Genomic DNA, 115,343 nt, shown 5'->3' with positions numbered 1-115,343 from the left:
GAATCTCTAGCCCAACGCGCACTAGGCTGGAAGCATGTCCTTACTACCCGGGCCGGAATCGCCGTCTGAACGCTACCGCGCCAGTGCCGAGCGGGCCGCAGAAGCCAAAACCTACCTGGGCGGGTTCATCCGGTCACTCGCCTTCGAACTCGACGACTTCCAGCGCGAGGCCTGCCTGTCCCTGCAGGCCGGCCGGGGTGTCCTGGTGGCCGCCCCCACCGGTGCCGGCAAGACGATCGTGGGGGAGTTCGCAATCTATCTCGCACTCCAGCGCGGGCTCAAGGCGTTCTACACCACACCGATCAAGGCCCTGAGCAACCAGAAGTACTCGGAACTGGCAGACAAGTACGGTGCCGACCGGGTGGGGCTCCTGACCGGCGACACGAGCATCAACGGCGACGCCCCGGTGGTGGTAATGACCACCGAAGTGCTCCGCAACATGCTCTACGCCGACTCCAGCACCCTGGCCGACCTCGGCTTCGTGGTGATGGACGAGGTCCACTACCTGGCGGACCGCTTCCGCGGCGCAGTCTGGGAAGAAGTCATCATCCACCTGCCCAGCGAGGTCCAGGTCGCCTCGCTCAGTGCCACAGTCTCCAACGCCGAGGAGTTCGGCGCCTGGCTGGACACGGTGCGCGGCCAGACCGACGTCATCGTTTCCGAGCACCGCCCCGTGCCGCTCTGGCAGCACGTGATGGTGGGCCGGAAAATCGTGGACCTCTTCGCCGGCGACACCACCTTCGATGAGATCGCACCTGCCGTCGGAACGGAAGTGTCCACCGCGTCCACCCGGGCCGCCGCCACGGGCAAGGCGGCCACCGCCGCCGTCGTCACCGAGCGCCCGGGCTTCGAGGTCAACCCCGAACTGCTCTCCATGGCCCGCGCCGAGAGCCAGATGAACTTCCGTGGCAGGTTCGGCCACGGCGGCCGCAACCAGCGGCGCCAGCGAAACCAGCACGGCCAGCGCGACGACGCCCAGCCGGCCGGTGCGCGCAGCCCGGTCCGGAAGGCCAGCCGCCCGCAGGTCATCGCCAGCCTGGACCGGCAGGACCTGCTCCCCGCAATCACCTTCATCTTTTCCCGCGCCGGCTGCGACGCCGCCGTCGCGCAGTGCGTCGCCGCCGGCCTGTGGCTGACCACCGAGCAGGAGCAAGCCGTCATTGCCCGGCGCGTCGATGAGGCAGCGCAGGACATCCCCTCCGACGACCTGGACGTCCTGGGCTTCTGGAGCTGGCGCGACGGCCTGCTCCGCGGGCTGGCCGCCCACCACGCCGGAATGCTGCCCACGTTCAAGGAAGTCGTGGAGAAGCTCTTCGTCGACGGGCTGGTCAAAGCCGTCTTCGCGACCGAAACTTTGGCGCTCGGCGTCAATATGCCGGCACGCTCCGTGGTGCTGGAGAAGCTCGACAAATTCAACGGCGAGGCGCACGTCAACATCACCGCCGGGGAATATACCCAGCTCACCGGCCGCGCCGGCCGGCGGGGGATCGACGTCGAAGGACACGCCGTCGTCCTGTGGCAGCCCGGCACGGATCCGGCGTCGGTGGCCGGCCTCGCCTCGCGGCGCACATACCCGTTGAACTCCAGCTTCCGGCCCACATACAACATGTCCATCAACCTGCTGGCACAGTTCGGCCGGCCCCGGGCGCGGGAGATCCTCGAATCCTCGTTCGCCCAGTTCCAGGCCGACCGGTCCGTCGTCGGGCTGGCGAAGCAGGTGCGCAGCCGCGAGGAGTCCCTGGCGGGATTCAGCAAGGCGATGAAGTGCCACCTCGGCGACTTCACCGACTACTCCCGGATCCGGCGGGCGCTCACCGACGTCGAGAAGAACGCCTCGAAGACCACATCCCGGGCCAGGAAATCCGTGACTGAGGATTCGCTGAGCCGGCTGCTCCCGGGCGATGTGGTGGATGTTCCCACGGGCCGGGCGCCCGGGCTCGCCGTCGTCCTCAGCTCCGACCACCATTCCCGTGAACCGCGGCCTGCCGTGATGACCCTGGACAACCAGCTGCGCCGGATCAGCACCCAGGACGTGGAGGGTCCGCTGTCCCCGATCACCAGGGTCCGGATCCCGAAATCCTTCAACGCCAAGGTCCCCAAGTCGCGGCGGGACCTGGCGTCCTCGGTCCGTAACGCCCTCCGGGAGAACCGGCCCCCGGCGCCGCCGAACCGCAACGACGACTTCGGCCGCGCCGCGGCTCTCCCGGACCAGGAGAAGAAGATCGCGGAGCTGCGCCGGGAGCTCCGCGCCCACCCGTGCCATGGCTGCAGTGAACGCGAAGACCACGCGCGCTGGTCGGAGCGCTACTGGAAGCTCCGGCAGGAGACCGACGGCCTGGTCCGCCAGATCCAGGGCCGCACCAACACCATCGCCAAGACCTTCGACCGGGTGTGCGGCGTCCTGTCCAGCTACGGCTACCTGGAAACTTCCGACGCCGGCGTGCTCACCATCAGTCCCGACGGGCAGCGGCTGCGCCGGATCTACGGCGAAAAGGACCTGCTGATTTCCCAGTCCCTGCGGCTGGGCGCCTTCAACGACCTCGACGCCGCCGAGGTTGCCGCCCTGGCCAGCGTTCTGGTCTACCAGGCCAAGCGTGAGGACCGCGGGCTCCGGCCCAAAATGCCGAGTATCTCCCTGGAGTCCGCCGTCGACATTGTGGTTCATGAGTGGTCCGCCCTGGAGGACACCGAGGAAGCCAACAAGCTTCCCCTGACCGGCGAACCCGAACTGGGACTGGTCTGGCCCATCTTCAAATGGGCCAAGGGCAGGCACCTGCAGGACGTCCTCAGCGGCACGGACCTCGCCGCCGGCGACTTCGTCCGGTGGGTGAAGCAGGTCATCGACCTCCTGGACCAGCTGGCGAAAATCCCGTCGCTCGACCCGCGGGTCGCGCGGCTCTGCGGGGAATCGATCAAGCTCATCAAGCGCGGCGTCGTCGCATATTCCTCCGTGGCCTGACCGCCGCAGCCGGCCACCCGGACACACCGCCCCCAACCGTCGTCGAACACGCCCGGCCCGCGCCGGCCACCAGTGACCAAGGAGTCCCCGACCCATGACCGATTCACCGGCCACCCCCGCACCGCACCAGGTAACGCTGTACCGGAACGGTTCCGTCTACACCGCCGCCGATCCTTTCGCGACGGCGATGCTGGTCGACGGCGACACGGTCGCCTGGGTGGGCTCCGAGCAGGCAGCCACCTCCATTGCCGATTCATCGATGGAGGTCATTGACCTGCGCGGCGCGCTCCTGGCGCCCGGCTTCGTCGATTCCCACATCCATCTCACCGAAACGGGCATCGCCCTGGACTCGCTGCAGCTCAGCGGCGTCCGGTCCGCCCGGGAACTGCTCGACGCCGTCGCCGGCTTCTCCTGCTCCGCTTCCAGCGCGGGCGGAACCGTGCTTGGCCACGGCTGGGACGAGACCCAGTGGGCGGACCACACCCTGCCCTCGCAGGAGGAGCTGGAACGCGCCGCCGGCGGACGGAAGGTCTACCTCTCCCGCGTCGATGTGCACTCGGCGCTCGTCTCCTCTTCGCTGGCGGCGGCCGCCGGGCTCGACGGAACGGAAGGCTCCGGCGCGGGCGGCCAGGTCAAGCTCGCCGCGCACACTGCCGCCAGGCTGGCGGCACGCAGGCTGCCCGCCGCTGCCCTCCGCGGGTACCAGCAGCAGGCCCTCGCAGAGGCGGCAGCCAACGGCTACGTGGCGCTGGCTGAAATGGCGGCGCCGCACATCGGCAGCACCGATGACCTGCAGCTTGCAGCGGGCTGGAACACGGGGCCGGACGCCGTTCCGGAGATCCTGCCCTACTGGGGTGAGCTGGCCACCTCAGCGGACCACGCGCGGTCCATCCTGGACGGGCTGGGCGTCCCCGTGCTGGGGCTGGCGGGGGACCTGAACTTGGACGGCTCGATCGGGTCGCGGACCGCGGCGCTGCGGTCTGACTACACCGACGCGCCGGGGGAGCGGGGCAACCTCTACCTCTCGGTCGCGGAAGCGGCAGCCCACCTCGCGGCGTGCTCGCTGCTCGGGATCCAGGCAGGGTTCCACGTCATCGGGGACGCAGGGCTGGATGCCGCTCTGGACGCACTTGACCTGGCGGCAGCGGAAGTCGGCGAACAGAAGGTCCGCGCCGCGGGCCACCGCCTTGAACACGTCGAGCTCGCCGACGCGGAATCCATCAGCCGGCTGGCCCGATACTCCGTGACGGTCAGCGCGCAGCCCGGCTTCGACGCTGCCTGGGGTGGAGACGCCGGGCTCTACCGGCAGCGCCTGGGAGCCCGCCGGAACGGCATGAACCCCTTTGCTTCGTTCTACGCCGCCGGCGTCCCGATCTGTTTCGGCAGTGACAGCCCGGTGACGCCGTTGCGGCCGTGGGCCAGCGTCCGGGCCTGCCTGCAGCACAACGACCCCGCCCAGCAGATCTCCGCCCGCGCCGCCTTCCTCGGCCACACGAGGGCCGGCTGGCGGGCCGCCCGGTACCGGAACCCCATGGCCGGCCAGCTGGTGCCCGGAGCCCCGGCCAGTTTCGCCGTGTGGGAGGTCGAGGAACTCATGGTCCAGGTGGCCGACGGCCGGGTCCAGTCCTGGAGCACGGATCCCCGCGCACGGACGCCGCTGCTGCCCGCCCTGGACACCGGCTCCGATCCGGTCTGCCTTCAGACCGTCCGGGACGGCCGGGAACTGTTCTCCAGCGGCGCGCTCCGGGGCTGACGGCCACCGCGTAAACTACCGGTCCGGCACCGAAACTTCACCCGCCGCAAGGCGCCCCTGGCCTGCGCCGATGGATGAAACGGCAGGTCACGGACCGGTTGACAGATCATGGCCTGCCCGTAGCATTGAGGGGCAACGGAGGGTTGCGCGCACCGCAACCTCCGGACGTCCCCCGGTCAGTTCCAGGTTGCCGCCAGCGCGGCAGCTTCTCTGGTCGTGGCCATGGGTACTCCCAGGGGGCGGGTCCACTTCGCAGCAGAAAACGGTTCCGGCGTCGTATTTCGCGGCCCGCCGCAACTGGCCCGAGGCGGGTGGACCTGCCCCGGGGGCCAGCTTCGGCCTTCGAGGGTCCGGCGACTCCCTATAATGGAGAGTTGCGCCTGGTGTCCGCTCTCCGCAGACCGCCCGGCGCTTGACCGCTCCCTTCAAGGAAAGGCCCGCTGTGCGTGTCCTCACGATCATCCCGACCTACAACGAGCTGGAATCGTTGCCCAAGACGCTCGGGCGCCTCCGCACTGCCGTGCCCGGCTCCGACGTCCTGGTTGTCGACGACAACAGCCCTGACGGCACCGGGCAGCTGGCGGACCGTATCGCCGCAGAGGACAACCAGGTCCATGTCCTGCACCGTGCCGGCAAGGCCGGACTGGGAGCGGCCTACATCGCGGGTTTCAAGTGGGGCCTGGACGCCGGCTACGACGTCCTCGTGGAGATGGACGCCGACGGCTCGCACCAGCCGGAGCAGCTTCCGCAGCTGCTCGAGGCCGTGGAACAGGGCGCGGACCTCGCCATGGGCTCCCGCTGGGTGCCCGGCGGCAGCGTCGTCAACTGGCCGCTGTACCGGCAGGCGATCTCCCGGGTGGGCAGCACCTACGCGCGGATCATGCTGGGCGTGAAGATCAAGGACGTCACGGGCGGGTTCCGTGCGTTCCGGCGGAGCACTCTGGAGAAGCTGAACCTGGACACCGTTGACTCGGTCGGCTACGGCTTCCAGGTGGACCTGGCCTGGCGCGTGGCCAAGCTTGGACTGACGATCGTCGAACGTCCCATCACCTTTGTCGAGCGTGAGCTGGGCGCCTCAAAGATGAGCGGAAACATTGTGGTCGAAGCCATGATCAATGTCACCAAGTGGGGCCTGACCGCCCGCTGGAACACGCTCAGCGGCAAACTTCCGCGCAAGGCCGCCGGCAAATCCCCCAGCAACAAGGCCTAAGCGCCGTCGGAATACGCACTCTGGGGGCATAAGCAGAGGGCCGGGTCCGCACCGTCAGGAGTGACGGTGCGGACCCGGCCCCTTTTAACGCAACGCGGGGCCACTTCCCGCCCATCCGATCGTTCAGGATGGGCCGGCAGTGACCCCGCGTTGCTTGAAGTGCTGTGGCGCGGTGTGCCTAGGCCGAGCGGCGTTCGCCGCGGCGTTCGCGCAGGATCGTGAGGCGGTCTTCGAGGATCTGCTCGAGTTCAGGCAGCGAGCGGCGCTCCAGGAGCATGTCCCAGTGTGTGCGGACTGCCTTCTCGTTGAGGTTCACAGGGCGTTCGCCATCGACGAGGAGGGCTTCCTTGCCTGTCTTCGATACCCAGACCGGGGGGATTTCCGCTTCGGAGGAGAAAGTCACGAATACCTGCTCGCCGTCCTCGCAACGGTACTCAACCCGCTGGCGCGGAGCCGGTTCGACACCGGATTCGGTCTCCATGCTCTGCGCGCCAAGGCGCATACCCCGCAGGCTGCGATCGCTCATCTTCTCTCCCTCTATTCGGTTCGCAGGGCACTGCCCTGCGCTGGCCGGGGGCCGTGAGGCCGCGCCGGACTGCTGTTTGCCTTGCGCTGATCACCAGCTGAATTGCTGGATCCATACCGGAAAAGTCGTCACAGGATTCAACGCTTAGCGAAGCTAAATTGTTCCGCCGGACTGAACCAGCCGGACAAATATTCAAGTATACGGGCATTGGACACACCGGGTAAAGCCGGCGCGGCGCCGGCGGCACCGCGCAGCAGAACGGGGAGGCACCCGCCGCGCGGATGCCTCCCCGTTCCCTCGTGTGACTAGGCTTCCGGCCGGGCCGGGAAACCGGCAGTACCGCCGGCAGGCCCGGCCACCGGGGCAGCGGCGGGTACAGCCGGGCGGGCCGCGGCGGGTTCCGCTGCGGCGTCGGAATCCGGGCCGAACAGGCTGTCGTTGGGCTGGCCGTCCTTGCTGCCGCCCAGCGCGCTGCCGATGCCCTTCAGGGCTTCGCCCACCTCGCTGGGGATGATCCACAGCTTGTTCGCTGATCCTTCAGCGATCTTCGGCAGGGTCTGCAGGTACTGGTAAGCCAGGAGCTTCTGGTCGGGGTTGCCCTTGTGGATCGCGTCGAACACCTTCTGGATGGCCTGGGCCTCGCCGTCGGCCCGGAGGATAGCCGCCTTCGCGTCACCCTCCGCCTTGAGGATCGAAGACTGGCGCTGGCCCTCCGCAGTGAGGATGGCGGACTGCTTGGTGCCTTCAGCAGTCAGGATGGCGGCGCGGCGGTCACGCTCGGCGCGCATCTGCTTCTCCATGGAGTCCTGGATGGAGTGGGGCGGATCAATTGCCTTGAGTTCCACCCGGGAGACCCGGATGCCCCAGCGGCCGGTCGCTTCGTCCAGCACGCCACGGAGTTGGCCGTTGATCTGGTCACGCGAGGTCAGGGCCTCTTCGAGGTTCAGGCCGCCGACGACGTTGCGGAGCGTCGTCGTCGTGAGCTGTTCGACCGCCTGGATGTAGTTGGCGATCTCGTAGGTGGCCGCGCGGGCATCGGTGACCTGGAAGTAGACCACGGTGTCGATCGAAACAACGAGGTTGTCCTCGGTGATCACCGGCTGCGGCGGAAAGGAGACCACCTGTTCACGCAGGTCAAGCAGCGGCAGCAGCCGGTCCACGAACGGGATCAGGATCGTGAGGCCGGGATTCAGCGTCCGCTGGTACTTGCCCAGCCGTTCGACGACGCCGGCGCGGGCCTGCGGGACAATCCGCACCGACCGGACCAGCACGATAATTACGAACGCAACGAGAACCAGCAGCACGATTGCGACTGCGATATCCATACATCACCTATTCCCCAGATTTGGTCTTGCTATGGTGTGCGGCGGTGTCCCGCCGCGTGCCCGGTGCCGGTACCGGCCGCCGGAATTCTTGCGGATGCTATTGGATCGCAGTTTCCGGCTGCGGGGCGACGACCGCGGTGGCGCCGTCGATCGCGCTGACGATCGCATGCTGGCCCGGTGACAGGACTCCGGTCTCCGAGCGGGCGCTCCAGACGTCTCCGCCGATCTTCACCAGGCCGCCGCTGGCGCTGACGGGCTCCATCACCAGGGCGGATTCGCCGATCAGGCGCTCCACATTGCTGCGGCGGTCGGCCGGGCCTTTATGCAGGTGTTTGAGCGCGACGGGCCGAACGAACCCGATCATCAGGAGCGACACGACGCAGAAGGCCACGATCTGCAGGCCAAGGTCGGCGCCGGCCAGGGAGGCGACCAGCCCGGCCAGGGCTCCGCCTCCGAGCATGATGAAGAACAGGTCCAGGGTGATCATTTCCACCACGGCAAACACGAGGAAGACCGTGAGCCACAGGGCCCACCAGTTTTCGGGTAGCCATTCAAACATCATTTCCCCCTTCGCCCCGGGGGCTGCAGGCGCAGACCCTCAGTAACTGTCCTTCCATCCTAAGCCGAACAGCCAAGGCTGCGGAGGGCCGCGGAAATCACGTGCCGAAAGTGGCCAAGTCGTTACCTTTGGGTAACCCTTGGGCTAGCGGCTCAGCTCGAAAACACTGATCCGGAACCGGGCCGACACGGCGGTCAGCGGCGGAAGCCCGGCCGTGCGGGACGCCAGCTCCCGACGGTCCAGGTGGTGTCCCGCCGGCCCCATGAGGGCCAGCCTGGCGACGTCGTCCGGGGCCAGCGAGAGGGGGATGTCCAGGTGCTCGGCGGAGTGCGCCGCGAACTGTCCCTCGAGCGAAGCCGCGAGCCGTTCGTCCTTCGCCGGGTCGATGCCGAGCAGGCCGGCCAGGCCGGCCACTTCCTCCAGATGGCCGGGCCGGGGGGTCACCACGACGAGCCGGCCTCCGGGGCGGAGCACCCGGGCGAACTCCGCCGCGTTGCGCGGCGCAAACACGACGGTGACGACGTCGACCGCGTCGTCGGCGACCGGCAGCGGCTGCCACACGTCGCTGACGACGTTCATGGCCTCCGGATTCAACCTGGCGGCGCGGCGGAGGGCGAACTTCGAAATGTCCAGGCCGATCGCCTCGACGGGTGTCGCCTCCAGCGCCAGCCGGTCCAGCAGTGCCCGGAGGTAGTGCCCGGTCCCGGTTCCGGCGTCCAGCACCGTCCCCGGCCGTTGCGCGGCAGCGCCGGCGAGTGCCGCAGCTGCCTGGTCCGCCACAGCGTCGGCGAGGGGCCGGTAGTGGCCGGCCGAAAGGAAGTCGAAGCGTGCCGCCACCATGTCGGCCGTGTCCGCTTCGAAAACAGTGCCTTTGCCGACGAGGAAGTTGAAGTATCCCTGTTTCGCCGCATCGAAGCTGTGCCCGGCAGGGCACAGCAGCGACCGGCCGGCGGGGCCACTGAAGCCGAGGCGGTTCCGGCAGACCGGGCACAGCAGGAAAGTGGCAGAGGCGGCGGGCATACCGTCCATCCTAGGGGCGGTGCCGTCCGGGCGGGCCCGACCCTCGGCAACCCGCAAACGCGCCGCCGCGGTTTCCAGACCGCCCGCGTGAGCCATTTCACAGCCGGGGAAACTGGGGCTAGGCTCGCACTCGTGAAATCCGAACATCTGCCGCTGCTGAATTCCGTCTCCGCCCCTGCCGTGCATCCGGACGGCGCACGCGCCGTGGTGTCCGTGCTGCGGCCCGATTTCGACGCCGACGCGTACGTCGGCCAGCTCTGGGCGGTGCCGCTCGGCTCCGGCGAGCCCCCGCGCCGCCTGACCCGCGGGTTCCGTGACACAGCGCCGGACTTTTCGCCAGACGGACGCGTGCTGGCGTTTCTGCGCGCCGCTGCAGGCGGGAAACCCCAGCTCCACATAGTGGAGGCTGCGGGCGGGGAGCCGCAGCCCGTCACCGATGCGCCCCTGGGAGTGTCGGCGTTCGCGTGGTCACCCGATTCCCGGCGCATTGTCTACGGTGCCCGGACCCCGGAGGACGGCCGGTACGGCAGCACGGACGGGGTGTCCGCCGGCGCCGAGGACGCCCGGCTGATCACGGACTACCAGTACCGCATGAACGGCGTCGGCTATACCGCGGACAAGCCGGTGCAGCTCTTCCTCCTGGACGTTCCGGAGCTCGGGGCCGAACCCAAGGTGGCGCCAAGGGGCCGGGCCCTGAAGGCGCGCACTGCGGCTACCGCCGGGGATACCGCCAGCAAGGCCGACGTCACGGCCGGCCTGCTGCCCGCCGCGCAGCAGCTGACCGCGGCGGCCACGGACCACAACGGCGCGGTCTTCAGCACCGACGGGCGCGCCATCTACTTCACCGCCGCCCTGCATGATGGCAGCGACGCCGACCTCGCCAGCGGCATCTACCGCATCGCGCTGGGCGGCGACACCGGGGGAGGGGAACCGGAGCCCGTCGCCCCGGCCAACACCGGCCGGCAGACCGTCCACGCCGTACGCCAGTCGCAGGACGGACAGTGGTTGTTCTTCCTCGCCCAGGATCTTGGCGATTCGGGCCAGGACTTCGTGGCCCGCAACACCGCGCTCTACGCTGTGCCGGCATCCGGCGGCGACGCCACCCAGCTGAGCGACCCGGAGACCATGGATCTCGGCTGCAACGGCAGGATCGAACTCCGCGGGGCCGACTCCGCGTTGCTGCTGAACAACGCCCGCGGAACGGTCGAGCTGCACGAATTCCAGGCCACCGGAACGCACGAGGTTCTGGTCCACGGCGAGCGTGCCGTCTCCGGCGCCGCCGCCGCGGGACCATCGCTTGTGGTCTGTTTCGCCGATGCGGCGACCGCCGGGGACGTGGCGCTGTTCGACGGCGGGCAGTTGCGCGGCCTGACGGATTTCTCCGCACGGCTGCGCTCCGATGCCGGAATCATCGAACCCCTCGAGCTCACGTTCCCTTCCACCGACGGCTACCCCGTCCACGGCTGGCTCGTGAGGCCGGCCGGCCAAGGACCCCACCCGGTCTTGCTGAACATCCACGGCGGCCCCTTTGCCCAGTTCACCGGCGCCCTTTTCGACGAGGCCCAGGTCTACGCTGCGGCAGGATACGCCGTCCTGATGTGCAACCCCCGCGGGTCCGCCGGTTACGGCCAGGCGCATGGGCGGGCCATCAAGGAGAAGATGGGCACCCTGGACATGCAGGACGTCCTGGCCTTCCTCGACGGGGCGCTCAGTAAGTTCGAGGAGCTCGACGGCGGGGCGCTCGGCATCATGGGAGGCTCATACGGCGGCTACCTCACCGCCTGGACCATCAGCCACGACCACCGCTTCAAGGCCGCCATCGTGGAACGTGGCTTCCTGGATCCCGTGAGTTTCACCGGCTCGTCCGACATCGGCTGGTTCTTCGGCGGGGAATACACCGGCCGCTCCGCCGAACAGATGACGGCGCAAAGCCCGATGGCACGGGTGGACCACGTGCGCACACCGTCCCTGGTCATCCACAGCGAGGAGGACCTCCGGTGCCCGGTGGAGCAGGGCCAGCGGTATTTCACCGCGCTCAAGCAGCTGGGCGTGGAGGCAGCGTTCCTGGTCTTCCCGGGGGAGAACCACGAACTCTCGCGCTCCGGGACGCCGCACCACCGCAAGCAGCGCTTTGATGAGATCCTGCAGTGGTGGTCCCGCTTCCTGCCGACGGCGGAAAACCCGGCCCCGGGCGCCCGCCAGTAGGGCCTCAAACATCGCGGGGCAGACAGCCGCCGGGACAGTCCCGGCCCATCGGGCGGATCAATCGCCGGGCAGGAACCCCAGTTCCTTGCGGGCTAGGCTGATGTCCGGTTGCGCCCAGCGTGCGGAATACTCCGCGTTGTTGCTGATGGAGCGCAGCTCGGCACGGTCCAGGTACAGGATGCCGTGCACATGGTCGGTTTCATGCTGGACGATCCGTGCCTGCCAGCCGCTGAACTCCCGTTGCTGCGTGCTCCCGTCCGGGGAGGCGAAGTCGAGGCGCACCGCTTCGGGCCGGGATACCGCTGCCTGCAGTCCGTTCAGGGAGAGGCATCCTTCGTAGAATGCCACCGTGGAGCCGCCCAGCGGCTCGTAGGACGGGTTGAGCATGGCGAAGAAGGGCAGCGGCTCCCGTCCGCGAGTGGCGGCGACCTCGGCGTCGACGACGAACTGGTCCTCGAGTACCGCGACCTGCAGCGGAATGCCAAGCTGGGGTGCCGCCAGGCCGACGCCAGGCGCCTTGTGCATAACGCTGCGCATGAGGTCGATCAGCTGGCCAAGTTCGGCGTCGTTGAGCTGGCCGGTAAAGGGCGCGGCAAGCTGCCGGAGCACGGGATGTCCCGCCTGGACTATGGCGGGGAGCACCCCGGCGGTGAGTACTTGCTGGACGGTTTCTTGGATGCGGGCGGCGCTGAAGTCAGTCGGCTTGGCGTCAGGAGACATGCCAACAGACTACTGGCGTCCGCAAGCCGCTGAAATAAAATCGTAGATGCGCCCGCGCAACACCGCGCCGGCGTCGATCTTCAGGACGCCGTCCCGTCCGCCCGCCGACACCCTGAGCGGCAGCAGTGTGCCCACTTTGTCATCCGCGATGGCGTGCGGATCGCAGCGTGCGGGCCGGATCCCCAGCCGGAAGTGCTGGCTGGCGCCGCCGGCGTTGATCGAGACGGAGCGCGGCCAGGGGGCGCCCTGGTCTTCGTCGAGCAGCGTGGTCCCTTCGATCCAGTTGATTGTCAGGGTTCCCGTTGAACCGGGGTTCACGGCACCCGGGGTGCTCCGCGGCGTGATGGCAAGGCCCAGCGCTGCGCTTTGCCCGTCGGCGGACACCTCGAGTTCCGGTTCCAGCCGGATTACGGCGACTGCAGCGGCCGCCTGGGCGAGGCACATTTCCGCGTTGTTCCGGCTGAGCACCCCATAGGGGTCGGCGGCGGGAACCGTCGCGGCGGGCCCAGTTCCCGTGGCGCGGGCAAGCTGAAGTTTCACCGCCGGCCCCCCGCCTGATCCGGCGGTCTGGATTCCGCACTCGGGAGCGCGCAGTTGTGCCGGCAGGATCTTCGTCTGGCCCGGCGGCAGTTCGATCCCGCCGGGAGTCGCCGGCCACTCGATGGTCCCGGAATAGAGCGGGCTCGTGAGTCCTGCGCCGAGCACGGTCACCGGGCCGGCGGTGGTGTTGGTCAGCTGGATGGCAATGATCTGGCGGCTGTAGTTGTCGCGGAGCTGGTTGATCTCGGCGGCGACCGGGCCGGCCGCGGTGGCTGGCGCCGCCGCTGCCGGCGGTTGGGACGGATCATCGGCAGGGGACGCGCCCGCGCTGCAGGAGACCGTCAGGGCGAGGGCTGCCGCGGCGGCGGCGCCTCTGAACTGCGTGGCGCTTCGGGTTCGACCGGCGGGACGTCGGAGCGTCGTCGGCAACTGGCGCAGCGGGAGGAAGCAGCCCATGGGGCCAGTGTATTCCTGGCGCAGGCCCAGGGTGACGCCACCGGGCGGGCGTTTTCGGTTAGTCTCGTTCGATGACGTCACCGACCCCTTTGGACTGCATCCTTGGCCTGCTCCGCGCCCTGGAATCCGGCGGCGGGGCCGCGGGCATCGCACCGTTCCTGGCCGAGGACTACATTTTGACCGAGGCGCCCCATCTGCTGGCGCCCGCCGGGGCGGTCCGGAACCGCGATGAAGCCCTGGCGGGGGCAGCCGCGGTCCACGACGTCGTCTCCGGGCAGCGTTTCGAGGTACGGCGTACGACGTGTGAGGGCAACCGGGTGGTGGTGGAAGCCGAGTGGACGGCCACCCTGCTGATGGACCTGCCGCACTGGAACGCCGGCGAGGTGATCCGCGCGCGGATTGCGTCCGTCTTCGAGGTCAGGGACGGCCGGGTGGCCAGCCAGGACAGCTACGACTGCTATTTCATGCCCGCCTGAGCCAACCTGCCCGGCGGGCTCACCGCAGGTTGACTCACTGCATCGTGAAACGGCGGGCCACGAATCCGTTGACCGCAGGTACGGCGCCGGCCGCCTCGATGGCGCGGTTCCGCAGTGACCATGGACCTGCCGGCAGGGGCCGCCCCAGGGCCATGTTGATTTCGGACTGGCGGGCCGCCCGGGCGGCGGCAGCCTTGCGGCCTGCCTCGAAGTCCCGGAGTTGCACCCCCACGTGCTTGCCGTGCAGCGACGCGATCACCACCGGGGCCAGGGCGACGGCGTCGAGCCAGCCCAGGTTCATGCCCTGGCCTCCGATGGGGCTGATCTCGTGGGCGGCGTCGCCGATCAGCACGGTGCGGCCGGTCACCATGCGGCGCACCAGGCGTGAGCGCACTCCGAAGCTGCTGAGCATGCTGTTGCTCGCCGGATCGACGTCGATGCCGGTTCGCTGGCGGATGCTGTCCACCAGCCAGCGGGCGTCTCCGCCGTTCCCGGAATCCGCGAGGCGGACCACCCAGCGGCGCAGATTCCCGGGTAGCGGAAAGGATTCCACGATTCCCGCCGATTCCAGGAACAGGGCCGCGTCCGGACCGAATCCGGTGGTGTCGGCGAAGTCGCCCATGAGGTAGCTGTCAGGGTAGTCCTTCGCCCGGACGGGGGTGCCGAGCTGGGAGCGGACGGTTGACCGGACCCCGTCCGCGGCGATGGCGATGGCCGCCGTGTACCGGACCGCCGCGCCGTTCGAGACGGCCTCCGCGGTGACCCGGCCGGCGTCGTCGTTCAGGTGCTTCACCCGGACTCCGCGGTGGAGCGCGGCCGGGTCGAGTTGCCGGATGCATTGTTCCAGGATGGCCGCCGTCCGGGCCTGCGGCAGGGACAGGACAAAGGGATAACTGTCCGATACACCGGCAAAGGACATCTCGGCGAGTGTCCGGCCGCCGCCGACGGCGAGGCCGCGCCGGATCAGGACACCTTCCGCCACGAGGTCCGGTGCCACGCCGATTCCCTCCAGCGCATCCAGCGACGGGGGATGGATGCCAATGGCCCTGGAGTGTGGCTCGGCGCCGGTGCGCTGTTCCAGAACCCGGACGCTCACGCCCGCCTGGAGCAGGAGGGCGGCCATGAACAGTCCCACCGGTCCGCCGCCGATCACCAGGACATCAACCATGGGCGGTCCTGTCGAGGAGCAGCAGGTTCCGGAACGGTGCGCGGCGGCGGACGATCCAGTCCGGGGGAGCGGCGGCCTGGAGTTCGGCGGCGGTGTAGCTGCGGCGGATGGACGTGAGTCCGTCCTGTCGGATGTAGGAGCGGGTGAACGGCAGGGCGCCGGCGAAGAAGAGGGCGTAGGCGGCCGGGCTGCGCCGGAGGTCGTTGTGGATGACCCTGCCGCGGCAGAGCCGCGCCGACTCGGCCAGGAACACCGGCAGTTCGTCCTCGGCCAGGTGGTGCAGCACATGGTTGGACACCACCAGGTCGAAGCTCAACCCCTCAGCGATGAGGTCGGCCGCCGTGGCCTGCCGGAACCTCACGCCCGCGGCCGGGTGACGTTCCGCGGCGAAGCGGCTGGCCCGCGGATCGGGATCGATGGCCGTGATCTCCAGGCGGAGCCCGTCCCGCGCAGCCCAGCGCGAAAGCATTATGGGCACGTCGCCGCCCCCGCAGCCGATATCCAGCAGGGTGGCCGGAGTGCCCGGACGGAGCCGGGGCCTGAGCTGGCTGACGTAGATGCCGCGCCAGCCGGAAACGGCGCGGTTGACCACGGCAAACTGGGCGTACGTGCGGTCCAGCTTGTCCGGGTCGCAGCCGGGCAGGTCCATTTCCTCGACGGCGTCGGCGGCACGTTCCCGCAGCAGGTCCACCGGCTCTCAGGCCAGGGCCGATTCCGGCTGAGTGGACACGGCCGCCGTGTCCCGGGCCGCTCGTGTTGCCTCGTCCCGGCCCCGGCTGGTGAGTTTGGTGAACAGGGCTGTTTCCACGGTCAGTCCGGGCCCGAAGGCCATGGAGCAGATCCGTTCGCCGTCGCCGTCGGCAGCACCGGCCGGCGGCAGGTCGAGGATGTGCCGGAGCACGAACAGCACGGTGGCGCTGCTCATGTTCCCGTAGTTGCGCAGGGTTTCCCGGGCCGGGACCAGTTGCTCGTCGCTCAGGTCAAGCCTGGACTGGACCTTGTCCAGGATGCTGCGGCCGCCGGGGTGGATGGCCCAGTGCCGGATGTCGCGGTAGGGGAGTCCCAGCAGGCTGCTCTCCCGGGAGAGGAGCGGTTCCAGGGCTCCGATGATGTGGTCGTCGATGATGTGGGGGACATAGTTGCCCAGGACCATCTCGAAGCCTTCGTCACCGATGTTCCACGCCATGGATTCCTCACCGACCGGCGTCAGGACCGTCTCGAAGTGGTCCAGCTGAAGCAGCGCCGGTTCGTCGGGGTCCTCACGGGCGGTCACGATGGCCGCTGCCGCGCCGTCGGCAAACAGTGCGGACCCCATGATGGTGTCCGGATCGTTCGAGGTCCGCACGTGCAGCGAGCAAAGCTCCGCGCAGACGACCAGCACGACGGCGTCCGGATCCGCCTCGCAGAACGACTTGGCCGCGCGCAGTGCAGGAAAGGCCGCGTAACAGCCCATAAAACCGAGGTGGTAGCGCTGCACGGCCGGATTCAGGCCCAGTGCGCGGACTATTTTATAGTCCGGTCCTGGGTTGAAAAACCCGGTGCAGGAGACCGTGACGAGGTGAGTTATGTCAAGTAAAGTGATTCCGGGGCAGGCATCCAGGGCCTTTTGGGCCGCCTCAATGAAGAGCTTGGTGGCCTCGGTGGCGAAGATGTCGTTGCGCACCTTAGTGCTGGGGCTGAGCAGCAAACCCGTGCCAGAGTCGAAAAAACGCGGATTCTCTGCCCGGTGGTCCTTTGTCAGTTCCGCAACGGCCGTATAGCGGGTGTCGATGGCCGCAGAGTCAAAGCAGGTGCCGACCAGCCGGGTGCCAAGCCTGGTGAGGCCCGGCTGGGCCGCGAAAACGTCCCGGGCTTCGGTTTGGACCAGAATAGTTGGCGGGACAGCAGTTTCCAGGGACCTCAGGTAGACCGTCATGGTTCATTCTCAGTGAGGCCGGCGCAGATGACAATGGATTCGGTCGCGGAACGGGCGGAATGTCCCGCCGCCGGCATTGCCTGAGCGACGCGGTCCGAAGCCCTTCCGGAGCTCGTTCCAGAACGCCGATAATCAACATTATGTAAAGTAGTTTGATTTTGTCTCTTTCACAGGGAATCCGCTGGGTATCCCCTGCGCGGCTCCCGCCCCTCCCGCCGTCGTATGGCGTGAACGAATCGGCGTTGGAACTGTCGGTGATTTTCCAGTTCATATCAGGCCCCTGACCGGGTCTTCGATATGAACGCTGCCGGCGCCTGGCACCAGCCACCTGATCAATCGAATAATGCCGGCCAACAGCAGAGGCTCATCCGGTTGCAGAATCCGCAGAATGGGACAGGGCGCTATGCGCTCCCCCGGACCGGACCCTGGCCGCAACTGATATAGGCTGGTTTGAGTTTCACCAGTTTCACTGGTTTCACCCAGTTTCACCCAGGAGGCCCCGTACTAAACCCTTTCAAACCGACGGCCGGTGCCACGCCGCCGGACCTGATCGGGCGCGCCGGGCTGTTGGACGAATTCGAGTACGGCCTCCGCCAGGGCTCGGGCGCCCCGGGACTTCTCACCATCATCACCGGAGCCAGAGGCATCGGCAAGACCGTCATGTTGAGCGCCGCGGAAGAAATCGCAGGGAATCATGGCTGGGCAGTAATCTCCCGGACGGCCAACCCCGGGTTCCTCGCCAGGATCGGCGACGACATGCTCCGCCTGCTCGATGAGCTCGGTGACGGCCCGCCCACCCGGAAGATCACCGCCTTCTCCGCCGCGGGGTTCGGGCTGACAACCCAGCTCCCCCGGGAGCGCGTTCCCGACTGGCGTCGGACCGGAGAGGAACTGCTGGGGCTGCTCCAGGCAAAAAATACAGGCCTGGTCATCACCATTGACGAGATCCACGCCGTCGATCGGGCGGAAATCTCCCAGCTGGCCTCGGACGTGCAGCACTTCATCCGTCAAGGGCTGCCCGTCGGCCTGATCTTCGCCGGACTCCCCTCCGCCGTGTCTGATCTGCTCAACGAAGGAGTCGCGACCTTCCTCCGCCGGGCCGACAGGATAAACCTTCACGAGGCGGCCATCACCGAAGTCACTGCGTCATACCGGGAGCTTTTCAGTCGGAGCGGCATCGAAGTCTCCCCCGCCCACATCGCAGAAGCCGCGGAAGCCACGGAAGGTTACCCCTTCCTCATTCAGCTCGTCGGCTACTACCTCTGGATGGAAGCCGACAAGGCGGGTTGGAGCCTAAACGAGGGCAATGTCCAGATGGCCATCACCGCCTCTCAACGACGCAACTCGCTGGTTGTTGTTGAGTCCGCGTTGTCGGACATCTCTGAGAAGGACCGTGCCTTCCTTGACGCCATGGCCGGGCAGGACGGCCCTTCGACCGCCGCCCAGATCGGCCAGGCCATCGGGTCGAAACCCAATGTGGTGTCGAAGTACCGCAACAGGCTCATCGCCGCCGGACTGATCGAATCAGCGGGGTACGGGAAGGTTGACTTCGCCATTCCCGGCCTGCGCCAGCACCTCCGAAGCTGATGGTGCAGGGGCCGCCTCTCCCAGCGCCTATCGGCGACTCCCCCGACAGTCGGACCCAAAAGGGGGCCCGGATGACCCTACGAGGCTGTGGCGCCCTGCTGCCGCCGCGGGGTCGAGGATGTGAGGGCCGCTGGTCTGGCGGGCGCCTGTCCTTGGGGCCACAATGAGTGCACCGGGTCGGGGGGTGATGTGGCGTGACGCTGATGATCATGGTTTCGTGCACTCTCCTGCTGATTATCGGCGCGGGGCTGGTCATTGCCTTTGGAGGCCGCCCTGTGCGAACCCCGGAGGCCCTTGCCCGGCCTGCCTCCGGATCGGAGACCCCGGCTTCCGCGCTCCTTCGCTACCTGTGGGGAGCAAACGTGGCGACCGTCGCCGCTGTCGCGTCCGCGTTCCTCGTTGCCTGGCCCGGCGGAAGGCTCGTGATGCGCCTCCTGGCCCTTACATCACCGGCGTCGGCACAGGGAAGGCTTACCGAGGCTCAAGCAGTCGTTGGAATTCCCTCGTTCGAGGGCACGATGGCTTTGTTGATTTTCGCCGGCCTCCCGGCGGGCTTCGCAGCAGCATTCATCTACATGCTGCTACGCCAGTGGCTCCCTGCCGGCCGGTGGGCGGGCCCGACGTTGGGTGTACTTCTTCTCCTGACCTTCGGAGCTTCCGTGGATCCGTTGCGGCCGGACAATATTGACTTCGACATTGTCGAGCCTGGGTGGCTGGCGGTCGCCCTGTTCGCAGCCCTCGCCGTGTTCCACGGTGCGCTCGTCGCTGCAGTTGCCGGCGCGGTCAGCGACCGTCTTCAGCCCCTGGCCAGAAAAACCTGGAAATCCTATCTGCCATTGGTGGCGGCGGTTCTGTTCCCGCCCGCCGGGCTCGTGCTCGGATTCGGCGCGTTGCTCGTGATGGCCTGGGCGAAGATCATTCAGCCCCGCCTGGAGGGCAGTTCGCGTCAGCCGCGGGCTGTCCTCCAAGCGGGGCGCGGCATTCTTCTCCTGGCGTCGCTGGCCGTGTTGCCGATGTTTGTCGGCGCGGTGACCTCAATCGCGTCACGGTGAGCCGGTCAGGAACCACGCGCGTTTCGAGATCACCCGAAATCCCCGACCCCGGAGGCTGCTTGCCTGCGACGACGGCGGCCGGCCGGGCCCTAAGCCAGTGCTCGGCGGCGCCCATGACCCGGGTAGCCACCGCCCAGTAGGCGATGCCGACCACAAGGGAAGCTGCGACCGCCAGTCCCTTGCTGGCCTGATCGAACAGTGGATACACGAGCCAGTGCGTGACGTAGGCGTAGAGCGAGGCGCTGGACAGGAGTCCCATGATCCCGTCGCTTCTGCCCGGGACGGTTTCATGCGGTTATGAGCCTCCGCCGCAGGAGCGGGCCGCGCTAGCTGCTGTTCACAACCTTCACGCCGGATTCTGGGCGGTCACGCACACCCAGTTTAGTGAGAGCGCGTGGGCCCAGGACGGAACCGCTGGCGATGATACCGGCGAAGATTAGGCATGACAGCTGCCACGATCCACCCTCGTACAGCAGGCCCGCCACCAGCGCACCGGCAGCAGCGCCGAGCATCTCTGAGGTGGTCAGGAAGCTCATTCCGCGGCCCACCCGGTGCCCGTTCACTTCGGCGACGACCGCCCGCTGGATCGGCAGCAGGATCGCCCACGCGGCGCTCGTCAGAACCCAGAGCGCGGCGATCACGAGGGGACTTGGAGTGAACGCGAGTCCGGCCGCAGTCAGGGCCGATGCGACGGACGCGATGACATAGCCAGTCCGCCTGCCGCGGCGTTCGACGAACCGGTGCAGCACGCGCGGCATGGCCGTGAGCACCACGCCGCCGGGCAGGTAGATAAGGGCAATCTGGTAGACCTCGAGCCCCAGCTCCCTTTGCAGGTGGAGCAGCAGTAGCAGCGACACGCCGGCCTCGGCCACGGCGGTCACCAGCGCGACGAACAGCAGCGGGGCGAGGCGCCGTCCATCGCCCCGGATCCCGCCCGGCGGCTGTTCCTGCGGCGGCGGCAGGAACTTTGGCACGCGGACCAGCAGGACCGCCGCGGCGGTACAGGCAACGGCGAGGATCCCGAAGACTCCGCCGAAGCCGACCAGCGGCAGCAGGACCATGGCTGGAATCCAGAAGAACCACGATCCGAGCGCTTCGGATGACAGCAGTCCGGCCAGGGAGCCCGAGTCACGCTCGAGGTCCTCGGCCGCGATCGCCCGGACGGCGATCCAAAAGAACGCCCCGCCCGCGCCGCCCACGACGGCGGCGGCGAAGGCGAGCGGAAGCGATGTCGCGAGGGCGTAACCGAGGCAGCTCACCGCATACAGCAGCGCACCGGCCCCCGCCACCGTCGTTCGCGCCCGCGTGTCGACCAGCCACCCCGAAACCGGACGTACAATCACCGAAATGACGAGCTCGACGGCGACGAGCGCGCCGATCGCGCTGGGCGCAAGGCCGAGCTCGATGCCGCCCCACAACGGGATCAGGAAATCCAGGATTTCGGCCGACCCCCCGATCAGGGTCGCGGCAGTGCCCGCCGCCCGCCGCCGGTTCGGTTGTATGCGCATTCGCCGATCCTAGGGGAAGAATTGCGAATTACCCTCGCGATTCGGTCCGCCGGCCGCGTCCCAACAGCCGCCGGGACAACGGGAGCCGAGCCGCTGACGCAGGTTCGCGGCGGCAGCAATCGCGGCGGTGGAAATGGAACCGCGGGAATCCTTGCTCAGTCTTTCGCGGCCGCACGGGCGGCGGCCGGCGGCACGGGTTCGTGGCGCAAATAGTTCCGGCTGAACCGGCCGCTCCCCGCGGTCAGGGCGCGCAGCTCGATGGCGTAGCGGAGAAGCTCCTGGTCCGGAACTTCGGCGCTGATTTCTGTCAGGTCTCCCCCGGCGGACGTGGTTCCGGTCAGGCGTGCCCGGCGCGACGACAGATCGCTCATCACCGCGCCCACGTGCTCATCCGAAACGCTGATGGTCGCGGCCGAGACGGGTTCCAGCAGCTGGATCCGGCCGGCCGCGGCCGCTTCCCGCAGGGCCAGCGCCCCGGCGGCCTGGAAGGCCGCGTCCGAGGAATCCACGCTGTGCGCCTTGCCGCCGAGCAGGGTCACCCGGATGTCCACCACCGGGAAGCCAGCGGATACCCCCTTCTGCATCTGCGCCCGTACGCCTTTCTCCACCGAGCTGATGAAGGGCCCCGGAATCACGCCGCCCACGGTCTTGTCCACGAATTCGAAGCCGGCCCCACGATCCAGCGGTTCAACCTCGATGTCGCAGACGGCGTATTGCCCGTGGCCTCCGGACTGTTTGACGTGCCGGCCGCGGCCCGTTGCGGGAGCAGAAAACGTTTCGCGCAGCGGGGTGACAACGTCCACGGTCTGCAGGTTGACGCCCTGCTCGCGCAGCCTGCCCAGAACCACGTCCGCGTGCGCCTCGCCCATGCACCAGAGGATCAGCTGGTGCGTCTCGGCGTTCCGTTGCACGCGGAGCGCCGGATCTCCGGCCGCTACCTTGCCCAGGCTCCGGGCCAGGACATCCTCATCACCGTGGGAAGCCGCCTCGATGGCAACCGGCAGCAGCGGCTCCGGCATCTCCCACGGCTGGATCAGCAGCGGAAAATCCTTGGCCGAAACGGTATCCCCGGTCTCGGCCGGCCCGAGTTTCGTCAGGGCGCAGATGTCCCCCGCCACGCTGAACGGCACCGGCCGCAGGCTCGACCCCAGCGGCGAATACAGATGGGAGATGCGCTCATCGCTGTCGTGATCGGCATGGCCCCGGTCCGCCAGGCCGTGCCCGGCCACGTGGACGGCCGTGTCTTCGCGCAGCGTGCCGGAAAAGAGGCGGACCAGGCAGACCCGGCCCAGGAACGGGTCGGTGGTGGTGCGCACCACCTCGCCAAGCAGCGGCCCCGAGGGGTCGCAGTCCGGTGTGGCTGCGGGGCTGCCGTCCAGGAGGGTCACCGCCGGCCGTGCATGTTCGGTGGGCGGGGGAAACGCCCGCGTCACCACCTCCAGCAGTTCAGCCAGGCCGAGGCCGGTCTCGGCGGACGTGGCGACCACCGGATGGAACGACCCGCGCGCGACCGCCGTCTCCAAGTCACTGACCAGGACCTCCTGCGGGATTTCCTCGCCGCCAAGGTACCGGTCCATCAACGACTCATCCTCGCTTTCGGCGATGATCCCTTCGATCAGCGCGCCCCGCGCCGCCTCCGCGGCGACACGTTCGACGTCGTCCGTGTTGCGGTACGCGGGCGGCGCATCGCCGGCCGGCTGTTCCGACACGGTGCCCGAGAGCAGGCCCAACAGTCCGGTGACCTCCGCCCCCTTGGTGACCGGAAGGTAGAGCGGGAGCACCGCATCGCCGAACGCCTTCTGGCACCGCTCCAGGGCGGCATCAAAGTCCGCGCGGGGATGGTCCAGCCGGCTGATCACCACCGCCCGCGGCACTCCGACGCGCTGGCACTCCCCCCACAAGGCCGTCGTGGCAGCGTCAATGGCGTCCACCGCCGAGACAACAAACAACGCCGCGTCCGCCGCGCGCAGCCCGGCCCGCAGTTCGCCAACGAAGTCCGGGTACCCCGGCGTGTCGAGGAGGTTGACCTTGATGCCGCCGGCCATGACGGGCACCACGGAGAGGGCGACCGAGCGTTGCTGGTGGATCGCGGCCGGCTCCGAGTCACCGACGGTGGTGCCTTCTGTAATCGAGCCCTTCCGTGAAATCGCGCCGGTGGCGGCGAGCAGCGCCTCCGCCAGCATCGTCTTTCCGGATCCTGAGCGGCCAACCAGCGCCACGTTCCGGATCTGCTCCGGCTGTTCGGGCGGCAGGGCATCGGAGGAATCGGCCCGCCGGAGCTCGGACGTGCCCCGGGCAGCGGCCTTCGCCGGAACCTTTGCGTCCTTCGCAGGCATGGGACCCTCCTGGTCTGCATCCGTAGGCCGGCCGGGCCGCCGGCATCCGCTCAATGTAGGGCTGTCTATATGGATTGGACACCCTCGGGCGATCTGACGGCAAGATGCAAAGCCGGCCCCCGTAGCAGCGGTGTGAAAATCCGCGTCCGGTCTCCGGCTCAGCTTCCGTCGTAGGCCCTCTGCAGCGCGGCAATGTCGAGCTTCTGCATGCCCAGCATGGCCTGCATGGCGCGCTGGGAACCCTCCGGGTCCGGTCCTCCGATCAGCCCGCCCAGTGCGGACGGGACCACCTGCCACGAGACCCCGTATCTGTCCTTGAGCCACCCGCACTGGCTTTCGGTGCCGCCCGCGCCCAGTGCGGACCAGTAGCGGTCGACTTCCTCCTGGGAAGCGCAGTCGACGACAAAGGAGACCGACTCGTTGAAGGTGAAGGCCGGTCCCCCGTTCAACGCGGTAAACGTCCGCCCGTCAATTTCGAAGCGCACGGTGATCGCCTGGCCTGCCGGGCCCGGGCCGCCCTCGCCGTAGCGGGACACATCAAGCACCTTCCCGCCGTCGAAGACAGAGACGTAGAAGTCGGCAGCTTCCTCCGCCTGGTTGTCGAACCACAGGCAGGTGGTGATCTTTTCGGCCACGGCACTTCCTCTTTCGTTTGGCCCGTGCCGCTACGCGGTGTCTCAGGGGATCCGGCGGCATTGCGGGGTTTGTTGGCCCGAGCCTAGTCCGGCGGTCTATAGGGCACAACGGGTCCGGGCGCCCCGTTCCCGGGCGCGGTTATCATGGCGTATGACCATTGCCGACGCCCTCCTGCAGTTCGCCCTCGTTGCTGCCTTGCTGACTCTGGTCCCGGGTATGGATACCGTGCTGGTGCTGCGCACGGCCATCAGCCGCGGACACGCCCCGGCGTTCGCCACCGCGGCGGGCATCTGCGCAGGAACCGTGGCCTGGGGGCTGGCGGCCGCCATCGGCGCGTCGGCCCTGCTGGCCGCCTCGGCAACGGCGTTTACGGTACTCAAACTCGCCGGCGCCGGCTACATGGCCTGGCTGGGATTTTCCATGCTGGTCAAGAGCCTCCGCACGGGGGCGGCGCCCGCTGCCGTGCAGCCGGGCACGGCTTCGGGCGCTGTCCGGACAGACTGGCTCACCGGCCTGACCACCAGCCTGCTGAACCCCAAGGTCGGTGTCTTCTACATGGCGATGATTCCGCAGTTCATGCCGGCGGACGCCCCTGCCCTGCTCATGGGAACGCTCCTGCCTCTGGTCCACAATGCCGAGGCGATGGTCTGGTTCGCGGTCATCATCCTGGCCACCCACCACGCCCGGCGCTGGCTGCAGTCGCCCACGGCCGGCAAGGTGACGGACCGCATTGCCGGCGTCGTCCTGATCGGCTTCGCCGCGCGGATCGCGACGACGAAAGCCTGACCTGCGGTCTCCGGCCCGGCCCGGCTAGGCTTGGAGCATGCCTTCTTCCACGCCGCCGCTCCCCCGCCCCGCCGCGACCGGATCGGCTCCGGGGCCGGTGTCCAGACGGTCTGCCGTGTGGGCCGCCTGCGCCGACGCCGCCCTGATTCTCGTCTTCGCTGCGATCGGCCGCGACGCCCACCAGCGCGGGGAGGTCATCACCGGCGTGCTTTCCACGGCCTGGCCGTTCCTCACCGGCGCGGCGGTCTCCTGGCTGGCCCTGCGGATCTGGCGTTCACCCCTGGCCGTCTGGCCCTCCGGCGTCGGCGTCTGGCTCGGAACAGTCGCGGTGGGCATGCTGCTGCGTGCCGTCACCGGGCAGACTGTGGTCCTGCCGTTCGTTATCGTGGCCCTGCTCAGCCTGGGGCTCTTCCTGCTGGGATATCGCCTTCTGGCGGCGGTCATCCGGCGGCGCAACACACGCCGCGACGCGGCCTGATGGACTAGGCTTGCAAGGACATGGCCAAGGCCCCCGGGAGTCCCGGCAGGGCGTTTTCACCGGCCGGCAACGGCGCAACAGATCCGGAAAGGTTCACACGTGGTCACCGCTTTCGTCCTGATTAAGACAGACGCTTCCCGCATCCCGGAGACCGCCGAAGAGATCTCCGCCATCCAGGGGATCAGCGAGGTCTACTCCGTCACCGGCGAATGGGATCTTATTGCGATTGCCCGGGTTCAGAAGCATGAGGATCTGGCGGACGCCATCGCAGACAAGCTCTCCAAGGTCCCCGGCGTTGTGCACACCACCACGCAGATCGCGTTCCGGGCCTATTCACAGCACGACCTCGACGCGGCATTCGCCCTCGGCTTCGAACAGTAGGGCGCGGCACCCAACCCGGCACGGTCGCGCCGGCCTGCATGCCGAGCGGCGGAGGGCCAGCGTCAGCTGCGCGAGAGCGCGACCCAGCGGTCCAGAACGGCGGCGGCGGCACCCGATTCGATTGACTCTTCCGCCCGCCGGAACGCGGCGGCCATCCGCTCGCTGAACGGACCGACGGCATCCAAGTCGAACGCCACGAGCCCGGCAGCGGCGTTCAGCAGGGCGGCATCGCGCGCGGAACCGCGGCCCCCGGCGAGAACAGAACGCACGACGGCGGCATTGGCCGCGGCGTCGCCGCCGCGCAGTTCCTCAAGGGTTGCCCGGCGGATGCCCAAATCGGCCGGGTCGAACATCTCTTCATTCACCGCACCGTTCCGGATTTCCCACACCCGGGACGGGCCGGTGGTGGTCAGTTCATCCAGACCGTCATTCCCCCGGAACACCAGCCCGCGGCTCCCGCGCTTGGCCAGCACGCCGGCCACCAGCGGGGCCATCCGCTCATTGGCCACGCCCACCGCCGAGGCCTGGACATGGGCGGGGTTGATCATTGGCCCCAGGAAGTTGAAGGCCGTCGGCACGCCGAGTTCGCGGCGGGCGACGGCGGCATGCCGCATTGAGGGGTGGAACACCTGGGCGAAGCAGAAGGTGATGCCTGCCTCTTCCGCGTTGAGGGCCACCCGCGGAATGGGAAGATCCAGCCGGACACCCAGGGCCTCCAGGACGTCGGCGGAACCGGAGGTGGAGGACGCAGCGCGGTTGCCGTGCTTAACCACCTTGGCGCCGGCCCCGGCCGCGATCAGCGCGGCCATGGTGGAAATGTTGACCGTGTTCTGCTGGTCGCCGCCGGTCCCGACGATGTCCAGCTTCTGCCCTGCTATATCAATAGGGCTGGCATTCGCGATCATCGCCTCGACCAGGCCCACGAGCTCGTCCACAGTCTCGCCCTTGGAACGCAGCGCCACCAGGAAACCGGCAACCTGGGCCGGCGTGGCCTCTCCGGACATGATCGAGTTCATCGCCCACTCGGTGTTGCCGGCGGTGAGATCCCTGCCGTCAATGAGTGCGCCGATGAGCCGCGGCCAGGTGTTGCCTGCCGCCTGTGCAGATGCCTGAGAAGTCACGTTCCGATGCTATCGAGCTACGCACCGCAAAGACCAATGTGAACGGGGCCGGGAACTTTTCCGCGCGAATTCGCGTCTTTGTAGAAAAAGTCCTCCGAAATGGCGGTTTGCGTTGGGCAGGAGGGAGTTTTATAGACATAATGTCTATGTGACATCTGCGACCCATGCCCCCAGTACCCCGGCGCACCCGACGCTGAATCGCCCGAACATGGTTTCTGTTGGAACCGTAGTCTGGCTGTCCAGTGAGTTGATGTTCTTCGCCGGTCTCTTCGCCATGTACTTCACACTCCGTTCGACTTCCGGACTGATGTGGGCCGAGGAGACAGCCAAGCTCAACTTCCCCTTTGCGCTCATCAACACGATCGTCCTCGTGGCAAGTTCCTTTACTTGCCAGATGGGCGTCTTCGCCGCTGAGCGGCTTCAGCCGCGCCGCAGCGGCAGCCGCCTCAGCTTCACCCGCTGGGGAATGAACGAATGGTTCACCCTGACTTTCATCATGGGTGCCTTCTTCGTGGCCGGCCAGGCGACTGAGTACGCCATGCTCGTTTCCGAGCATGTCTCACTCTCCTCCAACGCCTACGGTTCGGCGTTCTACATCACCACCGGCTTCCACGGCCTGCACGTTATCGGCGGCCTGGTTGCCTTCCTCCTCATCATGGGACGGTCCTTCGCAGCCAAGAAGTTCGGCCACTTCGAAGCAACCTCAGCGATTGTCACCTCGTACTACTGGCACTTCGTCGACGTCGTCTGGATCGGCCTCTTCCTGGTCATCTACGTCCTCAAGTAGCAAGACTTGACTCTTTTTCTACAAGAGGCAGAATTTCAAGAAGCGGCTCACGGAGCCCACGCACGATCGAATAAAGGAACCACCACGTGAAGGCACTCTCGCAGAAGCGACGTCACCCACTGGCAGCAATTGCACTGCTGCTGATGGGCCTCCTGGTCACTGGTGGGCTGTACGCCGTTGCCACCACTGTCAACCAGGCCAAAGCCACCACCACCTTCAGCGCCAGTGACGCAGAGGAGGGCGGCAAGCTCTTCGAGGCCAACTGCGCCACCTGCCACGGCATGGGCGCCAGCGGGACCAAAGACGGCCCCTCCCTCGTCGGCGTCGGCGCTGCCGCCGTTGACTTCCAGGTCGGCACCGGCCGCATGCCCATGCAGATGAACGCCCCGCAGGCCCCCAAGAAGCCCGCACAGTTCAACGATGAGCAGACCCACCAGCTCTCCGCCTATGTCGCTTCGCTTGGCCCGGGCCCGTCCATCCCCGAGGCACACGTCCTCGACGGCCAGGGCGACGCCGCCAACGGTGGCGAACTGTTCCGCGTGAACTGCGCCATGTGCCACAACGCCGCCGCTGCCGGCGGTGCGCTGACCCGGGGCAAGTTCGCTCCGGCCTTGGGCGACGTGTCCAGCAAGCACATCTACGAAGCAATGGTCACCGGCCCGCAGAACATGCCGGTCTTCAGCGACGCCAACGTCGGCCCCGAGGGCAAGCGCGACATCATCACGTTCCTGAAGCAGATTGAAGCCAACGGTTCACCCGGCGGCGCGGACCTGGGTTCCCTGGGCCCGGTCTCTGAAGGCCTGTTCGTCTGGATCGCCGGTCTGGGCGTCATCATCGCCTTCACCATCTGGCTGACGTCCCGGACGTCCTAGCCCACTGTTTGCACTGTAAGAATTTTCTGCTGGCTTGTCAGCAGTTTGAATTGAAAGCTAACCCGGCACTTGCCGGGACGAGAGAGGGATGAGGCGAATTATGGGCAACCATAGTGACGGCAGTCCGAACCACTCGGGCACCGTAGCTACGGCTGGTCAGAATGAGGTGGAGAAGTTCCAGGATCCTGGAATTCCCCCGCATCGTTTGCGCCTGGCTGACACGGACCCGAAGGCCGCAAAGCGAGCAGAACGGCAGGTAGCCCTTCTTTTCGGGAGCTCGGTCGTTGGCACCCTGATCTTCCTGGTGGCGTATTTCGCCATCGATCTGGGAGATGACACCGCCATCGCAACCATCCGGCTGCAGAACGCGCTGCTGGGTATCGGCACCGCCTTTGCCATGCTGGGCATCGGCACCGGAATCGTGCACTGGGCCAAGGCCCTCATGCCGGACCATGAAGTCTCGGAAGAGCGTCATGCCATCCGCACCGAGGACGACCGCCAGGCTGCTGTCCGGATTGTCGACGACATCGTCGAGGAAACCGGCATCAAGCGCCGCCCGCTGATCCGCAACACCCTGCTGGGCGCCGTTGCACTGGCTCCCCTGCCGGCCCTCGCGGTGTTCGGTGACCTGGGTCCGCGTCCTGACAACGCACTGGCCCACACCATGTGGGCACCCCAGGACGGCAAGCTCAAGCGGCTCACGCGTGACCCCGACGGCACCCCCATCAAGGCCGCCGACGTGACCATCGGCTCCGCTTTCCACGTCATCCCGGAGGGTCTGAACGAACTCCACGAAGGCAAGCTGAATGAAAAGGCCAAGTCCGTTGTCCTGCTCATGCGCCTGAACCCGGAGGAGCTCCACCCTTCTCCCGGCCGCGCGGACTGGGCCTACAACGGCATTGTTGCCTACTCCAAGATCTGCACCCACGTTGGTTGCCCTGTTGCCCTCTACGAGCAGCAGACCCACCACCTGCTGTGCCCGTGCCACCAGTCGACCTTCGACCTCACGCAGGAATGCAAGGTTATCTTTGGCCCGGCCAGCCGGCCCCTCCCCCAGTTGCCCATCGCAGTTGACTCCGAGGGCTACCTGGTCGCCACCAGCGACTTCCATGAACCCGTTGGACCTAGCTACTGGGAGCGTGAGCAGCATGTCCTCATCCCAAACAAGTAATGCCCCCACCTTCGTCCCCAAGACCACAGGCGGCCGCATCACAAACTTCGTTGACGAGCGCGTCGGCGGATCAGGGATCCTGCGTGAATTTGGCCGCAAGGTCTTCCCGGACCACTGGTCCTTCATGTTCGGCGAAGTTGCCCTGTACTCCTTCGTCATCCTGCTGCTCTCGGGCACCTTCCTGACGTTCTTCTTCGATCCCTCGATGGCGGAGACGCACTACCAGGGTTCCTACACTCCGCTGAAGAACGTCGAAATGTCGGTGGCTTACAGCTCCTCGCTGGACATCTCCTTCGATGTCCGCGGCGGCCTGTTCATGCGCCAGGTCCACCACTGGTCCGCGCTGCTCTTCGTGGCCTCGGTGTCCGTGCACATGCTGCGCGTGTTCTTCACCGGCGCCTTCCGCAAGCCGCGCGAAATGAACTGGGTGGTGGGCGGCGTGCTGCTCATCCTCTCGATGGCTGCCGGCTTCACCGGCTACTCCCTCCCCGATGATTTGCTCTCCGGCAACGGCCTGCGCATCATCGACGGCGTCATCAAGTCCATTCCAGTGGTCGGAACGTACATCTCGTTCTTCCTCTTCGGCGGAGAATTCCCCGGCACCGTCATCATCGGCCGCCTGTACATGCTCCACATCCTGTTGGTTCCGGCACTCATCCTCCTGATGATCGTCCTGCACCTCTTTATGGTGGTCGTGCACAAGCACACCCAGTACCCCGGCCCGGGACGCAACGACGGCAACGTCGTCGGCTACCCCCTGGGCCCGGTTTACGCTGCGAAGGCCGGCGGATTCTTCTTCATCGTGTTCGGTGTCATCGCCATCATGGCGGGCTTCTTCACCATCAACCCGATCTGGAACTACGGCCCGTACGACCCCTCCCCCGTTTCGGCGGGCACCCAGCCTGACTGGTACATCGGTTTCGTGGACGGCGCACTCCGCCTCATGCCCGGCACCATCGGCAACTGGAGCGTCGAACAGGTCTGGTTCGGCCAGGTCTTCACGTTCAACGTCCTGCTCCCGGCCCTGGTGCCGGCGGGCATCATCTTCACCGTGCTGTTCATGTACCCGTGGATCGAACGCTGGATCACCAAGGACAACCGCGAGCACCACGTCCTCGACCGTCCGCGTAACGCTCCCACCCGTACCGCCATCGGCATGGCCGGCTTTGTCTGGTACTGCGTGATGTGGGCTGCGGCAGGTTCGGACCTCATTGCCACGCACTTCCACGTGTCACTGAACGACGTCACCTACTGGCTGCGTGCACTGTTCTTCGTCGGACCGGTCATCGCCTTCATTGTCACGAAGCGCGTTGCCCTGGCCCTCCAGCGCAAGGACCGCGAGATTGCCCTGCACGGCCGCGAAACCGGCCGCATCGTGCGACTTCCGCACGGCGAGTTCATCGAGGTCCACGCACCGCTGGACGAGTACAAGCGGTACAAGCTGGTTGGCTTCGAGTCGCCGTCGCCGCTTCCGGCGGAGCCGAACGCCAACGGCGTCGTGGACAAGAAGGAGAAGCGCCGCGCGCTGCTCTCCAAGTGGTTCTTTGAGGACCGGGTTGCCCCGGCAACGCCCGCGGAGCTCGCGGCGGCCCACGGGCACCACGGCGAACACGAGGCCATCGAGTCTGGCGAATCGCAGAAGACGCTCAGCCACTAACCGGCTGCAGTGAACACCAGAAAGGCCCGGTCCATCAGGACCGGGCCTTTTCTGCATCCCCCGCGTTGTTCTTACGGGCGGTATCCCGAGGCGTAGTTCCGCGTGGGGCGGACGCCGGGCCGCTGCAGGGGCACCCACAGCTTGTACCGGTCAGCCCGGTAGTAGGACACCGAGTAGTCCACCATGGCCCGCGCCACGAAGGCGTGGCGCTGGATCTTCAGGAGCGGCGACCCCACTTCAACGTTGAGCAGGCGGGCCGTCGACGGCGAGGCAGCCGTCGCCTCGATCATGTCCTCGCCCCACTCCATCACAAGCCCGAAGCGTTCGCTCAGGACGTTGTAGAGCGATGTTGGCGGTTCGCCGTCGAGCAGGCCGGGTACACGGTGCGCCGGGATGAAGTTCTCGTCCACGCTCATGGGTTCGTTATCTGCCAGCAGAAGGCGGCGGAACCGCACGAGGGGCGTCCCCTCCTCCAGTTGGAGTTCCCGGGCCAGGAATGCGCTGGCACCGATCTGCTCGAAGCTGAGGACCTTGGCCGCAGGAACCATGCCGCGGCGCTGCATTTCCTCGCTGTAGGAGGTCAGCTTCACTTGCAGGTCCAGTTTGGGTTTGCGCACAAAGGTGCCAAGGCCCACCACCCGCTCGATGACTTCCTCCCCGACGAGGGCATCGATGGCCTGACGCACTGTCATCCGGGCCAGGCCGAACCGTATGGCGAGATCCCGCTCCGAGGGCAGCGCCGATCCCGGCGGGCAGGCGCTCACAATGTGGGCCCTGATGATTTCCCTCAGCTGGATGTAGATGGGCGTACCGTTTTGCCGGTCAATCTCACCGGCCATGCGTGCTGCGTCAGAGGCGGCCACTGTGCCGCCTTCCGGAATGAGTCATACGTCAAGGTTAAGCCACCCGGGGCACAGGTCTAGACCACCCCGTCGTCGCGGTTCGCCCGGGACCACGCCCGCCGCTAGGCTTGAATGCGCCGGTCTCACCCCGGCACAAGAACCCGTTGAGAGACAAGGGAGCCCCGTTGCCAGTTCGGAACGCAATCGTCCAGGCCGCCATCGGACTGCACGCACGGCCTGCGGCGCTGTTCGTCCGGGCTGTGCATGAGACCGGGCTGCCCGTCACCATCAGCAAAGAGGGCAGACCGGGCGTGGATGCCCGCTCCCTGCTGGAAGTCATGACCGAGGACTTCCATTGTGGCTGTGTGGTTGAACTGGCTGTTGCCCCGGACGCCATCCCGGAGCGGTACAGCCCTGACGACGTCGAAAAGGCCCTTGAGGGGCTCAGCAACCTGCTGGAGTCAGCCCGGTCCCGCTGAGCGGCGTACAGGCCCTCCCAGGGCGCACTACGGGCACCGTAACGGCGCCCGCCCTCGCCCATGCCGGCGCGCTCCCGTAAAGGGGCCACTCCCCCACGGACGGCTCCACAACGGTGGACGGCAAGACAACAAACAACAACAACGACGGCGGGCCCCACCAGAAGGTGGGGCCCGCCGTCGTATATGACTTGGTGCGTGTCCTAACGGACGTTAGTGCGCGTGGTCTCCGCGGCTGTACTCGTACACCCAGCCGACCAAGGCGACGAGGGCGAGGCCGGCGGCGATGTAGACAATCCAGAAGCCAATGGCCATGCCCAGGAACCCGGCGGCGCTGGCCAGGCCAAGAACCAGCGGCCACCAGCTCCAGGGGCTGAAGTGGCCCTGCTCGCCGGCGCCCTCGTGGATCTCGGCATCACTGCGGTCCTCGGGACGCATCCCGACGCGCTTGCCGGTGAAGGCGAGGTAGGCGCCGATCATGCCGGCGAGGCCGCCGACCAGCAGCACCCCGAGGATGCCGACCCACTCGGACCAGTGGGTCAGGAAACCGTAGATAAGAGCCACCGGCACGAAGAAGAAGACTCCGAGCCCAAAAATCCTTGATTCGATCTTCACTAGGGGTTGTCCTTCTGGTCGGCGTTACCGAGGGCTTCTGCAACCGGGGCAGGAGAATCAACGGTGTATGTCTGGGAAAGTTCGGGGTGGTGCAGGTCCAGGGCAGGACGCTCCGAACGGATCCGCGGCAGCGAGGTGAAGTTGTGACGCGGCGGCGGGCACGAGGTTGCCCATTCGAGGGAGGCGCCGAAGCCCCACGGGTCATCCACTTCAACCCGCTCGTTGCTGCGCCACGTGATGTAGACGTTCCAGAAGAACGGGATCAGCGAGGCGCCCAGCAGGAACGAGGCGTAGGTGGAGAACTGGTTCATCCAGGTGAAGTTGTCCTGCGGCATGTAGTCCGCGTAGCGGCGGGGCATGCCCTCGACGCCGAGCCAGTGCTGGATGAGGAACGTGCCGTGGAAGCCGAGGAACAGCATCCAGAAGTGGATCTTGCCGAGGCGCTCGTTGAGCATCTTGCCGGTCCACTTCGGCCACCAGAAGTAGAAGCCTGCGAACATCGCGAACACCACGGTGCCGAAGACCACGTAGTGGAAGTGTGCCACCACGAAGTAGGAGTCGGAGACGTGGAAGTCCAGCGGCGGGGAGGCCAGGATGATGCCGGTCAGACCACCGAAGAGGAACGTCGCCAGGAAGCCGATGCTCCACAGCATGGGGGTTTCGAAGGTGATGGAGCCCCGCCACATGGTGCCGATCCAGTTGAAGAACTTCACACCGGTGGGAACCGCGATCAGCATCGTCATGAAGGAGAAGAACGGAAGCAGGACCGAGCCGGTGACGTACATGTGGTGGGCCCACACGGTCACGGACAGGGCGGCGATGGAGATGGTTGCGTAGACCAGGCCCTTGTAGCCGAAGATCGGCTTGCGGCTGAAGACCGGGAAGATCTCCGAGACGATGCCGAAGAACGGCAGGGCGATGATGTAGACCTCGGGGTGGCCGAAGAACCAGAACAGGTGCTGCCAGAGGACGGCGCCGCCGTTCTCCGGGTCGAAGATGTGGGCACCGAAGCGCCGGTCCGCGCCGAGGGCGAAGAGGGCTGCGGCCAGCGGCGGGAACGCCATCAGGACCAGGATTGCCGTCACGAGGATGTTCCAGGTGAAGATCGGCATCCGCCACATGGTCATGCCCGGGGCGCGCATGCAGATGATCGTGGTGATGAAGTTGACCGCACCGAGGATGGTGCCGAAGCCGGAGAGCGCAAGGCCGAAGACCCAGAGGTCACCGCCCACACCGGGGCTGAATGTCGTGTTGGACAGCGGCGCGTAGGCGAACCAGCCGAACGACGCCGCACCCTGCGGGGTGACGAAGCCGGACACGGCGATGGTGGAGCCGAAGAGGAAGAACCAGAACGCCAGTGCGTTCAGTCGCGGGAAGGCGACGTCGGGGGCGCCGATCTGCAGCGGCATGATGACGTTGGCGAAGCCGGCGAACAGCGGCGTCGCGAACATCAGCAGCATCACGGTGCCGTGCATGGTGAAGAGCTGGTTGTACTGCTCTTTGGTCTGCAGGATCTGCATGCCGGGCTCGAACAGCTCGGCGCGGATCAGCAGCGCCATTACGCCGCCGAAGCAGAAGAACACGAAGGACGCGATCAGGTACATGTACCCGATGGTCTTGTGGTCGGTGGAGGTGATCCAGTTGACGACAATGCGCCCCTTGGACTTCGGTACTACGGGAGCCTCAAGGATCCCGGAGGGCTGGGAATAGGTCGTAGCCACGTTCGCGCTCCCCTTACTTGTTCTCGGTCGGGGCCGGGTTGCGGTCATACTCTTCGCCGAGGAGACCGGTGTTGCCGTTCTGGCGGAGCTTTTCCAGGTGCGCCTGGAATTCGGCGTCGGAAACGACCTTTACGCGGAACAGCATTTCGGAGTGGTATTCGCCGCAGAGTTCGGCGCACTTGCCGTCGTAGGTCCCCTCCTTGGTGGGGGTGAACCTGATGTAGTTGGTCTTGCCGGGGATCATGTCGCGCTTCTGCAGGAAGGCGGGGACCCAGAAGGAGTGGATGACGTCGCGGGCGTTCAGCTCTACGTCAACCGACTTGTTGACCGGGAGGTACAGGGTGGGCAGCTTTTCCTTGTCCACTGCCTCGCCGGTGAGATGCGCCTGGACTCCGGCTTCGTGGACATCCTCGCGGATGACGTTGCCCTTTTTGTAGTTGAAGTCCCAGGCCCACTGCTTGCCGCGGACGTCGACGACGACGTCGGCCGGCTCGGCGCGGTTGTCGATCGCGTGCTGGTCGCGGTCGGTGAAGTAGAAGAACACCAGGACCATGAACAGCGGGATCGTCAGGTAGAAGACCTCGAGGGGCAGGTTGAAGCTGTTCTGCCGGGGGAAGCCGACGGTGCCCTTGCGGCGCCGGTAGGCGACCATGCACCAGATCAGCAGGCCCCAGGTAATGACACCGACAACCAGCGCGGCAATCCATGAGTTGACCCAGAGGTCCATGATGCGGTCAGTGTGGTTGGTGGTGCCGCGTTCAGTAGGCAGCCACCCTTTCTGTACCTCTGGTGAACATCCAGTCAAAGCCAACGCGCCGGCGAGTGCCAAGCCAGTGATCGTAGTGATCTGTTTGCGTCGGCTGCCGGTTCGGTTCTGCGAACTCACAGACGGCCCTTCCTACTTGTTGCTGTCGCCCGGGCCGCGATATAGCGGTCTGGGCACACGAAAAGTTTTACTACTCGGTGTAGAGCTTACCGCTCCCCGCGAGTTTTCGCCCACATGTCCGCGCCGTGCGTCGGGACCTTTTTGCCGGGTCCGCTCGTTATGGATCCTGCGGCACTAAGGCCGGGCAGATTGCCCGGCCTTAGTGGAAGGAATCACCGCATGCGCAGGAGCCGCCGGCGTTCGGATTGTCGATCGTGAAGCCCTGCTTGGAGATGGTGTCCTCGAAGTCGATGCTGGCGCCGCTGAGGTACGGGACGCTCATCTTGTCGACAACAACTTCAACACCGTCGTAGTCGCGGACGGCGTCTCCGTCGAGGAGCCTCTCGTCGAAGTAGAGCTGGTAGATCAGGCCGGAGCAACCGCCGGGCTGCACGGCCACGCGGAGGCGCAGATCGGTGCGGCCTTCCTGCTCGAGCAGGCTGCGGACCTTGCCGGCCGCGACGTCGGTCAGGTTGACCTCGTGCGTGGCCAGTTCCTCGCCCGCCGTGGCGGTGGCTTCGGTGCTGTTTTCATTGGTTGTAGTGCTCATGGCCTACCTTCTAACGACGGTGGTGGCGGCGCCGCTGCCGCGGCGCCCGCCCCTACTTGTACGGTACGGGCTATAGCTACATGCTACGTCGCTCAGCCGTGTAGCTCTAACTCCTGACGTAACCGTCCCTGCAGGCTGGGTGTTCCCCGGGAAGGGGGCCCGGACCGGCCGGCCTAACCCAGCCCCTCGTCATTCAGCCGGGCCAGCATCAGGGCCTCGGCGACGATGGCGTTCCGGAAGTCCCCCAGGTGCAGGGATTCGTTGGCGCTGTGCGCCCGGGAATCGGGATCCTCGACGCCGGTGACCAGGATCTGCACGTCGGGGTACAGCTCGGTCAGGTCGGCGATGAACGGAATGGAGCCGCCGATGCCGGTCTCCACGGCGGGCACGCCCCAGGCCTCGCCGAGCGCCCACATCGCGACGCCGGCGGCCTTGGAGGAGGTGTCCGTGAGGTAGGCGTTGCCGCTCTCCCCCGGGGTGAAGACCACGTGGGCGCCGAACGGGGCGTTGGCTTCCACATGCCTGCGGACGGCATCCATCGCTTCGGCCGGGTCCTGGCCGGGAGCGAGCCGCATGCTGAACTTCGCCCGTGCCCGGGGCAGGAGGGTGTTCGACGCGACGTCCACGGCGGGTGCATCGAAGCCGATGATCGACAGGGCCGGTTTGGTCCACATCCGCGAGGCGATCGTGCCGGTGCCGGCGAGCCGGACGCCGTCGAGCACGGATGCGTCGGCGCGGTATTCCTCTTCGGTGAGGTCCACGGTGGCGTCGTCCCGGCTGACCAGACCGGCGATCGCGACGTTGCCCTCGTCGTCGTGGAGGGTGGCGATGAGCCGGGACAGCAGGGTTGGCGCGTCGAGCACGGGGCCGCCGAACATGCCGGAGTGGACGGCGTGGTCCAGGACCTTGACCTCGATGGTGCCGTCGACCAGGCCGCGGAGGCTGGTGGTGAGCGCGGGGATGCCGACCTTCCAGTTGCTGGAGTCGGCCACGACGATCACATCGGCGCGCAGCAGCTCCTTGTGGGTTTCCAGGAAGGTGCGGAACGTCGGGGAGCCGGCTTCCTCCTCGCCTTCGAAGAAGAAGGTCACGCCGAGGCCGAGATCATCGCCCAGCACGCGGGTCACGGCCGCGTAGGCGGCGATGTGGGCCAGGATGCCGGCCTTGTCGTCGGCGGCGCCGCGGCCGTAGAGGCGGCCGTCGCGTTCGACGGCGGTGAACGGTTCGGTCTCCCACAGCGCCAGGTCTCCGGTGGGCTGCACATCGTGGTGCGCGTACAGCAGGATCGTCGGCTTGCCCTCGGCGGCGGGACGGCGTGCGACGACGGCGGGGCCGCCGGGCGTCCCGTCTTCCTTGTCGCAGCGCAGGATCTGGACCTCGTCGAAGCCGCTGGCACGCACCAGCCGGGCGACGGCGTCGGCGCTGGCATTCAGCGGGGCGGGGTCGAAGCTCGGCCAGGCGATGCCCGGGATGGCGACGAGCTCTTTCAACTGGGCGATCGTGGTGTCGAACGATTCGGTGACGGCCTGGCGGAGCGCCTCGGTGTCGACGATTCCGATCTGTCCGGTAACGGTTTGCGGGTTCCCCGCGCGTGATGAAGTCATGGCCAGAACACTACCCGTGTCGCGGATCACCCTAAACCTTGAAGTCTGACACGGCGGGTCATGCGCCGTGTGGGCTGGGTCTCGCGTGCGCCGCCCCGGGGTATTCTGTAGGGGTGTTTGGACGTAAAAAGGAAGCGCCATCGGCGCAGGACATAGTTGACCAGCAGGCGGCCGGGGCAACCCGCGACACTGCCCTCGGCAAGGGCGCGCCCACGCCCAAGCGCAGCGCCCAGGTGGCTGCCCGCAAGCGGCCGCTCGTACCGGAGGACCGCAAGGCCTCCAAGGCAGCAGAGCGCGCAGCGGTCCAGGAGCAGCGGCTGAAGATGCGGCAGGCCATGGACACCGGCGACGAGAAGTTCCTGCCGCTGCGGGACAAAGGACCGCAGAAGCGCTTCGCCCGTGACTATGTGGACGCCCGCTTCAGCCTCGGTGAGTACCTGATGTTCGGTGCCCTCATCTTCGTGGTCGTCTCACTCCTCGTCCCGGCGTCCAGCGAGCAGATGATCTACGTCCTGGGCGGCTTCTGGGTGATGTTCCTGGCCGTCTTCGTCGATGTCTTCATCCTCTCCCGGAAACTCCGGAAGCGCCTGACGGAGAAGTTCGGCGAAGTGGAGCGCGGCACCGTCTGGTACGGCTCCATGCGCTCCCTGCAGTTCCGCCGCCTGCGTCTTCCCAAGCCCCTCGTCAAGCGCGGCGAATACCCCGCCTGATTCCTCCGATCAACAACGAGCCCCCGGCAGCTGGACTGCCGGGGGCTTTGTCGTCCCTGGTGTTCGGGGCACGTCCCGGGACGAGGCCCGTGCGGGGCTGGCGGATTAGCGCCGGGACGGGTGCTTCGCGAGCAGCCGGTTGATGTGGGCAGCCCAGAACGGACCTTCGTAGAGGAACGCGGTGTAGCCCTGCACGAGCGTGGCGCCGGCGTCGAGCCGTTGCTGGACGTCCTGCGCGGTTTCCACGCCGCCCACCGAGACCAGTGCCAGCTTGCCGCCGGTTGCCGCCTTCAGCCGGGCCAGCACCTCCAGCGACCGCTGCTTCAGCGGGGCGCCCGAAAGCCCGCCGGCACCGCAGGCCGCCACCTTGTCCGGGGCGGAGCTGAGGCCGCTGCGGGCGATGGTGGTGTTGGTGGCGATGATTCCGTCCAGTTTCAGGTCCAGCGCGAGGCGCGCGACGTCGTCGATGTCCTCATTACTGAGGTCCGGCGCGATCTTGACCAGCAGCGGGACGTGGCGTCCGGAAGCCGCGTCCGCCGCCTCCCCCACTGCCGTCAGCAGCGGGCGGAGTGTTTCAACATCCTGGAGCAGCCGCAGGCCGGGGGTGTTCGGGGAGCTGACATTGACCACCAGGTAGTCCGCCGCGGGTGCCAGGCTGCGGGCGCTGATGAGGTAGTCGGCCACCGCGTCCTCAAGTTCCACCACCTTGCTCTTGCCGATGTTGACCCCGATCACCGGGCGGACGCCCGGGTGGCGGCGCTGCAGGGCCGCCCGGGCGGACTTCAGCCGGGGCGCCACGGCGGCGGCCCCGTCGTTGTTGAAGCCCATCCGGTTGATCACGGCCCGGTCCTCGACCAAGCGGAAGAGCCTCGGCGCGGGGTTTCCGGGCTGGGCCTGGCCGGTAATGGTCCCGACCTCCACATGGCCGAAGCCAAGTTCGGTCAGGGCCTCGATACCGTGGCCCTCCTTGTCGAAGCCGGCCGCCAGTCCGAACGGTGACGGAAACGTCAGGCCGAACGCCTGGGTCTGCAGGGACGCCGCGGGTGCGGCGAACTTCTGCAGCACCCTCCCGGCGCCGCAGGAGTGGATGAGCCGGATGGCCCTGAAGCCGATCTTATGGGCGCGTTCGGCGTCCATCCATGAGAAGGCCAGCCGGAAGAATGTTGGATATACGCGCATGGCTCTAGTTTTGCGGTTCCGGCGGTCCAGACCAAACCCGCCTCCGCGCCGGGCGCTAGCATGAAGCCATGACCAGCGAATGGGTACCCGATATCCTCGGCCCCGGCTTCGAAGCGTGCACCGTCCCGGCGTCGGGTCCCGACGGCGTTGAGCGGACAGCGACGCTGGTCCGGCACGTTCCCGCCGGAGCGGGTGCGGCCGGCGGAGCCGGTCTTGCCGGGGGCCGGCGGAGCCGGGCCGTCCTGTTCCTGCACGGCTGGAGCGACTACTTCTTCAACGAGGAACTGGCAGAGTTCTGGGCCGGCCAGGGCTTTGCGTTCTTCGCCCTGGACATGCACAACCACGGGCGGAGCCTCCAGGCCGGCGGGCACGGCGGCTATGTTGCCGACCTTGACGATTACGACGCCGAGATCACCGGGGCGATTGGCATCATCGCCTCCCTGCACCCCGGGGCCGAAGACCCTCCGACGGTGGCGCTGATGGGGCACTCCACCGGCGGGCTCATAGCCGCACTGTGGGCCAGCCGGCATACCGGGATGGTCTCGCAGCTGATCCTAGACAGCCCCTGGCTGGAAATGCACGGCAGCCCGGCCGTGCGTCGCGCGGCGCGGACCATGGTGGAGCCGCTTGCGCGGTTCTGGCCCGAGGCCGTCATCCGGCTGCCCGAACGTGGCTTTTACTGGCGCAGCGTCAGCAGCGCCGCGGAGGGCGAATGGACGCTGGATGACAACTACCGCCCGCCGCGGGCGTTCCCCGTCCGGGCCGGCTGGCTCAGCGCGGTCCTCAGCGGGCAGTCGCGGGTGGCGCGGGGACTGAACATCGACGTGCCCATCCTCGTCCTGATTTCCGGGGCCAGCGCCACCGGAATGTTCTGGAAGGAATCCATGCGCCGCACCGACGCGGTCCTGGACGTGAACACCATCGCCCTGCGCGCCCTCAGCCTCGGCCGCACCGTCACGCTGGAACGGATCGACGGCGCCCTGCACGATGTGTTCCTGTCCGCCCCGCGGGTCCGTGCCGACGCCTATGCCCGGCTGGCCCGATGGCTCCGCGCGTATGTCCTGGACGACGGCGGCACCGCCTGAGCGCGGCTCGTTTGGCGGTCCGTTAGACGGCTCCCGGTCAGGCCGGGCCGGCGGGGGCGGCGGGAGCGGCGTCCACCGCACCGCCGTAGCGGCGGTCCCGCTGCGCATAGATCTCGACGGCGTCCCACAGGGTGCGCCGGTCCACGTCGGGCCACAGTGTGTCCAGGAAGACGAACTCGGCGTAGGCCGACTGCCAGAGCATGAAGTTGGACAGCCGCTGCTCGCCGGAGCTGCGCAGGAACAGGTCGACGTCGGGCAGGTCCGGCTCGTCGAGGTATTTCTGGATCGTCTTCTCGGTGATGGCGCCCGGCTTGAGCCGGCCGGCGGCCACCTCTTCCGCGATCGCGGACACCGCGTCGGCGATTTCGGCGCGGCCCCCGTAGTTAACACACATGTTCAGGGTGCAGGTGCTGTTGCCGCGGGTGAAGTCCTCGGCTTCCTCCAGTTCCCGGATCACCGATCCCCACAGCCTCGGCCGCCGGCCGGACCAGCGGATCCGGACACCCCACTCATCGAGCTGGTTGCGCTGCCGACGTAGCACGTCCTTGTTAAATCCCATCAGGAAGCGCACTTCCTCGGGCGAACGGCGCCAGTTCTCCGTGGAGAAGGCGTAGACACTCACGTGCTCGATGCCGAGCTCGATCGCGCCCGCCATCACGTCCAGCAGGGCGGGCTCCCCCGCTTTGTGGCCCTCGATCCGGGGCAGGCCGCGCTGGTTGGCCCAGCGGCCGTTGCCGTCCATCACGATCGCGACGTGCCGCGGTATGAACTCCGCCGGGATGGCCGGCGGCACGGCACCGGAGGGGTGCGGGTAAGGGCCCACCACGGGGGTGCTCCGCTGCCGGACCGGATTCTTCTTTTTACCCAACGCCACATTCTTACCCAACACCACAGTTACGTTCGCTCCACATGTTTGAGGGACTTAAGGACACGTTCCAGATGCCACTGCAGGTAGCTGGCCACCAGGCCGGCTGCCTCGCGTCGGTGCACGGGAACGGAAGCGTCCGCCGTCGTCCAGTCTCCGGTCAGCAGCGCACTGAGCAAAAGGACTGTTTCCGCGGCGGGGGCCGGCGATCCCGGCGGGCGGCAGTCCGCGCACACCATGCCGCCCAGCGGCGCCGAGAACGCGGTGTGCGGCCCGGCTGCCCCGCAGCGGGCGCAGCCGGTGAAGCTCGGTGCCCAGCCGCCGGTGGCGAGGGCGCGCAGCAGGTAGGAATCGAGGATCAGTTCCGGCGTGTGGTCGCCGCGGCTCAGCGAGGCCAGGGCGCCGACGAGGAGGTTGTACTGGGCGGTGCCCGCTTCGCCGTCGACGTCGGTGAGCTTTTCCGCCGTCTCCGTCATGGCGGCAGCGACGGTGTAGCGGCCGTAGTCCGCGGCGATGTTGCCGCCGTAAGCGCCTTTGGCGACGGCCTGCGTGACGATGTCCAACGTGCGGCCGGAAATCAGCTGGAGGTCCGCGACCATAAAGGGCTCGAGGCGGGCGCCGAAACGGCTGGACGTCCGCCGGACTCCCTTGGCCACAGCGCGGACCTGGCCGTGGTGCTTGGTCAGGATCGTGATGATGCGGTCCGCCTCGCCCAGCTTGTGGGTACGCAGCACAACACCGTCGTCACGGTAGGCGCGCGAGGAAAAGGAGGATGGTTGGGCCACGGTTAATCTTCGCACTGCATCAGAAGAAACGTTGCCTTTCAGGAGGAACAGCGCTGCGCCGCCGGATTGTCCGGCGGCGCAGCGGCTGACAGGTTAGGCGCGGGCGTCCCGGATGGCCCGGTTCACGGCAGAGATGACGGCCTTGAGCGAGGACGTGGACGTGTTGGCGTCAATCCCGACGCCCCACAGCACGCGCTCCCCCACGGCGCATTCGACGTAGGCCGCGGCGAGGGCGCTGCCGCCTTCGGACAGGGCATGTTCGCTGTAGTCCAGGACCCGGACGTCGACGCCGTCTTCGCGCAGGATGCTCAGCAGGGCAGCGATCGGACCGTTGCCGGTGCCGGTGCGGTGGACCTGGCTGCCGTCGATCTTGAGCGTGGCGTGCAGTGTCATGGAGCCGTCTTCGTCCGTTTCGGTGCCGAACGGGCCCAGGGCGTAGCGTCCCCACTGCTCGTCGGCCGCACCGGAGGGCAGGTATTCGTCCTGGAAGACCTGCCACAGCTGGGCGCCGCTGACTTCGCCGCCCATGGTGTCGGTCTGCTTCTGGATGACGCCGGAGAACTCGATCTGCGCGCGGCGCGGCAGGTCCAGGTTGTGCTCGTTCTTCAGCAGGTAGGCGACGCCGCCCTTGCCCGACTGGGAGTTGACCCGGATGACGGCCTCGTAGCTGCGGCCCAGGTCCTTCGGGTCGACCGGCAGGTACGGGACCTGCCAGGGGTAGTCGGCCATGTCCTTGCCTGCGGCGGCAGCGTCCTTCTCCAGGGCTTCCAGCCCCTTCTTGATGGCGTCCTGGTGCGAGCCGGAGAACGCGGTGAAGACGAGGTCTCCGCCGTAGGGTGCGCGCTCGGCCACCGGCAGCTGGTTGCAGTACTCCACAGTGCGGCGGACCTCATCGATGTCGGAGAAGTCGATCATCGGGTCGACGCCCTGAACGAACATGTTCAGGCCCAGGGTCACCAGGTCCACGTTGCCGGTCCGCTCGCCGTTGCCGAACAGGCAGCCTTCGATCCGGTCCGCGCCCGCCAGGTAGCCCAGTTCCGCGGCCGCGACGCCGGTGCCGCGGTCATTGTGCGGGTGCAGGGACAGGATGATGCCCTCCCGCGGGTGCAGGTTGCGGCTCATCCACTCGATCGAATCGGCGTAGACGTTGGGGGTGGCCATTTCCACCGTGGCGGGCAGGTTGATGATGACCTGGCTGTCGGCGGAGGCCTCGAACACATCGGCGATGGCGTTGCAGACCCGGACGGCGTACTCCAGCTCGGTCCCGGTGAACGATTCCGGCGAGTACTCGTAGGTGATGTGCGTATCCTGCAGGGTCTCCTCATACTTCTTGCACAGCCGCGCGCCCTGCAGGGCGATGTCCAGGATGCCGTCTTCGTCCTGGTTGAAGACGACCCTGCGCTGCAGGACCGACGTCGAGTTGTACAGGTGCACGATGGCCTGCTTGGCGCCGACGAGGGACTCGTAGGTCCGCTCGATCAGGTGCTCGCGGGCCTGGGTCAGGACCTGGATGGTGACGTCGTCCGGGATGTGGTTTCCCTCGATCAGCTGCCGGACGAAGTCGAAGTCGGTCTGCGAGGCGGAGGGGAAACCGACCTCGATTTCCTTGTAACCCATACGGACCAGCAGCTGGAACATCTTCAGCTTGCGGGCGGGGCTCATCGGGTCGATCAAGGCCTGGTTGCCGTCACGCAGGTCCACGGCGCACCAGCGCGGGGCCTTGGTGATGACCTTGTCCGGCCAGGTGCGGTCCGGCAGTTCAACAGTGATGATGTCCTGGAACGGGACGTAACGGTGGACGGGCATTCCTGAGGGCTTCTGTGCGTTTCGCATTACAATCGGGGCCTTTTCTGTGATTCTTGGTGAAAGGGTGGCCGGGCAACACAAACTCCGCAGCGAGGGTGGGCCTTGCGCTAGATCGCGTCTGAGGCCTCGCCGCGGCAGCTAAGAAGGAGCAGTTCTGCGCGCACCTTTTCACAGTAACACGGGTGCGTAAGATGAAGGAGCCATACCTCCGTAACGTCCACCATGCAGACCGGCAACCCGTAACAAGGCGGCGCCGGGCTGCCTCTCAAAGGAGCATCTGTGCCACTTTCGGGGATCGCCCTGTCCAATATCGACTCCAGCATCCGGCCCCAGGATGACCTGTACCAGCATGTCAACGGCACCTGGCTCAAGAACACCGAGATTCCGGATGACCGGCCCCTGGAGGGGACGTTCACGGCGCTGCGGGACGGCTCGGAACTCGCGGTGAAGGAGATCATCGAGGACGCGGCGGCCCGCGGCGCCGACTCCACCGGGATCGAGCAGAAGGTCGGGGACCTCTACAACAGCTTCCTGGACGAGGCTGCCGTTGAGGCCAAGGGCCTGGACCCGATCAGGCAGCGGCTCGCCGGGGTTTTCGCCACGGAGTCCCCCGCCGAAATCGTGGCACTGTCCGGCCGCCTGTTCCGCGCGGACGTGGGCGGCCTGTTCTACATCTATCCCGCCCCCGACGCCGGAAACCCGGACCGGATCCTGCTCTACACCGGCCAGGGCGGCCTCGGCCTGCCGGATGAGTCGTACTACCGCGAAGAAAAGTTCGCGCCGATGGTCCAGGCCTACAAGGAACACGTGCAGGCGGTCTTCGGCCTCGCCGGTGTCGCCGGCCCGGAGGAAGCGGCGGGGCGGGTGGTGGCGCTGGAGACCGCGCTGGCCGCGCACCACTGGGACAAGGTCACGCTGCGTGACCCGCAGAAGACGTACAACCTGAAGACCGCCGACGATGCGGCGCAGCTCTTCCCGCTGCTCGCCACATGGTTCGACGCCGCCGGCATCGCACCGGAGAAGCGTGCGGACCTTGTTGTAAGCACCCCGGACTTCTTTGCCGGGGCGGCGTCGCTGCTGGACTCCGAGCCGCTGTCCGCCTGGCAGGAATGGCTGGCCCTGCGGGTCATCAGCGCGGCCGCACCGTACCTGTCCGCGGCGTTTGTCGATGCGAACTTCGCCTTCTACGGCACCACGCTCAGCGGCACGCCGCGCAACAAGGACCGGTGGAAGCGCGGGGTCGCCGTCGTCGAGGCTGCGCTCGGCGAGGCGGTCGGCCAGATCTATGTTGCCCGGCACTTCCCGGAAACCCACAAGGCGCGCATGGAGTCGCTGGTCGCAAACCTGATCGAGGCCTACCGCGAATCCATCACGGGCCTGGCCTGGATGGGCGAGGACACCAAGCATGAGGCGCTGAAGAAGCTGGATTCCTTCCGGGCCAAGATCGGCTTCCCGGACAAGTGGATCGACTACTCCGCCGTGGAGATCGATCCGTCGGACCTGCTGGGCAATGTGGAGCGCGCGCACAGCGCCGACGTCGACCGGCACCTTGATGAGGTGGGCAAGCCGGTGGACCGGGAGAAGTGGCTGATGACACCGCAGACGGTGAATGCTTACTACCACCCGCTGCTCAACGAGATCGTGTTCCCGGCCGCCATCCTGCAGCCGCCCTTCTTCACCGCCGACGCCGACGATGCCGTCAACTATGGCGGCATCGGCGCCGTCATCGGCCACGAAATCGGCCACGGCTTCGACGACCAGGGCTCCCAGTACGACGGCAGCGGACTGCTCCGCAACTGGTGGACGGAGGACGACCGCACCGCCTTCGAGGCGCTGACCTCCAAGCTGGTGGCCCAGTTCGATGCGCTCTCCCCCACAGCGGCACCGGGACACAACGTCAACGGCAAACTGACCCTGGGCGAAAACATCGGCGACCTCGGCGGCCTGGCGATCGCGTACAAGGCCTACCTCATCAGCCTCGACGGCCAGGAGCCGCCGGTCCTGGACGGCCTGACCGGGGTGCAGCGCTTCTTTGCGTCCTGGGCTGCCGGCTGGCGGCAGGTCATGCGGAGCGAGGAAGCGATCCGCAGGCTCGCCACCGATCCGCACTCCCCCAACGAGTTCCGCACCAATCAGATCGCCAGGAACCTCGATGCCTTCCACGAGGCCTTCGGTACCGCGGAGGAGGACGGCATGTGGATGCCCGCCGCCGAGCGGGTCAGCATCTGGTAGCAGACCCTCTGGGGTAACAAACAAGGGCCGGCCGCGGGAGCAGTTCCCGCGGCCGGCCCTTCTTTGTTGGGCGGCTCTTCGCTGCCGGGCCTTACGCTGCCAGGTCCATTGTTGACGGGCGCTGTCAGCGGGTGATCAGGTACGGGTTGGCCTGCTGGCAGACGACGTCGCCGGCGGTCTGGTTCACAATGTCTTCGGGCAGTGCCACCGGGGCGTCCCCGCCCGGGTTGCCTCCCACGAGGTCGCTGCCCAGGTAGACCTGGACGCCGGCGACGCCGGCGGCCGGCAACACCTGCGTCGCCGGAATCCCCAGCACCGCGGCAACGTCGGCGGCCACGTCGGCGAAGCCTGTGCCGTAGTACACCGCGGTGGCCGCTACCGGCCTGGCCGCGAGCTGGCCGAGCTGGGTGAAGCCACCGGCGGTGAGGGCCTTAATGATTTCCTGGGTCCGCGCCGGAGTCCCTGATCCGTTCGCCACCGTGACCGGCTGCAGCGTCTTGTCGTAGGCGGCGGCCGTCTCGCTCGGGGCCGGCTCGGCGCTGGCACTCGCATCCGGGGACGCGGACGGGGACGGGCTCGGCGTCGCCTTCGGGTCCGTCAGGTCAATGTCCTTGCGCATCGCGGCGAAGAGCTGCGAAGCAGCAGGCTCGGCCATCTGCAGGCGGTTCGGGTCGCTGGCCGCAGGCACCGTCGGCACCGCCACGAACGCGACCTTGCCGACGTCGATGTCCTTCAGCCGGTTCCCGACGGTCAGCAGGGTCGGAATGGAGGCCATGCCCTCGTCAATGGTCAGGTTCCGTGTCACGACGTCGGCGATTTCCAGCATTTTGCCGGGGTTCGACAGTGTGCCGTCATCCTTCATCTTCCGCGTCAGGGAGGACAGGAAGCCCTGCTGGGCCTTGATCCTGCCGAGGTCGCCGCCGTCGGCGAAGGCGTGCCGGGCGCGCAGGAACGCCAGCGCCTGTTCGCCCTGGACCTTGGACGTTCCCTTGGGGAGCCGCAACTTCGAATCGGGGTCATAGACGGCGTCACTGATGCAGACGTCCACACCGCCCACGGTATTCGAGAGTTCCTTGACCGCGTTAAAGTCGGCCATCATGAAGTGGTCGATTTCCAGGCCCGTGAGCTTGTTGACCGTGTCCACGGCGCAGCCAATGCCCGCCTCGGACATGGCAGCGTTGATCATCACGTTCTTCTGCGCCGGGAATTCCTTCTTGGATTCCTGGTCGGTGCATTTCGGCATGTCCACCAGCAGGTCGCGGGGGAAGCTCACCACGTTGACGCGCTTGTTGTCTGCCGAGATGTCCATGAGCATCATGACGTCGGAATGCCCGTAGCCGGTGGCGTCGTCCGACGTGCCGTACTGCGAGTTCTTCCCGTCGCGGGTGTCGGACCCGAGAATCAGGATCTGCATCCGGTCCCGCGAATTGTCCACCGCGCCTTCAGTCTTGTCGCCGCCGGCGCCCAGAGCGGCCTTGCTGATGTTTCCCTGCAGCCGGACCGCCCAGTAGGCGCCGAAGGCAATGACACCAACCAGAAGGATGGACACCACGGCCGTCCCGATTTTCAGCCAGCCGGGCATGCCGCGGGCCGCACCGAGATGCCGTGCCGGTCCGACAGCGGGATCATCCGTGTGCCGGGCAGCAGAACCTGACCGAACCGGGGATCCGGTTCCGCCTGCGCGGTCTTCACGGGGTCGGGACACAGTTGAGCCTACTTTCACGAACGGGTTCATCCATTTTAGAGTCCGAATCTGGGAATTTCCCCGATGGCGGGCTCCATGGGAGCGGCGCGGGCGCCGCCGGGGTTCTGGGCTGCGCCTAGAACCCGAGCTTTACGAGCTGCTTCGGGTCACGCTGCCAGTCCTTGGCGACCTTCACGTGCAGATCGAGGTAGATGCGGGCGCCGAGCAGCGCCTCGATCCCCTTGCGCGCGGTGGTGCCGACCTCGCGGAGCCGGGCACCGCCCTTGCCGATGATGATGGCCTTCTGGGAAGGGCGCTCCACGTAGAGGTTCACGCGGACGTCGAGGAACGGCCGGTCTTCGGGCCTGCCCTCCCGCGGAACGATCTCATCGACGACGACGGCCAGGGAGTGCGGCAGTTCGTCGCGGACGCCTTCCAGCGCGGCCTCCCGGATGAGTTCGGCGATCATCACGGCCTCCGGTTCATCCGTCAGGTGGCCGTCCGGGTACAACGGCGGCGACGGCGGCATGAGGCCGATCAGCACGTCCGCGACCGTGCCGACCTGGAAGCCGTCGGTGGCGGAGACGGGCACGATGTCCTTCCAGCCGTCCTCGCCCAGGACCTCCCGGCCCAGGGCGGCGACGGCGAGCAGCTGCTCCGTGAGGGCCTGGCGGTCCACGGTGTCCGCCTTCGTCACAATCGCGATCACCGGCTTGTTCCCGATGGCGGCGAGCTGTGCTGCGATGAACTTGTCGCCGGGGCCGATCTTCTCGTTGGCGGGCAGGCAGAAGCCGATGGCGTCGACCTCCGCGAGGGTGTCGGCGACCAGTTCGTTCAGCCGCTTCCCCAGCAGTGTACGCGGGCGGTGCAGGCCCGGCGTGTCCACCAGGATCAGCTGCGCGTCCTCGCGGTGCACGATGCCGCGGATCGTGTGGCGCGTGGTCTGCGGCTTGGCCGACGTAATCGCGACCTTCTGGCCGACCAGGGCGTTGGTGAGGGTGGACTTGCCCGCGTTGGGACGCCCGACCAGCACCGCGAAACCGGCGCGGTAGCCGCCATGGGCCGCTTCGGCGTCGGACTTATTCTGCTTGCTCACGTGAGACTCCCTGTTGGATTGGTGCGGCCTCGTCGAGAAGGTCTTCAAGGTCAGTTTCTTCTTTTAGTACGGCGGCCGCAATGATGTGGCTGACGCGGTTCCGCCGGCCCTCGAGCCGGTCGGCACGGAGGGACAGCCCGTGGACCACGACCGTGCTGCCGACGATCGGGACCCGGCCGAGGGCTTTGGCGAGCAGGCCGCCCACGGTGTCCACTTCGTCGTCGTCGAGCTCCAGGTCGAAGAGCTCGCCGAGGTCATCGATGCTCATCCGCGCGCTGACCCGGTAGCTTCCGTCGCCGAGTTCCACCGCTTCCGCGCTTTCGGTGTCGTACTCGTCGACGATCTCGCCGACGATCTCCTCGATGAGGTCCTCGAGGGTGACCAGTCCGGCGGTGCCGCCGTACTCGTCGATGACGATCGCTACGTGCGTCGATTCCTTTTGCAGCTCGCGCAGCAGCTCGCTCACCGGCTTCGAGTCCGGCACGTAGCGGACCTCGCGGGCCAGTTCGTCAACAACCGGGGGCTCCTCGCCCGGGCCAAGGTTGTGGATGACCGCGGCCACATCCTTGAGGTACACGATGCCAAGGACCTGGTCCGTGTTCTCGCCGATCACCGGGATCCGGGAATAGCCGGACCGCAGGAACAGCGACATGGCCCGGTGCAGGCTGGAACCGGAGTCGATGCTCAGGATGTCGGTGCGTGGCACCATGACCGAGCGGACCAGGGTGTCGCCGAAGTCGAAGACGGACTGGATCAGCTCGGCCTCGTTGTCCTCGATCACGTCGGATTCGGTGGCGCGGTCCACCAGCTCCCGGAATTCCTCTTCGCTGAAGAACGCCTCGTTGTCCGCGGGTGCCCCGGGGGCCACGGCGCTGCCCAGTGCGACCAGCCAACCGGGAATCGGCCCCAGCACCCAGCACAGCCAACGGATCAGGGGCGCGCTGAAGCGGACCAGGCCGGCCGAGTGGACCCGGCCGAGCTGCCGGGGGGACACGCCCACGATCACGAAGCCCAGCAGCGCCATGATTCCGGTGGCGATCAGCCCCGCGAGCCAGATGTTGTCGAGCAGGCTGGTCAGCAACACCGTCACGGCGACGGCGGAAGCCATATCGAACCAGATGCGCCAGAACCGCAGGGCACGCATGTGCGCCACGGGCTGCGCCATGATGCGCTTCAGCGCGGCGCCGCGGCTCTGCAGGATCGCAGCCTCGGCATCGTGCCGGGACAGGTAGTTGAAAGCAGATTCGGCCGCGGTCAGGAATGCGGCAAAGCTCAGGAAAACCAGCGCCATTCCGGCGAGGATCAGTGGCGTCACTGAATCGTCTCTGACGGGGCGTCTTTGCCGGTGAAGGCGGAGAGCAGTTCGCGCTGGAGACCGAACATCTCTTCCTTCTCCTCCGGTTCGGCATGATCGAAGCCGAGCAGGTGCAGGATGCCGTGGGTCGTGAGCAGCAGCATCTCGTCCTGGGTGGTGTGGCCGGCGTTCATCGCCTGGACCTCCGCGACCTGCGGGCAGATGGCGATGTCACCGAGCATGCCCTGGGGCGTGGGCTTGTCCGGCGTACCGGGCGTCAGCTCATCCATCGGCACCGACAGCACATCGGTGGAGCCCGGCTCGTCCATCAGTTCGATGTGCAGCTTTTCCATGGCCGGCTCGTCCACGAGCAGGATGGACAGTTCGGCCTGGGGGTGGATGAAGAGGCGTTCGAAAATGAACCGGGACAGCTGCACCAGCTCGGCCTCGTCGACCGTCACGCCGGATTCGTTGTTGACCTCGATGCTCATGCGTCTTCTCCCCGCTTGTCACGGGCAACGGAATGTTTGACCCGGTTCCTCTGGATCTCGTCCCACACGCTGTAGGCGGTGACGATGTCGCCGACCAGGCGGTGACGGACGACGTCGGAGGCGTCCAGGACAGTGAAGTTGACGTCTTCGATGCCCTGCAGGATTTCCTCGACGATCCGGAGCCCGGACCGGGTGCCGAAGGGCAGGTCCACCTGCGTGACGTCACCGGTGACCACCATCTTGGAGCCGAAGCCCAGGCGGGTCAGGAACATCTTCATCTGCTCCGGAGTGGTGTTCTGTGCCTCGTCCAGGATGATGAAGGCGTCATTGAGCGTGCGTCCGCGCATGTAGGCCAACGGGGCGACCTCAATCGTCCCGGCCGCTATCAGCCGCGGAATGGATTCGGGGTCCATCATTTCGTGCAGGGCGTCGTAGAGCGGCCGCAGGTAGGGGTCGATCTTGTCGCTGAGCGTGCCGGGCAGGAACCCGAGCCGCTCCCCCGCCTCGACGGCCGGACGGGTCAGGATGATCCGCGTGACTTCCTTTTGCTGCAGCGCCTGGACGGCCTTCGCCATCGCCAGGTACGTCTTGCCGGTACCCGCCGGCCCGATGCCGAAGATCACCGTGTTGTCGTCAATCGCGTCAACATAGTTCTTCTGGTTCAGCGTCTTCGGCCGGATGGTTTTGCCGCGGCTCGAAAGGATGTTGTGAGTGAGCACCTCAACCGGGTTCTGCAGGGACTGGGTCCGGAGCATTGACACAAGTTGCTGCAGGACAGCGGGTGTGATGATGGTGCCCCTGGCGACGAGGCCACGGACCTCGTTGAGCAGGCGCATGATCCGCGGCACGTCGGCGGCCGGCCCGCTGATGGCGAGCTCGTTGCCGCGGACATGGAAGTCGACAGCCGGAAACTGGGCCTCAATGAAGCGCAGGGCTTCGTCATGACTGCCAAGGGACTGGACCATCTGATCGGAGCTGTCGAACAGGACTACCTCCGTCCGCAGCCCTGGTAGGGAGTGGGGGAATTCACCTGCGGAGCGCTCTCGAGCGCTGGTCCGGGCCTTGCCGTTCGCTGCTTCAGTCATGGTGTTGGCCCGCGGGCCTCTGGTCCCCTCCAGTTCGGAAATGGTCTGCCCCCTGATCCGGCCCGACGGTGCTTGTCTGTGAAGGCGGTTCGCGCCTTCCGGTTCCGGGTGTCAGCGGGTCCTTTTATCTTACGCCAGTGACTGGCTGCGTATGCCGCCGGCCTGACGGCCTGTCGGGCCGCCAGCTGCCTCTGTGTCTGGCTGTGTTTTCTTGCTGTGTTTCCGGCTGCGTTTCCGGATTTAGGTATCAACTTCGCATCGGCCTCATATCGTTCCCGTTGCAGTTCCGGCCCGCCGGCCGAATCCCCGGTTTCGCGCCGGACCCGTGTGCCATGCTGGAAATCGGCCACCGGCACGGCGCTTGCAGCCGGGCCGCGGGCGCATGGACAGGCACCACAGGCAGACGAACACCGGCACACGAACACCGAGCAGATAAGGGCAGCGGCAATCAGACGACGCGGGATCGGACAGACAATAGCAGCAGGCGCGCGGATACGACCGCGCATGCTGCTGCTGATGCTGCCCGCTGCGCTTGTCCTGTCCGGCTGTGTGGCCACCCCCCAGCCCGGCATCACGAACTCCAACACTCCTTCGCAGGTCATGTCCGCCCAGGCATCGGCGGCGACCACGAGTGCGCCGCTGGAGACCACGCAGGCTTCCAACAAGGCGCCGGTCTACTGGATCGGCCGGAGCAATAACAACACGTTCCTCTACCGGGAGTTCCGTGACGTCCCGGAACAGGACAACCCGGTCACCCGGGCGCTTCGCGTGATGATGTCGCAGAAGCCGCTCGATCCGGACTTCTTCACGCCCTGGCAGAACCCCAAGAAGCTGGCGTCCTCCATTTCGGGCAAGAATGTCATCACCGTCGACATGTCCACGGACGCTTTCAACAGCAATGTGGATCCCGCCATGGCCGAGCGCGCGGTCCAGCAGCTCGTGTACACCGCGACGGCGGCCGCTGCCAGCGCCGGGCTGATCGACTCCGGCCAGCAGATCCAGGTGGTGGTGCTCGTGGACGGCCACACCGATTACGTCGCCTTCAACCACGTCCGCCTCGGCGGCCCGACCTCGCGCAGCACCGGAATGGTCGCCCCGGTATGGATCATTGACCCCCAGGAAGGGACCTCCCTCGAGGACGGCGCGATCAAGGTCTCCGGCCGCAGCACAGCTCCGGGAGGGGAGCTCAGGTGGGAGATCCTGCGCATCGACGGCAGCGTCAAGACCAGCTACCTGAACGGTACGGTCACCGCTTCTGCCGAGGCCGGACAATCGGGTGCCTTCAGCCTCTCGGTAAACCTCGGGCCGGGCAACTACGAGGTCCGGGTGTCCCAGCTTGAGGCCGGCAACCCTGCCGAGGACCTGAACGTCGACACCCGCGGCTTCACGGTCAAGTAGCGACCCCCTGCCTTAACCTGCATCGACTGCTCCGCAACGGCCCTTCTGAAGGCTCAGAACGGCATTTGGGCCCACGCCGGCAGGGTTCCCTGGCCGAGCTTGCGAGGAGAGGGTGCCGGTGGGGAACAGTCGATTGCTTTTTAGGCCGGAACCGGGCTACCAGCGGCCCAGGATGTCGCTGGCGAGGACAGTCGCGGCGGGGCCCGCCGTGGACGACCGCAGCACATGATGTCCCAGCAGGGCCGTCACGGCGCCGGCGTCGCAGAGCCTGGTCACTTCGCGCGGGCTGATGCCGCCCTCGGGACCCACGATCAGCAGCACCTCGCGGCCCCCGCGGGAGCCGTCGCCCGTGGGCAATTCAGCAGCAGGAAATTCACCTGCGGCGGTGGGGCCCTGCCAGTCCTCCAGCACCTGGCGCAGCGGACGCACGGCGTCCTCGTGCAGGATGATCGCGAGGTCCGCGGCGGCCACCGCCGCCTGCAGCCCGGCGCCGTCGACGGCGGAGCGGACCTCCGGGATCCACGCCCGCCTGGCCTGCTTCGCCGCCGCCGTGACCACCGACTGCCACTTGGCGTGGGCCTTCGCCGCACGCTCGGCCTTCCAACGGACGATCGACCGTTCGGCCTGCCAGGGCACAACCGCGTCAATTCCCAGCTCGGTGGCGGTTTCGGCCGCGAGCTCGTCCCGGTCGCCCTTCGCGAGGGCCTGGACCAGGACCAGCCGCACCGCGGGCTGGGGCTCCTCGAAGAGCCCGGAGCAGTGCACCGTCAGCTCGTTCGGGGCGACGGCGGCGACGGCGCCGGTCAGGCGCTTGCCGGCGCCGTCGGCGATGTCCACGGACTCCCCCACAGCAAGACGCTTCACCGTGACGGCATGGCGGGCTTCAGGTCCGTCGAGAACGAAGTCGGAACCGGGAACCAGCCCGTCCAAAGTGCCGGGGGCAGTGAAAAAGACCGGGTTGCTCACCGCTACAGGTTACCGAGCCGGTCCCGAAGCTTCGCGAACACCCCGCCGCTCGCGGCGAGCTTCCCTTCGGTGAACTGCTCACCGCGCAGCTTCGCGAGCTGGCGGAGCAGGTCCTCCTGGGCGGCGTCGAGCTTGGCGGGGGTGTCCACCTGAAGGTGGACCTTGAGGTCGCCGCGGCCGTAGCCGCGCAGGTGGGTGACGCCGAGTCCGCGCAGCGTAATGACCTCACCGGACTGGGTGCCTGCCTTGACGTCGATCTCCTGCTGGCCGTCGAAGGTGTCGAGGGTGAGCTCGGTGCCCAGTGCCGCGGCCGTCATGGGGATGTTGAGGCTGGCGTGAAGGTCGTCGCCGTCGCGCACGTACGTGGCGTCGTTGTTGACCCGGATCTCCACGTAGAGGTCGCCGGCGGGACCGCCGGCAGGGCCGGCCTCGCCCTGGCCGGAGAGCTGGATGCGGGTGCCGGTGGCGACGCCGGCAGGAACCTTGACCGTCAGGGAGCGCCGGCTGCGGATCCGGCCCTGGCCGGCGCATTCGTTGCAGGGGTCCTTGATGACAGTGCCGAAGCCCTCGCAGGAACCGCAGGGGGCGGCGGTCATGACCTGGCCGAGGATGGAACGGACGGCGCGCTGGACCTGGCCGCTGCCGCCGCAGATGTCGCAGCGTTCCGGGTGGCTGCCTTCACGGCAGCACGAGCCCTCACACGTGGGGCACGTGACAGCCGTGTCGACTTCGAGTTTCTTGTTGACGCCGAACACGGCGTCGCGGAGGTCGATCCGGACGCTGATCAGGGCGTCCTGGCCGCGGCGGACCCGTGAGGCCGGTCCGGCCTGGCCGCCGGCGCCGAAGAAGGTCTCGAAAATGTCCTGGAACGCGAAGCCCTGGCCGGAGTAACTGCCGCCGCCGAAACCGTTGTCGGTTCCGTTCTCGTTGCCCGTGGTGTCGTAGATCCTGCGCTTCTGCGGATCGGACAGGACCTCGTAGGCGTGTGTGACCGCCTTGAACCGGTCCGAAGCGTCATCCCCGGGGTTCACGTCCGGGTGGAGGGTCCGCGCCAGTTTGCGGTAGGCCTTCTTGATCTCTTCGCCCGTAGCTTCGCGGGAGACTCCAAGAACGTCGTAGTGGCTGCTCAAAGTTTGTATCTCTTCCTTTTTGTACTGCCGGTGGGGCACTGCCTGTTAGGGGCAAGAAGTCTGGTGTCGGAACGTCGGGACGGGCGTGGTGTGCCGTCCGTCAGGGGCCGAGAATCCTTGAAAGGTAGCGGGCCACCGCGCGGACGGCGGCCATGGTGGTGGGATAGTCCATCCTGGTGGGACCCAGCACGCCGACCTTCGCCGTCGCGTCCGGCCCGTAGCCGGTCGCCACCACGGAGGCCTCGGCGAGCCCCACGTACGGGTTCTCCCGGCCGATGCTGACCGTCACGCCCCGCGGGTCCGCGGCCATGTCGCTCAGCAGGCGGAGCATGACCACCTGTTCCTCGAGGGCTTCCAGCACCGGGCCGATGCTCAGCGGGAAGTCCACGTTGGAGCGGGCGAGGTTGGCCGTTCCGGCCATGACCATGCGCTCCTCGCGGCTGCTCGTGGCCAGCGCCTCAAGGCCGCGGGCCAGCGCCTGGGCTGCGCCACGCCGCGCGGGCGGGCAACTGCCAACCACGGACTGCAGCGACTGCGGCAACAAGTTCAGCGGCGTCCCGGCGAGGCCGCCGAGGAACCGCGTGCGGAGTTCAGCCAGGGCCTCGTCGCCGAAGTCCTGCCCCACGTCGATGACCCGCTGTTCCACCTTGCCGGTGTCCGCGATCAGCACCATCAGCACCTTGCGGGGCGCCAGCAGGACGAATTCGATGTGCCGCACCTTGGCGCGGCTGAGATGCGGATACTGCACGACGGCGACCTGGTTTGTCAGGTGCGCGAGCAGCCGGACGGTCCGGTCCAGGACATCGTCGAGGTCGTCGGAACCCTCCAGCAGGGCCTGGATGGCACGTCGTTCTGCCGGTGAGAGCGGCTTAACCGCCGAAATCTGGTCTACGAAGAGCCGGTAGCCCTTGTCGGTGGGGATGCGACCGGCACTCGTGTGCGGCGCCGTAATGAGGCCCTCATCCTCCAGGGCTGCCATGTCATTGCGGATCGTGGCACTGGATACGCCCAGGTGGTGCCGCTCCACGAGGGCTTTCGAGCCGACGGGTTCCCGTGAATGGACGTAGTCCTCCACGATGGCGCGCAGCACTTCGAGTTTGCGTGGTTCGCTCACGCTCCACCTCCATTCGACTGTCCCGCATCCGGTGCCGCCGTTCGCCGGCCGCACCGCACGCTCTGCTGGCACACGGCATGTTGGTTAGCACTCGACATGCCTAAGTGCTAACCAGTCTAATATGAGTCGCCGCGTTGTTAGCATTGGATTCGCTCCAGGCGTTCTTCCCGGGGCAAGTGTTTTCGGGCACAGCCCGCCATAGCAAACCGATCGCAAAGCAGTGTGGAACCGATGTCGTACCAGAACTGGGGCCCCCAGGACCTGTCCGCCCCCGCCAAGGCCCAGCTTCCGGAGGTGCCGGTGGAGCGCGGCATGGTCCTGGAAGATGTCCAGTCCGGCTGGGTGGGCGCCGTGACCCGGGTGGAGAAGTCCGGCGGGATGCACGTCGTCGCCCTGGAGGACCGCCGCGGCAAGTCCCGGTCCTTCCGGCTCGGCTTCGGATTCCTGCTGGACGGACAGCCGATCCGGCTGATGCCGCCCGCACCCCGGGCCGCTGCGGCCGCCGCCGGCAGCAGAACGGCTTCCGGCTCCGTTCGCGTGGCGGGCCAGCGCGCACAGGTCGCCAAGGCGAGCCGGATCTGGGTGGAAGGCAAGCACGACGCCGAACTCGTCGAGAAGGTCTGGGGTGACGATCTCCGGGTGGAGGGCATCGTCGTCGAACCGCTGCACGGCATCGACGACCTCGCCGGAGCCGTGGCCGCCTTCCGGCCGGGCCCCGGGCGCCGGCTCGGTGTCCTGGTGGACCACCTGGTCCCCGATTCCAAGGAGTCCCGGATCGCCGACGCTGTCATGGCATCGCCCGGAGCGGCCGGCAACGTGCTGATCGTCGGCCACCCCTATGTGGATGTCTGGCAGGCGATCCGTCCGGCCGTGCTGGGGATCGAGAAGTGGCCGGTGATCCCCCGCGGCGTGGACTGGAAGACGGGCATCCTGATGGCTTTCGGCTGGCCGCACAGCACCAAGGAGGACATCGGGCTGGGCTGGCAAAAACTCCTCGGCGCGGTCCGCAGCTACGCCGACCTGGAACCCTCCCTGCTGGGCCGGGTGGAGGAGGTCATCGACTTCCTCACCGTCCCCTGACGAGCCTGTCCGGGTGCCCCCGCCAGCGGGCCGATCCGCGATTCCGCGCCGAAGCAAGTATTCTTGGAACGGCGGCTGCGCTCCCGGCGCAGCCCTGGCACCCCCGCAGGCACCAACGCACCACCGCAATCCGAAGGACGACACCGTGGCAGATGACGCACGCGAACAAAACGGCAACCAGGCCGGCCATGGCCAGCCCCCGTACCATGGCGTTCCAGCAAATGCTCTGCCTCTGACGGCAAGCGAGGACCGTCAGTGGGCCACACTGGCCCACTTCGGCGGCATACTCGGCTGCGTCCCCTCGCTGCTGATCTACCTGATCTTCAAGGACCGCGGTCCGTTCACGGCGCAGGAGTCCAAGGAAGCCCTGAACTTCACGCTGCCGCCCACGATCGCAGCTGTGCTCTGCAACCTGCTGGTCTTCGTACCGGTGGTGGGCAACATCTTCGCCGTCCTCGCCACGGTCATCTGGATTGCCGTCACGTGCTTCTCCGTCGCGGCCGGCATCCACGTCAACCGCGGCCAGCCGCACCGCTACGAGTTCAACCTCCGCTGGATTAAGTAGCCGTCCGGCCGGTCCCGAATACCGCGGACCCGGACACGCAGACCCAAGCCCCGGACCGAAACAGGAAAGCCGGCCGTCGCCCTCAGGGCAGCGGCCGGCTTTTTCGGCTTAATCCTCCGGACTCCTAATCCGGCAGGATCCTCCGGACCACGGCGTCGGCGAGGAGGCGGCCCTTGAGGGTCAGCACAAGGCTGCCGTGGAACGCCGACGCGGGGTCAATCAGGCCGTCGGCGATGAGCCCGGCGACGGCGTGCCGCCCGGTGTCACCCAGTCCGCCGAGGCTGGCGATGTCCAGCCCGGAATTCAGGCGGGCCTCCAGCATGACGCGCTCCACGTTGCGGGTCTGCGAATCAAGGGTCTCCCGCCCGGCGGCCGGCGAGAGCCCCGATCCGAGGCGATTCGCATAGGCGGTGGGGTGCTTGACGTTCCACCAGCGCACGCCGCCCAGGTGGGAGTGCGCGCCCGGCCCGATCCCCCACCAGTCATCGCCGCGCCAGTAGGCAAGATTGTGCCGGCAGGCCTGCTCCGGGGTGCGGGACCAGTTGCTGACCTCGTACCAGGACAGCCCTGCCGCCGAGATGAGTTCGTCGGCGAGTTCGTATTTGTCGGCGTGGTCGTCGTCGTCGATACCGGGGACTTCTCCGCGGCGGATCTGCGCGGCGAGCTTGGTGCCCTCCTCGACGATCAGCGCGTAGGCGCTGATGTGGTCGGGGCCGTAGGACAGCGCCGTCTCCAGCGAGTAGCGCCAGTCCTCCAGCGACTCCCCCGGCGTGCCGTAGATCAGGTCGAGGCTGACCGCGAGGCCCGCATCACGCGCCCACTGCACCACTTCGGGCACGCGACTGGGCGTGTGGGTGCGGTCCAGGACCTTCAGCACGTGCGGGACGGCCGACTGCATCCCGAAGGACACCCTGGTGAAGCCGGCGTCGGCCAGCAGTTGCAGGGATTCGGGGGTCACGGAATCCGGGTTGGCCTCGGTGGTCACCTCGGCGCCTGGCTCCAGGCCCCAGGCGCCGATGGCAGCGGTGAGGATCCGGGCAAGGTCCTCGGCCGGGAGCAACGTGGGCGTGCCGCCGCCGAAGAAAACCGTGCTGAGCGGACGTGCCGGCAGGCCGCTGGCCTTCAGGACTGCTGCCGCGAAGTCGACCTCCGCGACGGCGGTGCCGGCGTAGGCGTCCTGGGACGCCCCGCCGCCGAGTTCCGTGGCCGTGTAGGTGTTGAAGTCGCAGTAGCCGCAGCGCACAGCGCAGAACGGGATATGGACGTACAGCCCGAAGGCCCTGGATGCGGCGCCTTCCAGCGCCTGTCCGGGCAGCAGCCCGTCCGGCGGCGCCGGGTCCCCCAGCGGAAGGGCGCTAGGCACGGTCGGGTCCCGCTTGCTTTAGGACAGTTATCACGGGCACCGCTACTTCTTGGCCTTGTCCTTGGACTCGTCCGTGGTGAGGGCGGCAATAAACGCTTCCTGGGGAACCTCGACGCGGCCCACCATCTTCATGCGCTTCTTGCCTTCCTTCTGCTTTTCCAGCAGCTTTCGCTTGCGGGAAATATCGCCGCCGTAGCACTTCGCCAACACGTCTTTGCGGATGGCCCTGATACTTTCCCGGGCGATGATCCGGGAACCAATGGCAGCCTGGATGGGCACCTCGAACTGCTGGCGCGGAATGAGCTCGCGGAGCTTGGTGGTCATCATCACACCGTAGGCGTAGGCCTTGTCACGGTGCGTGATGGCGGAGAAGGCGTCAACCTGTTCGCCCTGGAGCATGATGTCCACCTTGACGAGGTCGGCCACCTGGTCGCCGTCGGCTTTCCAGTCCAGCGAGCCGTAACCGCGGGTCTTGGACTTGAGGATGTCGAAGAAGTCGAAAACGATTTCGGCCAGCGGCAGCCGGTAGCGGATTTCCACCCGGTCCTCGGACAGGTAGTCCATCCCGCCCATGACTCCGCGCCGGCTCTGGCACAGTTCCATGATGGCGCCGACAAACTCGTTCGGCGCCAGGATGGTCGCGGCCACCATCGGCTCGCGGACCTCCGCGACCTTGCCCGTGGGGTACTCGCTGGGGTTGGTGACGTGGACGAGCTTCTTGTCCTCCAGCGTCACCTCGTATTCCACGTTGGGGGCGGTGGAGATCAGGTCCAGGTTGTATTCGCGTTCGAGCCGCTCACGCGTGATTTCCAGGTGCAGCAGCCCCAGGAAGCCCACGCGGAAGCCGAAGCCCAAGGCGGCCGATGTTTCCGGCTCGTAGACGAGCGCGGCGTCGTTGAGCATCAGCTTCTCCAACGCATCGCGCAGCACCGGATAGTCCGTGCCGTCCAAGGGATACAGGCCGGAGAAGACCATCGGCTTGGCGTCCGCATACCCGGGAAGGGAAGCGGTCGCCGGCTTGGCCAGGTTGGTGACGGTGTCGCCCACCTTGGACAGCCGGACGTCCTTCACACCGGTGATGAGGTAGCCCACTTCGCCGACGCCGAGGCCCTTGGAGGGGGTGGGTTCCGGGGAGCTGACGCCGATTTCGAGAAGTTCGTGCGTGGCGCGGGTGGACATCATCTGGATGCGTTCGCGCGGGTGCAGCATGCCGTCCACCACGCGGACGTACGTGACCACGCCGCGGTACGTGTCATAGACGGAGTCGAAGATCATGGCGCGCGCGGGGGCGTTCGGGTCACCCTCGGGGGCCGGCAGGTCGCGGACGATCTTGTCCAGGAGGGCCTCGACGCCCATGCCGGTTTTGCCGGAGACGCGGAGCACGTCGTCGGGGTCGCCGCCGATCAGGTTGGCGAGTTCCGCCGCGTACTTCTCGGGCTGGGCTGCCGGAAGGTCGATCTTGTTCAGGACCGGGATGATCGTGAGGTTGTTTTCCATCGCCAGGTAGAGGTTGGCGAGGGTCTGGGCCTCGATGCCCTGGGCCGCATCCACCAGCAGCACGGCGCCTTCGCAGGCCGCAAGCGAGCGGGAGACCTCATAGGTGAAGTCGACGTGCCCGGGAGTGTCGATCATGTTCAGCGCGTAGCTGGTGCCGTCGAGCTCCCAGGGCATACGGACGGCCTGGGACTTAATGGTGATGCCGCGTTCGCGCTCAATGTCCATGCGGTCCAGGTACTGGGCCTTCATGTCACGGGACTGGACAACGCCGGTGTACTGGAGCATCCGGTCGGCCAGTGTGGATTTGCCGTGGTCAATGTGCGCAATGATGCAGAAGTTCCGGATGATGGCCGGATCTGTTGCGGCGGGCACCGGGGCGGTGCGGGCCATGGGAGACACGCAGGGTCCTTACTGTTGGCTTTTCCACGGACCGGCGCCGGACTGGTTTCCCATCCTGCGCCGTGCCGCCTTTCTCTCCCTATAGTCTCCCACGTCCGGACCTTTGGGTTCGCATCCCCGATTTCCGTTGCGGACCGCAATTCTTCCGGTCTATTCTGCGTGTCGCCTCCCGGGCTGCACCCAGGCCCCACCGGCGCGACTGTCCCGCGGCCCGCCATCCCTGCCGCCTCCGCCCACCTTTCTGCCGGAGGGTGCCGGTATGGTTTCCCCATGGCTTGGAACCTCCGCTCTATCGGCAATGCAATCCGCAGTACCTTGCGCTTCCTGGAAGGGCGCCCCGTCTCCGCGCCGCGCCGGTCCGGCACGAAGGCCAAGGGCCCGAAATCCGGCGCCCGCCCGGGTACCGGGCGCGGGGCCGCCGTCGGACTGTCCAGCAAGTACCCCGGCGATTTTCATGGGAAAGCCAAGGTCAGCTATGCGCCCTCGCCCAACGGCCGCCCCGAACCGGGCGAGGTCGTCTGGACCTGGATTCCCTATGAAGAGGACTACTCGCAGGGCAAGGACCGTCCGGTTCTGCTGGTCGGCGCCAGCGGCGGCTACCTGCTCGGGCTCATGCTGACCAGCAAGGACCACGACGGCGATGCGCGACGGGCGGACGACTACGTCGATATCGGCACCGGACCGTGGGACCGGCAATGGCGCCCCAGCGAAGCCAAGCTGGACCGCATCCTGCGGATCAACCCCCGTGACGTCCGGCGCGAGGGGGCCATTCTCGACGCCGGCCGCTTCAGTGTGATCTCCGCCGCCCTGCAGTCCCGCCACGGCTGGCGCTGACCCGCCGCTGGATGGCCACTCTGTTCGTGCCTGCGGCAGCGGTTCTGCTACTATTGACAGCTGTGTGTCCGTGCAGGTCGACGGCCACAGATGGTTGGTCGCCATAGGTATCCCCACGCCGCTCAGTCAATGGCCAATCTGAAAGCCCTCTAGACCATTTTCCGCATTGAAAAAGAGAGTTCACACGTGGCTAATATCAAGTCCCAGAAGAAGCGCATCCTCACCAACGAGAAGGCCCGCCTGCGCAACAACGCAGTCAAGTCCGAGCTGAAGACGGCCATCCGCGCCGTCAACACCGCCGTTGAGTCCACCGACAAGGATGCTGCGGCTGCCGCACTGCTTTCTGCCAGCCGCAAGCTGGACAAGGCTGTCAGCAAGGGCGTTCTCCACAAGAACAACGCTGCAAACCGCAAGTCGGCCATCTCCAAGAAGGTCAACGCGCTCTAAAGGTTTCCAGTTCATTTGAACTGATGATTGTGGCCGGCACCCTCGGGTGCCGGCCACTTCCAGTTAAGCTGCGTTGTAACCGCCTACTGCGGGTTACCGGACGAATACGTGAGTGAGTTCCGGCCGCGAGAGTCACAGCGTGAACACCCTGCACCAGGTCAACCCGCCACGAACCGCGAAGAGCGCTAATCTGGGGGCACCTCACAGCAAAGGAGAGCCCCATGGGCAAGGTGGTCATGTACAGCTCGGTGTCCGTGGACGGCTTCATTGCGGACGAGAACGACCAGCCCGGACCCCTGTTCGATTGGTTGTCCAGCGGTGACGTGCCGTTGGACGAGAGCGGCCAGTTGAAGGTGTCGCAGGCATCCTACGACTACACCCGGCCATACTGGGACCAGATCGGGGCGACCGTGGTCGGACGCCACGTCTTCGACATGACGGACGGCTGGGACGGGACGCCTCCGAGCGGGGTCGACCACGTGGTCGTCGTGACGCACCGGCCGGAGCCTGAGGGCTGGGACCCCGAGGCGCCGTTTCACTTCGTCGACGGCGTCGAGGCAGCCGTGGCCAAGGCGCAGGAGCTTGCGGGTAACCGCATGGTCGAGGTCGCTGCTGGCGACGTCGGCGGCCAGGTGCTTGCCGCGGGCCTGGTCGACGAGGTGCGCATGGACGTTGCACCCGTCGTGTTCGGGTCCGGCAAGCGCTACTTCGGGTCGGTCCACGCGCAGCACCTATTGGAGGATCCCGACGTGGTGATCCAGGGCAACGGGGTGCTTCACCTCCGCTATCGGGTGCGCCGCTGACCGATCGGGGCGGGTACGCGGGCCTTGGGACCGGTCATAACCCGGGGCTTGTCCCAGAGCTCCGGCACGGCCCCCACGCGCGGAACGGGCGACACACATCCAGCTCAGCGCCGCACGGACGTCGCAATCACCGTCACGGCGTGTTCCACGGCGTAGACAGGATCCCGGGACAGGCCCTTGACCTGGGCATCAGCCTCGGCAGTCACCTGGATGGAACGGACAAGCCCCTCGGGTGTCCAGCGCCGCACTTCCCGCTGCGCCTGTTCGACGAGCCAGGGCTGCATGCCCAACTGCTTGGCGATCTGGCCCGAGGAACCCTGGGCGCCGGCAACCTTGGCAAGGGTGCGCAGCTTCGATGCCAGGGCGGCGACCAGCGGTACCGGGTCAGCCCCGGTATCGAGGGCGTGGCGGAGGGTGGAGAGCGCCAGCGGAGCATTTCCGGCCATCGCGGCATCGGCGACTTTGAAGGCGGTGGCCTCCACCCGGCCCCCGTAGTACCGGTCCACCATGGCCGAATCCACTCCGGTGGAGGCGTCGGCGATCAGCTGGCTGCAGGCGGCGGCCAACTCGGCCAGGTGGGCGCCGACGGCGTTGACCAGGGCGTGCACGGCGTCGGGATCGATGCGCCGGGACGCGGCTTTGAACTCGGAGGTCACGAAGGCGATCTTGTCTGCGTCCTTCTTTAGGGGCTGGCAGTCCACCACAGGCCAGCCGCCGGCTTTGACGGCGTCGAGGAGTTTCTTTCCGCGCACGCCGCCGCTATGGCGGAGGACCAGCACGGCGTCCGGTTCGGGCTGCTTGAGGTACTTGAGCCCGTCGGCCAGGAACGCGTCGTTCATGGCTTCCAGGCCTTCCACCTCGAGGAGCTTTTGCTCGCCGAAGAGGGACGGACTGACGTTCATGGCGAGGGAGCCGGGCTCATAGCTGCCCGCGTTGAGCCGGGTGATTTCGACGTCGGGGGCGGCCGCGCGGACCTGGGCGCGGATGCGGTCCATGGCGCGGGAACCCAGATAGTCCTCCGGACCGCCTACCAGCACGACGGCGGCCGGGGTCACGTCGCGCCAGGTGGCGGTGTTCGACGCCGCTGGCCGGGTGCGTTGGGTCTGGGCAGCAGCCACTGAGGTTTCCTCCCGGAAGTAGGTTTGCAGACTCTAAGCGTGCCACGGCCTGGACGGTCCACCAAGCCGGGCCGGCGCCTTCCCCGCGGCGCCGGCAGGCTGTCGGGGTACCGCGGCGTGCGGTTGAGCGATGTCGTCCTCGGGAGCAAGGTCACCGCCTCGAGCAATGCCACCGTCCGGCGGTGGGCGGCCAGCGCCAGGCCTGCCGTGCGGGCGGGGTGGAAGAGGATCCACCAGGCAGCGATGGTGCAGGCGGAGAGGATCGCCATGGTGGCGGCGCCGAAGGCTCCTTCCGGCCACGGCAACACGGCGCCGGGCAGCCCGGCGAAGAAGCGGGCGATTGCTCCGACCCCGGTGGCGAAGGCCGCGGCGACACCCAGTGGCGCGGCGGCGAGGGCCGGGGCCAGCGGCACCAGCGGCACGGCGGCGGTCCCCAGCAGCGTGACCGGGGCGACGAGGACGGCGGCGGCCATGTTGGCGGGCAGGGCGTAGCCTGAGAACTGCGGCTGGAGCAACACGATCACCGGCCCGCAGAAGGTCTGCGCGGACAGCGGAACGGCAACTCCGGCGGCCAGCCAGCGAGGCACCGCGGGAGGGAACCACCTCATGATCGGCCGCCCCGTCACGACGATGCCGAGGGTCGCAAGCACAGACAGCAGGAACCCGAAGCTGGTGGACAGCGCCGGTTGTGCCAGCACCAGCACGATCACGGCAAGGCACAGGAAGCTCAAGCCCCGGCCCGGCCGGCCGCCCGCCAGAGCCACCAGCCCAATGGCGCCCATCACGGCGGCCCGCAGGACGCTGGCATCCGGACCGACCATCAAAACGAACAGTCCCAGCCCCGCGAGGCCGAGGACCGCCGCGAACGCCCGGCTGAACCGCAGGCTGCGCGCGGCCAGCAGCAATGCGCCGAGGATGAGGCTGCAGTTGGCGCCGCTGACCGCCGTCAGGTGGGTCATTCCGACGGATTTCATGGCCACCTCCAGCTCTGCGTCCAGGGAGCCGGTATCGCCCGTGACCATTCCGGGGAGGAGTCCGCGGGCGTCACCCCCGAATTGCCCCGCGGCAGTAGTGAAGTGGCCGCGGAGGTCCCCGGGGCCACTCTGCCAGGGCCCGGACGTGCCGATCGTGAGCGGGGCAGAACTTGCCGAGAGGACGGCCGCTTCAGCCTGGCCCTGTGCGGCAGGCTTGAGTTTCCCGGTGGTGCGCAGCCGCTGCCCGGGCACGGCACGTTCCCAGCCGGCACCACCTATGACCAGCAGCTTGGCGGGCTCTCTCACGCGGTTTGAGGAAACGTTCATTTCGATCAGGACCGCCGGCACCGCCCACCAGTCCGCGAGCCCGGAACTTCCCGGCGTCCTGAGTCCCCGCGGCGCACCCGTTACCTCTACCTCCGCGACGACCGCCGCATGCGCAGCCGCGGCAGCGGCCACGGCACCGTCGTGCCGCCGGGAGGAGTCGACGGCGGCGTGGCCGCCCGCTGCCGCGGAAAGGAGCAGGGCCACGGCCATTGTCGCGAGGAAGCTTCGACGTGCCGGACCATGGTGCCGCCGCGCCACGCTGCCGGCCCCGCCACCGGCCCTGCTGCCGGATGATGCCCCCACCAAGAGGAGCCCCGCGCCGGCCAGAAGGGTCATACAGAGGGCCGCCAGCGCTGCAGGGTGCAGGTGATGTCCGGCAGAGGCCGTGGCCCATACCAGTGCTGCAGCGGGGGCCAGGCGCACATCAGTCCGGCGGAGCCTCTCCTCCCGCACCGGAGTGGCGCGGCGCGGGAGGGCCAATGGCGGAAGCCGGTCACGAAGCCACAGCCTGCCGCGCTGCAGACGGCCGGCACTCGGCAGCTCGGGCTGTAACTGCCTGGTCCCGGGCGTCCGGGCGACGAACGACGTCCGGACGGTCCCACGCGCCCCGCTGACTGCGCGCGTCCGGGTGACAGCGGCATCAACGAACGGCTGCCACCGACTGCGCCGTTCCATGTCCACCTCCGCCCTCAAACCCGAACCAGGGGCAGCAGCGCTGCGAGCAGCTTGGGACCGACCCCGTCCACAGCGTCCAGCTCCTCTACCCGTTGGAAGCGGCCGTGCTCTGCGCGCCACTCCACAATCCGCTGCGCCAGTACTGGACCCACGCGCGGAAGGGTTGCCAGCTCGTCGGCGCCGGCCGTATTCAGGTTGATCTTCTCTGCCGCCGGAGCGGTTCCGAATCCGCCGCCAGCCGGGCCGCCCGGGGCGCCGGAATCAACGGTCCGGGCTGACCCGGCAGGCACGGTTTCCCCTTGCCGTGGCACCAGGACTTTCTGTCCATCCTCGAGTACAGCCGCGAGATTGAGCTGGTTCGGGTCCGCGTCCGGGGCGCCGCCTCCCGCCGCCGCAATGGCCTCGTGCAGCCGGCTCCCCTGCGGCAACTCCACGATTCCGGCACGGACAACCGCACCGGCTACATGCACGATGATATTTCCGCCGCTGCCCACCGCCGGCCCGCCTGGAGATTCGTCCGGAGCGGGGCCCGGTCCGGTTTCCGGTTCCGGGGCCGGCACGTCGCCGGATTCCGCCGCTGTGACTGAACCCAACGGACTGACCTCACTTGTACCGTTCACCGCCTGCCACCAGAACCAGCCGAGGAACATCGCGGACACCAGGCACAGCAGCGCGGCGGCGCGGCGGCCCGTACGCCACCGGATACGGCTCGGCACCCGCGAATCATCCGGGCCGGGCTCGACGCTTCCCGCAGTAGGAGAAACCACTGACGTCCCGGCGAGCAGGCCGGTCCCGGACCCGACAGCAGCAGACAGCCTCCGGCCGGTGCGGCCCGGATCGACCCGGCGCTGATCAGCACTGGGCGGAACTCCCGGATGGTGGCGCGGCATCTGCCCATCCTAGGAAGCCCCAGGCGAAGTGGTCAGGGCCGGCCGCGCCTATGTGGATACGGCAGGACGCGCGGTGGCCTCTCTGGGGTGGCGGCTAGCCCAGCTGGCCGAAATTTTCCAGCAGCTTCATGAGTGTCAGGCAGAGGTCGCCAATCAGGTGCTCGCTCCATCCTTCGCCCGCGCGCGGGTAGGTCAGGATCCACTGGCTGAGCCCTTCGAGGAGTTCCGCCGCCGACTCGTACTCGCGCTTCTTGACGAGCATCCCGATCGCTGCGACAGCTTCTTCCTCGGTGTCAAAGGTGATCATTCCGTCCCTGATGCCGCGGACGATCTCCCGCGCCTGTTCCGAGACTGCGTCCTTTGTCATGGCTGAGACCTTTCAATGGCTGTCAGCTGAAGTTTAGCCACTCCCTGGCACGCCAGAACCATTTTGGGTCCCGCGCCGGGCTACGGCGCGGCGGGGGTGTCCTCGGCCTCGGCCACGGGCGTGCTGTCCTCCCCCACGATCACTGCCAGCACACCGAGGCCGGCGTGTGCCGCCAGCACGGCCGGAAGCGCACTGATCTGGACGGGCGGACAGCCGGGAATTGATTCGGCCAGGTCCGCCGCGAGCTGTTCGGCCTCATCCGGGTTGCCGAAGTGGTGGACGGCGAGCCGGGCCCATCCAGAAGGCCGGGCGGCGGCGTCGGCCACAACTATCTCCTTGAGCCGCGCGACAGCTTTCGCCGCCGACCGCACTTTCTCCAGCGGAACCACCCTGCCGTCTTCCACCGCGAGGATGGGCTTGATCGAAAGCATGGTCCCCCAGAGCGAGGCCGCGGCGCCGATTCGGCCGCCCCGCCTTAGTTGCTCAAGGCTGGGCACGTAGAAATACACCCTGGTGCGGGCCAGCCGCTGCTCGGCATATTCCCGCACTTCCGCCGCGGTCCGGCCGTCCGCCGCGGCGGCAGCGGCGGCCTGGACCCCCATCCCCTGCGCCATGCCGACAGTACGCGAGTCCAGGACCTCGACCGGGAAGCCCACCCGGGCGGCGGCGAGGCGGGCAGAGTCCGCCGTTCCGGACAGTTCCCCGGAAATGTGGACCGACACCACAGACTCATAGCCAAGCCGCCGGGCCGCGAGGTAGGCCTGTTCGAATTGACCGGGGGACGGCCGCGAGGTTTTGACGGGTGTGCCGCTGGCCAGCGCCACAGCGATCGTGTCGGCGATGTCGTCTTCGCCCTCGCCATAGATTTCAGCACCCACCATGACGGGCATCGGGACAACCGTCAGCCGCCCGTCGGCGGCCAGGCCCCGAACCCAGTCGGCCGGCAGTGCCGCGGCGGAGTCAGTGACCACAGCCGTCCTCACGACGGCGGCGGGCTCCGTTTCAGGGACCATTACCGGCCGCGCGGCCTGACGAAGCCCGCTGAGGCGCTCCTTCAGCCACGGCCACCCCGTGGGGTCGCGGTGGGGCACGAAGCACCTCCTGCTTTCTGCGCTGGCTGTCCGGACCTGCTGTGGTGCCGGCCGCCGGACTGCACCGGCGGCCGGACTGTTGTTTAGCCCGCCCGGCTAGGCCGGGACGATGTTGACCAGTTTAGGCGCCCGCACGATCACCGTGCGGATCCCCCGCCCGTCGAGGGCGCGCTGGACGTTTTCCGAGGCCAACGCCAGTTCCCGCAGTTCGTCCTCGCCGATCTCCGGCGAGACTTCCAAGCGGTCCCGGACCTTGCCCTGGACCTGGACGACGGCTGTCACCGTGTCCTCCACCAGCAGGGCCTCGTCGTGCGTCGGCCAGCCGGCGTTGGCCACCGAAGCGGGGTGTCCCAGCACATTCCAGAGATCCTCGGCCGTGTACGGCGCGAAGAGGCTCAGGATGACCGCGACGGTCTCGACGGCCTCGCGGACGGCCGGATCCGCGCCGCCCGCGCCGCTATCGATCGTCTTGCGCGTAGCGTTGACCAATTCCATCAGCTTGGCCACCACCACATTGAACTTGTTGGAGTCCAGCAGCGCTTCCGCGTCGGCGATCGTGCGGTGGGTGACGGCGCGCAGGGCCCGGTCACCGGTAGAGAAATCGACACCGGGGGCGCTGGCAACGTCCTGGCCGAGGCGCCAGGCGCGGGCCAGGAACTTCGCGGAGCCAGACGGCGACACGTCCGCCCAGTCGACGTCGTCCTCCGGCGGGGAGGCGAAGATCATGGTGAGGCGCACGGCGTCGACGCCGAACTTGTCCAGCTGCTCGCCGAGGTCGACGCCGTTGCCCAGGGATTTGCTCATGGCCTTGCCGCCGTTGAGCACCTGGCCCTGGTTCAGCAGCGCGCTGAACGGCTCGTCGGCGTCGATCATGCCCAGGTCGTGGATGACCTTGGTGAAGAACCGGGCGTAGAGCAGGTGCAGGATGGCGTGCTCCACGCCGCCCACGTACTGGCCCACCGGCATCCAGTCGTTGATCTTCTCCGGATCGAACGGGCCGTCGGTGTACTGCGGGGAGACGAAGCGCAGGAAGTACCAGGAGGAGTCCACGAACGTGTCCATGGTGTCCGTGTCCCGCTTGGCCGGGCCGTGGCAGTCGGGGCACTCGACGTTGACCCAGTCTTCGACCGCGGCCAGCGGCGACGTGCCCTTCGGGGACAGGTCCTCGCCGCGCAGGTCGGCCGGCAGCGTGACGGGCAGCTGCTCGTCCGGGACCGGAACCTCGCCGCAGGCGGGGCAATGGATGATCGGGATCGGGGTGCCCCAGAAGCGCTGCCGGCTGAGCAGCCAGTCACGGAGGCGGAAGTTCACGAACTTCTCGCCCGTGCCCAGCTCCTGCAGGATCTCGATGGCCGCCGGGATCGCTTCTGCCTTCGGCAGGCCGTCCAGGGCGCCGGAGTTGATCAGCGTCCCCTCGCCGGAGGTCGCGGTGCCGCTGACGGCGGGATCCTCCTCGCCGGTGTCCAGCACGGCCCGGACCGGCAGGTCGAAGGTGCGGGCGAAGTCGAGGTCGCGCTGGTCGTGCGCCGGGACGGCCATGATGGCGCCGGTGCCGTAGTCGGCCAGCACATAGTCGGCCGCCCAGACGGGCAGCTTCTCGCCGTTGAGCGGGTTGATGGCGTAGCGGCCGGTGAAGACGCCGGTCTTCTCCCGCTCGGTAGACTGGCGTTCGATTTCGGAGAGCGCCTTGACCTGTTCGCGGTATGCGTCCAGGGCGGCGGCATGCTCTCCGGTGACCAGTTCGACGGCGAGCGGCGCGTCGGCGGCGACGACGAAGAACGTCGCGCCGTACAGCGTATCCGGGCGGGTGGTGAACACCGTGACGTCCTTGGCGGGCTTGCCGCCGTCGGCTTCGATCACGAAGTTGACGTGGGCGCCTTCGGAGCGTCCGATCCAGTTTTTCTGCATCGCCAGGACGCGTTCGGGCCAGTGGCCGCGCAGTTCGTCCATGTCATCAAGCAGCCGGTCGGCGTAGTCGGTGATCTTGAAGTACCACTGGTTCAGCGATTTCTTGGTGACGGGGGTGCCGCAGCGCTCACAGGCACCGTTGACAACCTGTTCGTTGGCCAGCACGGTCTGGTCCTTGGGGCACCAGTTGACCGGGGAATTCTTGCGGTACGCCAGTCCGCGCTCGTAGAACCGCTTGAAGAGCCACTGCGTCCAGCGGTAGTACTCCGGGTCGGAGGTGTGGATCCGGCGGGACCAGTCGGCAGAGATGGCGTAGCGCTTGAATGACGCCGCCTGCGTGTCGATGTTTTCGTACGTCCACTCGCTGGGGTGGGCATTGCGCTTGATGGCCGCGTTTTCGGCGGGCAGCCCGAAGGAGTCCCAGCCGATCGGGTGCAGCACATCGTAGCCCTGCTGGCGGAGGTAGCGCGCGACGACGTCGCCCATGGCGAACGCCTCGGCGTGGCCCATGTGGAGATCGCCGGACGGGTACGGGAACATGTCCAGCACGTACCGCCGCTCCTTCGATCCGTCATCGACGGGCGTGAAGACCTTCAGGTCCTCCCAGACCTGCGGCCATTTGGCTTCCATGGCCGCGAAGCTATAGGCACCCTCTTCCGGCGTCTCCGCTGCGACTGCTGGTGTTCCGGTCTCTGTCTCCGGCTGAACGCTCACTGCTGGCCTCTTCTGTTCTGTCAAGCCTTATGTACCGTCAAGTCTTGTGCCGTCAAATCCCCCAGGCCAAGGCCACTGTCCCGCCCCTGCCTGTTCCTGCCGTCCGCCCGAAAGGGTCCAGACACACAAAAGCCCCTCGACACGGAGGGGCTGCCGCTCGGCAATCCGAGTTCTCGTCGGGATGCCGGGCGGCTAGCTAAGCAGGAGGATCGCACGCATAGCTCTACTTTAGCGCCTCCGGCCGGTTCGCGGGGAAACGGGAGAGGTGTTGCGGATCCGGACGGCTTCCGGCCCCGCGGATCTCCACGGGGGCCGCCGCCACGCCGGGCGGACTTCCTGGCACTGAAAGCCCGGATTTTTTTTGGGGACCACCACTCGGACGGCCTCTTCCACTACTGGGCACATCTCGGCCCCGCCGGCCCGGCCGCAATCGCCGGAGAGAGTGCCGGCGGCATAGACGCAAGTAATTCTCCGTCCGGCGCCCAGTATCTCTGCCGCGTTTCCCAGTAGTCAAGACGCGCATATTGACAAAACGCAAGCTATGTGAGAGTCGTCCGGCAGATCGAGTGCAGGCACGGCACGAATTTGGGCCTCCATTGCGGGCATTTGCGCCCTTGCCAAACGGTTTCAACAGGGACACTATCAGTCTCAAGATCTCTGGGGGTTCGTTACAGGTCTCGGGTTGAGGAGCCTGACATGTGTCACTTGCGGAGTTCTTGCCTGCAACAATTCATCGATCCGGCCGGGCGTTGCGCGCCTACCGGAAGCGGCCTGGAAGCCGACTAGCCATGTTCGGCTGGATCACCCGCTTCAGTCTGCAATTCCGGATCCTGGTGCTCGCCCTCGCCGCCGGAATTATCGCTTTTGGCATCATCAATGTTCCCCGCATTGCCGTGGACACAATGCCCGAATTCGCGCCGGCGCAAGTCGAAATCCAGACAGAGGCCCTGGGCCTCTCGGCTGTCGAAGTAGAGCAGCTCATTACCTCCCCGATGGAAGCGGATCTCCTCAACGGGGTGGCCTGGCTGGACGAGATCCGCTCGAAATCCGTCCCGGGGCTGTCATCCATCCAACTCGTCTTCGAGCCGGGCACGGATCTGCTGCGGGCACGCCAGCTCGTCGCGGAACGGATGACCCAGGCCGTGGCGCTGCCGAATGTATCCGCGCCGCCGCTGATCATGCAGCCCGTCTCCTCCACGAGCCGGGTGCTGATGGTCAAAATGAACTCCAAGCAGCTCTCCGGCATCGAGATGTCGGTCCTGGCCCGTTGGAAGATCAAACCGCGGCTGATCGGCATTCCGGGCGTGGCGAACGTTTCCATTTGGGGCCAGCGCGAGCAGCAGCTCCAGGTCGAGGTCACACCCACGCAGCTGCGGGACAAGGGAATCACCCTCGAACAGGTCATCAAGACCACCGGCAACGCGGTGTGGGTTTCGCCGCTGAGTTTCCTCGAAGCGTCCACACCGGGCACCGGCGGTTTCGTTGAGTCCCCCAGCCAGCGCCTCGGCATCCAGCACGTCCTCCCAATCCGGACTCCGGCCGACCTCTCCAAGGTCAGCGTGGAGGATTCGACGCCTGCGATGTCGTTGGGCGATATAGCCCAGGTCAGGGAAGACCATCAGCCCCTCATCGGCGATGCCGTCGTCGGACAGGACCCGGGACTGATGCTGGTCATTGAAAAGTTCCCCGGAACCAGTGCGGTGCAGGTCACCGAGGATATTGAAGCGGCGCTGAAAGATATGGAGCCCGGCCTGACCGGAGTCCAGCTTGACACTACAGTGTTCCGCCCGGCGACCGGTGTTCAGGACTCCGTGAGCGGTCTTGGCCTTGCACTGTTGATCAGCTTGCTGATCGCGGTGGGGCTTTTCTGGCTGCTCTTCCGTTCCTGGCGCGTGGCGGTCATTGCCCTCGCGGCCATCACGACAACCGTCGTCACGGCGGCCGTGGTCCTTTACGCACAAAACGCCACTCTCAACATCACGGTCCTGGTCGGCCTTGTCCTTGCCATGTCAGTGATCGTGGGCGACATTGTGGAGGACGTCCAGGCCCAGCGGCGCAGCCCGCTGGTGACCGAAGCCACGGAAACCGAGGCCACGCTAAGGTCCAGGATCGTGGCTGTCGTCCGGGGAGTCCGAACCCCGTTGTTCCAGGCCTCGCTGATCATGGTGGTGGCCCTCATTCCAACGCTGTTCGTGTCGGGAATCGGCGGATCCTTCTTTACTCCGCTGTTCTGGTCCGTGGTGCTGGCTCTCTCGACCGGCCTGCTCGTCGGACTCTCTGTCACCCCGGTGCTGTCGCAGCTCCTGCTGCCGAAGGAGACTGCGACCCGGCGGGATGCTCCCTCCACCGGCCGGGCCCGCGCCCACTACGACCGCGCCCTCAACGGCGCCCGTTCCCGCCGAACCCTCACGCTGGTCGCAGTGGCCGTCGTCGGCGTGCTTGGACTCGCCGCCGGATTCCAGTTGATCGGGAACCGGCAGGTCGTTCCGACATTGCCGGACAGGACCCTGCTGGTCCAGTGGGACTCCATGGCCGGCACGTCCAATGACGAGGTCCGCCGGGTCGCGTCCAAGGCCTCTGACGAACTGAAGGCGCTGCCAGGCGTTTCAGGAGTCGGCGGCCACATCGGCCGCGCCATCACTTCCGACCAGGTTGTCGGAAACAGCGCCGCCGAACTGTGGGTATCCATTGCCCCGAACGCCGACTTCGGAGCGACTGAGCAGGCCGTCCGCGACGTGGTCCAGGGCTACCCCGGCATCGCGCACAACGTGGTGAACTATTCCGAGCAGAAAATCGGCGCTATGAACAGCACCCTGGAGCCCGGCTTCGCGGTCCGCGTCTATGGCACGGAACTGCCGGTCCTCCGGGAGAAAGCCGAAGAAGTCCGCAAAGCCCTTGAGAACATCAACGGCGTCAAGAACCCGACGATCAACGCCATACCGATGACTCCGATCGTGGAGGTCGAGGTCAATCTCGAGGCTGCCCAGAAGTCCGGCATCAAGCCCGGCGACGCCAGGCGCGCAGCAGCAACCCTGATGCAGGGGATTGTCGTGGGCAACCTTTTCGAAGAGCAAAAGGTCTTCGAAGTGGTCGTGCGCGGCGCGGTTGACGTCAGGGATGACCTGACCAGCATCCGTGAACTGCTCCTTGATACTCCCACCGGCGGGCATGTCCAGCTCGGCGAGATCGCCACGGTCCGGATGGTCCCCAACGAGGTCGTCGTGCTGCACGATGACACGTCCCGGCGGATCGACGTCCAGGCCGATGTCAGCGGACGCCCGCTGGCCGACATTCAGCGGGATGTTGAAGCTGCCATCAAGCAGATCCAGTTCCCGGTGGAATACCACGCAGAGATCCCGGCCAAGTATGCCCAGGTGCAGGCCGCCGACTCCCTCGTCCTGTGGCTTGCAGTGGCCGCCCTCCTCGGGGTGTTCCTGCTGCTCCAGACGGCGGTGCGGAGCTGGAAGCTGGCCCTCGCCGTCTTCCTGTCCCTTCCGGCGGCGCTCTCCGGGGCGGCAGTGGCCGCCTGGATCGGTTCTGCGGCGATGTCCTGGATTTCCCTGACCGCCTTCGCCGCCAGCCTCGCCATTGCCGCCCGCAACGCAACGTTGCTCTCGGCCCGTGCCGATGAGTTGTGGCGTTCCCAGCCGCAAGCGTCCCGCGCTAAAGCCGTCATGACGGCAGCCCGGGACCGGGTATCGCCGGTCCTGAAGACTGCCCTGGTAACCGTGCTCGTGCTGATTCCGCCTGCACTGATTGGCGGCGTCGGCCAAGCCGTGATTCTTCCGATGTTGCTGATCATCGGCGGAGGCCTCGTGACCACAACCCTTGTGGCGCTCCTGGTGCTCCCCCTGCTGGCCCTCTGGTTCGGTCCCCACACCGCACCCGAAGAGTGGTCGGAAGTATACGAACCGGAAACCCCCGTTACGCAGGAAAAGGTGGAAGCAAAATGACCAGCCAAAAGCCCCAACGGCGCCTGCCCTTGGCGGCAGCCGTCTGTGCAGCCGTTCTCTTCACCCTTCCGGCCTGTGCCCAGTCCGCCGCGGTGACGCCCGCGGCGGCCGGTGAAGCCCCCGCCAAAGTCGAGAAGAACGCCACGACGGGCATCGCCAAGCTGACCGTGACCGAACACGGCCTGGCCCGCATCGACCTGAAGACGGAACCGGTCGCGGCGGGCGCGGGCACGGACGTGCTGCTGCCTTATGCCGCACTGCTATACGACGCCAACGGCAAGACGTGGGTCTACACCAACCCCGCACCGCGGGTGTTTGAGCGCCAGGCAGTCACCGTTGCCAAAGTCGAGGCAGGTGTGGTCACGGCCAGCGCCGGCCCCGCCGTGGGGACTCCCGTCGTCACGGTGGGCGCGGTAGAACTCTTCGGCACCGAGTTCAACACGGGCAAATGACATGCGCCGGATAGTCGCAGCCAGCCTGAAGTTCAGATCGATCATCATCGCGATGGCGGCTGCGCTGATGATCGTGGGCGGCGCGCAACTCAGCAGTGCCTCGGTGGACGTGTTCCCCGAGTTCGCGCCGCCGAAGGTCGAGGTCCAGACAGCCTGCCTGGGACTTACCGCCGCCGAGGTCGAGGAACTGGTGTCGGTCCCCATGGAGGAAGCGTTCAACGGGATCGCCGGCCTCGACCACATGAGGTCCAAATCGGTGCCCCAGCTCTCGTCGATTGTGATGGAATTCGAGAACGGCACTGATCTGCTCACTGCCCGGCAACTGGTGTCCGAGCGCATGGCGACGGTCATCCCGACCCTGCCCACCTGGGCCGCACCGCCGCTGATGCTGCAGCCCCTGTCCTCGACCAGCCGGGTCATGAAGATCGGCCTGTCCTCGGACACCCGGTCGCTCATCGAGATGTCCATGATTTCCTACTGGAACATCAGGGCCCATCTGCTGCGCGTTCCGGGGGTGGCCAATGTCGCCATCTGGGGCGAACGCCTCCAGATGCTTCAGGTGCAGGTGGATCCGGCCAGGATGGCAGCCAATAACGTCACCCTGGAAACCGTGATGAGCTCAACGTCTGATGCCCTGGATGCGGGTCTGCTGCACTACTCCCCCGGCGCCCTCATCGGAACGGGCGGTTCGATCGACACGCCCAGCCAGTCCATTGGCATCCGGCACGTCCAGGCCATCACGTCGCCGGAAGAGCTGGCGAAGGTGGCGGTGTCGGACCGTGAGGGACAGGCGCCGCTGCGGCTGTCAGACGTCGCAAACGTGGTGGAGGACCACCAGCAGCTGATCGGCGACGCGGTGATCAATGGCGGTCCCGGGCTCATGCTGATCGTGGAGAAGCTCCCCTGGGGCAACACCCTCGAAGTGACGCGCGGGGTGGAAGAGGCGCTGAAGCAACTCGAACCCGGCCTCACCGGGATTGCCGTGGACACCACGATATTCCGCCCGGCGACCTTCATCGAGGAATCCCTCGGCAACCTGGGCGTAGCCCTTCTGCTGGGCTGCCTGCTGGTCATCCTGGTGCTGAGTGTCTTCCTCTTCCAGTGGCGGACGGCGCTGGTCAGCGTCATGGCCATACCGTTGTCGCTGACGGCTGCGGCCCTGGTCCTGTATTGGACCGGGGGCACGATTAATACGATGGTGCTTGCGGGGCTGGTGATTGCCGTCGGGGTGGTGGTGGACGATGCCATTATCGACGTCGAAAACATCGTCCGGAGGCTCCGGCACCACCGTGCCAGCGGCGGCACCGAAAGCACCGCCAGGGTCGTGGTGAACGCCTCGCTCGAGGTCCGAGGCCCGATTGTCTATGCCACGTTGATCATCGTCGCCGCGACGGTGCCGATCTTCTTCCTGGACGGGTTGACCGGGGCGTTCTTCCGCCCGCTGGCCACCTCCTACACCCTCGCGGTGATGGCGTCCATGGTGGTTGCCCTCACCGTCACGCCGGCGATGGCCTACATCTTCCTCAGGAACGCCAAACTGGAAGATAGGGATCCACCCGTGGTCAGGGTGCTGAAGCGCTGGTACGGCAAATTGCTCCGGCCCATGGTCCGCCGCCCCGCCCCGGGGTATCTTGCCCTGGGCGCCCTGGGCGTCATCGGCCTTGTCCTGGCACCACTGCTGGGCCAATCCTTGCTCCCGTCCTTCAAGGAGCGTGACTTCCTGATGCACTGGCTCACGCAGCCCGGCACGTCGAATTCCGAGGAAGTCCGGGTCAGCCAGCTCGCCTGCAAGGAACTCATGACGATCAAGGGAGTCAACAACTGCGGGTCCCACATTGGCCAAGCGTTCAACGCCGATGAAGTCGTGGGTGTCTACTTCGGGGAGAACTGGATCAGCGTTGACCCCGCGGTGGACTATGACGAGACCCTGGCCGCCGTGCAGGAGGTCGTGAGTGGCTACCCCGGAATCGTGCGGGACGTCCAGACGTACCTCAAGGAGCGCATCCGCGAGGTCCTGACAGGCACCGGCTACGCCGTCGTCGTGCGCGTCTATGGCGACGACCTGGGCACCCTGAAAGCGGAGGCCGACAAGATCAAGGGCATCCTGGGCGGCATTGACGGGGCCATCGGCGCAAAGGTCGCGCTCCAGGCCAACATTCCGCAGGTCAACGTGGAAGTGAATCTGGATGCCGCAAAGCGCTACGGGCTGAAGCCCGGCGACGTGCGACGTGCGGCCGCCACCCTGGTCGCCGGAGAGGAAGTCGGCGACGTCTACCGGAATGGCAAGGCCTACGACGTCCAGGTGTGGAGCGCGCCGGAAACCCGGACCAGCGTCACCAGCATCGAGAACCTTCCGCTCGACACCCCTTCCGGGGAAAGGATCCGGATGGCTGACGTCGCCACAATTTCGGTCAAACCCACCCCCAATGTCATCGAGCGGTCGGAGGGATCCAGGCGCATCGATGTCAGTGCCAACGTCAAGGAAGGCGATCTGGCCAAGGTTGTGGAGAAGCTGAAGTCCGATATGGAGTCGGTCCAGTTCCCGGTCGGCTACGAGGCGGTTGTCCTCGGCGAATACGCCGAACGCCAGGCCGCCTCACAGCGCCTGCTGCTCTACTCGGCGGGGGCTGTCATCGTGGTCTTCCTCCTGCTCCAGGCGGCATTCCGGAGCTGGCGTCTGGCCATCCTGGCCATCCTGACGCTGCCGGTTGCATTGGTGGGCGGTGTGATTGCCGCCCACCTCAGCGGCGGCATCCTCTCGCTGGGATCCCTCGTCGGCTTCCTGACGCTGATGGGTATCGCCGCCCGCAACGGCATCCTGCTGATCAACCACTGCCAGCATCTGGAGCAGTTCGAGGGCATGACCTTCGGACCTGCCCTCGTGCTGCGCGGGGCCGCCGAGCGCTTGTCGCCGATTTTGATGACCACCCTCGCCACCGCTCTGGCCCTTGTGCCCCTGGTGGTGATGGGAAACATCCCCGGCCATGAGATTGAACATCCCATGGCGGTGGTGATTCTGGGCGGCCTTGTCACGTCGACACTGGTCAACCTGTTCATCGTCCCGTCGCTCTACCTGCGGTTCGCCAAGAAGGGACCGAAGCGTGAGCGCCGGCCCAACCAGCCCCAGCCGGCCCCGGCCGTCTAGCCGGAGCCACCACCATCCCAAGAAAGAAGCCAGTGACATGGCCTTACCAGGCAAACGTTTCACGGCCTACGGCTCCGCAATCCTGCTGGTGCTGGCCACGATGACGGTGACGACGGCGGCCACAGCCGCCGCCGCCCCGGGTCCAAAGGAACTCTGCGGCCCCGGCTCGGAGATCGACTTCGATCCCTGGGAATTCCCTGAGTCACCGCGGGTCGACAACAAGTGGTTCCCGCTAAAGCCGGGAATGCAGTTCACCACGGATGGCACAGTGACATCGCCGGAAGGGACCAGCGCGCACAAAGTGGTTCATACCATCACCGGGCTGACCAAGGTCATCGACGGTGTCAACACCGTCGTGATGTGGGACCGGGACTACTCCGACGGCGAACTGGCCGAATCCGAGCTGGCGTTTTTCGCCCAGTCGGAGGACGGCGACGTCTGGCTGTTCGGCGAGTACCCGGAGGAGTATGAAAACGGCAAATTCGTGGGTGCGCCCAGCACCTTCATCAGCGGGATCGCCACGGCACAGGCCGGAATAGCAATGCAGGGCCGTCCGCGGACCGGCACCCCCGCGTACGTCCAGGCCTATGCGCCCAAGGTCGATTTCCTTGATTGCGGCGACGTGCTCAAAACGAACCAGCACGTCTGCGTCCCGACCGGGTGCTACGGCGATGTGCTGGTGATCGACGAGTACAACCCGCTGGATCCGCCAGCCGCCGCCGGCCATCAGCGCAAGTACTATTCCGCGGGTACCGGGCTCGTGCGGGTGACCGCCGTCGGCGGTGACCAGCAGGAGACCATGGACCTGGTCAAGATCCGAAAGCTCAGCGACGCGCAGCTCCGGAATGTCAACGAACAGGCCCTGGAACTGGACAGCCGCGGCTACAAGGTCAGCAAGGATGTGTACGCCAAGACGCCCCGCGCCGTTGAGGTGACTCCCCGTCACGGGCACTGACGTCCCCGTCCTGCGGGATCGACAGGAAAAGCTCCGGTCAGTCTGGCTGACCGGAGCTTTTCCTTGCCTCCTGCGGGAACGTCGTGCGGCTACTTGACGTCGTCGTCCACCCAGTCCATGGACTTGGTGACCGCCTTCTTCCAAAGGCGCATCTGGCGCTCGCGCTCGGACTGGTCCATCGTCGGCTCCCAGCGCTTGTCCTCGGACCAGTTGGCTGAGCACTCGCCCAGGTCCTTCCAGAATCCGACAGCCAGCCCGGCGGCGTAGGCGGCCCCCAGCGCGGTCGTTTCCACGACCTTGGGCCGGATCACCGGAACGCCGAGGATGTCCGCCTGGAACTGCATCAGGGCATCGTTGGCGACCATCCCGCCGTCGACCTTCAGCTCCGTCAGCGGCACACCCGAGTCCGCGTTGACGGCGTCGAGCACCTCGCGGGTCTGGAAGGCGGTAGCCTCCAGCGCCGCGCGGGCGATGTGGTTCTTGTTCACGAAGCGGGTCAGGCCGACGATCGCGCCGCGGGCGTCGGAACGCCAGTAGGGAGCGAACAGGCCGGAGAACGCCGGAACGATGTACACGCCGCCGTTGTCCTCGACCGAGGCCGCCAGCGTCTCCACTTCGGGGGCGCTGCTGATCATGCCGAGGTTGTCACGCAGCCACTGCACCAGCGAACCGGTGACGGCGATGGAGCCTTCCAGGGCGTAGTGCGGAGCCGCGTCGCCGAGCTTGTAGCCGACCGTGGTCAGCAGCCCGTTCTTGGAGTGGACGATTTCCTCACCGGTGTTGAAGATGAGGAAGCAACCCGTGCCGTAGGTGTTCTTGGCCTCGCCCGCGTCGAACGCGGCCTGGCCGAACGTTGCCGCCTGCTGGTCGCCGAGGATGCCGGCAACAGGAACTTCACGCAGCAGCTGGGAGGTGTGGACCGTTCCATAGACCTCGGAGGAGGACTTGATGGCCGGCATCATGGAGGCCGGAACGCCGAAGGCATCCAGGATCTCCTGGTCCCAGGCGAGTGTCTCCAGGTCCATGAACATGGTCCTCGAGGCGTTGGTGACATCCGTGACGTGGACGCCGCCGTCAGTCCCGCCGGTCAGGTTCCAGAGCACCCAGCAGTCGGTGTTGCCGAACACCAGGTCCCCGGCCTCTGCCTTGGCGCGGGCGCCGTCGACGTTGTCCAGGATCCACTTGATCTTGGTGCCGGAGAAGTAAGTGGCCAGCGGCAGGCCCACCTTCTGCTTGAACCGCTCCGGACCGCCGTCCTTGGCGAGCTCGTCCACGATCGGCTGGGTCCGGGTGTCCTGCCAGACGATCGCGTTGTAGATCGCCTTGCCGGTGGTCTTGTCCCAGACGACGGCGGTTTCGCGCTGGTTGGTGATGCCGACGGCCGCGATGTCGTGGCGGGTCAGGTTCGCCTTGGACAGGGCGGAGGCGATGACCTCGCGGGTGTTGTTCCAGATCTCCGCGGGATCGTGCTCCACCCAGCCTGGCTGCGGGAAAATCTGTTCGTGCTCCATCTGGCCCGAGGAGACGATGTTGCCGCTGTGGTCGAACACGATGGCGCGGGTGCTGGTGGTGCCCTGGTCGATGGCGATTACGTACTGGCTCATGTTGACGTCCTTGTCTTTGGCTGGCAATTGAATGAGTGCGTGGGTTAGGCGGCTGCGGTGGCGATGATCGGCACCACCATGGCCACGAGGCCGGCGAGGCCGCCGCCGACCAGCGGTCCGACGACCGGGATCCAGGAGTAGCTCCAGTCGGAGGAGCCCTTGCCCTTGATGGGCAGCAGGGCGTGGGCGATGCGCGGGCCGAGGTCACGGGCCGGGTTGATGGCGTAGCCGGTGGGGCCACCGAGGGAGACGCCGATACCGACAACCAGCAGTGCCACCGCCAGCGGCCCAAGCCCCGAAGGTGTCCCGCCGAAGGTCAGGATGACGAAGACGAGGACAAAGGTGCCGATGATCTCCGTAATCAGGTTCCACGGGTTCGAGCGGATAGCCGGACCGGTGGAGAAGACTGCCAGCTGGCTGGCCGGCTCCTGCTCGAGGTCGAAGTGCTGCTTGTAGGCCAGCCACATCACCACGGCACCCAGGAACGCGCCGAGCAGTTCACCGCCGAAGTAGGTCAGTGTGGAGGCGAAGTCGACGGGGACGCCGGGCGCGTACTCCTTCTTGCCGTTCAGCAGCAGGCCGAAGGTCACGGCGGGGTTCAGGTGTGCCCCGGACATGGCGGCAACGTAGACGCCGGAGAAGACGGCGATGCCCCATCCCCAGGTGACCATCAGGAACCCGCCGTTGTTGCCCTTGGTGCCTTTGAGTGCAACGTTTGCCACAACGCCGCAACCCAGCAGGGTCAGCATTGCGGTACCGAATACTTCGGACAGGAAAACTATTCCAAGAGACATCTTTGACTCCTCTATTTTCTGTTGTCAGCCCCTCGCGAGTTTGAAGGGCTGTTGGGCCGTTGGCGTGTTGGCGCCGCCGGCCTGCCACTGCGCCTGTCCCCCAGAGGAACCACGCAGTCCTTGTGCCCGGACGTCCCCCGTCCGGGCACCGAGGTCTATCAGGAGACCAGGCTGTGGACCTGGACGCCGTGGAATCGCTTGAGCACCTCCTGAGCGTGGCTGATTTCGGAGGTCCGCGTCGCCGCGTCCCAGCCCAGCGGGCCGGCGAGGATGTCGGCGACCTCGTTCAGCAGCTCGCCGGTCACGAGTCCGCGGAAGGCGAGGGACGTGCGGCGGATCAGCACGTCGATCAGGTGCCCGATCTGCTCGTTTTGGGCCATGAACTCCAGTTCGCGCACGCTAAGTTCGCGGGTCGAGTGCAGGAGCCGGTCAGGGGCGGATTGCGGGGCCCCGTCGAGGAAGCTGATGACTTCCTCCGCACGGGTGCCATAGCGGGTCAGCAGCCCGGCCGTGCGGTCCGCGTCGCGTCCGGCGGCCATGTGCGCCTTGATCCAGCGCTGCACGCCGTCCTCGCTGTCCGGGAAGCCTGCGCCGCCGCCGATGGCGAGTTTCGCCGTCGAGACCTTCCGTTCAATGCCGAGTTCGGCGAGGACGTTGTTGCTCAGGTGTTCGGCGAGGGCCCGGAAGGTGGTCCACTTGCCGCCGACGAGGCTGAGCACGACGGCGCCCCCGCCTTGCCCCGCTCCTGCGGCTGCAGCCGCGCTGGCGCGGCGCTCGATCCGGTAGTCGCGGCTAACGAAGCCCGGCTGGGTGGCGTCGTGCCTCGGCAGCGGGCGGACTCCGGAGAAGGTGTAGACGATCTGCTCCCGGTCCACGGTGATGTCCGGGAAGACGTGGCCGATCAGGTCGAAGAAGTAGTCGATCTCCGACTCGGTGCACACGGCATCTTCAGCCATGTCGGCGTCGACGTCGGTGGTGCCCACCAGGACCCGGTCCCCCATCGGATAGATCAGCACGATCCGGCCGTCGGTGTGTTCGAAGAAGATCTCGCGGCCGTTGCAGGCGGCGAGCAGTTCCGGGTGGTCCAGCACGATGTGCGATCCCTTGGTGCCGCCCATAAAGGCCGACGCCGTGCCCATGGCCTGGTTGGTCAGATCGACCCAGGCGCCGGTGGTGTTGACGATGACGTCGGCGGTGAAGTGGAACCGTTCGCCGGTGAGCTCGTCCCGCAGTTCCACAGTGCTCCCTGTGTTCCCTGCCCCCACCCCGTCTTTTATGCCGTCTTTGACCGCGACGAGCGAGAGGTAGTTGCTGGCGCGGGCGGCACTGGCGCCGGAAGCGCCGGCCTTCTCGCCATCCTGGAGCACGTCAAGGGTCAGCCGCTCCGGGTTGTGGACGGAGGCGTCGAAATAGGTGGCGGTGTACTTGATGCCGGGGTGGAGGCGCGGCAGTTCGGCCAGGGCACGTTTGCGGCCGCGGAACTGGTGGCGGGGCACGGTGCCGCCGTCGCGGGAGAAGAAGTCGTACATGCTCAGCCCGAGTTTGATCAGGAAGGCCCCTCGTTCGGTGTGCTTGCCCTGCTTGTGGGTCAGGAAGCGCATCGGGGCGGCCAGGACCCCGGAGAACGTGCTGAAGATGGGGATGGTGGTCTGCAGCGGCTTCACGTAGTGGGGAGCGATGCGCAGCAGACGGTTGCGTTCGACCACCGACTCCTGAACCAGACGGAATTCGCCGTTTTCGAGGTACCGGATGCCGCCGTGGATCATGTGCGAGGACGCCCCGCTGGCTCCCTGGCAGTAGTCGCCGCGCTCCACGAGGGCGACGTCCACACCCTGCAGGGCCAAGTCCCGGAACGTGCCCACTCCGTTGATGCCGCCGCCGATGATCAGCACCTGGGCATGGGGCCGCGTCCGCAGCTTCTGCACCGATGCTCGCTCGCCGGCCGATGCCTGGTTGCGGGCTGAATCCTTCTGTCCCAAGAACTGCTCCTTTGGGTCTTGTTCTGTGCGGCGCGCCCGGTGGCGCGGCGCCGTTCAACACTATTCTTTGGAATAATGGAAAATGGAGTCAAGCACTATGCACAAACGTGCAGAACGGAAATGGGATGACACCCTCACGCCACTCCGACGCCCTCCGCGCGGCCCAGTTGTATTACCTGCAGGACCTGACCATGGACGCCATTGCGCGCGAGCTCCGGACGTCCCGGTCCACCGTTTCGCGGCTGCTTTCCTCGGCCCGGGAATCCGGTCTGGTGCAGATCCAGATCCGGAGCCCCCTGGACACCGGTCCGGAGCTGGCCAGCATGATCCGCGCCGAATACAAGGTCGATGTGCACGTTGTCCCGGTCGTTGACACGCTGAATGAGGCGGAAACACTGGACCGGGTGGCCATGCAGGCAGCACGCACCATCGGCCCGCTGGTCGATTCGAACGCCATCATCGGCGTCGCCTGGGGTTCCACCCTCAGCGCCGTCAGCCGTCACCTGACCCGGAAGATCACCCACGACAGCGTCATCGTCCAGCTCAACGGCGCGGGCAACATGCAAACCACTGGCATCACCTACGCCTCTGACATCATGCGGCGCTTTGGCAGCGCCTACGGGGCGCGCGTGGAACAGTTCCCGGTTCCGGCGTTCTTCGACCACGCGGCAACGAAGAAGGCCATGTGGAATGAGCGCAGTGTTCAGCGGATCCTGGAGCTGCAGGCCCGCATGAGCATCGCGATTTTCGGTGTGGGATCGGTCGACGCCGACTACCCCAGCCACGTCTACGCCGGCGGCTACCTCGACGAGGAGGACCTGACCGTCCTGGCCAGCTCCGACGTCGTCGGCGATGTGGCCACGGTGTTCTTCCGCGCCAATGGCTCCTCGGACGGCATCACCCTCAACGAACGCTCCACCGGGCCGGACCTGGCGCAGCTGCGCCAGGTACGCCGGAGGATCTGCGTGGTGTCGGGTGCCTCCAAGATCAACGGCCTCCGCGGCGCCCTCGCCGCGGGCCTGGCCACCGACCTGATCCTCGACGAGGCCAGCGCCCGCCGGCTAGTCAGCTTCGACGGCCTGGCGTGACCCGTCCTGCCTGGTCCGGCCTGCCGCGCTGGCCTGCCGTGGGGAGTAGCGCCGGCGGAGTCGGTAAAGTCGATGGTATGAAACCCTCGCCCCGGCTCAGCCTCAACAACGGCGTCCTGATCGACCAGTTGGGGTTCGGACTCTACAAGGTGCCTTCCGCGGACGCCGCCGGACTCGTGACCATGGCGCTCGAGGCAGGCTACCGCCATTTTGATACCGCCGCCATGTACGGCAACGAGACGGGCGTTGGCCGGGGCATTGGTTCGCTCTCCGGCTTCTCAACCCGCGACGACGCCCGCGGCGGTTCCGGCGAGTCCTCCCCCGCGCTCTCGCGCGAAGACCTCTTCGTCACCACCAAACTCTGGAACGACGACCAGGGGTACGACGCCACACTGCGCGCCTTCGACGAGTCCATGGCCAACCTCGGTCTGGAATACGTGGATCTGTACCTCATCCACTGGCCCTGCGCGCAGCGCGGGCTGTATCCCGAGAGCTACCGTGCGATGGAGACCCTGTACAGGGAGGGCAAGGCGCGGGCTATCGGAGTCTCGAATTTCCAGCCGGCCCACCTCCAACACCTGCTGCAGACCGCCGAGGTGGTGCCGGCCGTCAACCAGATCGAACTGCACCCCTGGCTGCAGCAGGAGGAACTGCGCACGCTGCACCGCGAGCTCGGAATCACCACGGAGGCGTGGAGTCCGCTGGGCCGCGGCCAGGTCCTGCAGGATCCGGTGGTGCTGGAGCTCGCAGCCGCGCACGGCAAGACCGCGGCCCAGGTCATCCTCCGCTGGCATGTCCAGCTCGGCCATGTCGCCATCCCGAAGGCGAGCTCCCACGCCCGGATCGGCGAGAACCTGGACGTCTTCGGCTTCAGCCTCGACGACGCCGCCATGGCAGCACTGGCCGGTCTGGAACGTGGCTTCCGCACCGGCTCCCACCCGGACTCCGTCAATTAGGACATATCGAATGGAATACGTGGACACCGAGACCTCCCCCAGCACGCCCCTGTTCAGCGCCGGGCTCGAGGCCCGCACCCATGCCGCCGGGGTGCTCCTGGACGGCACCAGAGTCGCGTACTGGACCTACGAACCGGTCCGCGTGACCCCGGAGACGCGGACCATCTTGGTCATCCACGGCTTCCGCGGCGACCACCATGGCCTGCTCCGGGTAGCCGACCAGCTCCCCGAGATGCGGCTCATCATGCCGGACCTCCCCGGCTTCGGCAGCTCCGCAGCCTTCGCGGGTGCCGAACACAGCGTCGAGAGCTATGGCCGGTTCATCTCCAACTTCATGGCGGCCCTGGGTCTGGGCACCGACACGGTCCTGCTGGGGCACTCCTTCGGCTCGATTGTCGCCAGCCACTATGTGGCGGCCCACCCCGGCACGGTTTCGGAGCTGATCCTGGTCAACCCGATCGCCGCTCCCGCCCTCGAAGGGCCCAAGGGTCTCATGACCAAACTCGCCGTCCTCTACTACGAGGCCGCCGCCCGCCTTCCCCGCCGGCTGGGACAGGGCCTGCTGCGCAGCCAGCTGATCGTGCGGGTGATGAGCGAGACGATGGCGAAAACCAAGGACAAGCAGCTGCGCCGTTTCGTGCATGCCCAGCACAGCGCGTATTTCTCCGCGTTCGCTGACCGGGAGAGTCTGCTGGAGGCGTTCAAGGCCTCCGTCGGCGGCAACGTCGCCGAAGTGGCCCGGAGCCTCACCCTTCCCGTGCTGCTGATCGCCGGGGAAAAGGACGAGATTGCGACGCTGCCTGACCAGCACACGCTGCTGGCCCTGCTGCCGGATGCGCGCCTTGACGTCATCCCGGACGTCGGCCACCTGATCCACTACGAAACCCCGGAACCCGCCGCGGGCTTCATCCGACGCTTCCTGAAGGACCACTCCGCGTGAAAATCCTCATCGATGCCCGTTTCACCCGGCTGGACCACCACGACGGCATCAGCCGCTACGGCGCCAGCCTGATCGCCGCCACGGCCAGGATCGCCGACGTCTCTATGCTGGTCAGCGATGTCCGCCAGCTGGCCATGCTGCCGGATGTGCCGTACACGCTGATCAACAGCCCGCTGTCCCCGGCGGAGTTGTTTGTCGCCGGCAAGGTCAACAAGCTCGGCGCCGACGTCGTGGTGTGTCCCATGCAGACCATGGGCAGCTGGGGCCGGAAGTACGCCCTGGTGCTCACCCTGCACGACCTGATCTACTACGAGCACCCGGCACCTCCCGGCTTCCTTCCGGCCCCGGTCCGGGTCCTCTGGCGGCTGTACCACAAGGCGTTCTGGCCGCAGCGGCTACTGCTGAACCGGGCCGACGTCGTCGCGACCATCAGCTCCACCACCGCCGCACTCATTTCGAAGTACCGGCTCACCCGGCGTCCCGTCAGGATCGTGGGCAACGCCCCGCAGCACGGCCACACGCCGCGGGACCCCGGCGCGGGAGCGGACAAGACGCTGCTCTACATGGGTTCGTTCATGCCGTACAAAAACGTTGAGACCATGATCCGGGGCATGGCGGAACTCCCGGACATGAGCCTGCACCTGCTCAGCCGGATCACCCCCGAGCGCCGGGCGGAACTCGAGGCCCTCGCGCCGGCGGGCGCGGACATCGTCTTCCACAACGGCGTGACCGACGCCGAGTATGAGGCTCTGCTGGAACGCACCACGGCCCTGATCAGCCTGTCCAAGGCGGAGGGCTACGGCCTGCCCCTCGTGGAAGCCATGTCCCACGGGACCCCCGTGATCGCCAGCGACATTCCGATCTTCCGCGAGGTGGGCGGCGACGCCGTCAGTTACGTCCACCCGGATTCACCGGCCGAGTTCGCCGCTGCGGTCCGGAACCTCGAGGAACCGGACTTGTGGAAGACCCGTTCCCGCCGCTCGGTGGAGCGCGCCGCCGACTTCAGCTGGGACGAGTCGGCCCGCAGGCTGCTCGAGACCGCCGAAGAGGCAATGGCACTGCGCGCCCGCCGGTCCGGGCTTCCGAAGGCAGCGCCCCGTAAGTAGCCGGCCGGCCGGATTAATCCGCGGCCGACTGGCCGGTACGCTGCGGGGCCGCCGTTGGGTATCGGCGAACCCGCACTGAACCGGCGACCCCGGAGCTGTCCGCGGCAGGGAAGACCTAGAGCACGTCCACGCCGTCGAGCCGGAGCTGCACCGGATCGTCGGTGCGTTTGGCGGCCGCGGCAACCTTGACCGCCCGCAGCGCCTTGGTGACCTGAGGGGCCTGGCCGTACGGGATGAAGAGCAGCGTCCGGACGTCCTCGCCGGCAGCCGGCACTCCTCCCTGGCTCGGAGCACCGGCCAGCACGAGGGGCGCCGGGCCGGCGGTCCGCAGCAGGATGCCCTGCGCGCCCAGCTGCTGCTCAACGGCCTGGCTGAAGTGCCCGACGGCGGTCCGGCCGCCGGTGATGGAGGCAACCCGGACAGCCGGGGGCAGCTGGAGTTCCCGGCGCAGGGACAGTTCCCGCTGGGCGTAACCAGCGGGGTCCCAGCGCAGCAGGGCGCCGACTCCGGAGGCGTCGTCGGCGGTGATGACCACCAGGCCGCCATCGCCCGCCGGGCGGACCAGGGCGGCGGCGTTGAACCAGCGGCGGACGGCGTCCTCCCCCGCCCGCAGGTTTTCGCGGCGCAGCAGCGAATCGCCGTCGAGCAGCAGTGCCGCCGCATAACCGCCGGCCGCGACCGGCTCCGCACCGACCGTGGCCACCACCAGGGCCTTCGAATCCGGAACCATGGCCAACACCCGGTCCCCAGACGAGGTGATGACCGGCTTCCCCGGGAAGGCGCGGCCCAGCTCCTCAGCAGTGCGCAGGGCACCCGTGGCGCCCCGCCGGAGCCGGACCCCGTTGCACGTACCGCAGCGCCAGGCCGGCGCCGGCGTCGAGCACCAGCGGCACTGCGGCACGGCCGAGCTTCCGCTGGCCCCGGCGATGGCCAGCGGCCCGCTGCAGGCGGTGCAACGCGCCGGTTCGCGGCAGTTTTCGCACGCAAGCGACGGCGCATAGCCCGCCCGCGCCACCTGGACCAGAACCGGGCCGCGTTCCAGCCCTTCCTTGGCCGCGCGCCAGGCGGCGCCCGGCAGCCGGGCGATCCTGGCCAGCGGATCATGTTCGAGTTCGTAACTGTCGGCGGTGTTCAGCACCCGCGGAACGGTCCGGCGGACGACGGCGCGGTCCGCCTCCACCGGCCACGCCCAGCCGGCCTCGACGAGGCGCTGCGTTTCGGTACTCCGGGTGTGCCCGGCGAGAAGGCAGGCAGCGCCCTCCTGCTCGGCCCGCAGCAGCAGGACTTCGCGGGAGTGGGCGTAGGGTGAGCGCTGCTCGATGTGCAGATCGTCGCCGTCGTCCCAGCAGACCACCAGACCAAGGTTGTGGACCGGCGCGTAGGCCGCGGAGCGGGTGCCGACAGCCACCCCGGCGGCACCGCTGAGGATCCGCAGGAAGCTGCGGTAGCGCGGGGTCTGGCCGTCGTCCGCGGTGAGCCGGGCAACGTCCCCTGCCGGCAACAGCTGCAGGAGTGCGGCTTCCACCCGGTCCAGGTCCCGGTAGTCGGGGACAACGACGACGGCGCCGCGGCCGGACAGGCGCACGGCCGCCACGGCCTCGGCAATCATTCGCGGCCAGCCGCCGGGACCGAAGCCCTGGAGCGCGCTGAGCACGGCCCGCGGCGACTCCCCTGCGTTGAGGTGCTGCAGGAACGCCCGGCCGTTGCGGTACGAGGCCCAGCTGGACGTTTCCAGACCCGCAGGAATCGCGGTTCCGGCCCCGGCTTCGGTCCCCTCGGCTGCGAAGAGGGACGGATCCAGGACGCCGTCAGGGGCGAGGTCTTTCTCCAGCTTCGCCATCCGCGGCGGCACGGCCACGCGCAGCACATCGCTGACGCTGCCGGCGTAGCGCGCAGCGACTCGTCCGGCGAGTTCGGCGATGGGGGCCGTCAGCACCGGAACGGGAGAGACAACTTTGTGCAGCGGGACGAGGGGGTGGCCGGCGTCGGATTCCGGCACGCGGTCAATCAGGTACCCGGCCAGTTCCTGGCCGTTGAACTTCACCTTGACGCGGACCCCGGGCTGCGCCGCAGTGTCGAGCCCGGCCGGCACGCTGTAGTCGAACGGCCGGTCGAGGTGTGGGAGGGAGGATTCCAGCCGCACCTGTGCGACCGGAAGCCGGGCGGCCAGGGCGGGGCCTGAGAATGCCGCCGCGGAAGCTGGAAAACCTTGCAGCAGCGAGAGCTGGAGGGGCTCGTCCGACGCTGCGGCACCATGGGTCGGGCTCATCGCGCAGGTCCTCCCTTCAACAGCAGTCCGTGCCGGCCTAAGGCGGTGCCGGCTCAATAAAGAGTAGCCAGGCCGCCAGTATCGGCGGCCTGGCTACAGCACATCACATGGCTGTGACGTTTTGGCATCAAAGCGGACAGCGGCTCCGGCCTCAGGCGTTAAAGAAGGCCTTCAGCTCGTCCACGCGGTCCAGGCGTTCCCACGTGAAGTCGGGGTCTTCGCGGCCGAAGTGGCCGTGGGCTGCGGTCTTGGCGTAGATCGGGCGTTTCAGGTCGAGGGCATCGATGATGGCACGGGGGCGCAAGTCGAAGATCTCCGCGATCGCGGCGCTGATCCGGGCGGGATCCACGGTCTCGGTGCCGAAGGTCTCGACGTAGGTTCCCACCGGGCGTGCCTGGCCGATCGCGTAGGCGATCTGGATCTCGGCGCGCTTCGCGAGGCCTGCAGCCACCACGTTCTTGGCTACCCAGCGCATCGCGTACGCGGCCGAGCGGTCCACCTTGGACGGATCCTTGCCGGAGAAGGCGCCGCCGCCGTGGCGGGCCATGCCGCCGTAGGTGTCCACGATGATCTTGCGGCCGGTGAGGCCGGCGTCGCCGACGGGGCCGCCGATGACGAAGGCGCCGGCGGGGTTCAGGATGTTCTTGGTCCGCGAGATGTCCAGATTGGACAGCGCCATGACCGGGTCCACCACGTGGGTGGCCAGGTCGGCACGGAGCTGGTCCAGGCTGGCGCCTTCGGCGTGCTGGCTGGAGATGACGACGGTCTCGACCGAGACGGGCCGGTCGCCGTCGTAGCCGACGGTCACCTGGGTCTTGCCGTCGGGGCGCAAGTAGGCGAGCTCGCCGTTCTTGCGGACCTCGGTAAGGCGCTCGGAGAGCCGGTGCGCGAGCCAGATCGGAACCGGCATGTAGGAAGGGGTCTCGTCGCTGGCGTAGCCGAACATCAGGCCCTGGTCGCCGGCGCCCTGGAGGTCGTAGTCATCCTCCTGGCGGCCTTCGCGGGCCTCCAGCGAATTGAAGACGCCGCCGGCGATGTCGTTGGACTGCTGGCCGATAGAGACCGACACGCCGCAACGGGCGCCGTCGAAACCGTTGGCCGAGGAGTCGTAGCCGATGCCCAGGATGGTTTCCCGGACGATCTGCGGGATTTCGACGTACGCGTCGGTGGTGACCTCGCCGGCCACGTGGACCAGCCCGGTGGTGGCCAACGTCTCTACGGCCACCCGTGACTCCGGGTCCTTGGTCAGCAGGGCGTCGAGGATCGCATCGCTGATCTGGTCGCAGATCTTGTCGGGGTGTCCTTCGGTCACCGACTCGGAGGTGAAGAGCCGGAGCGAGGCGGGCGTGGACCCGTGGAAATCAGGGATGTGCAGCGGTAAAGTCACTCAACTACCTTACTGGTTGGAAAACGGACGTCCGGCGGCGTGTGTCCCTGTGCTAAGGAGACTTTGCTTACGCCCGGCTCAAGCCGGCGGAACAACCCGGCTCAACTCGGCGCTGATGCGGTCTATCACGGCAGCCGCGACGTCGGATTTGGAACCCGACGCCTCTTGGGGTTCGGAGCCGGAGCGGGAAAGGATGACTACGGAGTTGGTGTCCTCGCCGAAGACCTTGTCCTGGCCCACGTGGTTGACCACCAGCAGGTCACACGCCTTGCGGCGCAGCTTGGCCGCGGCATATTCCAGGACGTCGCCGTCGGCGTCGCCGGTCTCGGCCGCGAAGCCGACGATCAGCTGGTTACGGGAGGCCGCGTGGCGGACCTCGACGAGTTCCCGCAGGATGTCCGGGTTCCGGACCAGCGAGATGACAGGATCGTCGACGTCGTCGCGCTTCTTGATCTTGGTGCCGGAGACATCCGCCGGGCGGAAGTCGGCGACGGCGGCGGCCATGATGATGACGTCGGAATCGGCGGCGGCGTGCAGTGCCGCCTCGCGGAGTTCCAGGGCGGTCTCCACTTTGACGACGTCGACGCCGGACGGCGGCGGGACGTCCATGTGGGCGGCCAGCAGGCGGACCTTCGCGCCGGCGTCGCGGGCGGCGGCGGCCAGCGCCACTCCCTGCTTGCCGGAAGAGCGGTTTCCGAGGAACCGGACGGGGTCCAGGGGTTCGCGGGTGCCGCCGGCGCTGATCGTGACGGTGAGCCCGGCCAGCGGGCTTTGCGGGGAAGAAAATGCGGCGTCCGACGCCGGCAGGGGCGCCGTCGCTGGTACCGCCGGTGCACCGGCGAGTGCCAGGGCTGCTTCGAAAATGGCCTCGGGTTCGGGCAGCCTCCCCGGTCCGGAGTCCGATCCGGTGAGCCGGCCGGAGGCGGGCTCCAGTACCGTGACGCCCCTGCTGCGGAGCGTCTCGACATTGGCCTGCGTCGCCGGGTGCTGCCACATCTCGGTGTGCATGGCCGGGGCCATCAGCACCGGGCAGCCGCCCGCCATGAGCAGGGTGTTGGTGAGGAGGTCGTTAGCCTGGCCGGTAGCGGCGCGTGCCAGCAGGTCGGCGGTGGCGGGGGCCACCACGATCAGCTCGGCTTCGTGGCCGAGGCGGACGTGGTTGACGGTGTGCACGTCGTCGAAGATGCTGTTGCTGACCGGATGCCCGGACAGCGCTTCCCACGTAGCGACGCCGACGAAGCGGGTCGCGGCCTCCGTGGGGATGACCGTGACGTCATGGCCGGCTTCAGTAAAAAGCCGGAGGAGCGACGCCACCTTGTAGGCGGCTATCCCTCCCCCGACTCCGAGGACTATGCGCACGTGACCTCCGTCTGCGTCTGCGGAATTACTCTGCAGGTTCGATCGGGGTGGAAACGAGCTTGCCTTCGTTGATTTCGCGCAGGGCGATGGAGAGCGACTTCTCGTTCAGCTTGGTGTCGACCAGCGGGCCGACATACTCGAACAGGCCCTCGTGCAGCTGGGCGTAGTAGGCGTTGATCTGACGTGCGCGCTTGGCGCCGAAAATCACCAGTCCGTACTTCGAGTCGGCAGCCTTCAGCAGCTCGTCGATCGGCGGGTTGATGATGCCTTCAAGGTTCGTGGACACGAATTCTCCAAATTCTAACGGGCTGATGGCTTCCCGCGGCTAGCGCGGGTGGGGGGTCAGCCCCATGAGTGAAACGAGCTCGTCCGCTGCCCGGCGAACGTCGTCATTAACAACGGTGTGGTCGAACTCCGGTTCAGCAGCTAGCTCTACTTTACCGGTTTCCAGCCGCCGCTGCTGTTCCTCGGCGCTTTCCGTGCCGCGGCCCACCAGCCGACGCACCAATTCGTCCCAGCTGGGCGGCGCCAGGAACACGAACTGGGCATCCGGAACGGCCTGCCTGACCTGACGCGCTCCCTGCAGATCGATTTCCAGGAGCACCGGCCGGCCCTCGGCGATGGCCTCGTTGACCGTGCTCTTCAGCGTGCCGTAGGTATTCTGCCCGTGCACCACGGCCCATTCGAGCAGTTCGCCGGCGGCCACCAGGGACTCGAACTCCTCCTTCGACTTGAAGTAGTAGTGCACGCCGTCGATTTCCCCGGGCCGCGGAGCCCTGGTGGTGGCCGAAACGGACAACCAAACCTCGGGATAGTTGTCCCGGATGTAGGTGGACACGGTGCCTTTGCCAACAGCCGTCGGGCCGGCGAGGACTGTCAGTCCCGGTTTGTTGCTCACATATTCCTTTGGGCGGTTTGAAGTCAGCGCGGCGGACCGGGCTGTTTGTCGTCTATAAAATCTACCAGCGCCCGGCGCTGGTGAATTCCCAGGCCGCGGACCCGGCGCGACGCGGCGATGCCGAGCTGGTCCATGATGGCCGCGGCACGCACCCGCCCGATTCCGGGCAGCGCCTCCAGCAGTTCCACGATCCTCATCCGGGCGATCGCATCATCGCTCTCCCCTGCGCTGAGCAATTCGGCAATGGTCAGCTTCCCCGATTTCAGCCGGTCCTTGGCGGTGGCCCGGGTGGTCCTGGCGGCGGCGGCCTTGCTCAAGGCATCGGCACGCTCCTGCGGAGTGAGGGGTCGCAAACTCACTGAATGCCTCCCTGCATTGTCAGACGGGCCGCAGGAACGGCCCGGCGGGACGGGGCCGAACGGCCCCGGCCGGTACCGCGGACTTGTCCTGAACCTACCGTCTGGATGCCGAAGAAATCAATGCATGATTGCCCCGGCCCCAGCTTGTCCAAAGGTCGGGCCGGGGCGCAGGACTGTCGACGTCGGCCCGGCGCCAATGCGGCTGCGCCCATTCACCACGAATGGCCGCAACGACCGTCCCCATAGCGGCCACTTGCGTCAAATGGGTGCTAGAACCCGTGCCGACGCCGGCCCCGCCTGCGCCCGTTCGCCACGAATGGCCGCAACGACCCTCACCATAGCGGCCACTTGCGTCAGATGGGTGGCCGCGACGAGTGACGGTGGCCGCCCGGGCCATCGGGATCAGCCTGGTACGCCCACTTCGCTCCCCAAGGTTTCGGCCACCCCTGTCTTGGCTGACGCACGGGACCCAGATCGAAGAACCCGGTGCCCGACTAGGCCGAGCGGAGCTCCTCGAGGGTCCGCAGGGCTGCGTCGCTGAGGTCCTGGATCCGCGGACCGGCGCCGAGAATGTCACGGCTGGACGTCCCGAGCACCTGGCTATAAGCGCTGCCAAAGGTGCGGCGCAGGTCCGCCGCGGTGGCGCCCTGCGCGCCGAGGCCCGGGGCCAGAATGGGGCCGCGCACCGCTGCGAGGTCCAGGTCCAGGTCAGTGAGGGCGGAGCCGACGGTCGCACCGACGACGAGTCCGGTTGACCCCAACTCCCCTTCATACCGCTGGTTTTCCGCCGCCGCCGCCCGGACGATCCGGCGTGCCACGGAGTCCGCGCCGCCGACATGCTGGACGGACGCGCCTTCCGGGTTGGATGTCAGCGCCAGGACGAACACGCCGCGCCCGGTCTGCGCGGCGAGGTCCAGTGCGGGCCGGAGCGATTCGAAGCCCAGGTAGGGGCTCAGGGTCACCGAGTCGGCGGCCAGGGCGGAGCCGTCCCTCAGCCACGCGTCGGCGTAGGCGGCCATGGTGGAGCCGATGTCGCCGCGCTTGGCGTCGGCAATAGTCAGGACCGAGGCGTCCGCCGCCGCGGCGAGGACACGTTCCAGCACAGCCATGCCTGCGGAACCGTGCCGCTCATACAGGGCCACCTGGGGTTTGACCGCGGCAGCGAGCGAAGCCACCGCGTCCAGGACGGTGAGCGAGAACCGCTCCAGCCCGGCGACGTCGTCGTTCAGTCCCCAGCGCTGCAACAGCGCCGGGTGCGGGTCGATCCCGACGCACAACTGGCCGCGGTCCGCCATGGCCCGGCCCAGCCGGGAGCCGAAGGACTCCCGACCGGCCGTCTCAGTGGCAGCAGCCTCAGGCATTCTGCGATACCGCATTCTGCGAGGCAAACAGCGCAGCCGCGTGCTCCTGCAGGCTGGTGACCGACCATTCGTAGGTGCGCAGCGCCTCGATCGCCTGGACGGCGGCGTTGAACTCGGCCACCGTGGTGATGCACGGGATGCCGATCGACGTCGCGGCGGCACGCAGTTCATAGCCGTCGCTGCGGGCCTCGCCACCGGAGGGGGTGTTGAAGACCATGTCGATCTCCCCGGCGATGATGAGGTCCGCGATGGTGCCCTCGCCTTCGGCGCTGGAGCCCTCGGCGACTTTGCGGACCGGGGTGGCCTGGATGCCGTTGCGGCGCAGCACGTCGGCGGTGCCGCCGGTGGAGACGATCTCGAAGCCGAGGTCGGAGAGCCGCTTGACGCCCATGATGACCGAACGCTTGTCCCGGTTGGCCACCGAGACGAAGATCTTGCCCTCGGTGGGCAGCGCGTTGTTGGCGGCAGCCTGGCTCTTGGCGAAGGCGGTGTCAAAGTGCTTGTCGATGCCCATGACCTCGCCGGTGGAGCGCATTTCCGGCCCGAGCAGGGAGTCAACCACCTTGCCCTCGGGGGTACGGAAGCGGCTGAACGGCAGCACGGCTTCCTTGACCGAGACCGGGGCGTCCAGCGGCAGCGTGGAGCCGTCGCCGGTTTCCGGGAGCATCTTGTAAGCGGTGCGGAGCTGGTTGATGGTGACGCCGGTGCCGATCAGGGCCGCCGCCTTCGCCATCTGCACACCGGTCGCCTTGGAGACGAACGGGACGGTGCGGGAGGCCCGCGGGTTGGCTTCCAGGACGTAGAGCACGTCGGAGGCCAGGGCGAACTGGATGTTGATCAAGCCGCGGACGCCCACGCCCTCGGCGATGGCCAGGGTGGCGGTGCGGACGCGCTCCAGCACGTTGTTGCCCAGGGTGATGGGCGGAAGCACGCACGCTGAGTCGCCCGAGTGGATGCCGGCCTCCTCGATGTGCTCCATGATGCCGCCGAGGTACATCTCGGTGCCGTCGTAGAGGGCGTCGACGTCGATTTCGACGGCGTCCTCAAGGAACCGGTCGATCAGGACCGGGTGGTCCGGGGTGATCTCGGTGGCGTTGGCGATGTAGCGGGAGAGGTTGGGCTCGTCGTAGACGATCTCCATGCCGCGGCCGCCGAGAACATACGACGGGCGGACCAGGACCGGGTAGCCGATTTCGTCGGCGATCTTCTTGGCATCCTCGAAGGACACAGCGGTGCCGTTCTTCGGCGAGATGAGGCCGCCCTTGTCGAGCACGCGGGAGAAGGCTCCGCGGTGCTCGGCAAGGTCGATCGCCTCCGGGGACGTGCCGAGGATCGGCACGCCGGCGTCGGCAAGCTGCTGGGCGAGCTTGAGCGGGGTCTGGCCGCCGAGCTGGACGAAGACGCCCATGACGCCGCCGGTGCGTTCCTCGGCCGCGATGACCTCGAGCACGTCTTCGAGCGTGAGCGGCTCGAAGTACAGCCGGGTTGACACGTCGTAGTCGGTGGAGACGGTCTCGGGGTTGCAGTTGACCATCACGGTCTCGTACCCGGCCTTGCGCAGCGCCATCGACGCGTGCACGCAGGAGTAGTCGAACTCGATGCCCTGGCCGATCCGGTTGGGGCCCGAACCGAGGATGATGATGGACGGCTTCGCGTGCAGCGCCACCTCGTCCTCCTCGTCGTAGGAGGAGTAGTGGTACGGCGTGTACGCGGCGAATTCGGCGGCGCAGGTGTCCACGGTCTTGTAGACGGGGCGGATGCCGAGGGCCTGCCGGACCCCGCGGACGACGTCCTCGGAGTTGTGCGTCAGGGCGCCGATCTGCTCGTCGGAGAAGCCGTGGCGCTTGGCGCGGGTCAGCATCTCCGGGGTCAGCGCGGCGGCCTGGCGGATTTCCACCGAGATCTCGTTCAGCAGCTGGAGCTGGTCCAGGTACCAGGGGTCGATCTTGGTGGCCTCGAAGAGCTGCTCCACGGTGGCGCCGCCGAGCAGGGCACGCTGGACCTGGTGCAGGCGGTCGGTGGTGGGACGCTTGGACTTCTCGATCAGCTCGGCGACTTCCCATTCCGGGACGTGGCTGAAGTCGAGCTGGGAGCCCTTCTGCTCGAGGGAGCGCAGGGCTTTCTGCAGCGCCTCGGTGAAGTTGCGGCCCATCGCCATGGCCTCGCCCACCGATTTCATGGTGGTGGTGAGGGTGGGGTCCGCCGCCGGGAACTTCTCGAAGGCGAAGCGCGGGACCTTCACGACGACGTAGTCCAGGGTCGGTTCGAAGGACGCCGGCGTCTTCTGGGTGATGTCGTTCGGGATCTCGTCCAGGGTGTAGCCGAGGGAGAGCTTGGTGGCGATTTTGGCGATCGCGAAGCCGGTGGCCTTGGAGGCCAGGGCGGAGGAGCGGGAGACGCGCGGGTTCATTTCAATCACGACGACGCGGCCCGTGTCGGGCTCGACGGCGAACTGGATGTTGCAGCCGCCGGTGTCGACGCCGACTTCGCGGATGACGGCGATGGAGATGTCCCGCAGGCGCTGGTACTCGCGGTCCGTCAGGGTCAGGGCGGGGGCGACTGTGATCGAGTCGCCGGTGTGCACGCCGACCGGGTCGAAGTTCTCGATGGAGCAGACCACCACGACGTTGTCGTTCTTGTCCCGCATCATCTCGAGCTCGTATTCCTTCCAGCCCAGGATGCTCTCTTCGAGCAGCACTTCGCTGGTGGGGCTGTACTGCAGCCCCTGGCCAACGATGCGGCGGAGGTCGTTCTCGTCGTAGGCGAGGCCGGAGCCGAGGCCGCCCATGGTGAAGGAGGGCCGGACGACCATCGGGTAGCCGAGGTCCTCTGCGGCGGTGAGGGCCTCGTCAATGGTGTGGATGATGTGGCTGCGGGCCGATTCCGCGCCGCAGCGCTCCACCACGCCCTTGAACTTTTCGCGGTCCTCGCCAAGCTCGATCGCGGCGATGTTGGCGCCGATCAGTTCGACGTTGTACTTCTCCAGCACACCGTTCTTGTCCAGCGCGATCGCGGTGTTGAGCGCGGTCTGGCCGCCGAGGGTGGGCAGGATCGCGTCCGGGCGTTCCTTGGCGATGATCTTCTCTACCACCTCGGGGGTGATCGGCTCGATGTAGGTGGCGTCGGCGAACTCCGGGTCGGTCATGATGGTGGCCGGGTTGGAGTTGACGAGGATGACGCGGAGGCCCTCCTCCTTGAGGACGCGCAGTGCCTGGGTGCCGGAGTAGTCGAATTCGGCCGCCTGGCCGATCACGATCGGGCCGGAACCGATGACCAGGACGCTCTTAAGGTCAGTTCTCTTGGGCATTACTTCTTGTCCTCAGTCTTGGATTCGGTGGAAGTCTTTGTCTCTGTCTTGGAAGAAGCGTCGGCCATCAGCTGGATGAAGCGGTCGAAGAGGTAGGCCGCGTCGTGCGGGCCGGACGCGGCCTCGGGGTGGTACTGCACCGAGAAGGCCGGGATGTCGAGGCAGGACAGGCCCTCGACGACGTCGTCGTTGAGGCTCACGTGGCTGACCTCGACGCGGCCGAAGCGCTCCTCGGGGGCCTGCGTGGCGCCGTCGAGCGGGGCGTCTACGGCGAAGCCGTGGTTCTGCGAGGTGATCTCCACCTTGCCGGTGCGCCGGTCCATCACAGGCTGGTTGATGCCGCGGTGGCCGTAGCGCAGCTTGTAGGTGCCGAAGCCCAGGGCACGGCCCAGGATCTGGTTGCCGAAGCAGATGCCGAAGTACGGGATCTTCTCGTCCAGGACGGAGCGGAGCAGCTTGACCTGGTTGTCGGCGGTGGCGGGGTCGCCGGGGCCGTTGGACATAAAGAATCCGTCGGGGTTGACCGCCTGGACATCGGCCAGGGTGGCGGTGGCCGGCAGCACGTGCACGCGGACGCCACGCTCGGCGAAGCGGATGGGGGTCATCCGCTTGATGCCAAGGTCGATCGCGGCGATGCTGAAGCGCGGTTCGCCGTCCCAGCCCCAGTCCTTGGGTTCCACGGTGTAGGCCTCGTCGACGCTGACTTCCTCGGCCAGGCGTGAGCCTTCCATCGGGGCGCTGGCCAGAACGGTGTCCACGAGTTCCTTGTCAGTGGCGCGGACGGCGTCGCCGGAGAAGATCCCGGCGCGCATTGTCTTGTGTTCGCGCAGGTGCCGGGTGATGGCGCGGGTATCCACGCCCTGGATGCCGACGATGCCCTGTTCTACCAGCTCCTCGTCGAGGGAGCGTTCCGAGCGCCAGTTGGACGGGCGGCGGGCGGCGTCGCGGACGATGTAGCCGGCCACCCAGATGCGCCGGGACTCGGCGTCGTCCTTGTTCACGCCGGTGTTGCCGATGTGCGGGGCGGTCTGCACCACGAGCTGGCGGGCGTAGGAGGGGTCCGTGATGGTCTCCTGGTAGCCGGTCATGCCGGTCGCGAACACGGCCTCGCCGAGCGCGGTTCCGGTGGCACCGTAGCTGGTCCCGCGGAAGATCCGGCCGTCCTCGAGCACGAGGGCTGCCGGGGTGGAGGCTGCTGCGTTTGATGTCATGTGGTTGGGGTCCGTCACGTTGTTACTTTCCACTATCGGCATTGGCCTGGGGGGCCGCGGGGATCAAATCTTGCAGGGCATTGAGGAGCTTGGTTTTGTCGTCGGCGTGCCGGGTGCGGAACCCGGAATCGAGTTCGCGGGTGCCGAGCATCCAGCTGAGCACCAGGAGTCCGTCCTTTTCGACGAACTTCCCGGCCATGCCGCTTTCCTGCCGCACCCCGGTGAGGCTGGCGGCCGGGATGAAGACCGGGGCCGCGCCGGAGCGGTCGAAGAGCACCCCTTCGCGGTGGACGCTGAGTTCGGCGTTGGTCCTGATGCCCAGATTGTGCACGGCAATGCGGTCCAGCCAGTCACCGGCAGTGGTGGACGCGACGTACTGGCCGTCGGCTACTGCCACCGCGGCGCCCAGCGCTCCGGGGATCTCCGGCAGCGGGTCGACGTCGGCCTGGCGGCGCAGGCGGTTCCGCCAGCCCACCGCCAGCATGGCGAAGATGCCAACGGCGAGGGCCAGCATGATCAGGAAGAAGGGCAGCTTGTCCATCAGGAGAGGCCCTCTGCTGTAGTGCCCGGCGCGGCCGGCGCTTCGGCGAGCCACCGGTACGGGGTGTTGAGTTTACCGTCGAGGACGGTGGGGTGGCCCTTGAAGAATGTCGCCACCACCTTGCCGGGAAGTTCCCGGCCGGCAAACGGAGAGTTACGGCCCATGGTTGCCATCTTAGAAGGGTCCACGGTCCAGCGCGCAGCCGGGTCCACGAGTGTGACGTTCGCGGGTTCGCCGGCGTCGAGCGGGCGGCCCTGGTCCTCGACCCGGCCGATCGCGGCCGGGGCGGTGGACGTGACGCGGGCGAAGTCGGCCCAGCCCATCAGCCCGGTTTCGATCATGGTGTGCTGCACCACGGACAGTGCGGTTTCCAGCCCGGTCATGCCCATGGCGGCCTGCGCCCACTCACATTCCTTGTGTTCGCTGGGGTGCGGGGCGTGGTCCGTGCCGACGACGTCGATCGTGCCGTCGGCCAGCGCGGCGCGCAGGGCCTGGACATCGGCGTCGGTGCGCAGCGGCGGGTTGACCTTGTAGACGGGATCGTAGCTGCGGGCGAGTTCGTCCGTGAGCCAGAGATGGTGCGGGGTGACCTCGGCCGTGACGTTGACGCCGCGGGACTTGGCCCAGCGGATGATCTCCACGGAGCCGGCCGTGGAGACGTGGCAGACATGCAGCCGGGACCCGACGTGCTGGGCGAGCAGGACGTCGCGGGCAATGATGCTTTCCTCGGCGACGGCGGGCCAGCCGGTGAGGCCCAGGACGGCCGAGACCTCGCCTTCATTCATTTGCGCGCCGGCGGTGAGCCGCGGTTCCTGCGCGTGCTGGGCGACGACGCCGTCGAACGCCTTGACGTACTCCAGCGCCCGGCGCATCAGCACGGGGTCGTGGACGCATATCCCGTCGTCGGAGAAAACGCGGACGTGCGCGCGGGAATCGGCCATCGCGCCGAGTTCGGCGAGCCGCTCCCCCGCGAGGCCGACCGTGACGGCGCCGACCGGGCGGACGTCCACCCAGCCGGCGGTACGGCCGAGCGTAAGGACCTGTTCGACGACGCCGGCGGTGTCCGCCACCGGGGTGCTGTTGGCCATCGCGTGCACGGCGGTGTAGCCGCCCAGGGCCGCGGCGCGGGTGCCGGTCTCGACCGTTTCGGCGTCTTCGCGGCCGGGTTCGCGCAGGTGGGTGTGGATGTCCACCATGCCGGGCAGTGCCACGAGTCCGGCGGCCTCAATGACAGTGGCGCCGTCGGCGGACAGGTCCTGGCCTCGTTCGGCGATGATCCCGTCGCGGATCAGGAGGTCTTCGGGGGCTCCGCCGAGAATGGCGGCTCCGCGGATCAGGTAGGCGCCGGTGACTGCGTCCTGTTGCTGTGATGCCATCAGTGGCTCTCCTTGGTGACGGGGGCGGAGTTGTTCTCTGCGGAAGTGGGGGTGGCGTGGATGGCCGGTTCGCGGGTGTCCCCGGAGAGCAGCAGGTAGAGGGCCGCCATCCGGATGGAGACGCCGTTGCGTACCTGCGCCAGCACCGTGGATCGGGGCGAGTCGGCCGCAGCGGAGGAAATCTCCAGGCCCCGGTTCATGGGCCCGGGGTGCATGATGATGGTGTCCTTCAAACCCAGGCTGTCCAGGGCACGGAGCCGGTTGTCGTCGAAGCCCCAGCGGCGGGAGTATTCGCGCGTGGTCGGGAAGAACGAGGCGTTCATCCGTTCGCCCTGCACGCGGAGCATCATCATGGCGTCCACGCCGCGGGCGAGGGTCTCGTCCAGGTCGTAGCTGACCGCGCAGGGCCACTGTTCGACGCCGATCGGCAGCAGCGTCGGCGGCGCCACCAGGGTAACCTCGGCGCCGAGGGTGCGCAGCAGCCAGACGTTGGAGCGGGCCACCCGGGAGTGCAGCACGTCCCCGGCGATCGCTACGCGCATCCCCGTGAGGTCCGCCCCCGCGGACGGGGTGCCGGCCAGTTTGGACCAGTGCCGGCGCATGGTGAACGCGTCCAGCAGCGCCTGGGTGGGGTGTTCATGGGTGCCGTCGCCGGCGTTGATGACGGCGGCGTCGATCCAGTCCGTGGCGGCGAGCCGGTGCGGGGCGCCGGAGGCCCAGTGCCGGATGACGACGGCGTCGGCGCCCATCGCGGAGAGCGTCTGGGCCGTGTCCTTGAGGGATTCGCCCTTGGAGACGGAGGAGCCTTTCGCGGCGAAGTTGATGACGTCGGCGGAGAGCCGTTTGGCGGCGGCCTCGAAAGAGATGCGGGTGCGGGTGGAGTCCTCGAAGAACAGGTTGACCACGGTGCGGCCGCGCAGCGTGGGAAGTTTCTTGACCTCGCGCTCCCCCACGGCCGCCATTTCCTCGGCGGTGTCGAGGATGCGGACGGCGTTGGACAGGCTCAGGTCTTCGGTGGAGAGCAGGTGCCTCATGCGGTGGCCTCGATGACCACTTCGTTGACGGGGGCGCCGTCGACCGAGTCCGTTTCGGCCAGCCGGACCCTGACTTTCTCGGACGAGGAGGTGGGGAGGTTCTTGCCGACGTGGTCCGCGCGGATGGGCAGCTCCCGGTGGCCGCGGTCAATCAGAACCGCGAGGCGGACGATGCGCGGGCGGCCGAGGTCGATAATCGCGTCCAGGGCGGCCCGGATGGTCCGGCCGGAGTACAGGACGTCGTCGATCAGCACCACGACTTTGTTGTCGATGCCGGTGCGGGGAAGCTGCGTGGGGTACGGCGGGCGCATGGCCTGATGGGAAAGATCGTCCCGGAACATGGTCACATCCAACTGGCCGACGATCGCGGCGGGGTCCACGGTGGGATCGGCGGCGGCAATCTTGGCGGCGAGCCGCACGGCGAGGGGGTAGCCCCTCCGCGGGATGCCCAGCAGGACGAGGTCTTGGGAGCCCTTGTTGGACTCAAGAATCTCATGGGCGATACGAGTGAGTGCACGGTCGATGTCCGCCTGGTTGAGTACCACTCGGGTGAGTACAACCTTGGCCGGAACCGGTGCTTCTGGAACAGAAGTCAACGCTCGTCTCCCCTTTCCCCGCCTCACGGGACGGAATTAAAAAAGGATTGTTTGCCTTCTCAAATTACCACAGCGCTACTGGCGCCCCGGCGCTGCCGGCATGCGTTTAACCTCACACGGACATAGGCTCGGGTTCATGACGACCAACGAGCCGCGGCCGGGGCAAGACCACCCCGCGTACTCCCCCGGCGGCCAACCGCTGCCGCAGCAGGCCAACCCGACGTGGCTGGGGCATGTCCAGCCGGAATACTACCGGCAGGCACCGGCCAACGACCGTGGCGGGTTCCAGCCGGTCCTCCCGCCGGCGCTCCCAGCGGCGCGGCGCGGCCGCAGTTCCGCGGGACTGTCCGGGCTCCTGCTGGCCGGCCTGTTTCTGGCGTTCTTCAGCCTCTTCCTGGTCCTCCCGTTCCTTCTGGGCAGCACCGGGATCTCGGGCTTCGTTATCGGGTTCATCGCCTCGCTCATTCCCTTGGGGACAGTGCTGCTGACGGTGCGCTTCATCGACCGCTGGGAGCCGGAGCCGCGGCCGCTGCTGCTGTTCGCCTTCGTTTGGGGAGCGGTGGTCTCGATTGCCGTGACCATGCTCCTGCAGCCCTATTTCTCGGCCGTGGCGGGGCCCGCCTCGGGACTGGACTACACGACGTTCGCCGTGACCGTCCAGGCGCCGGTGGTGGAGGAATTCGCCAAGTCCCTGGGGTTGCTGCTGCTCCTGCTCTTCGCCCGGAAGCATTTCGACGGCCCGGTCGACGGGGTGGTGTTCGCCTTCACCATCGCGGCCGGCTTCGCGTTCACCGAGAACATCCTCTATTTCGGGCGTGCGATCGCCGAATCCAGCGACCCCGGCACCGAGTTGGCGGTGGTGTTCTTCCTCCGCGGGGTCATGTCGCCGTTCGCCCACGCCATCTTCACGGGCACCACCGGGCTGATCATGGGCTTCGCCGCGCGACGCTGGCACAACGGCCTGTCCGTGCTGGCGTTCGCCGTCGGCCTGGTCCCCGCGATGCTGCTGCACAGCGCCTGGAACAGCATGGGCGCGGACTTCCTGGCCACGTACGTGCTGGTGCAGGTGCCAATCTTCCTGCTGGCGGTTGTGGTCATCGTGCTGCTGCGCGTCGCCGAGCGCAGGCTTACCCGCCAGCGGCTCAGGGAATACTCGGCCGCCGGCTGGTTCAGCGCGGCCGAGGTGGACATGCTGGCCACCAGCGGCGGCCGCCGCTCCGCCCTGCGCTGGGCAAAGTCCACCGGCCGCGGCCCGCAGATGAAGGCCCTGCTCCATGCCGCCACCCAGCTGGCCTTCACCCGTCAGCGGATCCTCAGCGGCCGGGACGTTCCGGCGCACCAGCTCGATGAGCGCCACCAGCTCGCCGAAATCGCCGCCCTCCGGGCCGCCGTCGTTCGCTAGGAGCGTTCGCTGACTGTGCGTCAGCGTGCTGCCAGTTCCCGCAGCAGCTCGAAACCCGGACGGTCAACCGAAGCTGCCGTCGCCGTGAGCAGGACCACCCCGGCCTTTGCTTCCCGGTCCAGGCCGATCCAGCTGCTGAACCCGCCCGTGCCGCCGTTGTGCCAGGTGATCCGCCGTCCCTTGGAGTCGAGGGTCAGCCAGGCGGCGCCGATGCGGACCGCGGGGCCGGCGAATTCTTCCACCGGATCGAGGGCGGACATGCCCGGGGCGGTGCCGTCGAGGAGCGCCCCGGCGAGCCGGGCGAGGTCCTGGATGGCGGCGCGGATGCCGCCGGCCGGAGCCAGCGCCTCGCCCGTCCAGGGTTGCCGGGGCCGGCCCCGACGGCTTGTGCCGGTGAGGGCGTGGGGGCCGAGTTCGCCGGGGGTGGCGGGCAGGTACACCGAGTCGAGGGCCAGCGGCCGGCTGAGGCGTGCCGCCACAAGGTCCCGGTAGCTCATCCCGGCGCCGGCCGCGATTGCGTGGCCGAGGAGCTCGAACCCGAGGTTGGAATACCGTGGCCGCGGACCCTGCAGTCGCGGCCCCGGCAGCCGTACGGCACGGGCCTGCTCCAGCAGATCCGCGAGGCTCTCCCCATACGGGTTTTCGCCCTGCAGGAAGAGTGACACCGTGCGCCGCATCATGGACGCGGAACCGGGTGTTGCCGGTGCCAGCCGGGGCAGCCCCGAGGCATGCCGGCTCAAGGCGCCAAGGCTGACGCCCGCCGCGGCACAGTTCCCCAGCGGCAACAGTCCCCCGAGCAGGGTGTCCGGGGAAATCTCGCCCCGCCCGCACGCGTCCGCGTAGAGCAGGCCGGTGATCCCCTTGGAGATTGAGCCGATCTCGAAATCCGATTCGGCAGCGACTCCGCTGACCCCGATGGTTGTCTCTCCGCCGGCGATGGCGGCCGCGGCAAACCTTGGGTGCCCGGACCCCAGCCGGGTGCGGAGCGTTGCCTCGAGCACGGAATCGGTGTCCACCCGCACACGATATCCGTTACGTCAGCGCCGTCAAAGAACCGGCCGGGAATGAAAGAACCCCGCCCGGGATGTCCCGGACGGGGTTCTTCGAGGCGCGGTGCGCTAAGCGAGCAGCGAAGGCTTCAGCTGCTGCAGGCGGCCCAGCAGGCCGTTGATGAACGACGGCGACTCGTCCGTTGAGAGGGTCTTGGCAAGCGCCACGGCCTCGCTGACGGCAACGCCGTCGGGGACATCATCGTTGTAGAGCAGCTCCCAGGTGCCGATCCGCAGGATGGTGCGGTCCACGGAGGGCATCCGCTCCAGCGTCCAGCCCTGAGAATAGGTTTCCAGGAACTCGTCGATCGCCGCCTGGTGGGAGACAACGCCCTCGACGATTTCGAGGGTGTACGGGTTGACGATCTGGTCCGTCTGTTCCCGGCGGGACTTCAAAACATCGAACGCCGAGACGGAACGCTGTTCCGCCTCGAAGAGAACATCCAGGGCCCGGTTACGGGCCTTACCGCGTGCACTCACTAGTCGTTGACCCGGCCGAGGTAGCTGCCGTCGCGGGTGTCGACCTTGACCTTGGTGTTGTTCTCGACGAACAGGGGCACCTGGATCTCGTAGCCGGTTTCGAGGGTGGCGGGCTTGGTGCCGGCCGAGGAGCGGTCGCCCTGCAGGCCCGGTTCCGTGTAGGTGATCTCGAGCACAACGCTCGGGGGCAGTTCGATGTAGAGCGGGTTGCCTTCGTGGATGGCGATGTTGACCATCTGGTTTTCGAGCATGAAGTTGGTGGCGTCGCCGACGGTTGCACCCGGAACGGTGAGCTGGTCGAAGTCGGACGTGTCCATGAACACGAAGTCGGCGCCGTCCTGGTACAGGTACTGGTAATCGCGGCGGTCCACCGTGGCGGTCTCGATCTTGAGTCCGGCGTTGAAGGTCTTGTCGACGACCTTGCCGGACATCACGTTGCGCATCTTGGTGCGGACGAACGCGCCACCCTTGCCGGGCTTGACGTGCTGGAACTCGATGATGTTCCAGAGCTGGCCCTCAAGCTTAAGGACGGTCCCGTTCTTGATGTCGTTAGTGGTTGCCACAGTATCCTCTGGTTTCGTTTCTTGCTGGTTCTAACTGCCAGCCGGTTATGCCAGGCGAGCATGCCGAATGGCTGCCAGCGCGTATTTATCAAAAATCCAAGAACCATTCTACCGGTTTTGCGCCAACACTGCCGGACGCCCCGGTGCGGGGCCTCAGCGGAGGCGTCCCCGGCCCGGTTTCAGGAGGCGAGATCCAGAACGTCCCGGGCGCGCTGCAGCGCCACGGTGGAGGCGTAGATCAGTGCCGCGTCGGCGGAACCGGCAACCCGCAGGTCCAGCGCTTTCGCGAAGGATTCGACGGCGGCGGCAATGTTGCCGCTGGCGAAGTAGGACCGGCCGAGGTGCTGGCGGACGGCGGCCTCGTCCAGCGTGCCGTGCGTTTCCGCCAGCAGCTGGCGGAACAGTTCAACCGCCCGGTCCAGCCGGTGGGAGACCCGCAGGATGTCCGCTTCGAAGATGCGCAGGCGCAGCGAGGAAGGGTCGCTGTACCGGGCCTCGGCGAGCAGCTCGGCGGCCTCGGCGGCGTGCCCCTCGACGAGGCGGACGAAGATCAGGTCACCGGGATCGGTCGAGGCTGCCAGCGCCGCGGCGCAGGTCTCCTCGTTGACGATTTGCGGTACAAGGCTGTCCGGGTTGATCTTGATCCCCGGAAAGCCTGCATCCGGCCAGTCGCTGGTGCCTGTGACGAAGGGCATCAGGAGGCGATCTCCTGGTAGGCGGCGAAAAGCAGCGAGGTGTCCGGGACGTCGAGGATGCCAGGGCGGCCCACGCCGTCGAGCACAACGAAGCGCAGCAGGTCCCCGCGCGACTTCTTGTCCCGCCGCATACCGTCGAGAAGGGCCTGCCAACGGTCGCGCCGGTAGGTGATGGGAAGCCCGAGGCTTTCCAGGATGCTGCGGTGCCTGTCGGCGTCGGCGTCGCTGAGGCGGCCGACGCTGCGTGCCAGCTCGGCGGCGAACATCATGCCGACGGCGACGGCAGCGCCGTGGCGCCAGGAGTAGCGTTCGGCGAGTTCGATCGCGTGGCCAAGGGTATGGCCGTAGTTGAGGATCTCCCGCTGCCCGGTTTCCTTCAGGTCCTCGGAGACGACCCTGGCCTTCACCGTGACAGCGCGTTCGATGAGTTCCCGGACGGCGTCCGAGCGGGGATCGGTGACGGCGGCCGGATCCTTTTCGATCAGCTCGAGGATGGCCGGATCGGCGATGAAGCCGCACTTGATGACCTCTGCCATGCCGGAGATCATCTCGTTCTTCGGCAGGGTGTCCAGGGTGTCGAGGTCCACGAGGACACCGGCCGGAGGGTGGAACGCCCCGACGAGATTCTTGCCTTCGGCGGTGTTGATGCCGGTTTTTCCGCCGACGGAGGCGTCCACCATGCCGAGCAGGCTGGTGGGCATGTGGATGACCTTGACGCCGCGCAGCCAGGTCGCGGCCACGAAGCCGGCCAGGTCGGTGACCGCCCCGCCGCCGACGGCGACCACGGCGTCTGAGCGGGTGAAGTCGTTCTGGCCGAGCACCTGCCAGCAGAAGGAAGCCACCTCGATGTGCTTGCCTTCCTCGGCGTCGGGGATCTCGGCCGTGAGGGCCGTGAAGCCGGCTGCGGCAAGTTCTTCCCGGACGGTGTCGCCGGTGAGGCGCAGCGCGCGGGGATGGATGACGAGGACACGCTTGACCCGCTCGCCCAGCAGCCCGGGCAGGCTCGCCAGCAGGCCGCGGCCCACAACGACGTCGTAGTTCTCGCCGGGCGTCTGCCCGGTGACCTTGATGACGGTTGATTCGGTGATCACTTTTCAACTTCCTTTGTCCCCGATGGGGTGGCTTCTGCCGCTGATGTTCCAGCGGCGTACCTTTGCAGCGCTTCTTCCAGCCGTCGGGCGAGGTCCTGGACCGTTCCGGTCCGCACATCCAGGACGACGTCGGCCAGCCGTTCGTAGACCGGCCGCCGGGTGGCGAACAGCGTCTTCCATCGTTCCATGGCGTCTCCGGCGAGCAGCGGCCGGCCGGAATTCCGGGCGATGCGTTCCGCCACGGTGTCCGCATCGCACTCGAGGTAGGCCACCGTGCAGTGTTGCAGCAGTTGCTGGGTGCCGGAGTCCAGCACAGCGCCGCCGCCCAGCGAGATTACCGTATTGCGGCCCTGCGCGTCTTCAATGGCCCGTGCGACGGCCCGGGCTTCAAGCTCGCGGAAGGCGTGCTCGCCCCGGCTCGCGAAGATCTCCGCGATGGATCCGTGGTTCGCCACCACCACAACGTCGGTGTCCACGAACGAGGCTCCCAGCTGGTGGGCCAGCTGGTGTCCGATCGCCGATTTGCCCACTGCCATGGGCCCGATCAGCGCGACGGGCCGGGCAGTGGTCCCTGCCGCCGCCGGAATGTCGGCCGGCACTAGTGGCCGATCGAGTCCAGGGACGCCGGAATGTTGTCCAGGTAACCCTTGATGTTGCGGGCGGTTTCCTGCACGGAATCGCCGCCGAACTTTTCGGTGACTGCCTCGGCCAGGACGAGGGCCACCATGGCCTCGGCCACGACGCCGGCGGCCGGGACGGCACAGACGTCGGAGCGCTGGTGGTGGGCCTTGGCGGCCTCGCCGGTGCTGACGTCGACGGTCTTGAGCGCGCGGGGCACGGTGGCGATGGGCTTCATGGCTGCGCGGACGCGGAGCACGTCGCCGATGCTCATGCCGCCTTCGATGCCGCCGGCGCGGTTGGAGGTTCGGATGATCCTGCCGTCGGAGTCCTTGACGATTTCGTCGTGGGCGGCGGAGCCGCGGCGGGACGCGGTGAGGAAGCCGTCTCCGACCTCGACGCCCTTGATGGCCTGGATGCCCATCAGGGCGGCCGCCAGCCGTGAGTCGAGGCGGCGGTCCCAGTGGACGTAGCTGCCCAGTCCGGGCGGCAGTCCGTAGGCGAGGACCTCGACGACACCGCCGAGGGTTTCGCCCTCCTTGTGCGCGGCGTCGACCTCGGCCACCATGGCGTCGGAGGTTTCGCGGTCGAAGCAGCGCAGGGGGTCGGCGTCGAGGGCCAGGACGTTGCCGGGGACCGGCAGCGGCCGGCCTTCCGGGACGGCGGTGCTGGCGATCGACACGGTATGGGAGACCAGCTCGATGCCGAGCTGTTTGAGGAACGCGGAGGCGACGGTGCCGAGCGCCACCCGGGTGGCGGTCTCGCGGGCGCTGGCGCGCTCCAGCACGGGGCGGGCCTCGTCAAAGCCGTACTTCTGCATGCCGGTAAAGTCCGCGTGGCCGGGCCGGGGGCGCGTCAGCGGGGCATTACGGGCCTGGTCGGCGAGGATTTCCGGGGCCACAGGATCGGAGGACATGATCTGTTCCCACTTGGGCCATTCGGTGTTGCCGACCTGGATGGCGACCGGGCCGCCCTGGGTCAGGCCGTGGCGGACGCCGCCGAGGATAGTGACAACATCCTGCTCGAATTTCATCCGGGCGCCGCGGCCGTACCCGAGCCGCCTGCGGGCCAGCGAATCGGCGATCTGCGCGCTGGTGAGTTCAACACCGGCGGGCACGCCTTCAATAATTCCGACCAGGGCCGGGCCATGGGATTCTCCGGCAGTCAACCAACGCAACATAGATCCATCCTGCCATGTAAGGCGGTTAGAACACCCGTCGGGGCGCCCCGACTGCGTCACACATCACATCTATGACTTCGGCCGGCATGGCCTCACCGAGGCCGGTGAAATGGCGGACCTGTTCCACAGCCTGGTAGATGAGCATCTCGAGCCCGGGGACCACGGTGCCGCCGGCTTCCTGCCAGGCGGACGCGATCCGGCTGGGCCAGGGATCGTAGGCGACGTCGAGCAACACCCCGGGCCGGATCTGCTTCTCCGGGCGCAGCGCGAAGGCCTGCGCCAGTTCGTCGGCCAGCGGATCGGCAGCACGGGGCGGCAGCGTGGAGATGACGACGTCGGCCGCGGCGACGGCGGCGGCCGCTCCGTCGAGGGGCAGGATCCGGATCGCCAAGCCCACGGCGGCGGCCGCCGCTCGCGCCTCCGCGGCGCGGCCGACATCGCGGACAAAGATGTCCGCGTCCGGTGCGCCCAGCTCCTTCAGCGCCGCGATGGCAGCCGCTGACGTGCCGCCGCCGCCCAGGACGACGGCGGTGGGCGCGGACGCGGCGCCCGCGTGGCGGAGCGCGTTGACGATTCCGGCGACGTCGGTGTTGTAGCCCACCAGTCGGGTGGCGCCGGCGGCCGCACCGGGGGCCGGGCGCTCAAAGGCGACGGTGTTGACAACTCCGAGGGCGCGGGCAACGCCGCGGACCTCATCCAGCTCCCGGACCATGCCGGTTTTCAGCGGCATGGTGACCGACAGTCCGCGCCAGCTCTCCCCCTGCCGGACGTCCTCACGGACGCTGGCCATGAAGGCCGGGAGCGCGTCCTCGGTCACGTCAATCGCCGAGTAGTCCAGCTGCACGCCAAGACGGGCATAGGCGGCCCGGTGCAGCGCCGGGGACTTCGAATGGCTGATCGGGTGCCCGAGCACGGCGGCCCGCAGCGTCATACGCAGCGTCCGGGGTTGTCGTTGCACCAGGCGTTGTACCTGGCAACGTACGTGTTGTGCTCCGCCAGGGTCTTGGCGAACAGGGTCTCCTTGGTGTCCAGGTTGATGGTCACCCAGTAGAGGTAATCGTTCGTCTTGGGCTTGGCGGCCGCGTCGATGGCCGTCTTACCGGGCGAGCCGATCGGCCCCACCGGAAGGCCCTGGTTGGCGTAGGTGTTGTACAGGTTGGACTTGTCGGCCTTCTGCGTCTCGTCAATGTGGAAGCTCTTGATGCCCAGCCCGTAGGTCACTGTGGCGTCCGACTGGATCAGCCCGTTCGTCTCGGTGTTGTTCGGCTTGAGCCGGTTGTAGATCGCGCCCGCCACATCGCCGTATTCGGCCTGGCCGCCCTCGGCCTGCACGATACTGGCGACCGTGACGACGTCGTACTGCTTCGCGGGATCGGTGACGCCCTGCGACTTGAGCTCGTCGAGGGTGGTGGTGACGAGCTTCTGCACCACGTCCTTGGCCGGGGTGCCGAGCGGGAACCGGTACTCGCCGGGAGCGAGGAAGCCCTCGAGGTTCTTGGCCTTGGCCGGCAAGCCGAACTGGGCGGGCGACTCGTTGAGCGCCTTGAGTTCCGCGACCGGAACTCCCGAGCCCTCGGAGATGGCCTGGAGCGATTCTCCGATCCTGAGCCCGGCGCTGAGGGCGAAGTACATGACCTTGCCCTGGTCCTTGTTCAGCAGCACGGCCACGGCGTCGGAGTTCTTCATCTCATTGCGCATGGTGAATTCGCCGGGGGCCAGCGCCCCGCCGGCGGCGAGGAAGTCCCGGAGGAAGGCGTCGGCGTTCGCGACGACCTTCTTCTCCTGGAGCTGGGTGGCCACGGACTTCGGCCCCGCGCCCTCGGGCACGGTGATGATGACCTGGCCCGTTCCGGGGCCGGGGTAGTCGGCGACCGTATCGCCGCCGAGGAGGGGTTTCAGGAACTGCGCACCGACTGCGATCGCGATGACAAAGACCGACAACGTCAGCAACAGCGCAAGGAACCGGCGCCGGCGTCGGACCTTCTTGGACGGGCCCTTGGACGTGCGGATGGCGGCACCTCCGGCCATCACAACATGGCCGTCTTCTTCGTGGTGGTATTCGGCGGGCTGGCCGTCCGCGCCATCGTAGGCATAGTGCGCATCGCCGGTGGCGTGCTCGGCGTGGTCGGGGTGGAACTCAGCGTCATGGCCGTGATCGTAGGCGGCCGGGACGTCAGCTTCATAGTGGGCGGTGTCCCCACGGGCAACCCCGCCGGCGTGCACGTGCACAGGCTCTTCGTGGGCCGGGGCGTAGTAGGCGGGCTCTTCGTGCACGGGCTCTTCGTAACCAGGCGCTTCGTAAACCGGCTCGTGATGCACGGGCTCGTGCGCAGCCTCTTCGTGGACCGGCTCTTCGTGGAACGGCTCTTCGTGCACAGGCTCTTCATGGACTTGCTCTTCATGCACGGTCGGCGCTGCTGCGGGCACGTCCGGTGCGTCGGCAGCTTGCATCGGCCCGGGCTGCGTCGGCCCGGCCTGGAAAGCGGCCTCGGGGGCGGTGTCCCGCCCGGTCCCGGCGCGCGGCCCAGCTGCCGGAGTATCCTCGCCCGTCTCGAAGGCCTGCGGCGGGATAACGTCCTGGCTTTGGGTCACCTGGGACTTCTCCTGGGCCCTGATCTCCTTGCGCGTCAGCGGTCGGCCGGCGCCGCCGAGAGCATCACCGGAGGAGTCGTCATTATTGACCGGGCTCACTGTAGCCTTCCATTTTGGGCAGAATGCGTTGTGCAGATTGCGTGTCTGGTCCCGGAGTGGCCTGAGCGCCATCCCCGGTCGGCCCCGGCGCGGACTCCGCGTATACGCGGCTTCCGACCTCCGTCCCCCTGGCCTTTTGCATATCGATCGCTTGTTGCAGGATACCTGCGGCCGCAACCTGATCAACAACCTTACGGTGATTTCGGCTGCTCATGCCAGCTTCGTGCAGGTTCCGGTGGGCGGTCACGGTGCTCAGCCGCTCATCCACCAGCCGTACCGGCACGTCGGAACCGCTCTCCCCCAGTTTACCCGCCAGTAGCTTCGCATAGTCGGAAGCCATCCGGGCCGAGGCATGTTCCTCGCCCTTCATCGTCCGCGGAAGGCCAACGAAAATTTCCACCACGCCGAGTTCCACGGCAAGGGCCGCCAGAATCCGCACATCGGTGTTCTTCTTCGCGTTCCTGTCCAGCGTGCGCAGAGGCGTGGCAAGGATGCCGTCACGGTCGCAGACCGCCACGCCGACCCGGACGGTGCCGACGTCTACCCCGAGTTTCACACCCTGGGGGTAGTCGCCGGGCACAGCAGCTTCGTTCATGGCTCGTCCGCTAACGCCTGGTAATGGCGTCCACGACGGCGTCGAGTGCCGCGCCGACCTTGGCTGCATCGGTGCCGCCGCCCTGGGCGACGTCGTCCTTGCCGCCGCCGCCGCCGCCGAGGATCCCGGCGGCGAGGCGCACCAAGGCGCCGGCCTTGACGCCTGCATCTCGTGCCGCCTCGTTCGTGGCGATCAGGATGACCGGACGATCGTTGCTGACACCGGCGACCGCAACGGCTGCCGGCTCGGAGCCGAGGCGGGTCCGGAGGTCCAGGGCCAGACCGCGCAGGTCGTCAGCCCCACTGACCTGGCCGGCGTCGTGCTCGATGACCTTGACTCCGGCGGCATCCCTCGCGGTGCCTACGAGCTGCGCGGCTGCCGCCGTGAGCTGTTCCTTGCG

The 115,343-nt window shown here is 67.3% G+C and carries 100 protein-coding genes (2 of these 100 cut by a window edge); 34 read left to right on the top strand and 66 right to left on the bottom strand.

What is annotated here, in order from left to right; translation table 11 throughout:
- The 4 genes from tatC to AC1DF4_RS07970 form a co-directional block, all read left to right on the top strand.
- Positions 1-10 carry the end of a twin-arginine translocase subunit TatC gene (gene tatC, locus AC1DF4_RS07985; RefSeq protein WP_476912526.1) on the top strand. It extends 785 nt beyond the left edge of the window, so 10 of the gene's 795 nt are visible here — the last part of the coding sequence; the start codon falls outside the window, past its left edge; the stop codon is at positions 8-10.
- 24 nt (positions 11-34) lie between these two features.
- Entirely contained in the window at positions 35-2,959 is a 2,925-nt protein-coding gene (locus AC1DF4_RS07980; RefSeq protein WP_476912375.1) for a DEAD/DEAH box helicase, read from the top strand.
- Positions 2,960-3,053: 94 nt separating this feature from the next.
- Positions 3,054-4,712, top strand: coding sequence for an amidohydrolase (locus AC1DF4_RS07975; RefSeq protein ID WP_476912374.1), 1,659 nt, complete (start codon positions 3,054-3,056; stop codon positions 4,710-4,712).
- A 442-nt stretch (positions 4,713-5,154) separates the two neighbouring features.
- Positions 5,155-5,922 carry a polyprenol monophosphomannose synthase gene (locus AC1DF4_RS07970; RefSeq protein ID WP_476912373.1) on the top strand — a complete coding sequence of 256 codons (768 nt, stop codon included), beginning with the start codon at positions 5,155-5,157 and terminating at the stop codon, positions 5,920-5,922.
- 178 nt (positions 5,923-6,100) lie between these two features.
- On the opposite strand, the gene AC1DF4_RS07965 is transcribed toward AC1DF4_RS07970, so the two are convergent.
- The 4 genes from AC1DF4_RS07965 to AC1DF4_RS07950 all read right to left on the bottom strand — a co-directional run bounded on the left by AC1DF4_RS07965 (position 6,101) and on the right by AC1DF4_RS07950 (position 9,352).
- Positions 6,101-6,448 carry an RNA polymerase-binding protein RbpA gene (locus tag AC1DF4_RS07965; protein ID WP_056429445.1) on the bottom strand — a complete coding sequence of 116 codons (348 nt, stop codon included), beginning with the start codon at positions 6,446-6,448 and terminating at the stop codon, positions 6,101-6,103.
- A gap of 305 nt (positions 6,449-6,753) precedes the next feature.
- Positions 6,754-7,773: an SPFH domain-containing protein gene (locus tag AC1DF4_RS07960; protein ID WP_476912372.1), complete on the bottom strand. Its 1,020-nt coding sequence runs from the start codon at positions 7,771-7,773 to the stop codon at positions 6,754-6,756.
- A gap of 97 nt (positions 7,774-7,870) precedes the next feature.
- Positions 7,871-8,332 (bottom strand): NfeD family protein, encoded by a 462-nt coding sequence (locus tag AC1DF4_RS07955; RefSeq protein WP_224046535.1) that lies wholly within the window; start codon positions 8,330-8,332, stop codon positions 7,871-7,873.
- 144 nt (positions 8,333-8,476) lie between these two features.
- On the bottom strand, positions 8,477-9,352 hold the full coding sequence (locus tag AC1DF4_RS07950; RefSeq protein ID WP_476912371.1) for a methyltransferase domain-containing protein: 876 nt from the start codon (positions 9,350-9,352) through the stop codon (positions 8,477-8,479).
- Between the two features lie 132 nt (positions 9,353-9,484).
- On the opposite strand from AC1DF4_RS07950, the gene AC1DF4_RS07945 reads away from it, so the two are divergent.
- The gene (locus AC1DF4_RS07945) at positions 9,485-11,557 is read left to right on the top strand and encodes a S9 family peptidase (RefSeq protein WP_476912370.1); all 2,073 of its coding nucleotides are present in this window, start codon (positions 9,485-9,487) and stop codon (positions 11,555-11,557) included.
- Positions 11,558-11,614: 57 nt separating this feature from the next.
- Here AC1DF4_RS07945 and AC1DF4_RS07940 read toward each other — a convergent pair whose 3' ends face one another.
- Together AC1DF4_RS07940 and AC1DF4_RS07935 are read right to left on the bottom strand one after the other, a co-directional pair.
- The gene (locus tag AC1DF4_RS07940) at positions 11,615-12,277 is read right to left on the bottom strand and encodes a peptide deformylase (RefSeq protein ID WP_476912369.1); all 663 of its coding nucleotides are present in this window, start codon (positions 12,275-12,277) and stop codon (positions 11,615-11,617) included.
- Between the two features lie 9 nt (positions 12,278-12,286).
- Positions 12,287-13,273 carry a hypothetical protein gene (locus AC1DF4_RS07935; RefSeq protein ID WP_476912368.1) on the bottom strand — a complete coding sequence of 329 codons (987 nt, stop codon included), beginning with the start codon at positions 13,271-13,273 and terminating at the stop codon, positions 12,287-12,289.
- Between the two features lie 71 nt (positions 13,274-13,344).
- On the opposite strand from AC1DF4_RS07935, the gene AC1DF4_RS07930 reads away from it, so the two are divergent.
- Positions 13,345-13,749 (top strand): nuclear transport factor 2 family protein, encoded by a 405-nt coding sequence (locus AC1DF4_RS07930; RefSeq protein WP_476912367.1) that lies wholly within the window; start codon positions 13,345-13,347, stop codon positions 13,747-13,749.
- Positions 13,750-13,783: 34 nt separating this feature from the next.
- On the opposite strand, the gene AC1DF4_RS07925 is transcribed toward AC1DF4_RS07930, so the two are convergent.
- The 3 genes from AC1DF4_RS07925 to AC1DF4_RS07915 are packed head-to-tail and all read right to left on the bottom strand — an operon-like array spanning position 13,784 to position 16,832.
- Complete coding sequence (locus tag AC1DF4_RS07925) at positions 13,784-14,917, bottom strand: FAD-dependent oxidoreductase (RefSeq protein ID WP_476912366.1); 1,134 nt, start codon at positions 14,915-14,917, stop codon at positions 13,784-13,786.
- Complete coding sequence (locus tag AC1DF4_RS07920) at positions 14,910-15,566, bottom strand: class I SAM-dependent methyltransferase (protein ID WP_476912525.1); 657 nt, start codon at positions 15,564-15,566, stop codon at positions 14,910-14,912. Before AC1DF4_RS07920 ends, AC1DF4_RS07925 begins: the two co-directional genes overlap by 8 nt.
- Before the next feature lie 48 nt (positions 15,567-15,614).
- The gene (locus tag AC1DF4_RS07915; protein ID WP_476912365.1) at positions 15,615-16,832 is read right to left on the bottom strand and encodes a type III polyketide synthase; all 1,218 of its coding nucleotides are present in this window, start codon (positions 16,830-16,832) and stop codon (positions 15,615-15,617) included.
- A gap of 450 nt (positions 16,833-17,282) precedes the next feature.
- Between AC1DF4_RS07915 and AC1DF4_RS07910 the strand changes: the two genes are divergently transcribed.
- Both AC1DF4_RS07910 and AC1DF4_RS07905 read left to right on the top strand, forming a co-directional pair.
- A complete protein-coding gene (locus tag AC1DF4_RS07910; protein WP_476912364.1) occupies positions 17,283-18,419 on the top strand; it encodes an AAA family ATPase in 1,137 nt (378 codons plus the stop codon).
- A 194-nt stretch (positions 18,420-18,613) separates the two neighbouring features.
- The gene (locus tag AC1DF4_RS07905; RefSeq protein ID WP_476912363.1) at positions 18,614-19,471 is read left to right on the top strand and encodes a hypothetical protein; all 858 of its coding nucleotides are present in this window, start codon (positions 18,614-18,616) and stop codon (positions 19,469-19,471) included.
- Positions 19,472-19,797: 326 nt separating this feature from the next.
- Here the strand turns inward: AC1DF4_RS07905 and AC1DF4_RS07900 are convergent, their stop codons facing one another.
- The 3 genes from AC1DF4_RS07900 to AC1DF4_RS07890 all read right to left on the bottom strand — a co-directional run bounded on the left by AC1DF4_RS07900 (position 19,798) and on the right by AC1DF4_RS07890 (position 23,950).
- Positions 19,798-20,979, bottom strand: a complete 1,182-nt coding sequence (locus AC1DF4_RS07900; protein WP_476912362.1) for an MFS transporter — start codon at positions 20,977-20,979, stop codon at positions 19,798-19,800.
- Positions 20,980-21,134: 155 nt separating this feature from the next.
- Entirely contained in the window at positions 21,135-23,315 is a 2,181-nt protein-coding gene (locus AC1DF4_RS07895) for an elongation factor G-like protein EF-G2 (RefSeq protein WP_476912361.1), read from the bottom strand.
- Between the two features lie 158 nt (positions 23,316-23,473).
- Positions 23,474-23,950, bottom strand: a complete 477-nt coding sequence (locus AC1DF4_RS07890; RefSeq protein ID WP_476912360.1) for a VOC family protein — start codon at positions 23,948-23,950, stop codon at positions 23,474-23,476.
- Between the two features lie 151 nt (positions 23,951-24,101).
- Between AC1DF4_RS07890 and AC1DF4_RS07885 the strand changes: the two genes are divergently transcribed.
- The 3 genes from AC1DF4_RS07885 (at position 24,102) to AC1DF4_RS07875 (ending at position 25,596) form a co-directional block, all read left to right on the top strand.
- A complete protein-coding gene (locus tag AC1DF4_RS07885; RefSeq protein WP_476912359.1) occupies positions 24,102-24,737 on the top strand; it encodes a LysE family translocator in 636 nt (211 codons plus the stop codon).
- Positions 24,738-24,774: 37 nt separating this feature from the next.
- Complete coding sequence (locus AC1DF4_RS07880; RefSeq protein WP_476912358.1) at positions 24,775-25,215, top strand: DUF3054 domain-containing protein; 441 nt, start codon at positions 24,775-24,777, stop codon at positions 25,213-25,215.
- Between the two features lie 99 nt (positions 25,216-25,314).
- Entirely contained in the window at positions 25,315-25,596 is a 282-nt protein-coding gene (locus tag AC1DF4_RS07875; RefSeq protein ID WP_224046551.1) for an Lrp/AsnC family transcriptional regulator, read from the top strand.
- 62 nt (positions 25,597-25,658) lie between these two features.
- Here AC1DF4_RS07875 and trpD read toward each other — a convergent pair whose 3' ends face one another.
- Positions 25,659-26,717 (bottom strand): anthranilate phosphoribosyltransferase, encoded by a 1,059-nt coding sequence (trpD, locus tag AC1DF4_RS07870; RefSeq protein ID WP_476912357.1) that lies wholly within the window; start codon positions 26,715-26,717, stop codon positions 25,659-25,661.
- Positions 26,718-26,829: 112 nt separating this feature from the next.
- On the opposite strand from trpD, the gene ctaE reads away from it, so the two are divergent.
- The 4 genes from ctaE to qcrB all read left to right on the top strand — a co-directional run bounded on the left by ctaE (position 26,830) and on the right by qcrB (position 31,204).
- Positions 26,830-27,504 carry an aa3-type cytochrome oxidase subunit III gene (ctaE, locus tag AC1DF4_RS07865; RefSeq protein WP_476912356.1) on the top strand — a complete coding sequence of 225 codons (675 nt, stop codon included), beginning with the start codon at positions 26,830-26,832 and terminating at the stop codon, positions 27,502-27,504.
- Between the two features lie 86 nt (positions 27,505-27,590).
- Positions 27,591-28,376, top strand: a complete 786-nt coding sequence (qcrC, locus tag AC1DF4_RS07860) for a cytochrome bc1 complex diheme cytochrome c subunit (RefSeq protein WP_476912355.1) — start codon at positions 27,591-27,593, stop codon at positions 28,374-28,376.
- Between the two features lie 100 nt (positions 28,377-28,476).
- A complete protein-coding gene (gene qcrA / locus AC1DF4_RS07855) occupies positions 28,477-29,547 on the top strand; it encodes a cytochrome bc1 complex Rieske iron-sulfur subunit (protein WP_476912354.1) in 1,071 nt (356 codons plus the stop codon).
- A complete protein-coding gene (qcrB, locus tag AC1DF4_RS07850; protein WP_476912353.1) occupies positions 29,525-31,204 on the top strand; it encodes a cytochrome bc1 complex cytochrome b subunit in 1,680 nt (559 codons plus the stop codon). Before qcrA ends, qcrB begins: the two co-directional genes overlap by 23 nt.
- 71 nt (positions 31,205-31,275) lie before the next feature.
- Here the strand turns inward: qcrB and AC1DF4_RS07845 are convergent, their stop codons facing one another.
- A complete protein-coding gene (locus tag AC1DF4_RS07845; protein ID WP_476912524.1) occupies positions 31,276-32,043 on the bottom strand; it encodes a GntR family transcriptional regulator in 768 nt (255 codons plus the stop codon).
- 188 nt (positions 32,044-32,231) lie between these two features.
- Between AC1DF4_RS07845 and AC1DF4_RS07840 the strand changes: the two genes are divergently transcribed.
- The gene (locus AC1DF4_RS07840) at positions 32,232-32,525 is read left to right on the top strand and encodes an HPr family phosphocarrier protein (RefSeq protein WP_476912352.1); all 294 of its coding nucleotides are present in this window, start codon (positions 32,232-32,234) and stop codon (positions 32,523-32,525) included.
- A 210-nt stretch (positions 32,526-32,735) separates the two neighbouring features.
- Here AC1DF4_RS07840 and AC1DF4_RS07835 read toward each other — a convergent pair whose 3' ends face one another.
- From AC1DF4_RS07835 to AC1DF4_RS07815, 5 genes are all read right to left on the bottom strand, one after another.
- On the bottom strand, positions 32,736-33,137 hold the full coding sequence (locus tag AC1DF4_RS07835) for a cytochrome c oxidase subunit 4 (RefSeq protein WP_476912351.1): 402 nt from the start codon (positions 33,135-33,137) through the stop codon (positions 32,736-32,738).
- Positions 33,137-34,906, bottom strand: a complete 1,770-nt coding sequence (gene ctaD, locus AC1DF4_RS07830) for an aa3-type cytochrome oxidase subunit I (protein WP_476912350.1) — start codon at positions 34,904-34,906, stop codon at positions 33,137-33,139. The genes AC1DF4_RS07835 and ctaD overlap by 1 nt, the downstream gene beginning before the upstream one ends.
- Positions 34,872-35,744 carry an aa3-type cytochrome oxidase subunit II gene (gene ctaC, locus AC1DF4_RS07825; RefSeq protein WP_476912349.1) on the bottom strand — a complete coding sequence of 291 codons (873 nt, stop codon included), beginning with the start codon at positions 35,742-35,744 and terminating at the stop codon, positions 34,872-34,874. Before ctaC ends, ctaD begins: the two co-directional genes overlap by 35 nt.
- A 199-nt stretch (positions 35,745-35,943) precedes the next feature.
- Entirely contained in the window at positions 35,944-36,333 is a 390-nt protein-coding gene (locus AC1DF4_RS07820; protein WP_476912348.1) for a HesB/IscA family protein, read from the bottom strand.
- A 173-nt stretch (positions 36,334-36,506) separates the two neighbouring features.
- A complete protein-coding gene (locus tag AC1DF4_RS07815) occupies positions 36,507-37,937 on the bottom strand; it encodes a M20/M25/M40 family metallo-hydrolase (RefSeq protein ID WP_476912347.1) in 1,431 nt (476 codons plus the stop codon).
- A gap of 113 nt (positions 37,938-38,050) precedes the next feature.
- On the opposite strand from AC1DF4_RS07815, the gene AC1DF4_RS07810 reads away from it, so the two are divergent.
- A complete protein-coding gene (locus AC1DF4_RS07810; RefSeq protein ID WP_476912346.1) occupies positions 38,051-38,647 on the top strand; it encodes a DUF3043 domain-containing protein in 597 nt (198 codons plus the stop codon).
- A 105-nt stretch (positions 38,648-38,752) separates the two neighbouring features.
- On the opposite strand, the gene AC1DF4_RS07805 is transcribed toward AC1DF4_RS07810, so the two are convergent.
- On the bottom strand, positions 38,753-39,826 hold the full coding sequence (locus AC1DF4_RS07805) for a quinone-dependent dihydroorotate dehydrogenase (protein WP_476912345.1): 1,074 nt from the start codon (positions 39,824-39,826) through the stop codon (positions 38,753-38,755).
- Positions 39,827-39,894: 68 nt separating this feature from the next.
- On the opposite strand from AC1DF4_RS07805, the gene AC1DF4_RS07800 reads away from it, so the two are divergent.
- Positions 39,895-40,911, top strand: coding sequence for an alpha/beta fold hydrolase (locus AC1DF4_RS07800; RefSeq protein WP_476912344.1), 1,017 nt, complete (start codon positions 39,895-39,897; stop codon positions 40,909-40,911).
- A 37-nt stretch (positions 40,912-40,948) separates the two neighbouring features.
- Here AC1DF4_RS07800 and AC1DF4_RS07795 read toward each other — a convergent pair whose 3' ends face one another.
- The 3 genes from AC1DF4_RS07795 to leuA form a co-directional block, all read right to left on the bottom strand.
- Positions 40,949-41,785 (bottom strand): isoprenyl transferase, encoded by an 837-nt coding sequence (locus tag AC1DF4_RS07795; protein ID WP_476912343.1) that lies wholly within the window; start codon positions 41,783-41,785, stop codon positions 40,949-40,951.
- A 20-nt stretch (positions 41,786-41,805) separates the two neighbouring features.
- Positions 41,806-42,561, bottom strand: a complete 756-nt coding sequence (recO, locus tag AC1DF4_RS07790; protein ID WP_476912342.1) for a DNA repair protein RecO — start codon at positions 42,559-42,561, stop codon at positions 41,806-41,808.
- 93 nt (positions 42,562-42,654) lie between these two features.
- Positions 42,655-44,394, bottom strand: coding sequence for a 2-isopropylmalate synthase (gene leuA / locus AC1DF4_RS07785; RefSeq protein WP_476912341.1), 1,740 nt, complete (start codon positions 44,392-44,394; stop codon positions 42,655-42,657).
- Between the two features lie 252 nt (positions 44,395-44,646).
- On the opposite strand from leuA, the gene AC1DF4_RS07780 reads away from it, so the two are divergent.
- Positions 44,647-46,599 carry a M13 family metallopeptidase gene (locus tag AC1DF4_RS07780; RefSeq protein WP_476912340.1) on the top strand — a complete coding sequence of 651 codons (1,953 nt, stop codon included), beginning with the start codon at positions 44,647-44,649 and terminating at the stop codon, positions 46,597-46,599.
- Positions 46,600-46,723: 124 nt separating this feature from the next.
- Here AC1DF4_RS07780 and AC1DF4_RS07775 read toward each other — a convergent pair whose 3' ends face one another.
- The 5 genes from AC1DF4_RS07775 to AC1DF4_RS07755 all read right to left on the bottom strand — a co-directional run bounded on the left by AC1DF4_RS07775 (position 46,724) and on the right by AC1DF4_RS07755 (position 52,249).
- Positions 46,724-48,334 (bottom strand): LCP family protein, encoded by a 1,611-nt coding sequence (locus AC1DF4_RS07775; RefSeq protein ID WP_476912339.1) that lies wholly within the window; start codon positions 48,332-48,334, stop codon positions 46,724-46,726.
- Between the two features lie 85 nt (positions 48,335-48,419).
- A complete protein-coding gene (gene era / locus AC1DF4_RS07770) occupies positions 48,420-49,379 on the bottom strand; it encodes a GTPase Era (protein ID WP_476912338.1) in 960 nt (319 codons plus the stop codon).
- On the bottom strand, positions 49,363-50,694 hold the full coding sequence (locus tag AC1DF4_RS07765) for a hemolysin family protein (protein ID WP_476912337.1): 1,332 nt from the start codon (positions 50,692-50,694) through the stop codon (positions 49,363-49,365). Before AC1DF4_RS07765 ends, era begins: the two co-directional genes overlap by 17 nt.
- On the bottom strand, positions 50,691-51,164 hold the full coding sequence (gene ybeY / locus AC1DF4_RS07760) for an rRNA maturation RNase YbeY (protein WP_224046572.1): 474 nt from the start codon (positions 51,162-51,164) through the stop codon (positions 50,691-50,693). The genes AC1DF4_RS07765 and ybeY overlap by 4 nt, the downstream gene beginning before the upstream one ends.
- Positions 51,161-52,249 carry a PhoH family protein gene (locus AC1DF4_RS07755; protein WP_476912336.1) on the bottom strand — a complete coding sequence of 363 codons (1,089 nt, stop codon included), beginning with the start codon at positions 52,247-52,249 and terminating at the stop codon, positions 51,161-51,163. Before AC1DF4_RS07755 ends, ybeY begins: the two co-directional genes overlap by 4 nt.
- Positions 52,250-52,753: 504 nt before the next feature.
- Between AC1DF4_RS07755 and AC1DF4_RS07750 the strand changes: the two genes are divergently transcribed.
- Positions 52,754-53,647 carry a GerMN domain-containing protein gene (locus AC1DF4_RS07750; protein WP_476912335.1) on the top strand — a complete coding sequence of 298 codons (894 nt, stop codon included), beginning with the start codon at positions 52,754-52,756 and terminating at the stop codon, positions 53,645-53,647.
- A gap of 156 nt (positions 53,648-53,803) precedes the next feature.
- Here the strand turns inward: AC1DF4_RS07750 and AC1DF4_RS07745 are convergent, their stop codons facing one another.
- The 3 genes from AC1DF4_RS07745 to hrcA form a co-directional block, all read right to left on the bottom strand.
- A complete protein-coding gene (locus AC1DF4_RS07745; protein WP_476912334.1) occupies positions 53,804-54,613 on the bottom strand; it encodes a 16S rRNA (uracil(1498)-N(3))-methyltransferase in 810 nt (269 codons plus the stop codon).
- A gap of 2 nt (positions 54,614-54,615) precedes the next feature.
- A complete protein-coding gene (dnaJ, locus tag AC1DF4_RS07740) occupies positions 54,616-55,743 on the bottom strand; it encodes a molecular chaperone DnaJ (RefSeq protein ID WP_441404160.1) in 1,128 nt (375 codons plus the stop codon).
- A 100-nt stretch (positions 55,744-55,843) separates the two neighbouring features.
- Positions 55,844-56,857 (bottom strand): heat-inducible transcriptional repressor HrcA, encoded by a 1,014-nt coding sequence (gene hrcA / locus AC1DF4_RS07735; protein ID WP_476912333.1) that lies wholly within the window; start codon positions 56,855-56,857, stop codon positions 55,844-55,846.
- A 231-nt stretch (positions 56,858-57,088) separates the two neighbouring features.
- Here hrcA and AC1DF4_RS07730 point away from each other — a divergent pair, with 231 nt between their 5' ends.
- Both AC1DF4_RS07730 and AC1DF4_RS07725 read left to right on the top strand, forming a co-directional pair.
- A complete protein-coding gene (locus tag AC1DF4_RS07730; protein ID WP_476912332.1) occupies positions 57,089-57,937 on the top strand; it encodes a DUF3097 domain-containing protein in 849 nt (282 codons plus the stop codon).
- A gap of 145 nt (positions 57,938-58,082) precedes the next feature.
- A complete protein-coding gene (locus AC1DF4_RS07725) occupies positions 58,083-58,502 on the top strand; it encodes a DUF4870 domain-containing protein (protein WP_476912331.1) in 420 nt (139 codons plus the stop codon).
- A gap of 124 nt (positions 58,503-58,626) precedes the next feature.
- Here the strand turns inward: AC1DF4_RS07725 and hemW are convergent, their stop codons facing one another.
- On the bottom strand, positions 58,627-59,865 hold the full coding sequence (hemW, locus tag AC1DF4_RS07720) for a radical SAM family heme chaperone HemW (protein ID WP_476912330.1): 1,239 nt from the start codon (positions 59,863-59,865) through the stop codon (positions 58,627-58,629).
- Between the two features lie 42 nt (positions 59,866-59,907).
- Entirely contained in the window at positions 59,908-61,761 is a 1,854-nt protein-coding gene (gene lepA, locus AC1DF4_RS07715; RefSeq protein ID WP_476912329.1) for a translation elongation factor 4, read from the bottom strand.
- A 270-nt stretch (positions 61,762-62,031) separates the two neighbouring features.
- Between lepA and AC1DF4_RS07710 the strand changes: the two genes are divergently transcribed.
- The 3 genes from AC1DF4_RS07710 (at position 62,032) to AC1DF4_RS07700 (ending at position 63,845) form a co-directional block, all read left to right on the top strand.
- Complete coding sequence (locus AC1DF4_RS07710) at positions 62,032-62,595, top strand: type II toxin-antitoxin system PemK/MazF family toxin (RefSeq protein ID WP_476912328.1); 564 nt, start codon at positions 62,032-62,034, stop codon at positions 62,593-62,595.
- Positions 62,596-62,781: 186 nt separating this feature from the next.
- Positions 62,782-63,042, top strand: coding sequence for a 30S ribosomal protein S20 (gene rpsT, locus AC1DF4_RS07705; protein ID WP_024365662.1), 261 nt, complete (start codon positions 62,782-62,784; stop codon positions 63,040-63,042).
- A gap of 221 nt (positions 63,043-63,263) precedes the next feature.
- The gene (locus AC1DF4_RS07700; protein ID WP_476912327.1) at positions 63,264-63,845 is read left to right on the top strand and encodes a dihydrofolate reductase family protein; all 582 of its coding nucleotides are present in this window, start codon (positions 63,264-63,266) and stop codon (positions 63,843-63,845) included.
- 104 nt (positions 63,846-63,949) lie between these two features.
- Here the strand turns inward: AC1DF4_RS07700 and holA are convergent, their stop codons facing one another.
- From holA to leuS, 6 genes are all read right to left on the bottom strand, one after another.
- Entirely contained in the window at positions 63,950-64,963 is a 1,014-nt protein-coding gene (holA, locus tag AC1DF4_RS07695; protein WP_476912326.1) for a DNA polymerase III subunit delta, read from the bottom strand.
- Positions 64,897-66,600 carry a ComEC/Rec2 family competence protein gene (locus AC1DF4_RS07690; RefSeq protein ID WP_476912325.1) on the bottom strand — a complete coding sequence of 568 codons (1,704 nt, stop codon included), beginning with the start codon at positions 66,598-66,600 and terminating at the stop codon, positions 64,897-64,899. Before AC1DF4_RS07690 ends, holA begins: the two co-directional genes overlap by 67 nt.
- A gap of 353 nt (positions 66,601-66,953) precedes the next feature.
- On the bottom strand, positions 66,954-67,655 hold the full coding sequence (locus tag AC1DF4_RS07685; protein ID WP_476912324.1) for a ComEA family DNA-binding protein: 702 nt from the start codon (positions 67,653-67,655) through the stop codon (positions 66,954-66,956).
- A gap of 268 nt (positions 67,656-67,923) precedes the next feature.
- Positions 67,924-68,196 (bottom strand): hypothetical protein, encoded by a 273-nt coding sequence (locus tag AC1DF4_RS07680; protein WP_476912323.1) that lies wholly within the window; start codon positions 68,194-68,196, stop codon positions 67,924-67,926.
- Positions 68,197-68,276: 80 nt separating this feature from the next.
- Complete coding sequence (locus AC1DF4_RS07675) at positions 68,277-69,287, bottom strand: DegV family protein (protein ID WP_476912322.1); 1,011 nt, start codon at positions 69,285-69,287, stop codon at positions 68,277-68,279.
- Between the two features lie 96 nt (positions 69,288-69,383).
- Positions 69,384-71,909, bottom strand: coding sequence for a leucine--tRNA ligase (gene leuS, locus AC1DF4_RS07670; RefSeq protein ID WP_476912321.1), 2,526 nt, complete (start codon positions 71,907-71,909; stop codon positions 69,384-69,386).
- 788 nt (positions 71,910-72,697) lie between these two features.
- Here leuS and AC1DF4_RS07665 point away from each other — a divergent pair.
- From AC1DF4_RS07665 to AC1DF4_RS07650, 4 genes are read left to right on the top strand one after another with little or no spacing between them, the layout of a single operon-like run.
- Positions 72,698-75,862: an efflux RND transporter permease subunit gene (locus AC1DF4_RS07665; protein WP_476912320.1), complete on the top strand. Its 3,165-nt coding sequence runs from the start codon at positions 72,698-72,700 to the stop codon at positions 75,860-75,862.
- Positions 75,859-76,314 (top strand): hypothetical protein, encoded by a 456-nt coding sequence (locus tag AC1DF4_RS07660; protein WP_476912319.1) that lies wholly within the window; start codon positions 75,859-75,861, stop codon positions 76,312-76,314. Before AC1DF4_RS07665 ends, AC1DF4_RS07660 begins: the two co-directional genes overlap by 4 nt.
- A 1-nt stretch (position 76,315) precedes the next feature.
- The gene (locus AC1DF4_RS07655) at positions 76,316-79,459 is read left to right on the top strand and encodes an efflux RND transporter permease subunit (protein ID WP_476912318.1); all 3,144 of its coding nucleotides are present in this window, start codon (positions 76,316-76,318) and stop codon (positions 79,457-79,459) included.
- 37 nt (positions 79,460-79,496) lie between these two features.
- Positions 79,497-80,414: a hypothetical protein gene (locus AC1DF4_RS07650; RefSeq protein ID WP_476912317.1), complete on the top strand. Its 918-nt coding sequence runs from the start codon at positions 79,497-79,499 to the stop codon at positions 80,412-80,414.
- An 89-nt stretch (positions 80,415-80,503) separates the two neighbouring features.
- On the opposite strand, the gene glpK is transcribed toward AC1DF4_RS07650, so the two are convergent.
- From glpK to AC1DF4_RS07635, 3 genes are all read right to left on the bottom strand, one after another.
- Positions 80,504-82,018 carry a glycerol kinase GlpK gene (glpK, locus tag AC1DF4_RS07645; RefSeq protein ID WP_476912316.1) on the bottom strand — a complete coding sequence of 505 codons (1,515 nt, stop codon included), beginning with the start codon at positions 82,016-82,018 and terminating at the stop codon, positions 80,504-80,506.
- Between the two features lie 44 nt (positions 82,019-82,062).
- The gene (locus tag AC1DF4_RS07640) at positions 82,063-82,812 is read right to left on the bottom strand and encodes an MIP/aquaporin family protein (protein WP_476912315.1); all 750 of its coding nucleotides are present in this window, start codon (positions 82,810-82,812) and stop codon (positions 82,063-82,065) included.
- A gap of 158 nt (positions 82,813-82,970) precedes the next feature.
- Positions 82,971-84,791, bottom strand: a complete 1,821-nt coding sequence (locus AC1DF4_RS07635) for a glycerol-3-phosphate dehydrogenase/oxidase (RefSeq protein WP_476912314.1) — start codon at positions 84,789-84,791, stop codon at positions 82,971-82,973.
- A 125-nt stretch (positions 84,792-84,916) separates the two neighbouring features.
- On the opposite strand from AC1DF4_RS07635, the gene AC1DF4_RS07630 reads away from it, so the two are divergent.
- The 4 genes from AC1DF4_RS07630 (at position 84,917) to AC1DF4_RS07615 (ending at position 88,881) form a co-directional block, all read left to right on the top strand.
- Positions 84,917-85,879: a sugar-binding transcriptional regulator gene (locus tag AC1DF4_RS07630; RefSeq protein WP_476912313.1), complete on the top strand. Its 963-nt coding sequence runs from the start codon at positions 84,917-84,919 to the stop codon at positions 85,877-85,879.
- Positions 85,880-85,956: 77 nt separating this feature from the next.
- A complete protein-coding gene (locus AC1DF4_RS07625; RefSeq protein WP_476912312.1) occupies positions 85,957-86,835 on the top strand; it encodes an aldo/keto reductase in 879 nt (292 codons plus the stop codon).
- A gap of 10 nt (positions 86,836-86,845) precedes the next feature.
- Positions 86,846-87,775 (top strand): alpha/beta fold hydrolase, encoded by a 930-nt coding sequence (locus AC1DF4_RS07620; protein WP_476912311.1) that lies wholly within the window; start codon positions 86,846-86,848, stop codon positions 87,773-87,775.
- Positions 87,772-88,881 carry a glycosyltransferase family 4 protein gene (locus tag AC1DF4_RS07615; RefSeq protein WP_476912310.1) on the top strand — a complete coding sequence of 370 codons (1,110 nt, stop codon included), beginning with the start codon at positions 87,772-87,774 and terminating at the stop codon, positions 88,879-88,881. The genes AC1DF4_RS07620 and AC1DF4_RS07615 overlap by 4 nt, the downstream gene beginning before the upstream one ends.
- A 115-nt stretch (positions 88,882-88,996) precedes the next feature.
- Here the strand turns inward: AC1DF4_RS07615 and AC1DF4_RS07610 are convergent, their stop codons facing one another.
- The 13 genes from AC1DF4_RS07610 to pyrR form a co-directional block, all read right to left on the bottom strand.
- A complete protein-coding gene (locus AC1DF4_RS07610) occupies positions 88,997-91,150 on the bottom strand; it encodes a primosomal protein N' (protein ID WP_476912309.1) in 2,154 nt (717 codons plus the stop codon).
- Positions 91,151-91,301: 151 nt separating this feature from the next.
- Positions 91,302-92,537 (bottom strand): methionine adenosyltransferase, encoded by a 1,236-nt coding sequence (gene metK, locus AC1DF4_RS07605; RefSeq protein WP_476912308.1) that lies wholly within the window; start codon positions 92,535-92,537, stop codon positions 91,302-91,304.
- 78 nt (positions 92,538-92,615) lie between these two features.
- The gene (gene coaBC, locus AC1DF4_RS07600) at positions 92,616-93,896 is read right to left on the bottom strand and encodes a bifunctional phosphopantothenoylcysteine decarboxylase/phosphopantothenate--cysteine ligase CoaBC (protein ID WP_476912307.1); all 1,281 of its coding nucleotides are present in this window, start codon (positions 93,894-93,896) and stop codon (positions 92,616-92,618) included.
- Positions 93,897-93,921: 25 nt separating this feature from the next.
- On the bottom strand, positions 93,922-94,182 hold the full coding sequence (gene rpoZ, locus AC1DF4_RS07595; protein ID WP_011692102.1) for a DNA-directed RNA polymerase subunit omega: 261 nt from the start codon (positions 94,180-94,182) through the stop codon (positions 93,922-93,924).
- 39 nt (positions 94,183-94,221) lie between these two features.
- Positions 94,222-94,794, bottom strand: a complete 573-nt coding sequence (gmk, locus tag AC1DF4_RS07590) for a guanylate kinase (protein ID WP_476912306.1) — start codon at positions 94,792-94,794, stop codon at positions 94,222-94,224.
- Between the two features lie 23 nt (positions 94,795-94,817).
- Positions 94,818-95,153, bottom strand: a complete 336-nt coding sequence (mihF, locus tag AC1DF4_RS07585; protein WP_441404189.1) for an integration host factor, actinobacterial type — start codon at positions 95,151-95,153, stop codon at positions 94,818-94,820.
- A gap of 494 nt (positions 95,154-95,647) precedes the next feature.
- Positions 95,648-96,514 (bottom strand): orotidine-5'-phosphate decarboxylase, encoded by an 867-nt coding sequence (pyrF, locus tag AC1DF4_RS07580; protein ID WP_476912305.1) that lies wholly within the window; start codon positions 96,512-96,514, stop codon positions 95,648-95,650.
- Positions 96,507-99,821 carry a carbamoyl-phosphate synthase large subunit gene (gene carB, locus AC1DF4_RS07575; RefSeq protein ID WP_476912304.1) on the bottom strand — a complete coding sequence of 1,105 codons (3,315 nt, stop codon included), beginning with the start codon at positions 99,819-99,821 and terminating at the stop codon, positions 96,507-96,509. The genes pyrF and carB overlap by 8 nt, the downstream gene beginning before the upstream one ends.
- The gene (gene carA, locus AC1DF4_RS07570) at positions 99,821-101,074 is read right to left on the bottom strand and encodes a glutamine-hydrolyzing carbamoyl-phosphate synthase small subunit (RefSeq protein WP_476912303.1); all 1,254 of its coding nucleotides are present in this window, start codon (positions 101,072-101,074) and stop codon (positions 99,821-99,823) included. The genes carB and carA overlap by 1 nt, the downstream gene beginning before the upstream one ends.
- Entirely contained in the window at positions 101,055-101,573 is a 519-nt protein-coding gene (locus AC1DF4_RS07565; protein WP_476912302.1) for a PH-like domain-containing protein, read from the bottom strand. Before AC1DF4_RS07565 ends, carA begins: the two co-directional genes overlap by 20 nt.
- Complete coding sequence (locus AC1DF4_RS07560; RefSeq protein ID WP_476912301.1) at positions 101,573-102,949, bottom strand: dihydroorotase; 1,377 nt, start codon at positions 102,947-102,949, stop codon at positions 101,573-101,575. Before AC1DF4_RS07560 ends, AC1DF4_RS07565 begins: the two co-directional genes overlap by 1 nt.
- Positions 102,949-103,983: an aspartate carbamoyltransferase catalytic subunit gene (locus AC1DF4_RS07555; RefSeq protein WP_476912300.1), complete on the bottom strand. Its 1,035-nt coding sequence runs from the start codon at positions 103,981-103,983 to the stop codon at positions 102,949-102,951. Before AC1DF4_RS07555 ends, AC1DF4_RS07560 begins: the two co-directional genes overlap by 1 nt.
- Complete coding sequence (gene pyrR, locus AC1DF4_RS07550) at positions 103,980-104,579, bottom strand: bifunctional pyr operon transcriptional regulator/uracil phosphoribosyltransferase PyrR (RefSeq protein ID WP_476912299.1); 600 nt, start codon at positions 104,577-104,579, stop codon at positions 103,980-103,982. Before pyrR ends, AC1DF4_RS07555 begins: the two co-directional genes overlap by 4 nt.
- A 136-nt stretch (positions 104,580-104,715) precedes the next feature.
- Here pyrR and AC1DF4_RS07545 point away from each other — a divergent pair, with 136 nt between their 5' ends.
- Positions 104,716-105,981, top strand: coding sequence for a PrsW family intramembrane metalloprotease (locus tag AC1DF4_RS07545; RefSeq protein ID WP_476912298.1), 1,266 nt, complete (start codon positions 104,716-104,718; stop codon positions 105,979-105,981).
- 20 nt (positions 105,982-106,001) lie between these two features.
- Here the strand turns inward: AC1DF4_RS07545 and AC1DF4_RS07540 are convergent, their stop codons facing one another.
- The 11 genes from AC1DF4_RS07540 to alaS form a co-directional block, all read right to left on the bottom strand.
- Positions 106,002-106,997: a serine hydrolase domain-containing protein gene (locus tag AC1DF4_RS07540; protein ID WP_476912297.1), complete on the bottom strand. Its 996-nt coding sequence runs from the start codon at positions 106,995-106,997 to the stop codon at positions 106,002-106,004.
- 102 nt (positions 106,998-107,099) lie between these two features.
- A complete protein-coding gene (gene nusB / locus AC1DF4_RS07535) occupies positions 107,100-107,510 on the bottom strand; it encodes a transcription antitermination factor NusB (RefSeq protein WP_427131383.1) in 411 nt (136 codons plus the stop codon).
- Positions 107,510-108,073: an elongation factor P gene (efp, locus tag AC1DF4_RS07530; protein ID WP_024368580.1), complete on the bottom strand. Its 564-nt coding sequence runs from the start codon at positions 108,071-108,073 to the stop codon at positions 107,510-107,512. Before efp ends, nusB begins: the two co-directional genes overlap by 1 nt.
- Before the next feature lie 179 nt (positions 108,074-108,252).
- Positions 108,253-108,768: a tetratricopeptide repeat protein gene (locus AC1DF4_RS07525; protein WP_476912296.1), complete on the bottom strand. Its 516-nt coding sequence runs from the start codon at positions 108,766-108,768 to the stop codon at positions 108,253-108,255.
- Entirely contained in the window at positions 108,768-109,859 is a 1,092-nt protein-coding gene (gene aroB, locus AC1DF4_RS07520; protein ID WP_476912295.1) for a 3-dehydroquinate synthase, read from the bottom strand. Before aroB ends, AC1DF4_RS07525 begins: the two co-directional genes overlap by 1 nt.
- Entirely contained in the window at positions 109,856-110,395 is a 540-nt protein-coding gene (locus AC1DF4_RS07515) for a shikimate kinase (RefSeq protein ID WP_476912523.1), read from the bottom strand. Before AC1DF4_RS07515 ends, aroB begins: the two co-directional genes overlap by 4 nt.
- A 62-nt stretch (positions 110,396-110,457) precedes the next feature.
- Positions 110,458-111,657, bottom strand: coding sequence for a chorismate synthase (gene aroC / locus AC1DF4_RS07510; RefSeq protein ID WP_476912294.1), 1,200 nt, complete (start codon positions 111,655-111,657; stop codon positions 110,458-110,460).
- A gap of 25 nt (positions 111,658-111,682) precedes the next feature.
- A complete protein-coding gene (locus AC1DF4_RS07505; protein WP_476912522.1) occupies positions 111,683-112,588 on the bottom strand; it encodes a shikimate dehydrogenase in 906 nt (301 codons plus the stop codon).
- Entirely contained in the window at positions 112,585-114,348 is a 1,764-nt protein-coding gene (gene mltG / locus AC1DF4_RS07500; RefSeq protein ID WP_476912293.1) for an endolytic transglycosylase MltG, read from the bottom strand. The genes AC1DF4_RS07505 and mltG overlap by 4 nt, the downstream gene beginning before the upstream one ends.
- Positions 114,332-114,943, bottom strand: a complete 612-nt coding sequence (ruvX, locus tag AC1DF4_RS07495) for a Holliday junction resolvase RuvX (protein WP_476864785.1) — start codon at positions 114,941-114,943, stop codon at positions 114,332-114,334. The genes mltG and ruvX overlap by 17 nt, the downstream gene beginning before the upstream one ends.
- 10 nt (positions 114,944-114,953) lie before the next feature.
- A protein-coding gene (alaS, locus tag AC1DF4_RS07490; RefSeq protein ID WP_476912292.1) for an alanine--tRNA ligase crosses the window boundary here: on the bottom strand, positions 114,954-115,343 show its 3' end. The gene runs 2,289 nt beyond the window's last position; the window shows 390 of its 2,679 coding nt (coding positions 2,290-2,679); its start codon lies beyond the right edge, outside the window; the stop codon is at positions 114,954-114,956.

Source organism: Arthrobacter sp. 05N429 (genome assembly GCF_056397045.1).
This window is presented reverse-complemented; position numbering and strand designations above follow the sequence as displayed.

Coding starts and splice junctions, on each gene's coding strand:
- qcrA (WP_476912354.1), top strand. CDS start 28,477: ATGGGCAACCATAGTGACGGCAGTCCGAACCACTCGGGCACCGTAGCT.
- AC1DF4_RS07920 (WP_476912525.1), bottom strand. CDS start 15,566: ATGGACCTGCCCGGCTGCGACCCGGACAAGCTGGACCGCACGTACGCC.
- AC1DF4_RS07895 (WP_476912361.1), bottom strand. CDS start 23,315: ATGCCTGCGAAGGACGCAAAGGTTCCGGCGAAGGCCGCTGCCCGGGGC.
- AC1DF4_RS07660 (WP_476912319.1), top strand. CDS start 75,859: ATGACCAGCCAAAAGCCCCAACGGCGCCTGCCCTTGGCGGCAGCCGTC.
- AC1DF4_RS07805 (WP_476912345.1), bottom strand. CDS start 39,826: ATGCGCGTATATCCAACATTCTTCCGGCTGGCCTTCTCATGGATGGAC.
- AC1DF4_RS07925 (WP_476912366.1), bottom strand. CDS start 14,917: ATGGTTGATGTCCTGGTGATCGGCGGCGGACCGGTGGGACTGTTCATG.
- carA (WP_476912303.1), bottom strand. CDS start 101,074: ATGCCGATAGTGGAAAGTAACAACGTGACGGACCCCAACCACATGACA.
- AC1DF4_RS07710 (WP_476912328.1), top strand. CDS start 62,032: ATGGCTTGGAACCTCCGCTCTATCGGCAATGCAATCCGCAGTACCTTG.
- AC1DF4_RS07960 (WP_476912372.1), bottom strand. CDS start 7,773: ATGGATATCGCAGTCGCAATCGTGCTGCTGGTTCTCGTTGCGTTCGTA.
- AC1DF4_RS07560 (WP_476912301.1), bottom strand. CDS start 102,949: ATGGCATCACAGCAACAGGACGCAGTCACCGGCGCCTACCTGATCCGC.
- AC1DF4_RS07940 (WP_476912369.1), bottom strand. CDS start 12,277: ATGTCTCCTGACGCCAAGCCGACTGACTTCAGCGCCGCCCGCATCCAA.
- aroC (WP_476912294.1), bottom strand. CDS start 111,657: ATGTTGCGTTGGTTGACTGCCGGAGAATCCCATGGCCCGGCCCTGGTC.
- AC1DF4_RS07565 (WP_476912302.1), bottom strand. CDS start 101,573: ATGGACAAGCTGCCCTTCTTCCTGATCATGCTGGCCCTCGCCGTTGGC.
- AC1DF4_RS07650 (WP_476912317.1), top strand. CDS start 79,497: ATGGCCTTACCAGGCAAACGTTTCACGGCCTACGGCTCCGCAATCCTG.
- AC1DF4_RS07750 (WP_476912335.1), top strand. CDS start 52,754: ATGCTGCTGCTGATGCTGCCCGCTGCGCTTGTCCTGTCCGGCTGTGTG.
- AC1DF4_RS07640 (WP_476912315.1), bottom strand. CDS start 82,812: ATGTCTCTTGGAATAGTTTTCCTGTCCGAAGTATTCGGTACCGCAATG.
- AC1DF4_RS07665 (WP_476912320.1), top strand. CDS start 72,698: ATGTTCGGCTGGATCACCCGCTTCAGTCTGCAATTCCGGATCCTGGTG.
- AC1DF4_RS07700 (WP_476912327.1), top strand. CDS start 63,264: ATGGGCAAGGTGGTCATGTACAGCTCGGTGTCCGTGGACGGCTTCATT.
- AC1DF4_RS07525 (WP_476912296.1), bottom strand. CDS start 108,768: ATGCCCTTCGTCACAGGCACCAGCGACTGGCCGGATGCAGGCTTTCCG.
- AC1DF4_RS07880 (WP_476912358.1), top strand. CDS start 24,775: ATGCCTTCTTCCACGCCGCCGCTCCCCCGCCCCGCCGCGACCGGATCG.
- AC1DF4_RS07980 (WP_476912375.1), top strand. CDS start 35: ATGTCCTTACTACCCGGGCCGGAATCGCCGTCTGAACGCTACCGCGCC.
- AC1DF4_RS07885 (WP_476912359.1), top strand. CDS start 24,102: ATGACCATTGCCGACGCCCTCCTGCAGTTCGCCCTCGTTGCTGCCTTG.
- AC1DF4_RS07975 (WP_476912374.1), top strand. CDS start 3,054: ATGACCGATTCACCGGCCACCCCCGCACCGCACCAGGTAACGCTGTAC.
- AC1DF4_RS07655 (WP_476912318.1), top strand. CDS start 76,316: ATGCGCCGGATAGTCGCAGCCAGCCTGAAGTTCAGATCGATCATCATC.
- AC1DF4_RS07845 (WP_476912524.1), bottom strand. CDS start 32,043: ATGGCCGGTGAGATTGACCGGCAAAACGGTACGCCCATCTACATCCAG.
- AC1DF4_RS07935 (WP_476912368.1), bottom strand. CDS start 13,273: ATGGGCTGCTTCCTCCCGCTGCGCCAGTTGCCGACGACGCTCCGACGT.
- AC1DF4_RS07950 (WP_476912371.1), bottom strand. CDS start 9,352: ATGCCCGCCGCCTCTGCCACTTTCCTGCTGTGCCCGGTCTGCCGGAAC.
- AC1DF4_RS07630 (WP_476912313.1), top strand. CDS start 84,917: ATGACACCCTCACGCCACTCCGACGCCCTCCGCGCGGCCCAGTTGTAT.
- AC1DF4_RS07690 (WP_476912325.1), bottom strand. CDS start 66,600: ATGACCCTTCTGGCCGGCGCGGGGCTCCTCTTGGTGGGGGCATCATCC.
- AC1DF4_RS07610 (WP_476912309.1), bottom strand. CDS start 91,150: ATGAGCCCGACCCATGGTGCCGCAGCGTCGGACGAGCCCCTCCAGCTC.
- AC1DF4_RS07545 (WP_476912298.1), top strand. CDS start 104,716: ATGACGACCAACGAGCCGCGGCCGGGGCAAGACCACCCCGCGTACTCC.
- AC1DF4_RS07915 (WP_476912365.1), bottom strand. CDS start 16,832: ATGACGGTCTACCTGAGGTCCCTGGAAACTGCTGTCCCGCCAACTATT.
- AC1DF4_RS07755 (WP_476912336.1), bottom strand. CDS start 52,249: ATGACTGAAGCAGCGAACGGCAAGGCCCGGACCAGCGCTCGAGAGCGC.
- AC1DF4_RS07680 (WP_476912323.1), bottom strand. CDS start 68,196: ATGACAAAGGACGCAGTCTCGGAACAGGCGCGGGAGATCGTCCGCGGC.
- AC1DF4_RS07620 (WP_476912311.1), top strand. CDS start 86,846: ATGGAATACGTGGACACCGAGACCTCCCCCAGCACGCCCCTGTTCAGC.
- leuA (WP_476912341.1), bottom strand. CDS start 44,394: ATGCGAAACGCACAGAAGCCCTCAGGAATGCCCGTCCACCGTTACGTC.
- AC1DF4_RS07555 (WP_476912300.1), bottom strand. CDS start 103,983: ATGAGGCACCTGCTCTCCACCGAAGACCTGAGCCTGTCCAACGCCGTC.
- AC1DF4_RS07900 (WP_476912362.1), bottom strand. CDS start 20,979: ATGCGCATACAACCGAACCGGCGGCGGGCGGCGGGCACTGCCGCGACC.
- ruvX (WP_476864785.1), bottom strand. CDS start 114,943: ATGAACGAAGCTGCTGTGCCCGGCGACTACCCCCAGGGTGTGAAACTC.
- AC1DF4_RS07930 (WP_476912367.1), top strand. CDS start 13,345: ATGACGTCACCGACCCCTTTGGACTGCATCCTTGGCCTGCTCCGCGCC.
- AC1DF4_RS07515 (WP_476912523.1), bottom strand. CDS start 110,395: ATGGCAGTGGGCAAATCGGCGATCGGACACCAGCTGGCCCACCAGCTG.
- carB (WP_476912304.1), bottom strand. CDS start 99,821: ATGCCCAAGAGAACTGACCTTAAGAGCGTCCTGGTCATCGGTTCCGGC.
- AC1DF4_RS07730 (WP_476912332.1), top strand. CDS start 57,089: ATGTCGTACCAGAACTGGGGCCCCCAGGACCTGTCCGCCCCCGCCAAG.
- ybeY (WP_224046572.1), bottom strand. CDS start 51,164: ATGAGCATCGAGGTCAACAACGAATCCGGCGTGACGGTCGACGAGGCC.
- AC1DF4_RS07775 (WP_476912339.1), bottom strand. CDS start 48,334: ATGAACCCGTTCGTGAAAGTAGGCTCAACTGTGTCCCGACCCCGTGAA.
- AC1DF4_RS07505 (WP_476912522.1), bottom strand. CDS start 112,588: ATGACGCTGCGGGCCGCCGTGCTCGGGCACCCGATCAGCCATTCGAAG.
- qcrB (WP_476912353.1), top strand. CDS start 29,525: ATGTCCTCATCCCAAACAAGTAATGCCCCCACCTTCGTCCCCAAGACC.
- AC1DF4_RS07955 (WP_224046535.1), bottom strand. CDS start 8,332: ATGTTTGAATGGCTACCCGAAAACTGGTGGGCCCTGTGGCTCACGGTC.
- AC1DF4_RS07965 (WP_056429445.1), bottom strand. CDS start 6,448: ATGAGCGATCGCAGCCTGCGGGGTATGCGCCTTGGCGCGCAGAGCATG.
- AC1DF4_RS07820 (WP_476912348.1), bottom strand. CDS start 36,333: ATGAGCACTACAACCAATGAAAACAGCACCGAAGCCACCGCCACGGCG.
- AC1DF4_RS07625 (WP_476912312.1), top strand. CDS start 85,957: ATGAAACCCTCGCCCCGGCTCAGCCTCAACAACGGCGTCCTGATCGAC.
- pyrF (WP_476912305.1), bottom strand. CDS start 96,514: ATGCCTGAGGCTGCTGCCACTGAGACGGCCGGTCGGGAGTCCTTCGGC.
- glpK (WP_476912316.1), bottom strand. CDS start 82,018: ATGAGCCAGTACGTAATCGCCATCGACCAGGGCACCACCAGCACCCGC.
- AC1DF4_RS07800 (WP_476912344.1), top strand. CDS start 39,895: ATGACCAGCGAATGGGTACCCGATATCCTCGGCCCCGGCTTCGAAGCG.
- AC1DF4_RS07815 (WP_476912347.1), bottom strand. CDS start 37,937: ATGACTTCATCACGCGCGGGGAACCCGCAAACCGTTACCGGACAGATC.
- ctaD (WP_476912350.1), bottom strand. CDS start 34,906: ATGACCGCAACCCGGCCCCGACCGAGAACAAGTAAGGGGAGCGCGAAC.